Consider the following 115,343-nt stretch of genomic DNA (forward strand, 5'->3'; position numbering starts at 1 on the left):
ATGCGTATTTCCATGGAACTTGCTCTTTACAATCCGGTTTACGAAGACATGGCGATCAAATTTTTTGAACACTATCTTTACATTGCCGAAGCGATGGAAAATCTGGGTGAAACGAAAAACGGTCTGTGGAACGAAGAAGACGGCTTTTTCTACGATGTTTTACAGCTCAACAACGGTGATTCTGTTTCGTTAAAACTGAGAAGCATTGTCGGTTTGATTCCGATGTTTGCTGTAGAAATAATTGAACACGAAACGCTGGAAAAACTTCCGAACTTCACCAAAAGAATGAAATGGATCCTAAAAAACAAACCTGAACTTGCCAATCTTGTTTCACACTGGGAAGTGGAAGGACAAGGCGGTAAACACCTGATGAGTGTCCTGCGGAAAACCCGTCTCAAAAGAATTTTGCAGAGAATGGTGGATGAAAAAGAGTTTCTGTCAGATTACGGAATCCGTTCCATGTCAAAAGTTTATGAAGAAAACCCATTTCGGTTCACCGTTGACGGGCAGGATTTTACTGTAAAATATACTCCCGCCGAAAGTGACAGCCGCATGTTCGGCGGAAACAGCAACTGGCGCGGACCAATTTGGTTCCCTATTAATTTTCTGATTGTGGAAAGTCTGCAGCGTTTCCATTATTATTATGGAGACAGTCTCCAGATCGAATTTCCAACTGGCAGCGGCGAAATGAAGGATTTGCTGTATGTATCAGAAAATTTAAGCAGAAGACTCTATTCCATTTTTTCGAAAAACGAAAACGGTGAAAGACCTTTTAACGGCGGAAACTATTTAATGAATCATGACGAGCATTTCAAAGATTACATCATGTTTTATGAATATTTCAACGGTGATACTGGGATGGGAATTGGTGCCTCACACCAAACCGGATGGACGGCGACTATTGCAAAACTCATACAGCCCAGCAACGTGGTGAAAGGGAAATTTTCTTAGGATTTATTTTTAAATACGGTCAGAAGTAAAATTGGGCAATCATTCCGCTTTTTCTCCATTGACGTAAACCTCGTAATTCACTGTAACATTTGGTTCTAAAGTCTTGGAAACCGAACAGTATTTTTCAAAAGAAAGTTCTGCGGCTTTCAAAGCTTTTTTAGGATCAATGTTTCCTTTTAGAAAAAACTTTACAGTGATAGATTTAAAAGGTTTTGCTTCGTCCACCTGAACACGTTCGCCTTCCACTTCTGCTGAAAAAGCGGTAATTTCCTGTCGCTGTTTTTTCAGGATAGAAACCATGTCGATTCCGCTGCATCCTGCAACAGCCATCAGAATACTTTCCATTGGAGAAACTCCCTGTGCGTTGGGTTGTGACGTATTATCAAGCAGGATTTTGTTGCCGGCCTGGTTTGCACATTCGAATAAATAATCGTCGTTAATTCTGTTGAGAGTGATTTTCATTAATTTAAATTTTAAAAACTTTTCAAGCTGTTATAGTACCTAATTACCTCACAAAATTACAAAATCCCGCGCGCTTTTATTTCCAGATATTTATTAATGACTTCGATATTTAAATTTTCGGGAAGCGTGTAAATGGTATAAATTCCATATTTCCGGAGTTCCTGAATGATCAGTTTTTTCTCGAACTCCAGTTTTTCTGCGATAATTTCGTCGTACACTTCCTGCATATTTCCAGGGTTTTTGTGAATCAGGCTCTGCAATTCCGAATTCTGGAAGAATACAATGACCAGCAAATGATTCCTGGCGATTCCGCGAAGATATTTCATCTGACGGTTTACCGCATCAAGCGTTTCAAAATTAGTGAAAAGCAAAATTAAACTTCTCTGCCCAATACTGAATTTTACATCCTGATAAAGCCTGCTGAAATCACTTTCGTAGAAGTTAGTCTGAACATTATACAAAGCTTCAGAAATCTTTTTCAGCTGTCCCGATTTGTTATCTGCCGCAACTTTATTTTCAGTTTTTTTGGAGAAAGTCATCATTCCGGCCCGGTCACTTTTTTTGAGGATGATATGACTTAAAGCCATGGTTGCATTAATTGAATAATCGAGCAGACTTAGCCCATTGAAAGGCATCTGCATGGTTCTTCCTTTATCAATCAGCATGAAAATCCGCTGCGATTTTTCATCCTGAAACTGATTGACCATCAGCTGATTCCGTTTCGAAGTTGCTTTCCAGTTGATCGTTCTCACATCATCTCCCGGAACATACTCTTTAATCTGCTCGAACTCCATCGTGTGACCCAGTTTCCTTATTTTTTTAATTCCGCCCAATAAAAATTCATTCTGCAAGGCCATCAGTTCATATTTTCGTAAATGAATAAATGAAGGATAACTTGGCAGAATTGCGTCTTTCTGAAAAGTAAATCTTCGCGAAACCAAGCCAACCGGCGATTTTACAAAAACATTCAGGTTACCGAAACTGTATTCTCCCCTTTCTTTAGGCTCAAGAAAATATTCAAAAAATACATTTTTTTGGGTTTCAATGGTTCTTTCAATTAAGAAATCGCGCTTCTGGAACTGAAATGGAATTTCATCAATCACCTTAATTTTGATCTGAAAAGGATAAGTGTTTTTCACATCTACTTTTACAGAATTCCTGTCGCCATTTGATAATTTCTCCGGTAGAATTCTTTGCGCCAAAACCACCTCTTTCTGATTAAAAAGCAACAGGAAATCAATAATAGCTGCGATAAAAATCAGAATTAAAAATACATGAGCTACCCACATCAAAACCGGAAAGAAAAACGCCAAAACGTAAATAAATCCCGCTCCGAAAAGCAGGAAGAAAATACGGTTATTGAGGTAAAGGTTTTTCATTTATTAAAGTTCACGCACAGATTATCGTGGAATCTCAATGGTTTCTAAAATCTGGCGGATGATTTCGTCAGCAGTTAAACCTTCCATTTCTCGTTCCGGCGAAACCATGATTCGGTGACGTAAAACTGCATAGCTTCCTTCTTTGATATCTTCCGGAGTTACAAAATCTCTCCCACGGATTGCTGCAAAAGCTTTGGAAGCGGTGAGTAAAGCCAAACTTGCACGCGGTGAAGCTCCCAAATACAGAAACTGATTTTCTCTTGTGTTCACAATAATTTTAGCGATATATTCCAAAAGCTGCGGCTCGACAAGAATGTTTTTTACGATATCCTGATAATTTTTCAGCTGAATTCCTGTGATTACTTTCTTTACGGCATCGGTTTTATCTTCCAGCTTATTTTCGTGTTGGTTTTTAATGATTTCGACTTCCTGCGAAAGATTGGGATAACCAACATTTATTTTGAAAAGAAAACGGTCCAGCTGCGCCTCAGGAAGACGGTAAGTTCCCTCGTGCTCGATTGGGTTTTGCGTTGCAACAACAAGAAACGGTTCCTGCATCTCGTACTGCGTTCCGTCCATCGTGATCTGCCTTTCTTCCATCACCTCAAATAACGCAGACTGGGTTTTCGCTGGCGAACGGTTGATTTCATCAATCAAAATAAAACTCGAAAAAATGGGACCTTTTTTAAATTCAAACTCTGAATTTTTAACACTGAAAACAGAAGTTCCCAAAATATCTGAAGGCATCACATCCGGGGTAAACTGAATCCTGCTGAAACCGACATCTATCGTTTTCGCCAGCAATTTTGCCGTAATGGTTTTCGCAACACCGGGAACGCCTTCAATCAAAACATGACCGTTGGACAAAAGAGCTGCCAATAGATGTTCTATCATCGCTTCCTGCCCGACAATCACTTTTCCGATTTCAGATTTTACTTTTTCTAAACTTTGCTGAAGTTCAGTCATATCAATTCTTGACTGAAATTCCGGAGCAGAGTTAACATTGTCTGTATTTTCCTGAATATTTTCTAAGTTATCCATATCTGTTTTTTTTACCAAAATTGTCCGCACTTATCACGAATCCTTTTAGCGTTAATTATTTTAAAATTTGATCCAATAAATGATTCATTCTTATTAAATCCTCCTTCATCACGCTGGCATACGGATCCTGCCCTTTTTTGATCAGCGTTACCGCTTCATTGATTTCCTCTAGACTTTTTCCTGTTTTAAGATGAAGTTTATGGGAAAAATCTCCGTCAAGATTTTGGGTATCAATGAGTAAATCCATTCTTACTTTATTCAGAAAAAACTGCGCTTTTTTAGCCATCATATCGTGAAAATCACCTTCCTGAAGATACAAATTGCCAATACTTTTCACAAATTCGACCGATTTATTTTTGAGCGGTTCGATAACCGAAACAATTCTCTGCTTCCGCTTTGCATTGAAAATAACAAAAAGCAGCAGACCACCTAACAGCAGCCACCATGCATATCGGAGCGCAGGTTTTGAGAGGATGAAACGCATGGGAGAAGAGGATTCGGCGGCCTTTTCATTTTTTGCCGAAAACCAAACCGTCTCGCGGCCGGGAAGATAGGAGAAAACATCCTGCACATATTTGTCGTTACCCGGACCCAGTAAGTAATAATTGGTTACGATCAAAGGTTCGGCGTGCAGATAGATATGCCCTTCTCCGTAATTTATTTTAATGAAATTAGCTTTTCTATTTCCTTTCTCGTCTGTATTTCCTCCCAAAATTTCGTGGTATTTGAGAATGCTTACAAAACCTCGTTCCCACGGCAATTTATCCAAAACCAACGAATCTTTTACGAATTTTTTATCAGTGAGCGTCAGCACGTTTCTTTCACCATAATTTTCATACAAATGCTGAAAACCCAATTCATCAGAAAGATACTCAGGGAATTTTTCAGAGATAAACATTAAATCAGATCCCTCGTCCACCCGATCAAGAATTTTTTCCCAGGAAACTTCATCGATATCTGATTCAATGATCAAAATATTATGCGGTGTTTTCCTGTTGCTTTTATAATAATCGTAAGGGGAAATCTGGATTTTCTTTAATTGATTATCAAAAAAATGATTGGATTCTTTATTAAAGACGAACAGTCCAAAAGGCGTCTTTTTATTTACATCAAAATTTTTACGCCAATCCGTAACCGAGGTTTTATTAAGCTCCAGCAAAGCCAACACCGCCAAAACGATGAGGAAAATAATACCGTATAATTTGAAAGTCTTATTCAAAAATCTAAGCTTTAAATTTTAAAAATTTCTCTTTAAAATGATTATAGTTGTCTTCATTAATTTCGAATTCGCCATACCAAACGTAATCGAAAATATAAACCAGCTCTCTGAAACTGTCTTTTATGCCTGCATTTTTCAGTTCTGCAAAATAATCTCTGTTTGTTTTTTCAGGATTCCAGACGATGAGTTTTTTGTCAGCTAAATTTTTCAGTGCCAATAGAAACCGGTAACGCACTGCCGAACGGTAATCTTTTTGTTTTTCAAAGGAATCAATCGTCTCAGGGAAATTAATTTCGTGGATGTTTTCATGAAGATCCTGACTTGCAACGTCCACCTTTCTGTTCTTTTTGCTGAAAAAGAAATTTCCGTCCTTTTTCAATAAAAACCGGATCAAGAAGTAAAGAACAAATCCGATAATGACGATGGCAAAGAAACGCAAGATGTTTCCGGCATAATCGGAAGTTCTATTCGGATCAATATCTCCAAAAACCGCTTCGACAATCCTTCTAATTAATTTCTCCATCTTTTGCCATAGAGATTCTCTGGGTTTTACCGTAGTATAATCGAATTCTTCACCCTGATAGCTGGATTGAAATTTTGGCCGAAAGGTTTTAGGAAAAATAAGATTATCTGTAGGTTGACGGAGTTTTAAAACAGAATCGGTGGAAATCATTTCATCATCAAAGGAAACGGAAGCTGAATCGATAAGTTCAGCGACTGGCGAAGTCGGGATTTTCCCTTTCTGAGAAAATCCGACGGTGAATGTAATTAAGAAAAATAAAATAAAGAATCTACCCTTCATAGGTGCCAATGGTATCAATTTCTGTAAATCCCACTTTCCTGTGAAGATCTGTTCTGCTGTCATAATACTGTAATCCTGAGCTTACAAAAAGAAAATTCATCATTAAAAATGACACCAAAAGCGACACGCCATAAATTACGAAAAACAAAATTCCCATAGGGCCCGCGAGTGGATTTTCCTGCACTCCGCTACCTTGCTGAATGGTATATATTTTCACAAAGATGAAAATCATCGGAATTGCAGTGAAAACAGAAACAATTACCTGGATAATTAAATACATGATTACGGTTGATCCCCAGTATTTCCAGAAAGGTGATTTTTCATTGGTGTTCGGATAAGAAAACTGAGACCGTAAGGCATAACTCAAAGATTCAAAAAAACCCTTTCGTGTATGGAAATAATCAAACATTAAAAAATTCACGACATTCATTAAGGTCGGCATCACCAAAATAAGGAGAAAAAATCCTATTAATAAGAAAACTAAAACATAAGAAATCCCAACAACCAGCATCGCCAAAGGCGTCACTACAAAAACTAATCCGAGGAAAAGTTTTAAAAATCTTCCGGAATTGTTTTTAAGATCTCTAAGCAACTCGTCAGCTTTTATGTCTTTATTTCCTGTTTCACTCAGCCTTTTTAAATAGAGAATTGGATAAGAATAGGAAACAGCTGTAACCAGCAAAAAGAGAATAAAAACCAATACGGATACTAATGCAAGCATGAATCTGTTCTCCTCAAAATACGCCTGAAAGTAATAATTTTGACCTCCTGTATTCGATCCCAAGATCTGAGAAAATAATTCGCGATAGCCAAAAACAAAAATCACTACCATTAAAATCAGCAGTAGCCCGTTGATGAAAATATAATTTTTGAAGTAATTTTTTCCGTTTTCTTTAAAAAAAGTGAAAGTATCACTGACGATGGTTCCGAAGTTCCTTTTCTGGTAAAACTGCATGATTTAATTGTGTTTTTGCTGAAACAATATATGGATAAATAAAATAATAAAAACCAATAACAGAAAGGGTTCCAAAGATGAGCATGACGTTGATAATTGCCGGCATCTGCAGTGCATATCTTGTAACATATCCTTCGAGAATTCCTGCAATTATAGTAAATGGAACGGTACTTAAAAATATTTTGAAAGCATCTCTAAACCCAATTTTAAATGAATTGAAACGCGAATAAGTCTTCGGAAACAAAATGGATGCACCCAAGATTAATCCCGCACCTGCCTCTACCACCATGCTGAAGATTTCGAAAACACCATGAACCCAGATGCCTTTTGCACTTTCCTTCAATGCGCCATGCTCGTGAAAAAAATACTGGAAAGAACCCAACATAATGCAATTCTGCAGCAACGCGAATAACGTTCCTACGCCGCCAAAAATTCCGTAAATAAAAAGAACAGCTCCAACTTTCAGATTATTGAAAGTAATTGCAATAGTGCTTCCCCAATTAGATCCCTGCTGATAAACCCCGACAGCGTTCCCTTTTTGGATATTTTCAATGGTTTTGTTTACATACTCTTCACCCAGAATTATTTTTACAAATTCCTTATCATAATACGCCGAAATAACACCTATTAAAGTAAAGAGGACGAAAAAAGCAAACGCATAATACAGATATCTCCTGTACTGATATACAAGCAGAGGCACTTCAGTCTTAAAAAAATAAAATAACCTGTTCTGTTCTGCTCTTTTGGTTTTATAAATTTTCTGGAAGATGAGCGAGGAAAGATTGTTAAGATAAACTGTGGTTTTGCTTTTTGGGTAGTAAGTTTGCGAGAAGGAAAGATCATTCACCAAGTTAATATACATGGACGAAAGATCATCAGGATTTTTTTTTACTTTTCCCTCAATTACGCGTTCAATTCCCAACCATTTTTCTTTATTTTGCTTTATAAATGCAACCTCTCTCATACGAAGCTAAAATAATAAAAATATGTCGCTCATCGCTATAAATACTTCACAAAATGTAAATATTAATTTCAATACTGCGAGTATTGGCGAACGAATTATAGCTTTTATTATTGATATTTTAATAAAAGCTGCTTATTTGCTGGTGATGTATTTTACCTTCTTCCGGATAGTAAATTTAGGAAAGGTGCTGGACCAGCTTGATAATTGGTCCTCAGCGGCAGTTATAATTATTCTAACTTTCCCAATTCATATCTACACTGTGGTGTGCGAAAGTTTGATGGAAGGGCAGACTTTTGGGAAGAAACTAATGAAAATCAAGGTGGTAAAAATTGACGGTTTTCAGGCAAGTTTCGGGGATTATCTGATGCGCTGGTTTTTCCGTCTCATTGATGTTTTTTCAAATTCAGGAATTATTGGTTTAGTAAGCATGATTGTTTCTAAAAACAACCAGCGCTTAGGAGATATGGCTGCTGGTACCGCAGTTATTTCGCTGAAAAGCAACGTCAATATTTCACATACGATTCTTGAGAACCTTAAGGAAGATTATAAGCCTGTTTTTCCGCAGGTTATTGCACTTTCCGACAACGATATGAGGATCATAAAAGAAAATTACCAGAAGGCCCTTAAAATTGACGACAGACAGGTAATCTCCAAGCTTTCTAATAAAATTAAGGAAATACTGAAGTTAGAACCAGACTCGGTAAAATTAACCGAAAGGCAGTTTATTAATGTCATCATTAAAGACTATAACTTTTACACCGGGAAGGATCATTAAAATTTTCAGTATATTTAAATATCCAAAAAAAGAAAAGATATGAAATACGAAAATAAACAATCCGGAAACGGCGGAGTAATTACCCTGAACAACGATGAAGAGGAAATCGGAAGACTTACCTACACTATTTTCCCTGAAGACAGCAAACTGATTATTTCATTCGTGTTGGTTCATCCAAAATTTGAAGGTCGGGGTATGGGAAAATACCTGGTGGAAGAAGGAATAAAATTCGCTAGGGAAAATAACTGGAAAATTTATCCGCACTGTTCTTATGCACGGTCAGTGATGAACCGTATGAATGATGTGGATGACATTTTGCTCCCGCAATAAAACAAAAAAAACTCAAAGATTAGCTTTGAGTTTTTTTTTATTTTTTTAGAGATACTGCGAATTAAATACTTTCCATTAATTCATCGGTGATTTCCATATTATGGAAAACATTCTGCACATCGTCATCTTCTTCAAAACGGTCGAGCATTTTCATATTTGCTTTGAACTGGTCTTCGCTTACTTCTTTTGTATTATTGGCAATTCTCTGCAATTCGGCACTTTTAACTTCAATACCCAAATCATCCAGTTTGTGGGAAAGGGTACCGAAGTCTTCGAATGCAGTTGTAATCATTACCTCTTCATCATCACTTTCAACATCTTCGGCTCCGCCATCAATCATTTCCATTTCAAAATCATCCCAGTCCATTTTAATTGAAGATTTATCGATAGAGAAGATTCCTTTCCGGTCGAAAATAAATGCCAGTTCTCCGTTCTTACCCAAGTTTCCATCAAATTTATTGAAGATAGCTCTTACGTTTGCAACGGTTCTTGTCGGATTGTTTGTCGTACATTCTACAAAAAAAGCAACACCGCCCTGGCCATAACCTTCGTAGGTAATTTCTTCATAGTTTTCTGCGTCAGCACCGCTTGCTTTTTTGATCGCACGTTCTACATTATCTTTCGGCATATTGGCACCTTTTGCATTCTGAATGCATCGGCGAAGAGCGGGGTTAGTATCCTGATCAGTTCCGCCGGCTTTCACAGCTAGGGCAATATCTTTTCCAATTTTTGAAAACGTTTTGGCCATCTTATCCCAACGGGCCATTTTTGAAGCTTTTCTATATTCGAATGCGCGTCCCATAATTTTAATGAATTTATGACTGCAAAAATAATGAATTTATATCAAAAAAACGCTCCCATTACTGAGAGCGTTTATTTATTTAGAAAAATAATTAATTATTTTTTCTTTTTAGCTGGAGCTTTTTTTACAGCTGCTTTTTTCACAGGAACATCAGATTTCTGATAAGTTGCCCATTCTGTAGCATCTTCGATAGCTCTTACAACTACTTTTCTGTCTTGTTGTCTTTCCGCATCAGTAGCAGTTTCAGGAACTACAGCTTTAGCTTCACCAACACCGATAGATTTAAGATCACTTGCATCTACACCTCTAGCATCTAATGCAGCTACTACAGATTGTGCTCTTCTTCTTGATAAATCTAAGTTATAAGCTTCTGAACCTTTTTTATCAGTTTGACCTTCTAATAAATAGTTACCACGGTCTGTTTTGATAATTTTTGCAGCAGCGTCTAATCTTGGACCTGACTCAGCTTTGATTGTAGCTTTGTTGAAATCGAAATAAATGTTTTTCAATTCAGTTTCTACTTCAGTAGCTGTTACAGATTTAGGTTTTGGACAACCATTGTATTGAGCAAGACCTGGAACTGTAGGACAAGCATCATCTTTGTCTAATACTCCGTCTCCGTCAGTATCTGGCCAAGGACAACCATTGTTTTCAGCTGGACCAGCAACATCTGGACAAGCATCATCTTTGTCTAATACTCCGTCTCCGTCAGTATCTGGCCAAGGACAACCATTGTTTTCTTTTGGACCAGCAACATCTGGACACTGATCATCTTTGTCTGGAATTCCGTCTCCATCAGTATCAGGACAACCTTGGAATTCTGCTAATCCTGGAGTATCTGGACATAAATCGTCTTTATCTAGGATACCGTCTTTATCTCTGTCTGTATTTCCAAATCTAAACAATAATGAAGCAGATGCTTGGAAAAAGTTAGCAACGTCAGATTTATCAATTGGAGTTGACACATAATCACCCTGAACTCCTAAACCGAAGTTTTTAGTGATCCAGAAGTTAGATCCGATACCTGTAGAAAGAGTAAAGTGATCTTTTCTTCTTTGGGTAGATGGTTCACCAGAGAATCCTGCATAATATTTACCGTTAACATCTGTCAAAGGGAAAGTAACACCTGAATAATCATGTCTCATATAGTTGGCACCAACTCTTAAGTATGGGTCAAACCAAGAATCTTCATTCCAAAGGCTGTTTACTTTAAATTGAAGACCTAAACCAGTCATTAGGAAAAATTCTTTTCCCATACCGATCCTTTGATTGTCAACATTCCCTACGGAAGTTTGCCAGTCAAGAACCAAATACTTGTTCAAATTTCTTGCAACTGTAAGTTTGGAAAGTGGTGGTGTAATAGTAAAATTGTTGATATTATACAATTTTCCTCCGTTACCTCCGAAAGAAGTTGATAATACATCTCCAACTTGTCCTCCAGCAGCAACGTGATTTACTCCGTGAGCACCAACACCGATTAACCACGGATTGCTGGTCGTCTGAGCGAAAACAGTAGAGGCTACAGTAAGTGCCAATGCTGAAATTCCTAATTTTAGATTTTTCATAGAATTAAATGATTAAATAATTGATAATGCAAAATAAATATAATTTTTCGTTATAAACAAAGAATTTAAGTGATTTTTTAACTTTTCTTTAATATACGGTCAAGGTTCCTTTTGTTTTCTCTGTCTTTTATGCTTTCCCGTTTATCAAAGAGTTTTTTACCTCTTCCAAGTGCAATAAGGATTTTGGCTTTCCCTTTGTCGTTAATATACAGTTTCAAGGGAATAATTGTATTGCCGGCATCTTTTAGTTTTTTTTCAAACTTATGCAACTCTCTTTTGTGCAACAGCAACTTTCGTTCCCTTTTTGTTTTATGATTATAAAAAGTTCCCAATTTATATTCATCAATCATCATATTTATCACATATAATTCCCCATCAATAAACTGACAGAACGACTCAGTTATACTCGCTTTTGAAGACCGTAGAGATTTTATTTCAGTTCCTGTAAGTACCATCCCAGCCTCGATTTCTTCAAGTATCTCGTACTCAAACCGGGCTCTTTTATTAAAAATATTTATTGTTTTTTCTATCTTCATTTTTACAGCAGATTCCCTGCTTTTTTAATTTGTTAATTTTTCGAACTATTAACGAAATATTATCATAATTTTTTTCATCGTGTAATTTGTAGAATCTTCTGAATATAAAATTGCACAAAAAACCCGATTTCTTTTCGTATTTTTGCGCCAAATTTACAAAACTATATGTTAACAGTATCTAATTTATCATTACAATTCGGTAAAAGAGTGCTTTTCGATGAAGTGAACATTATGTTTACTAAAGGAAACTGCTACGGAATTATCGGCGCGAACGGTGCCGGAAAATCCACCTTCCTTAAAATATTAACAGGAAAACAGGATCCAACAACAGGCTCAGTGTCATTGGAGCCCGGTAAAAGAATGTCAGTTTTGGAGCAGGATCACTTTGCTTATGACAATTTCACCGTGCTTGAAACTGTATTGAGAGGTAATAAAAAACTCTTCGACATCAAAGAAGAAATGGATGCGCTATATGCCAAAGAAGATTTTTCTGACGCCGATGGAATCAAAGCCGGAGAACTGGGTGTTATTTACGATGAGATGGGTGGATGGAACTCAGAGTCTGATGCAATGACGATGCTTTCCAATGTCGGAATCAAAGACGATATGCACTATCAGATGATGAGCGAGCTTGAAAACCAAAATAAGGTAAAAGTTCTTCTGGCGCAGGCATTATTTGGCAATCCGGATGTATTGATTCTCGATGAACCTACCAATGACCTGGATATTGAAACCATCTCCTGGTTAGAAGATTTCCTTGCGGATTACGAAAATACTGTAATCGTTGTATCTCACGACCGTCACTTCTTAGACACTGTTTGTACGAATATTGCGGATTTAGATTATTCTAAATTAAACCTTTATACAGGAAACTACTCATTCTGGTATCAGGCATCTCAGTTGGCTACAAGACAGCGTCAGCAGGCGAATAAAAAAGCAGAAGAAAAGAAAAAGGAACTTCAGGATTTCATCGCACGGTTCTCTTCCAACGTTGCAAAAGCAAAACAGGCAACTGCAAGAAAAAAGATGATCGACAAACTGAATATCGATGATATCAAACCGTCTTCAAGAAGATATCCTGCAATCATTTTCGACACCGAACGTGAAGCGGGAGATCAAATTTTAGAGGTAAAAGATTTAGAAAAAACAAAAGACGGCGAACTTTTATTTTCGAATATCGATTTGAATTTGAAAAAAGGCGACAAGATCGCTGTTCTTTCTAAAAACAGCTTGGCAATTACCGAATTTTTCGAGATTTTAGGCGGAAAAGCTCAGCCGGATAAAGGAAGTTTCAACTGGGGGATTACCACCAATCAGTCTTATATGCCACTTGATAATACCGATTTCTTTCAGGAAGACATCAATTTGGTAGATTGGTTGCGCCAGTACACGAAAAATGATGAAGAGCGTCATGAAGAATACATGAGAGGATTTTTAGGGAAAATGCTTTTCTCCGGAGATGAAGCTTTGAAATCATGCAAAGTTCTTTCAGGAGGAGAAAAAATGCGTTGCATGTTTTCGAGAATGATGCTGCAGAGAGCAAACGTTCTTTTGCTTGACGAACCTACAAATCACCTAGATCTAGAGAGTATCACCACTTTGAACAACTCTTTAACCAATTTCAAAGGAACGCTTTTATTAGCATCTCATGACCACGAAATGCTAGAAACCGTCTGTAACAGAATCATCGAACTTACTCCAAAAGGAATTATCGACAGAGAAATGTCTTATGACGAATATTTAGCCGACAAGAAAATAAAAGAACTGCAGAGGCAGATGTATTCTTAAGTCAAAAGCTAAAATAAATAATAAACCGTTCAAGAAATTGAGCGGTTTTTTTCAGCTATTCTTCTCACCAAAAACTGTCACTGTTATATTTTAATTTTTAGTTACACCTCTGTTTCTTAAACTGGATTTAATTAAAATTACAGCAGAGTCAGCAGTTTTAAACCTCCTGAGAAATCCAAAAAAAATCTCTATTTTTGTATCATTATGAGTCAAAAATGGATTTACAAACCGGAACCGGATGAAGATATTGTGGACGGAATCAGTTCATCACTTGGTTTTGGAACTTTTGAATCCAAAATTCTCGTCCTTCGCGGTATTGATAACTATCAAAAGGCAAGAGAGTTTTTTAAGCCCAATCTCAACGACATTCATAACCCGTTCTTAATGAAGGACATGCAGCTTGCCGTAGACCGAATTGCAACTGCAATCGAAAACGGGGAGAAAATACTTGTTTATGGCGATTACGATGTAGACGGAACCACTGCCGTTGCCTTAATGTATCTTTATTTAAGTAAAATTGTTGATAAAAAATATCTTGATTATTACATTCCGGACAGAAATTCTGAAGGGTACGGAATTTCCACCGAAGGTATCGATTTTGCCAAAGAAAACGGCTTTTCGGTAATCATCGCTTTGGATTGCGGCATCAAGGCTCTCGATAAAATTGAATATGGAAAGAGCTTAAATGTAGATTTTATTATCTGTGATCACCATTTACCGGGAGATGAAATTCCGAATGCGGTGGCGGTTTTGGATCCGAAAAGAAAAGACTGCAGATATCCTTTCAAGGAACTTTCTGGTTGTGGCGTAGGCTTTAAACTTTGCCAGGGATTAAATACCATCTATAAAATTCCCGAAGCCGAACTTTTCGAACTTACCGATTTACTGGCCATTTCTATTGCTGCAGATATCGTTTCGATGACCGGCGAAAACAGAGTTTTGGCAAAACAGGGTTTAAAGATTTTAAGAAAATCAAGAAATCTGGGTCTACGAATGCTTATTCCGGAAGATAAACTGGCCACTTTTGAAATATCAAATATCGTTTTTGAAATCGCCCCAAAAATAAATGCTGCAGGAAGAATTTCCCATGGAAAAGCGGCGGTGGAATTGATGGTTTCGGATAATCTGAAACAGGCTCATCAGATTGTCAACGACATTATTACGCTCAATGATTCCAGAAGAGAAATGGATATGAGCAGCACTACCGAAGCACTTTTACAGGTTGAAGAAACCGGCCAGCTTCAGAATTTCACCACTGTGGTTTACGGCTCCAGCTGGAATAAAGGAGTAATTGGAATTGTAGCATCAAGACTTATCGAAACTTATTACAAACCTACTTTGGTTTTCACCGACGGCAATAATGGTGAAATGGTAGCTTCGGCACGTTCTGTAGCCGATTTTGATGTACACGACGCTCTTGAAAACTGCTCAGAACTCTTTCTCAAGTTTGGCGGCCACCCCGCTGCTGCAGGACTTTCCATGGAAAAAGACAAATTTGACATGTTCCGTGAAAAGTTCGAGAAAGTAGTTGCAGAAAAAATCAGGGAACACCAGAAAGAACCTAGTGTTACGATCGATTCAGAAGTTGAAATTGATGAACTGAACAAGGATTTCTTTAATTTCCACCGAAAACTTGCACCTTTCGGGCCACACAATATGAAACCGGTTCTGGTCCTGAAAAACCAGAAAGTTGCAGGCTATGTAAAAACGATGGGAAAAGACGGAAGCCATATTAAATTTTATATCCGACAGGAGTCTACAGGCAGAAATATCGAATGTATCGGTTTTAAATTAGGCAAGTATGCCGAACAGTTCCGGGAGAAAACTTTCGATATTGCGTTCACCGCGGAAGAAAATCACTGGAAAGGAAATGTCACTTATTTCCTGAATATCCGCGACGTCAAGTTCAACTAAAACCCTCGTTATTGTTTTGAGATTTAAAGCATTTTATGTCTCTCAAATTTTTTATTACGGTCGAAAAGATATCGGTAAGTTGCCAGTTTTCTGGTGACTTCGGTTTCTAAATTCTCCGCAATTTTCATCATTTTTGGATTAAAATCGCCAATCCACTGCATTTCGTAATCTTCAAAAGCTGTCGTTTTTCTGAAATGTCTTGTACCTTCCCAAATCATAAACCCATCAATTCCCTTTTTTTGCCATTCAGGAATAACGCCAAAAACCAAACCTACCATTTTTTTATTCTTTCGGAATTTCTTCACCAAAAGGAATTTCAGTTTCTGCCAAAGTCCGAATTTCCCATCTAAATATTTGAACCATTGGTTCAGATCCGGAATATTCATCCACATCGCGATCGGCTTTTCATTTTCATACACAAACCAGGAAATATGCTCATTGATTACCGGCTTCAAAGTTTTAAAGATTTTTAGGGTCTGCGCATTTGAAATTTGTTTTCCTTCGCCATGATTTGCCCATGCTTTGTTATAAATTTCAGTAAAATCAGCTGCAAATTTTTCAAGCTGCTGAACTTTCATTCTCCTTGCTGAAATCTCTTTGTTTTTCGAAATTCTTTCATGCATCTGGATAAAATTTTCAGCCACTTCATCATGAATTTTTCTTCCAAAACACAATTGGTTGAAATAAATCTGAAATCCGTAATTCTCAAAAAGTTCCTTATAATAATGAGGATTATAATTCATTCCGTAAAGCGGCTCGGAAAAACCTTCTATTAGAAGGCCCCAGAATTTGTCCCGCTCACCGAAATTAATTGGTCCGTCCATCGCTTCCATACCTTTGTCCTGAAGCCAATTTTTAACAAAATCAAAAATAAAATTGGCCGTTTCCTGATCATTTATACAGTCGAAAAAACCAAAACCTCCGGTCGGCTGTTTCTGCTTATATTTTTTACTGATGAAGACAGCAATTTTACCCACGGTTTCATTTCTCTCATTTGTAAAGAGAAATCTTTCACATTCACCGGAACGGAAAAATTTATTTTTTACAGGATTAAAGACTGCTTCAACATCCTGATCTAGCGGCCGGATATAATTTGTGTCTTTAGAAAAAAGTTTGGAGGGGAAATTCAGAAATTCTTTAACGTGATCGTCAGAAACGACTTTTACTGCCTTCATCTCTCAAAAATAAGAATTATTTTTTTTGAGAAGCAATATGCTTTTATTTTTTTCGCTAATTTTATACAAACTTCAGTCTTTGAAAAAAACGCTGGTAATTTTTGCACATCCCTATTACGAATATTCTACCGCAAATGTAGAGTTAGTAAAGGCATATGAAGGAATTGACAATTTACATTTCAAAGATTTATACGAAGAATATCCGGATTTTCATATCGCGACTTTCCGGGAAAGAAAAAGAATTAAAGATTTTGAAAGGCTGATTTTTCATTTTCCCCTTATTTGGTTTGGTCTTCCGCCGCTTCTTAAGCTTTGGATCGATGAAGTCTTCGATATGAATTGGACTTCCGAAGATGACCATCCGCTTTTAAACAAAGACGCTGTTATTATTGTAACCGTTGGAGGAAAGAAAGATAATTATTCAGAAAAAGGTCTTTATGAAACTACGATCCCGGATCTAATGAAACCGCTGACACTTTCTTTAAAGGTAAACAGTATCGAAGTAAAAGAAATTATTGCCATACACGATGCTGATGATTTAAAAGAAGCTGAACTCAAAAAAAACTCAGAAGAAATCAAAAAAACACTGCAGATTCCATGACGGAGAACTCTCTTGCGATGACGACCCTTATTTTTCTGGGGGCAGCAATAATTATGGTTCCTCTGGTTCGCAAGCTGGGGCTGAGTTCGGTTATTGGATTTATTCTTGGCGGAATTATCATCGGACCTTTCGGGCTGAAACTGACAGGAAGAGATTCTGATGACATTATGCATGCGACCGAATTTGGAGTGGTAATGCTTCTTTTCTTAGTCGGATTAGAAATGGAGCCGAAAAAATTCTGGAAAATCAGGAAGAAAATTTTAGGGATGGGTTTAAGTCAAATGTTGATCACGATGACTGCCCTATTTCTGGTTTTCTATTTAGCAGATTGGCGGCCGGATCATGCATTGGTGGCTGCTGTATGTTTTGCGCTTTCCTCCACCGCAATTGTTTTGCAGACTTTAAAAGAGAAAAACATTTTCCGTACGGAAGCTGGCGAATCGTCATTTTCCATTTTACTTTTTCAGGATATTTCGGTGATTCCTATTTTAGCACTCCTTCCTGTACTGGCGAAAAGACCTGAAGATCATGAGCACCAGCTGCTTTTACAGTATTTACCGGATTGGCTGCAGCCTTTTTCCATTATTCTGGGAGTTCTGCTGCTTATTTTTTTAGGGAAATTTATTTTCGTTCCGTTTCTGCGTTATGTTTCCCGGTCCGGAATGAACGAGCTTCTTACTGCATCTTCACTATTTTTAATTATCGGAGTCTCAGAACTAATGGCTTCCGCGGGTTTAAGTCCGGCACTGGGAGCATTTTTGGCCGGCGTAATGTTGGCAAACAGCGAATTCCGTCATGAATTGGAAAGCCAGATCGAGCCGTTCAAAGGTTTGCTTTTGGCAGTATTTTTTGTGAGTGTTGGCGCGACCATCAATTTTTATGTGATCATGCAGGATCCGATGTTTATTTTTACCACGACCGTTGTGGTGTTACTGATCAAATTCATGGTGCTTTTAGGTATCGGTAAATTCTTCGGACTGAAAACCGATCAGAATTTTCTTGTCGCTTTCGCGCTGTCACAGATTGGGGAGTTTGCTTTCGTACTGATTAATTATTCCACCAATTTATATTTACTCAATCCTCAATTAAATGCGCAGCTTATGGCGATAACCGCCATTTCGATGTGTGTTACTCCAATAGTTTTAATCATCAATGAAAAGTTTCTGGAACCTAAATTCATGACTGTTGAAGAAGATTTATCTGATGACTCTGAGCCCATTAAAAAAAGAAAAATAATTATTGTAGGTTTTGGCCATTTCGGAAGCACTGTGGGGAGATTGCTCCACGTAAACGGAATTCAGGCAACTGTACTTGACAATGATTCCCAAAGGGTGAATTTATTGAAATCAAACCGCTTTAAAGTATATTTCGGAGATGCTACCAAACCTGGAATTCTCCGGTCTGCCGGTGCGGAAACAGCTGATCTGCTTATTTTATGCCTGGATAATCCGGAGAAAAACAAACTGATCCTGGAATATGCACGTAAAAACTTCCCGCAGCTTAAAATTTTTGTCCGCGCGAAAAACCGGCTGGACGCTTACGATTTTTACAATAATGGAGTTGATAACATTTACAGGGAAACTTTAGGAACCGCTGTTGATATGGCTGTAGATATTTTGAAAGCCACAGGCATGCGTTCTTATGCGGCGAGAAGACTTGGCAAAAGATTCATGATGATTGACAAAGCGATGGTCCGAAAACTCGCGAAGGAACAGTTAAAAGATAAAGTTTCTTTTACCGTGAACGAATCACTGGAACGGGAAGCAGAACTTCTTGCCGAGGACAGCCAGTCTTTCGATGAATCACAGTGGAGTGATAATGAAGATATTTAAATCAATAATTCGGGCAATCCTGAACATTGATATTGGTAAGATTCAGTGTTTTGCCGTTTACAGTAACTTTCACTTCAGGGAAATCTCCGGCAACACAGTCGCCCGTTCCGCTTTTGAAATCTCCGTTTACAGCTTCAATTTCAACACCGTTTCCGTAAAGTGAATAGTTATTTTCATTAAAATCAAAACGGTCTAAATCATAATCTTTCCCGTCAATTTTAATATTTCCTTTATTTGAATTCTGATCGAAAAAAAACAGCGTTTTACCGTTCTGGACGAAAACCGCTCTTCCTTTCCCTGAACTTACATTCTGTGGAGTAATTTCAAAAACGCCAGAATAATCAGGATTTTCAATATTGGGAATTTCGGTACTGTCAGCTGCTAAACTTCTACTGTCAGAAATTTTATGATCGGTTACGGTTTCTTTTTCCTTAGTACACGAAATTAAAACAGCATAAATGAGAAAAGGAAGTATGTTTTTCATATCAATTTTTATTGACTGTGAACAAGAATCATTCCTTAACTAAAACGAGATAAGACCACGGCAAAAGTTTGATATTGGTTTTATCTTTAATATTATAAATTTTTCCCGTGAAAAGTTCGCGGTATTTTCCCTGAAAATATGCGGTATTCAGATTGACCTCAACTGTTTGGTCAGAAAAATTCAGAACAGGAAAAACTGCGTCATTATTTTTTTCTCTGTAAAAAGAAATGATTTTATCCTGATGATCGTTCACCACTCTTATCATTTCGCCGCCATATTTGCCGTTCCACAATGCCTGATTGGCATGTTTCAAATGGAAAAGTTTGGTAAAGAGTTCTGTATTTTCGTTGGCTTTCCATTCGATAGGATCTTTGTCAAAAAACTTAAGACTTCTGTTAAGTCCCGCTTCCTGACCGCTGTAGCAAAGCGGCATTCCGTTGACTACACCCGTCATTACGATAGCAGTTTTCAGACCGTCACCAAAATTAAGGTAAGGATTTCCTTCCCAGGAATTTTTATCGTGGTTATCGGTAAAAGTCATTCGGTAAGCGTTATGTGGAACTGAGTTTACATCATGAGACAGATATTCTACAAGACCGCCGAGTTTTTGGTGATTAACGGCTTCCCGCAGTTTATCCCATAAACTCCAGGAATACGTCATATCAAATGATTTTTTGTAAAGATCTCTGCTTTCCCATTCAGCCAGCATGAATACGGGTTTTATTTCATCAAGCTCTTTTCTTGCGTTTTCCCAGAAATCAACCGGAATAAATCCGGCAACGTCGGCTCGGTAGCCGTCAATATTGGCTTCTTTCACCCAGAACTTCAGTGCATCAGTCATGTATTTTCTGAAATCCGGGTTGTCATAATCGAAATCGATCACATCATCCCAGTCATACCACGGCGTTGGCTGGAAGTTTCCTGCGCGGGTTTTGGTGTACCAATCGGGATGCTGTATTGTTAAAGGATTATCCCATGCAGAATGGTTTCCGACCCAATCGATAATGACATACATTCCCATAGCATGAATTTTGTCGACCAGATTTTTAAAATCTGTCATGGTACCAAATTCGGGATTAATCCCAAGAAAATCCTTCACGAATAATAACTTCCCAATGTTCCTTTTCTGTTCTTTTCTCCAATCGGGTGAATCGGCATAAGCCAGATAATGTCTACACCCATCTTTTTCAGACGCGGCAAATGCTTTTCAAACGCTTTAAAAGTACCTTCCTGAGTATACTGGCGGACATTCACCTCATAAATAGTAGCGTTTTTACTCCACTCCGTATGCGTAATCTCCACATATTCTTTTGGCTGGTAACGGATATCTTTGGTTTGGGTTTTAAAAAAACTGAAACTTAGAAGTAAAAGCAAAACAAGAGCAGAGTTTTTCATGATAAAATTTTTAGATCAGATACAAAGCTGTTATGAAATACAATCCCGAAAAAGCAAAATTAATCCGCTTGAAAACTGATAACCGCCAAACGGTAACCGTTCATTCCGAACCCGCTTAAAACGCCGTCAGTATGAGCCGCGGTTACAGATTTCTGGCGGAACTCTTCCCTTTTGTAAATATTACTGATATGAACTTCGGCTTTAGGTTTTGAAATATTTTTCAAACAGTCGGCAATTGCGTAAGAATAATGGGTAAAAGCGCCGGGATTGATCACGAGCGCATCAAAATCATCTTCCTGAATCCGGTTGATTATTTCACCTTCAATGTTCGATTGAAAACAGCTGATTTGGTGATGGGGAAACTCATTCTGAAGATTTTGGAGATACACCTCCATGGAAACATTTCCGTAGATTTCAGGTTCACGGGTTCCGAGGAGATTGAGGTTAGGGCCGTTAATGATAAGGATTTTCATAAGGTGTATAAAACTCCTCAAATATAAACATAAAAAAACTTCCGAAAAATTAATTTCGGAAGTTTAGTAGCCCGTAGGGGAGTCGAACCCCTCTTACCAGGATGAAAACCTGAGGTCCTAACCGATAGACGAACGGGCCGTGCGTCTTTTTATAAGTTTACGCTAATTTATTAACGTGCTTAGTCAACTTGCTTTTTAAGTTTGCCGCTTTGTTTTTGTGAATGATGTTTTTCTTCACCAATTTATCCAACAAAGAGATTACTTGTGGCAACTGTTCAGTTGCAGCTTGCTTATCTTCTTCATTTCTCAATACTTTCAAAGCTGTTCTAGCAGTCTTGTGATAGTATCTGTTTCTTAATCTTTTCTTTTCGCTTTGTCTGATTCTTTTCAGAGCTGATTTATGATTTGCCATATCTTCTAAAAACTTGGGTGCAAAGATAGATATCTTTTTTTAATTACCAAATAATTTCTTTATTTTTTTTCAAAAACTTTCATTCTTTGTAGCCTATAAGGGAATCGAACCCCTGTTGCAAGAATGAAAATCTTGAGTCCTTACCACTAGACGAATAGGCCTTTGTTTTGAGGACTGCAAAAATAGAAATTAAGTTTTAATCCTGCAACACTTGCCCAAAATTATTTTAACTTTTTTTCAACTACCGCATCTTTTACACCCTTATCCTCGAGGTTTTTCCTCGCCTTCAGAGCCTCCTCCAGACTCGTAAATTTGCCATAAGTATAGTAGAATTTGCCGTTCTCTTTAACGCGGTTTACGTCCTTCAACGTATTAAGCATGTAGGAGTTAGAACTTAATTTCTGGTCCGTTACTGCCAGTTCCAGCGTGTAATAGCCTATGCCAAGATTCTGGTTGGGAACAAATGATATGGAGGTCGCGTTCCGGAAACCTGCATCTTTTGCTGTTTTTAAATTATTGTCGCGTACAGAAGCCAAATTAGTGGTTCCGTAGTAGTATTTATACATTCCGTTCTCTTTGATCGGCAGAATATAATTTAATCCTTTTAAAGCCGGGTCACTGCCTGCGTATTTGGTTGGTGTAGACATCAGCAGAATTCTGAAATCGTTTTTAAGCGGCTTTTCTTCAGGTTTTTCTGGTTCAGCCTTTACCACGGTCGCAGTATTTCTTTCAATTGCTTTTTTATAGCTGATGATCGCGTCATAGATGCTTGTGGCTATTTCGCTCTGTCCGTTGTCTGAAGCCAGATACATTGCGTCATCATAATTACTGATAAATCCTGTTTCGATCAAAACTGACGGCATCGCATTCAGCCGGAGAACGTGGAGGTTTTGCTGTTTTACCCCGCGCGAATACCTTTTATCTTTCTTCTCGAAATTCCCTTCTACAAAACTTCCGAAAAGCAAACTGCTTTCCAGATATTTACTTTGCTGAATTTTCAGTGCGATTAAAGACTCCGGCGATTTTGGATCATAAGATGCAAACATCTCCCGGTCTTTTTCATCCAGATAAATCACATCGTTTTCCGCTTTTGCGACTTCAAGGTTGGTTTTATTCTGATCAGGCCCCTGCACAAAGGTCTCAGTACCGTAAGGTGTAGTTTTAGTGTTTGCATTAACGTGAACCGAGACAAATAAATCTGCTTTACTTCTGTTTGCGAGGGTCGTCCTGTCCGTTAATGACGGGTATTCGTCTATTTTTCTGGTATAGATTACTTTAAAATCTTTGTCTTTCTCCAGCATCCGTCCTAATTTCAATACGACAGAAAGCGTGATATCCTTTTCGCGCAAAGTACCGTATTCGCTGTAATAACGGTTTGCCCCGTGGTCGGATCCGCCGTGACCTGCATCCAAAACAATGGTAAATTTTTTCTGAGCACCACTAAACGTGAATAACAGCATGAAAAGGAATAAAAAATATCTTTTGAAAGAAAAACTATAGGTAATCATCTTTAGATTTTAAAAATTATGCTAATTTTGACCACAAATTACAGAAATTATCGCTTTGGGCAAAACCGGCTTCAAAAATATATTACATATTCTAATTATCCTAATTTTTAACAGTTTTTTAGCACATTCCAATGCTCAAAATTTGTCTGAAAATAAGATAGTTAACGATACTATACGCAAGTCTGACACCGTTGTTCTGAAGAAGGAACAGCTTGAGGCTGTGGTACAAACAAAGGCTGATAACATCAGGAATGATATCCCGAAAAAGATGACTTACCTCAACAAAAAAGCACAGGTAAAATATCAGGATATGCAGATTGATGCAGACTATATTTCCATTGACTGGGACAAATCGCTGATTTTCGCCAGAGGCGAGCTTGATTCTTTAGGCAAAATAAAAAATCCGGCCTTGGCCACACAGGGAGGAAAAACCTACGAATACGACGAATTTACATATAACATCAAAACCCGTCAGGCCATCGCTTTCAATGCAAGAACTGAAGAAAGTGAAGGTGTAATTGTAGCTGAAAAAACCAAGAAATACAACGATTCCGTTTTCTTTATGCGGAGAGGCAAATACACCACCGATGAGTATTTCATCAAGAAAAAAGACACCATCGCAGATTATTACCTTCTTGCTCCGAATATTAAATTAATAAAAGGCAAAGACAAATCGCAGGTGATCACCGGCCCGATACAGATGTATATTGAGCAGGTTCCTACTCCGCTTATTATGCCGTTTGCAATTTTGCCGTTTTCTGATAAAAGAAGTGCGGGTATCCTGATTCCAAGTTTTGGTGAACGTGAAGATGTAGGTTTTTTCCTGAATGCACTCGGGTATTATCAGCCGATTGGTGAACATTTCGACCTGAAAATCCTTACGGACATTTACACGAAAGGAAGCTGGAATCTCAGGCCTGAAGTGAATTACAAAAAGAATTATAAGTACACCGGGAATTTTTCTGCCGACATAGGAACCACAATCCGCGGAATAAAAGGGCTTTCAGATTATTCAAAAACCGGAACTTACCGGATTGCCTGGAGACATCAGCAGGACTCCAAAGCAAATCCTTTCCTCACTTTTTCAGCATCAGTGGATGTGGTGAGTAATAAATTTTACAATAACACGGTCAACAATAATTACGCATTTAACCAGAATAATCTTAACGCACAGCAGAACTCCAGTGTAAGTGTGGTAAAAAGGTTTCTGACGCTTCCTATCACCATTACCGGAACTTCTTCCTATTCGCAGAATTTCTCTACCGGTCTGGCTGATTTAAAACTTCCGGTGCTGAATGTTGCAATTAACCAATTCTACTTATTTAAACCCAAAACAGGCATCAGACAGGGGCTTTTGGAAAACATTACGGTAAATACAGGATTAAACCTGAACAACTACGTGCAAACCAATGAAGGCGAACTTTTCAGAAAACCAATGTGGGACAAAATGCAGACCGGCGTTAAAAACAATATCGCACTGGGAACAAATACCACCATCGCGAAATATTTTACGTTTTCACTTTCTGCAAATATCGACAATGCCTTAACGACTAAAACGCTAACCCGGAATTACAACCCATTAACGAATACGGTTGACGATATTCTCAATAAAAAAATCGCCGGATATTCTTCATTTTCAACGAGTGCAAGTCTGCAGACAGTGCTTTACGGAATGCTGAATTTCAAGAAAAACTCAGGCATACAGGCCATCCGTCACATGATGACACCGCAAATTGGGTTTACCTATTCTCCGGATTTTTCGGCTCCCGGTTTTGGATACTATAAAAACTATTTTAACGACCGCGGAGAGATGACGCAATATTCCATTTTTGATAAAGGAATTGTGGGCTCCCCAAATTCAGGTCTTGTTCAGGCAATGAGTTTTTCCATCAATAACAATCTGGAAATGAAAGTGAAATCTAAAAAAGATTCCACCGGCATAAAAAAAATTAAGATTTTCGAAAGCTTAAATTTCAACACCAATTATAATTTTGCGGCTCCCGTTTACAAATGGTCGATGTTCACGTTCAGTGGGCAAACCACTTTATTTGACAAACTGAATTTAAATACAGGCTTAACGCTGGAACCGTATCAGATTATTTTCGCACCGGGTGAAGATATCGGAATACGAACCAATAATTTCGGTCATTTCAGTATTCAGGGCTTTAACGCGCAGCTTTCTTACCCTTTAAGCAGTGCAATATTTGAGAAAAAAGATAAAGAGGAGATTTCTAAAAAATACCATAAAAAAGGCGAGATCCGAAACGAAAACTATTATTTTGATGATGATAATTATTCGCAGTTTTCCCAGCCATGGACTCTGAACATCAATGCGCAATACGGCTATACGAGAAGCTTAACACGCTTTGGAAACAAAGTTGCCTCTGTTGGTTTGGACGGAAGCATCAAGCTTACGCCATTCTGGAACATTACCGGGAACCTTTATTATGACGTAATCACGAAAGAAATTGCCAATACCCAGTTAGGTTTTTCGAGAGATCAGAGAAGTTTCACGATCAATTTCAACTGGATCCCTTACGGGCAATATAAAGTGTACGATTTTTTTATCGGAATCAAAGCCAATATCCTGAGAGATGCCGTGAAATACAAAGACCGAAGTTTCACTCAGCCGAACGCACCTTTCTAAAATCATTTTAAAGAATTAAACATTAGTTTTATATTTGCCTAAATTAATAATCAAATGAAAAAGATAATCTCTACCCCTAAAGCACCTGCAGCCATTGGTCCTTATTCCCAGGCGAATTTTGCAAACGGAATACTTTATATTTCGGGACAGATTCCGGTGAATTCTGAGACAGGAAAGCTCGTGGAAGGTATTGAAAAAGAAACCCATCAGGTGATGAAAAACCTTGAAGCGATATTAAACGAAGCCGGAATGAATTTTAAAAACGTAGTAAAAGCAACTATTTTTCTTAAAAACATGGATGATTTTGCGGTGATGAATGACATTTATGCCTCTTATCTTGATGCGGAAAGTTATCCAGCCAGAGAAACGGTGCAGGTTTCTTGCTTACCGAAAAATGTAGATATCGAAATTTCAATGATTGCACATCAGTTTTAAATGAATTTTCTCCGAAATACTTTTGCGGTTTTTGTAGGTCTTGCGACGGCAGCACTCATTATTTCTCTTGGTGTAAGACTGAATTCCTCATGGATTACCTATGAAGATTATGCTCCTTTTCAGCATTGGGAAACCCTTTTGCAATCAATGGAGCACAAGCCCTACTTTTTTGTAGCGTTGCTTATTTCATCCGGAATTGCTGCAACAGTGGGCGGCGTGGTGACCGCAATACTGGTAAAATATGCCAAAGTAGCTTACGCTATTTTAATAGGCTTTATTCTGCTGTTTATTGCGATGCTCGATATTATTATCTTTCCTTACCACCCTACTTTTTATAAAATTTTGATCTTTCTTACCTTCTTCCCTTTTTCTTGGATCGGAGGGAAAATTACAGAAGTCATTTACGAACGGAAAAAGAAAATTGCCCGCAGACTAAAAGAAAAAAACGCAGCTTTATAAGTTGCGTTTTTTTTGTGGTCATAATTTGGTGAACTTAATTTTTCTTTCCGGCAACCTGCATCGGATTTACTTTGCCTTGGGCAGCACCTCTTGCAGCATCACCGCTTTTCTGCTTGAACACCTCAAACTTAGAAGTTGGTGCCGGCATGTCTCCCCAAAAATTATTCGAGGTATCAATATCTGCAGTTTCCTTCATAGGATCAAGCTGAATAGATTTTAATTTTTTAGTGAAATAATATGTTTTGGAAACTTTCTGTTCGTTTTTTCTCCAGATCTGCGCTGAAGATTTATCATTGAGTTTTGTTCCGTCTTCAAAAGTGAATTCAAGAATAATAGGCATTACCAAACCTCCTTTGTTGCTGAAATCAATCTGATAGGCATAAATATCCTGCAGTTTAGCTTTTTCCTTTGCCGGAACTTTTTCCATATTCTCAATCTTCATTGAATATTTTTTGGTGTCATCCACCTTCTCCATTCCGCGGTTGTATCTCCAGTAGAAATCCTGAGTTTCTTTGTCTTTATCGGTATAAAACTGGATGTTTTTATCGTTTCTGTTTCTGATTTTCGAGATATCCTCAAAATCATTCTGTTGGGGTTTATCAACCGTGTAATTGATTTCACGGGCTTTCGGTTCAGCATCCAGGTCCGGAGTCGCAACGGTTACTTTATCAATAGAAATATCCACAGGATCGATTCCGTAGAACCATCCGCGCCAGAACCAATCAAGGTTTTCCGCACTTGCATCGTTCATCGTTCTGAAAAAATCTGCCGGTTCGGGATGTTTGAACGCCCATCTTTTTGCATACGTCTTAAAAGCATTATCAAAAAGTTCGCGTCCCATGATCGTTTCTCTTAAAATATTCAAACCTGTTGCCGGTTTTGAATAAGCGTTTGGTCCAAACTGAATGATATTTTCGGAGTTGGTCATTATCGGTTCCAGCTGATCTTTCGGCAGTTTCATATAATCAACAATCGTATGAGCCGGGCCTCTTCTGGACGGGAATTTGTTATCCCATTTCTCCTCTGTCAAATATTCAACAAAAGTATTTAACCCTTCATCCATCCAGCTCCACTGTCTTTCGTCCGAGTTGATAATCATCGGGAAGAAATTATGTCCTACCTCGTGAATAATCACACCGATCATTCCGTTTTTGATTCCTTCAGAATATGTTCCGTCTTTCTCGGTTCTTCCGTAATTGAAACAGATCATCGGATATTCCATCCCATTCGCCGCCTCAATCGACTGGGCAACAGGATAGGGATAAGGAACTGTAAATTCTGAATAGGTTTTTATTGTGTGAGCTACCGCCTTTGTCGAAAATTTACGGTAAAGATTATAGGCTTCTTTCGGATATAAACTCATCGCCATTACCTGATTGTTGTTTTCTGGGATGGTAACTTTCATACCGTCCCAAATGAACTTTCTGGAGGAAGTCCAGGCGAAATCTCTCACGTTTTCTGCTTCGAAAATCCAGGTTTTTCTTTCTTTGGATTTGCTTTTTTCCGCTTTTTTTGCTTCTTCCAAGGTTACAATTTCCACAGGTTCGCTGGACGTCTGCGCTTTGTTCCATCTTGCAAGCTGCGCTGCGGTAAGCACTTTATCATAATTTTTTCCAACGCCTGTTGCAGCAATAATATGATCTGCAGGAACGTTCATGGTCACTTTATAGTTTCCGAAAACCAAAGCGAATTCGCCTCTTCCGGTAAACTGGTTATTCTGCCAGCCTTTGAAATCGCTGTAGACACACATTCTCGGAAACCATTGGGTAATCGTATATAGATCGTTGCCGTCTTCCGGGAAGTTCTCGTAACCGCCTCTTCCGCCCATGGCGATACGGTTCGGGATATTATAATTCCAGTCGATTTTAAACCTGAATGTTTCGCCCTTTTTGAGAACTTTAGGCAAATCGATTCGCATCATCGTTTTGTTTACGATGTATTTGAGCGGATTTCCTGAAGCATCGGTGACTTTTTCCAGATTGACACCATAGCCATTATTTTTTTCAGGTAAATCGGTAATTTTTAAACGTTCTGTATTTGAGATTTTCGGAATAAATGAAGAATCATCATAGCCGGCACTCTTCACTGAAGACTGCTCGTTTTCATCCAGCTGCAGCCATAGATATTCTAAGTCATCCGGAGAATTATTGTAGTAAGTTACCGTTTCGGAACCTTTCAGATTTCTTTTATCCTCATCCAGGTAGGCGGAGATATCATAATCTGCCCTGTTTTGCCAATATCCCTGGCCTGGTGCGCCGGAAGCGGTTCTGTAAAAATTGGGAGTCGGCAGAATGGTGCCAAGCTGTTCGAATTTATTACCGTGGTTGCTTTTCGGATTGTTCTGGATATCCTGAGCAAACATTCCCAAAGGAATAAAAAGGGATAAAACGATGGATTTAAATTTCATACGTATAGAATGTTTAAGCTAATAGTCTTCAAAACTAATAAATCGTTACAGAAAACTCGTTATAAATAAGGAAATTAACTTTTTAAAATGGAATTCGTTCCAAAGTCATTTTTAGGGCAAGGGCAAAAACGCCTGACGATACAAAAAGAATCCAGTCTTTTTTATTAAGTCTGAAGAGTGCCGACAAAAGAAAATGCACTGCCAAAATAATGACGACTACAGCAATCTGCCCCAATTCTAAACCAATATTAAATCCTAAAAGCGGGACAAAAATATGCTGTTCACCCGCCATCATCATTCTTGCAGTATTGGCAAATCCCATCCCGTGAATAAGTCCGAAAAACAGCGCGAGATAATAATTCATCCGCATCAGGCTGTTGTGTCTGTTCCGCATTAAAATATTGTCTAAAGCAGTAATCACGATGGTTAACGGAATCAAAAACTCAACCCATTTTGCCGGCGCACGCACAATATCAAAAACACTTAACGCCAAAGTAATGGAATGACCTATGGTGAAGGCGGTGACGATCCAAAGTATTTTCTTCCAGTCTTTCACCGCAAAAATTGCAACCAACACCAAAACAAACAGCTGATGGTCCAAAGCATCCAGGGAAATAATATGTTCCCAACCCAAATTCAAGTAAAATAAAAAATCGTTCATGTACTGCATATTTTTTAAGCGGCACGATAATACAAAATTTAATTTAACTTTGTTTAAAAATAAGGAAGATGAATACTCATCTATAAACAGGAAGTCTATTTTTCAGTATGAAATATTTCCAAAAAAAATACCCGGCCATTTAAAATGAAAAAAATCATCACTGCACTTTTTACTTTTCTGTTTGCGGCATCGTTATTTTCAAATGTTTTTTCAACCAAAGACATTCACCCTTATCATGTTGGTTCTGTAGAATTTAAATATAATCCCACTTCAAAAACTTTTGAAATAAGCGGAAAATTCTTTCTGGATGATTTGGAAAATGTGTTAAAGGCAAAATACGGAAAAGCCGTTCATTTTAATGATGAGAAATACAAGTCGCAGATCAACGCGTATTTAATTCAGTATTGCGAAGAATACCTGAAACTGAAATCTGACAACAAATTTTTGAAAATCAATTATTTAGGATACGAAGAAGACAGTGAAGCGGTAAATATTTACCTGGAATCAGAAAAAACAGCTACGCCTAAAAAAGTGGAAACCGCAGTAAGTTTTCTGTACAATCTGTATGACGATCAGATGAATATCATCCACATCATCGTTGGCGGAAACCGGAAAAGTCAGAGATTAAACTATCCTGACCGCTATCTTTATCAGAATTTTTAGAAACCTGCGTTCACTCTTTCTGCTTCTTTCATAACATCAGGAAAGAAACGGTCAAAGTGATACTGAAGCTGTGGTTTGTTATTTAGGAAAACTTCAAAAACTCCGGTGTCTTTTTCTAAATATTTGGCTTTGTTGAGAACGTTCTGAAGAGAAAATTTAATTCCCCAATCTTCTCTGTAATTATAAAGCCAGTTGTCTTTTTCCATCCTGTCGAGCATCCGCAGGAAATTTTCAGGAAGAAACTTTTCGTGATTACGCAAAACACGGTAAACGCGTTGCGAATGGCTTAAAAGCGTTTTATCAGCTAAAGAATTGGCGAGAAAATAATCAAAAGAAACATCGACAAAAGCCCCGGAGTACAGCCTCACCAGCGGACTGAAAATTTTCTTGGCTTCATGAATTTCCGGATGTGCATCCGTAAAAGTATCAATTGCTCTGTGCAGAGTAATTCCTTCTCCTATCTTTTCAGGAAATGTAAAGCGGTCTCTGTTCCGGATAAAATCTTCCAGAAACTGCCCGACGATCTGCTCATCGGTAAAGGTCAGGTAGGAATGGGCAAGGAAATTCATACAATGATTTTAAAAAAGATGCTCATGAAAATCCTCAATTTTACTTACTTCCACAATAGTGATCCCGAATTTCTTTTTAGGGATTTTATTTAAGTTCGAAACAAAAATCTTTTCATAGCCCAGCTTTTCAGCTTCCGAAATCCGCTGTTCGATCTGCGAAACCGGACGGATTTCTCCGCTCAGACCAATCTCACCCGCAAAGCAGAAATGCTCAGAGATCGCAATATCTTCATTGCTCGATAAAATGGAAGCCACGACAGCCAGATCAAGTGCCGGATCGTCGGTTTTTATACCACCTGTTATATTAAGGAAAACATCTTTCGCACCCAACTGAAAGCCCGCCCGCTTTTCCAGAACCGCCAAAAGCATATTGACTCTTTTCGAGTCGAAACCTGTGCAGCTTCTTTGCGGAGTTCCGTACACTGCCGAACTTACCAAAGCCTGAATTTCGATAAGCATAGGGCGGTTTCCTTCCAGCGTTACCGCGACAGAATTCCCCGAGAGTTCTTCAAATTTCTTGGTAATGAGAATCTCGGAAGGATTTTTAATCTCCTTCAAACCCTGGGAAACCATTTCATAAATTCCAATCTCCGCGGTAGATCCGAAACGGTTTTTGTTGGCCCTTAATAATCTGAAAAGGTGATTCCGGTCGCCGTCGAAATTAAGAACAACATCTACCATGTGTTCCAAAACTTTCGGTCCCGCGATTTGGCCGTCTTTAGTAATATGTCCCACTAAAAAAACCGGCGTATTGCTGTCTTTCGCGTATTTGATGATTTCGTTGGAGCATTCGCGGATTTGGGAAACCGTGCCCGGCGAACTTTCAATCAGCTGGCTCTGAAGCGTTTGAATCGAATCAATAATTACAAAATCAGGCTTCAGTTTTTTAGCTTCATGCAGAATCTTTTCAACGGAAGTTTCAGTAAAAAGATAACAGTGCGGATTCTGCAGTTCAGTCAGCCGGTCAGCACGCATCTTAATCTGCGATGCGCTTTCTTCACCCGAAACATAAAGAATCTTCTTCTTCATTTTCAGGGCGAGCTGCAGCAGTAAGGTAGATTTCCCGATACCGGGTTCACCGCCGATTAAAGTAACAGAACCCAGAACAATCCCTCCGCCCAATACTCTGTTCAGCTCTTCAGAAGGAGTACTGATGCGCGGTTCTTCGTGGGTTTCCACTTCAATAATATTGATGATGTGCTGTTTGGAACGTTCAGAAAAACTTTTCGTTGGAGATTTCTCCACGATTTCTTCTATCAAAGTATTCCATTCGCCGCAGTTTTTGCACTGTCCGAGCCACTGCGGATATTGCGACCCGCAGTTCTGACAGAAATATGCCGTTTTCACTTTTGCCATCCTGCGAATTTCCTGAAAAATTTTGAAACTTTGGGAGTTTTAGTTGGATGAATTTAGTTTTTAAAAGCAGAAAACAACTGCCTCTTCCGGAAATCCGTCCCGCTCTCCGCTATATCTTTTTCTTTTTTACAAAGAAAAAGGATGCCGCTGCGATCGGGGCTATAATGAAGGTTCTGCACACTCCGAAATATTTAATCTTCCTTTATTTGCCTTGTCTTTCAAAATCACTTAACTTTGCACAAACCTAATCTAATGAGTAAAAAGAACACGAAATACATCTTCGTTACAGGAGGTGTTACTTCATCTTTGGGAAAGGGAATTGTATCCGCTTCTTTGGGACTTCTTCTAAAATCCCGCGGTTTCAATGTCACCATTCAGAAACTTGATCCCTATATCAACATCGACCCCGGAACATTAAATCCTTATGAACATGGCGAATGTTATGTAACCGAAGACGGTGCTGAAACTGATTTGGATTTGGGACACTACGAAAGATTCCTCAACTCATCAACTTCTCAAAACAATAACGTTACAACCGGTAAAATTTATCAGACCGTTATTGAAAAAGAAAGAAAAGGAGATTTCCTCGGAAAAACGGTACAGGTCATTCCGCACATCACCAACGAAATCAAAAGAAGGATTAAAATTCTGGCAAAACAGAATTATGACATCATCATCACCGAAATCGGTGGAACCGTCGGCGATATCGAATCTCTTCCTTATATAGAAAGTGTAAGACAGCTGAAATGGGAACTGGGAGAAAACAATTCCATGGTTATTCATCTCACTTTGCTTCCTTATCTCGCGGCAAGCGGCGAACTGAAAACTAAACCTTCCCAGCATTCCGTGCGCCAGCTGATGGAATCGGGAATTCAGGCGGACGTTCTGGTATGCAGAACCGAGCATAAAATCCCCAAAGAACAGCGTGCAAAACTTGCGCAGTTCTGTAATGTATCTCTTGAAAATGTTATTGAATGTAAAGATTTGGATACCATTTATGAAGTTCCGCTTTATCTTCAGAAACAGAATTTTGATGATGTTGTACTGAAGGAACTTAATTTAAAGTCTGATAAAGATGCTGATTTAAAAGACTGGAAAAACTTCTTAAAAAGATATCAAAACCCTAAGAAATCTGTAGAAATTGCTTTGGTTGGAAAATATGTTTCACTTCAGGATTCTTACAAATCCATTGCCGAAGCTTTTATTCATGCAGGTGCAGATCTGGAAACCGAAGTGCGTATCAGATGGGTTTACAGTGGTGATATTAATGAAGAAAACGCTAAGGAAACCTTCAAAGGAATTGACGGAATGCTGATTGCCCCAGGTTTTGGAGACCGTGGAATTGAAGGTAAAATTTCAGCCGCAAAATATGCCCGTGAAAACAATATCCCGTTATTGGGAATCTGTCTGGGAATGCAGATCATGACCATAGAATTTGCGCGCAATATTTTAGGTTACAGGAAAGCCAATTCAATGGAGTTTGACACTTCAACGCCAGATCCTGTAATTTCTATCATGGAAGAACAGAAAAATGTAGTGGAAAAGGGAGGTACAATGAGACTCGGAGCGTGGAAATGCACCTTAAAACCAAATTCTAAACTGCACGAAATTTACGGAACGAAAAATATTTCTGAGAGACACCGTCACCGCTACGAATTCAATTCAGAATACAAAGACGAGTTTGAAAGAAACGGTTTGATGCCAACAGGCTTTAATCCGGAAACCGGTTTGGTAGAAACCCTGGAACTGAAAAACCATCCTTTTTATATCGGTGTACAGTATCACCCCGAATACAAAAGCACAGTAGCTTCCCCGCATCCTTTATTCAAAGCCCTGATAAAGGCAGCAGGTAAAAAATAAACTGAGGAGATAAAAGACATTGTGTTTTTTATCTCTTTGTTTTTAAATGAAGCGACAAAAAATTCTTCATTGGCAAAAAAATGAGTATTTTTGTCAGCCAAAATTAAAAGGAATGAATTTTGAGAAAAATTCTGCCTAACCATCAAATAATCAATAAAAAAAGATGCAGCAAAATAACGGTTTAGATAAAAATCAAATTATAAGTTTCGCCCTGTTTTCCCTTATTCTTATTGGCGCTATGTTTTATTTCCAAAACAAGCAGGCTAAAGAGCAGGCATTGAAAGACGCTGAAAACAAGGGAAAAGTCACCCAAACAGTTAACGCAAACAATACAAAACCGGCTATTGTCACCAATCTGAACGACAGTGTGAAAACCACTTCCATTCAGCAGGTCGCGTTAAAAAACAAAGAACTTACTTTGGCAATTTCTACTTTGGGCGGACAGATTTCTACCGTTCAGCTGAACGAATACAAAGCTTACAATGCGAAAACCGACAAAAACGACAAGGAGCTTTTGATTTTCGATAAAAACAATTCGACCTACGGGTTTCAGTTTAAAGACAAAACCGGAAAAACTTTTAATACCAAAGATCTGGTTTTCACCCCGACACAGAATGGCAATACAGTGACCATGCAGGCGAATGCAAACGGGGCGATCATCCAGTTCATTTATACTTTGATGGATAAATATACGGTTGATTTTAATGTGAAAACTCAGGGATTGGCGCAAATTGTTTCTGATTCTAAAGCAAACTTCGTTTGGGATTTCAATGTAAGGGAAATGGAAAAAGGCCGTGCCCAGGAACAGACCCACACTGAATTCAATTATACTTTCAATAATTTTAAAAGTTTCGATTATGACGGCAGAACCAGCATGGACGAGCCGGACGAAACACTGAACTGGCTTGCGGTAAAACAGCAGTTTTTCTCCGCGGTGATCGAGCCTCAGCATGGTTTCAAAAACTCACACGGTTCTCAGGAAATGATTGAGGAAGGTGAGTTCCTGAAAAAATTCAATTATAATGGCCAGGTAGATTTGGCTGGAAATGAGCTTAACCAAAATTTCAAATGGTATTTTATGCCGCTTGATTTGCCTTTGCTTAAATCTTATGACAAAAATTTCGATGAACTGCTTCCTTTAGGATGGTCATTTATCGGAAGCCTGAACAGATGGTTTTTCATCCCAATGTATAATCTTATTTCAAGTTGGGGATTGGCTGCAGGCTGGGTTATATTCTTAATGACGATTATTGTGAAAATCATTTTGTCCCCGGTAATGTTCAAACAGCACAAACTGAGTGCAATGATGCGGGTAATCCGTCCGGAAATTGACGAAGTGAATGCCAAATATAAGGATGCGGATCCTATGAAAAAGCAGCAGGAAACCATGGCTGTTTACAGGAAGGCCGGCGTAAACCAAATGGCGGGCTGTCTTCCGGCACTGCTTCAGATTCCTATTTTCTATGCGCTGTTCCGCTTCTTCCCGAACATGATCGACCTTAGAGGAAAAAGTTTCTGGTTCGCGAAAGATTTAACAGCTTATGACGACGTTATCAAATTGCCTTTCCATGTGCCGTTTTTAGGAGAGCACCTGAGTATTTTTGCCATTGCATGTACCGTTGTGATTCTGATATATACGGTGATGACTTCCGGTAACATTCAGCAGCCACAGCAGGAAGGGATGCCGAATATGAAAGTGCTGATGTACATCTTCCCGATTACTTTCCTATTCTTTCTGAATACTTCAGCATCAGGACTTTCATGGTACTATTTCGTATCGAATGCGATTAACATCTTAATCATCCTTGTCATCAAATACTGGATTCTGGATGAGAAAAAGATTCACGCACAAATTCAGGCGAACAAACAGAAAGAGCCAAAAAAAGAAGGCAAGTTCCAGAAAAGAATGCGTGAGATGATGGAAAAAGCGCAGGAACAGCAAAAAATGCAGCAGCAGCAAACCGGTAAGAAAAAATAAAAACAGCTCTAATATAATAGAAAAAGCGGAAATTGAATTTCCGCTTTTTTTTATGCCGTTACCAAACCCTTTAATAAAATCCGTTGTTGGTATTGAAAAAAATCTTGCTATCGGATTATTAGTTTTGTAAAGAAACGATATTCCACTAACGAATTAAATGCTCAAACTACTATGCTTAAACTTCATTCATCGTATAATCCAATCTGAAAGATTTTCGGTGATGAACTGTTGGCCCAAACTCATTGAGTGCATCCCGGTGCATTTTCGTGGCGTACCCCATATTGGTACTCCAGCCGTATTGAGGAAATTCTTCGTGAAGTTTTATCATCAGCTGATCCCTGTAATTTTTTGCCAAAACAGAAGCAGCAGCAATCGAAAGCAGTTTTTCGTCTCCTTTTACAATGCAGTGATGCGGAATTGACGGATAAGGATGAAACCTGTTACCGTCAACCAGAATAAGTTCCGGACGCACCTTTAACTGATCCAACGCTAAATGCATTGCATGAATGCTTGCATTGAGAATATTATGCTCATCAATATATTGGGGAGAAAGTTCAGCAACAGCATATTCTTTTACATTGCTTTTTATGTATTCATCAAGATAAAGACGGGTCTTTAGTGTTAATTTCTTAGAATCATCTACCAAATTTTGGACAAAAGTTTCATCAATAATCACCGCAGCTGCAACTACAGGTCCGCAAAGGCATCCTCTTCCTACCTCATCGCAGCCCGCTTCAATATATTGTTCCGACCATTTTTTTAATAATTCCATACCGCAGACACTCAATACTGAGCAAAAATTTGTAATGCGGTAAAAATACAAACTTTCAGAAACAAAACAGGGATTATTTTTATAGCTTTATTTTATTAATTATTCCAGATCCGTTTTATAAACTCTAAAATACTACACAAACAACCGTTTTATAAGTTCACTTTCTTTCAATCTTTTTGGGAAACATCCAACATTCCTTCTTAAAAAATAAGACTATTATTCACAGACTTTCCAACAAGAAAAAGGAATTTTCAACAACAGTTGAATTAACTTAATTTAACTTAATTTTTCTTATAATATTATTACAAAAATGGCTTAAAAAAAGATTATAATTTGCTTATATCGTAAATTTTAAAATAAAACTATCAAAAAAAGAGGTCATATTTTGATAAATCAACACAATAGGGTTATTTATTGCTTAAAACACACCTAAAAATCGCATTTATTATATTATTAAGAAATAATTAACAAAATGTTTGGTCATATTGTGAAAGTTTTGCACTTTTGCTCCAATGAAAAAATTTAATTTGATATGAAGAAACTAACAACAAGCGTTTTAGCTGTAGTTCTAACCTCATCATTTGCTTTGGTAAGTGCTCAAAAGAGGGACACAGTTAAAACACAAAACATTGACGAGGTAATTGTTACCGGAGCTTTGGGTATTAAAAAAACAGCTGACGCGGTAACATCCGCACAACAGATAGTCTCAGCTGACCAACTGAATCAGGCAAGCAACCCAAATGCCGTGCAGGCTTTGGCAGGAAAAGTAGCCGGTTTACAGATTAACCTGTCCAACAGTTCTGTTAATTCCAGCAACACCATCCAACTGAGAGGTTTACGTAGTATATCCGGGGGTAATGAGGCGCTGGTTGTTATTGACAATGTTATTTCATCCGCAACTGCACTACAAACACTTCCTACTGATATTATTGAATCCATCAACGTAATTAAAGGTGCTCAAGGGGCAGCGCTTTACGGTTCAGATGGAGTGAACGGTGTTGTAGTTGTAACAACCAAACAAGGTGCAAAAAACAAACTTTCAGTTATTTATGATGGAAGTGTGGATTTTGAATCTACAGCTTTTGTTCCTAAAAGGCAGACCAAATATGGCCAAGGTTGGTACAATAGCCATGACCAATATGAAAACGGAGCTTGGGGACCAGCATTTGACGGTACTACAAATGCATACGGTTTACCTATGTATGACTTTAATAATGATGGTGTTATCAGTTTAAATGGTATCGGTTGGGGATCAGACACTCCTTTCACAGGCGATAACCAGGCTGCAATCATCAGACCATACTCTGCAAGACCAGATGAGGTTAAAAACTTTTTCAAAACAGGTACTACGTTCAGCAATGGGGTAACCTTAAACGCAGGAAACGAAGGAAAATACGCCTTGCTAAATTTGAAAAATGTGGAAAGAGATTTTATCATTGACGGCGACAAATCCAGTATTACTTCATTCTTATTTAAAGGAGGAGCAAAAGTAGGCAAGTTTTCATTTGACGGTGGTATTAACTTCATGAGAACTACGTTTTCGCAAACCGCACAAATGTATGATGAAACTACAAATGATTCATTATACTGGGGTTTAATGCAATCATCTCCTGACATCCCAATTACAGCTTACAAGGATTACCCGGATAATGCATTTGCATGGAATATCTACTATCAGAATCCTTACTGGAAAATGAAGCACCAGCGTCAGGATTACAAAAGAGATTTCTACAATGCAACTATGGGAGTTGGCTATGAAATTAATGATCACATCAACGCAAAATACACGGCGAACGTACAGCAATCATTCTCCACGTCAACGAGCCACAGAGATGCCTGGAGAGGAACCAATTATAATGGTGCGGGTGCAGGTGCACTAAAAGCTATTACTTCTGTGTTATTCCTGGATGACCGTCAATCATTTGATTACTATGGTGATTTAATGGTGAATTTCAACTATGATTTGACCAGCGATATTAATTTAAAAGCGAATATCGGTCACAATTATCAGGATCACCGTTTGGAAAAATTGCAAAATGGAGGTGCTAACTTAGCAGTACCTGGTGTATATGTAATGACCAATGTTACCCAACCATTACCTTCCGGATCCACTGCACTTGATAATGGATCTTGGAGAAGAAATTCGCATGCAGTTTTTGCTAACTTAGATTTAGCATATAAAAACTTTCTGTTTTTGAATGCTACCGGAAGAAACGAGTGGGTTTCCCAATTACCTAAAGACAATAACTCTTATTTCTATCCTTCTGTAGGTATTTCATTTATCCCAACTAAAGCATTCGATTTTGGAGGTGACACTCTTAACTACATGAAAATTTCAGGGAACTGGACAAGAGTAGGAAATTCAAGAGCAGTAGGCTGGTATGATATCAACAAAACAGCCGAACTTGTAGCAGGATTCCCATTAGGTGGCGTAAACTCTTACAGAAACGGAATGGTTCAGGCTGATCCGAATATTCGTCCGGAATTCGTAACAACCAATGAAATTAACTTGGATTTAGGATTCCTTAAAGACAGAATTAAAGTAAGCGGCTCGATCTATAAACAGGACACTAAAGATTTGCTTACTAAACAAACAACATCTAATGCTTCCGGTATTAATCAAAAATTAATTAATATCGCTAAGATTGAATCAAAAGGAGCTGAAATTAATTTAGGTCTTGTTCCATTTAAAACCCCAGATTTCAAATGGGAAATTAATGCAGGATATTCTTATAATGAGTCCATAGTAGCTGACATTATGGAGGGTGTTGACGAAATCCCATTAGTTTCTGCAACAGCATGGGGGATTTATGCCCAAAAGGGTTCTGTTTTCCCATTAATTAAAACCTCAATGATGCAGAGAGACAGCCAGGGTAGAATTATCATCAATGCTACCACAGGAAATCCTCTCCTTACTTCTACTTTGCAAAATGCAGGTAGCGCAGTTCCAAAGAGCATCTATAATTTCAGTACTAACATTTCCTACAAAGGATTTAAACTTGGTGCAGTAGCTGATTACAGATATGGAGCAAAAATCGTTGCAGATATCAAAAGTGGTCTAGCCTTTAATGGTGCCCTATGGGATTCTGGAGAAGTTGTTCGTGAGCAAGGTGGTTTTATCATGCCTAACTCTGTAATTTCAGACGGCCAAGGTGGATATACCCCTAATACATCAGTAAAAACCGGAGGGAATAACTACAACACTGTAAATGATTATTTCTCCAGTAATTATGCAACTTATGGTGAAAACTTGTTAGCTGGTGGCCAAGTGTTTAAACTTCGTGAAGTTTCCTTGTCTTACACATTGCCTAAAACTCTTATCACTCAATATGGACTTCAGGAAATTACTTTTGGCGTACATGCTAGAAATCCATTCCAAAAATTTGCAGATGATAACTTGAATTATGCAGACCCAGAAACCAGCTATTACTCTGGAGGAACTGCTAACGCTTTCGGTGTTGCGTCACGTACTCAGTATCCGAGCACTAAAGTTTATGGAGCTTCCGTAAATCTTAAATTCTAATTTTTTAATTTTTAAACAAACATTATGAAAAAGTATATTTTATTATCACTCATAGGAGCAGCGATGATTTCGTGCAGACTTGATGATAATTTAACTCCGAATAAAGTCTTAACTGACCAGGTAGGTCCTAATTTAAGGCTGGCTGGTGCGTCAACCAGCGCCTATGCTGTACAGGCCGGCTCTATGAATGGTCTAGGTAACGCATGGATGAATTCTTGGGCTGGGAATTTTGCCCAATTTGGTAACCCATTCACCACTGAGTCTAATTTAGATATCACTACAACATATCGTCAAAGTATTTTTAATGATATGTACAGAGCGGTTACCAGACTGCAAAGAGTTGCTGATTATGGTGCTGCACAGCCAAACTACGCAGCAATCGCAAAAATTCAGAAAGCGTATTACATGCAGTATATGGTTGACCTTTACGGAAATGTTCCTTATACAGAAGCATTCCAGGAAGCAGACAATCCAACGCCTGCTTACGACCAAGACGTAAAGGTTTATAAAAGTTTAGTTACTGAATTGCTTGACGCTAAAGCTTTAATTACAACAGCCGGAAGCAATCCAGCATTTAAAGTTGAAACAACAGCAGATCCAATATTTAAAGGAGCGATGCCTAGTTGGACTGCATTTGCCAACACTGTTCTGTTAAAATTCGCAGTGAGACTTTCTAACACTACGAATGCCGATGGTATTGCGCTTAGAAACCAAATCATCACTGCTTTAGCAGGTGCAACCTACATCACCTCAGATGTAACGATTAACCCAGGGTATAGTAATGCTTCAGGAGATTCCCAAAATCCTTTGTATTTTAACTTTGGAAGATATACTTACACAGGGGCTTCTAATACCAATGGTTATCTTTTGATGACAGCGTCTGATCATGCTGTTAAAACCTTACAGGGTGATGCATCTAAACCAACCAGTGGAGTTTCAGATTCAAGAATTGGATTCCTTTTCACCACAGGTAAGAAGTATAACGGAGTCAACTCTAATGGACCGGATGGATACTATGGTTTCCCACAAGGTATGAATAATGAAGATTACAAAGCATTTATGGGATATCCCGCAACAGCAATCAAACCTGCAATCGCTAACTTTTCATATCTAAACGGACCATTCTACGACACCGGAGCAAACCCGACAGGTGGATTAAAAAATGGATATCTAATGCTTAAATCTGAAAGCGAGTTTCTACAGTCAGAAGCTGCCCTAAGAGGATACGCAGGATTCTCTGGTGATCAAGCTCATTTCGAACAAGGAATTATTGCATCCTTTACTTTTGATGGCAAGACAACCGATGCAGCAACTTACATTACCAGCATCGCTGCTAAACCTAAAGTGGGATGGACGGGTACTAACGATGATAAAATTGCAGCAATTCAATATCAAAGATGGGTGGCGCTCATGAACTTTAATGGTATAGAATCATATATTAATTATTTGAGAACTGGTTACCCTGCAACTCCTTTAGCTACTACTGCTACTCAAGCCAACAAGCCATGGAGATTGCTTTATCCGGCTGCTGAGTACTCCAGTAATACTGCACATGTACCTGTAGTATCGCAAGGACAGGCTTTCACTAAGAATGAATTTACACCATTCATATATAAATAACGTAAAAACTTATTTAGTACATTTAAACCAAACCACTCTTCGGAGTGGTTTTTTCTAATACGATTAAGACAATTTTAACGATTTTTCTTTTATATGTTAAATTTCTTTCACATATTTGTAAATGAAAAAATTTAATTTGATATGAAGAAACTAACAACAAGTGTTTTAGCAGTAGTTTTGACGTCGTCATTCGCTTTGGTGAATGCACAAAAGACTGACACCGCAAGAACGCAGGATATCGAAGGCGTGGTTGTAACGGCTTTGGGTATTAAAAGAGAAAAAAAATCTTTAGGTTATGCCACTCAAGAAATTAGCGGCGAAACAATTTCCGACGCGGGGCAGAACAATGCAGTAAGTGCATTGTCCGGAAACGTTGCAGGTGTACAAGTAACAGCACCATCGACGTTAGGTGGCTCTACAAGGATAACCATGAGAGGTATAAGTTCCATTACAGGAGAAAACAGACCTTTAATTATTGTTGATGGCGTTCCTCTTGATAACAGTAATATCAATTCTACAGACACCCAACGTGGTGCAGGTGGGCTCGATTATGGCGATGCTTCTTTTGACTTGAATCCGGATGACATTGAAAGTGTAACAGTACTAAAAGGCGGTCCAGCTGCGGCCTTGTATGGTTCAAGAGCAGCTAACGGGGTAATTATTTACACGACAAAATCTGCCAAAAAAGGAAGAACAACTATCGATTTCAACTCTGGAATCTCTTTTGAAGAGATATCTATTATGCCGAACCTTCAAAACCAATATGGTGGAGGTAGTGGAGATTTTGAGAAGGTTACCATTGAGGGGAAAGAATACAACGTTCCTTTTTACGCATATGATGAAAGCTGGGGACCTAAATATGATTCTAATCTGATGTATTTACCGTGGTATGCTTTCGACAAAGAATACCTTCCAAACCAATACTTAAAAGAAGTCCCTTGGGTTGCTCCAAAACATGGCGTGAAAGACTTTTTTGATAAAGGGATGACGCTGACAAACAACGTTGCTTTCTCAAAATCATTTGGTGACACCAATGTAAGAGTTTCTTATACAAACACCAATATCCACGGAATTGTACCTACCTCTAAAATTGATAAAAACAACCTTTCTGTCAATTTAAACAGCAAACTGTCCGACAAACTGGAAATTGAATCTGTAGTAAATTATGTTCAAACTGCGGCTTTCAACAGACCGGAAGTTGGTTATGGAGACAACTCCTTCGGGGAAAAATTCTTCCAATGGGGCCAAAGACAGCTTGATTATTCATTGTTAGAAGCTTATTACCTGAGACCAGACGGTACTCAGAGATCCTGGAACAGAAACTCTTGGGATGATGGAACACCGGCCTACCATGATAACCCATACTGGACTATTTATAAGAACACCAATGATGATACAAGACAAAGGTTCTTTGGTAATGCAGGTTTGACATATCACTTCAACAAGAATTTTTACACAGTATTCAAGGTTTATGGTGATGTATACAGCCAACGTAACCAGAACAGAACTGCTATCGGATCTGTGGCAACATCCGGATATGATCTTTATCAAAGAAGCCAGTCCGAATACAACTATGAGGGTAGATTGCATTTTGATAAAAATTTCGGTGATTTTAGTTTGAACTCATTTATCGGAGCAAACAGAAGACAGTCCAAAACTGATATCATCCATTCTTATACAGTAGGTGGACTTATCATTCCTGATCTTTACAACTTAAACAACGGATGGTCCGATTCCAAAACTGAAAACTCATTCTCACAAAGAAGAGTAAACAGTGTATTCGGATATGTTTCTTTGGGATATAAGGATTTTATCTTTGTGGAAGGTACCGGAAGAAACGACTGGTTCTCTACAGTAAACAATTCTATCTTCTATCCGTCAGTTACAGGTAGCTTTGTATTCTCTAAATTAGTGAATGCAGACTGGTTGAGTTTCGCAAAACTGAGATTAGGCTGGGCCAACGTAGGTAACGATACCGGGCCATACAGATTGAGAACTTATATAAACATCAACACTCCGTTCCAGGGAAATCCGCAATATGATTTACCTAATACACTGAACAACGAAAACCTTAAGCCAGAGCTTAAAACAACGACTGAGATCGGTATGCAGGTAGACCTGTTCAAAAACAGAGCAGGATTTGATGTTACTTATTACGACTCCAAATCAAAAGATCTTATTATTCCGCTTCAGGTAGACGCTGCGACCGGTTATTCATTTAACTATGTAAACGCTGGTTTAATGACCAATAAAGGTATTGAAGCTTCCGTTTATATTAAACCGTTTAAAACTGAAAACTTTAGCTGGGATCTGAACTTAAATTTCGCTAAAAACAAAAACGTTGTTGAAGAACTTGTACCAGGCGCAGACACATACCAATACACAATCGCTCCGTTTAGAGCGCAGCTAATGGCTGTTAAAGGCATGGCTTACGGTCAAATCTATGGAACTGATTTCACTTACGACGCTAATGGAAACAAAATTGTTAGTGCAGGAGGTACTTATGTGCCAAGCGACATTAAGAGTTTAGGCTCAGTACTTCCGGATTATAATATGGGTCTCCGAAACACATTTAAATACAAATCTCTAAGTCTGTCATTCCTTATTGACATGCAAAAAGGTGGCAAGTATTTCTCAACAACACACATGTGGGGAATGTACTCCGGTATGTTAGAAGAAAGTGCTTTGGGAGGAAACCGGGAAGCGGGATATATCATTCCTGGTGTATTAGCAAACGGTACTCCGAATACCAAAGTTTTGGATGCTGAAACTTGGGGAAGTACTTTCTACAACACTGTAGATGCCCAAAACGTATTTGATGCAAGCTATTTCAAACTGAGAGATCTTACGTTGGCATACGATCTGCCTAAAGCTTGGCTTACAAACACAGGCCTTACAGGCTTAAGAATATCTGCATTTGGTAGAAACCTCTTCGCGTGGGGGCTTGACTGGAAAGGAATGGATCCTGAAAACGTATCATACGGTTCCGGTAACATTCAAGGTTTAGAAGGAGGGTCATTGCCTTCTACAAGAACATACGGTGTAAATGTGAATTTTAAATTCTAATGATAATTATAAAAAAAAATAAAATGATAAATAAATCATTAAAAATAGGAAAATACCTCTTATTTGCTGTTATCGCAAGTGCTAGTATGACTAGCTGCAGACAGGATTTGGAGAGCATCAATACCAATCCGAACTCAACAGATAAGCCAACTTCTTTCGGATTATTCAATTATGCCAACAAAGCATTTATGGATAACACCAGAGACGGCTTTACTTCTGGAAGGATGACTTTGCCTTGGGTGCAGTACTCCGCGCAAAGAAACTATACAGAAGAAGACAAGTATCAATACAGATTGTCTGTAGCAAATAGCATGTGGACTAACCTCTATGCCTATGCGATGGACTACAAAAAAATTATTGAACTTAATACTGATCCTTCGACTGCAACACAGCAAAGCAATTACGGTCCAAATGCAAACCAGATTGCTGCTGCCAGAATTATGTTGGCCAATATCTTCATTACTCTTACAGATTCGTTTGGTGATGTTCCTTACTATTCTTACGGCACTGCTGACCCAGACTTCCAAGCACTTGATCCTAAGAACATTACACCTAAATTTGCTTCTCAGGCAAAAATCTATGCAGATATCTTAAAAGAACTGAAGGCTGCTTCAGATATGATTAAGACAGACGAAGTTGTTTTTACTAATGGAGACGTTCTGTTTGGAGACGGCTTAAAACTTAAAAGATTTGCAAACTCGTTAAGATTGAGATTGGGAGTTAGAGTAAAAGGTGTTGTACCGGGTGCTGATGCAGCCATTCAGGATGCAATTGCCAGCGGTGTAATGCAGTCTAATGACGATACGGTAGGTCTCACTTATGAGAATACGGACAATAACCCTTCACCAATGTGGACGGCTAACCTTACCAGAAACGACTTTGCTATCAACAAGACGTTAGTGGAAATGTTAAAAGGTAATAAAGGTCCATTTGGTAAAACCGATCCAAGATTATTTCAGTGGGCAGCTCCTCTTGGGGTAACACAGGCGCAAGTAAAAGCGGGCAACTATGAAGAGTCCACAGATCCCGCCGATTATGCTGGGATGCCTTACGGTGTGCCTACTAACGGTATCGCAGCCAACCAATCTGCAATCGGTAGATCATCATTATTTAGCAAAAATATAGTTAAGAAAAACTATACTGAAGTTTATATGGAATATGCAGAAGTTGAATTCCTTCTAAGTGAAGTGAATGGTTGGTCTCAAATGAACTATGAAAATGGAGTGAAAGCTTCTATGCAAAGATGGGGTGTACCTACTGCTGAGATTGCTACATATATGTCAGGTTTAGCGCCGGCTTCAAAAGAAACTGTCCTGACGCAGAAGTACCTTGCATTATTCGGGCAACCTTACGAAGCATGGTCTGAATACAGAAGAACAGGTTATCCGAAAACGTTATTGCTGCCTGGGCAGACAGGAACTTACAATTCGTCTGTTACTGTAGGAGGAGTTCCTTCTACTACCTATACGTTTAATTCTTTAATAACCGGATTAACGGATCTTCCTACAAGATTCTATTACCCAACCCAAGTACAAACTTTGAATAAGGCTAACTGGGAAGCAGCATCTACCGCAATTGGCGGAGATCAGATGAACAGTAAGCTGATTTGGGACAAAAACTAACTCAAATTAGTTTATAATAATTCTTAAACCACTCTTCGGAGTGGTTTTTTTATTTCCGTATATTTGTCATTCAAAATTTTACCATGAATATTAAAGATATTATTGAACATAAAATCGCTGAAGTTATCCAGAATGTTTTTCAAATCGATGATGTAAATCAGAGAAACAACATCAAACTGGAAGTGCAGCAGAATAAAACCGAATTTGAAGGCGACTTTACCATCGTTACTTTTCCGCTGGTAAAAATCCTGAAAAAAAGTCCGGATCTTATTGCGATGGAACTGGGAGATGCACTTTCTACGGAGTCCGATTTTGTGGAAAACTTCAATGTGGTAAAAGGTTTTCTGAATCTTTCGATTAAAAAAATTTTCTTTTTAGATAACTTTAATTCGATAAAAGAAAATTTCGGTAAAACCGAAGCGAAAAACGAAACCGTGATGGTGGAATATTCTTCGCCAAACACTAACAAGCCCCTGCATCTAGGTCATATTAGAAATAATTTATTGGGATATTCCGTTGCACAGATTCTGAAAGAGGACGGATATAATGTCATCAAAACCCAAATCATCAACGACCGTGGAATCCACATCTGCAAATCGATGTTGGCATGGGAAAAGTTCGGAAATGGGGAAACCCCTGATTCCACCAGCACCAAAGGTGACAAATTCGTTGGAAACTATTACGTCGCATTCGACAAAAACTACAAAAAGGAAATCGCTGAACTGGTTGAAAAAGGATTTGATGAAGACGCTGCTAAAAAACAGGCGCCAATTATTCTTGAAGCTCAAAAAATGCTTCTAGACTGGGAAAAAGGTGATGAAAAAGTAAGAAATCTCTGGAACGAAATGAATTCCTGGGTTTACAAAGGTTTCGGCGAAACATATAAAAAACTGGGCGTTGATTTCGATCAGGTTCAGTATGAAAGCAACACTTATCTGCTGGGCAAAGACTTGATTCAGGAAGGGTTACTAAGCGGGGTTCTTTACCGAAAAGACGACGGTTCGGTTTGGTGTGATCTGACGGATGAAGGTTTGGATCAGAAATTACTGTTGCGCTCGGACGGAACATCAGTTTATATGACCCAGGATCTGGGAACTGCGGTTCAGCGGTTCAAAGACAATGATATTCAGAAATTAATTTATACTGTTGGAAACGAACAGGATTATCACTTTGATGTTCTTTTTAAAATCCTCAAAAAACTCGGTTACAACTGGGCAGAAAACCTTTTCCACCTTTCTTACGGAATGGTCGAACTTCCCGAAGGTAAAATGAAATCACGTGAAGGAACAGTAGTGGATGCCGATGACCTGATGCAGGAAATGGTGGATACCGCGAAAGAAAAAGCAGAAGAACTTGGCAAACTCGAAAATCTTTCTGAAGAAGAAAAGGAAAAATCTTACGAAACAGTTGGTTTAGGAGCTTTAAAATATTTCATGCTGAAAGTGGACCCAAAGAAAAAAATGCTTTTCAATCCTAAAGAAAGCATCGATTTTAATGGAAATACCGGCCCTTTCATTCAGTACACTTACGCAAGAATCCAGTCATTGCTGAACAAAGCAAACTATGTAGAAAAAACGGTTTCTGCCTATGAAATGAATGATTCGGAAAAAGATTTGGTGATGAATCTTTCCAATTTCAAAGATGTGGTTGCAAAAGCTGCAGAAACGCTTTCACCTGCACTGGTCGCCAATTACGTATATGAACTCGTGAAATCGTATAATTCTTTCTATCAAAATAATTATATCCTCAATCAGGAAAATGAGGATACAAAAAATTTCCGTTTAGAACTTTCTTCCCTTACCGGAAAAAGCATCAAAAAAGGTTTGGAACTCCTTGGAATAGGAACGGTTGACAGAATGTAATGGTTATTAATTTTTCTCAAGATATTCATTTACAATCACTTTTTCCCCAAACTGAATTTGAGGAGAAAGTGATTTCTTTTTTGGAAAACTGGTATTCAGAAGCTGAAACTGTTTCCGTACAGACTTCCGGATCCACAGGAACTCCAAAAGTTTTCGAAATCGAGAAAGAGAAAATGCGCAGTTCAGCACAGATGACCTGTGATTTTCTGAATTTAAGAAAAGGAGATTCAGCATTGGTTTGTCTTCCGGTTGAATACATCTCCGGAAAAATGATGATTGTACGTTCTATTGAAAGAAAACTTCAGCTCTTCATTACCTCTCCTTCCATAAATCCTCTCGCTGATTTGGATCACGAAATTGACTTCTGTGCCATGTCGCCGCTTCAGGTTGAAAATTCTTTAGACAAAATTCATTTTATTAAAAATTTAATTATCGGCGGCGCTCAGGTTTCTGAAAGTTTAAAAACTAAAATTCATACACAGCTTTCTTGCAGCATCCAGCATCTAGTACCCAGCGTTTACGAAACTTACGGAATGAGCGAAACCCTTTCTCACATTGGCTTAAAACAGATTTATCCGAATTCAGAAGAATACTTTTCTGTTTTCGAAGGAGTTCAAATTAATGTAGATGAAAGAGGTTGCTTAACGATTTTTGCTCCAAAACTTAATTCTGAAATTCTTCAGACTAACGATTTAGTCGAACTTAAAAATAACCATCAGTTCAAATTTTTAGGTAGAATTGATAACGTAATCAATTCAGGTGGACTTAAAATTTTCCCGGAACAGATGGAAAGTATACTAAAAAAACAGCTGCCAAACGAAGTGGCGTTTTTGGGTGTGAAAGACGAAACTTACGGACAGAAATTAATTTTAGCCATCGAAGGTGATGAAACGGACGAGCTAAATTCACAGCTCAAAAGGCTTTTAAACGGGATTCAGACTTCTTTTTCAAAAAACCATCTTCCAAAGGAAATCCATTTCATGACAAATTTTCCGCGGCTTGGTAATGGCAAACTCAACCGTAAAGAATTGCTAAATTTGCTCTAAACTTTCTTCATCCATAAAAATGAAAAACTTCACGAAAGAGCTCACTTACAAAACTTCCCGAAGCAGCGGCGCCGGCGGACAGAATGTGAACAAAGTGGAAACTTCAGTGACCGTGATGTGGAATGTTGCCGAAAGCCAGTTTTTCACTGCTGAGGAGATTGAAATGATTTCGGTCAAACTTAAAAACCGGATCAATCTGGAAGGTATTCTGCAGTTAACCGTTTCGGAAAGCAGAACTCAACTTCAAAACAAAAAAATAGCGACGGACAAAATTATAGAAACCGTCAACAAATCACTTTTCAAACCAAAACCGCGGAAACCTACAAAACCTTCCAAACGGCAGGTTGAAAAAAGAATCCAGGCCAAGAAACAGATTTCTGAAAAGAAAGAAAACCGCCGGTTTAAGTTATAAATAAAATCTTATCAACTGTTAATTTGAGTTAAACAGTTGTTTAGTAACAGGTTATTTATTATGTTTGTAAAAATCAATTACAATAAACCAATGGGCACTTCATTCTTTTTATCCGGAACCGGTATATCGAGGCTATTACTGTCCCTGCTTTATCTGCATACTGATTCATTTTTGAAAAGTTCCAAAGATTTCATCAATTAGCCCCTGTCAGATCCAAGACAGGGAATTCTTACATTTTTTACTACTTAATTTTTGATGTGTTTTCACAGACAGAACGTCTTTTGATGTCTCCGTCCGCGTTGGATTGTACACAAACACACCACTAACTTCACCAAAAAAAATAAAAAAAATGTCCGAACAAATCATTTTAACTACAGGAATTTACGACGCGATAAAAGAGCACCTCAGAAGAAAACAGGTTAGCGCTAATGAAGAAGTAAGGCTTGCATCAGAACTCAGAAACGCAAAACAGGTCAGAAGAAAAGAGTTACCCGAAGATGTAGTGACCGTAGACCGTAAAGTTACCGTTAAAGACCACACCCAAAATAAAGAAGAAGAATATATTTTCGTAGGAGTTGCAGAAGCCAGACCGAAAAAAAACAAACATTCGATTCTTTCGGATATGGCCTTGGCTACTTTGGGATATAAAGTTGGAGATGTCATCGAATGGCCTTTCAAGGACGGCGAAAGAAGAATTGAAATTCTGAAAGTAGAACACTGGCAGAATTAATCAGAAAACAATGTCCTAAGCATGATTTAATTGAAAAGTACAGCCGCAACCGGGCTGTACTTTTTTCTTCTGCTTTTTTAAACAAGAAGTGGAAATAAGCAAATTCTCACTTCCAACCTAAAATATTATCTTTGCAAAAACAATAAAAGAAATGAATAAACCGATTACCGAATTTTTAGAAAAATATTATCTGCATTTTAACGCAGCAGCTTTGGTTGATGCTTCAAAAGGTTATGTTGCCCATCTGAAGGACGGCGGAAAAATGATGATTACCTTGGCTGGAGCCATGTCAACAGCAGAATTAGGTAAAATTCTGGCTGAAATGATCCGTCAGGACAAAGTGGCGATTATTTCATGTACCGGTGCCAATCTTGAAGAAGATGTAATGAATCTGGTTGCCCATTCACACTACAAAAGAGTACCTAATTATAGAGATTTAACGCCTGAACAGGAAAGAGAACTTCTGGATCAGCACTTTAACCGTGTAACGGATACCTGTATCCCCGAGGAAGAAGCATTCCGTCGTTTACAGACTCATTTGGAAGATGTTTGGCATGCAGCTGAAGCTAAAGGCGAACGTTACTTCCCGCACGAATTTCTGTATCAGGTAGTCAATTCCGGAGTTTTGGAGCAGTATTACGAAATCGACCCAAAAGATTCATGGATTGTAGCTGCGGCTGAAAAAAACCTTCCGATTGTTTGTCCGGGCTGGGAAGATTCAACCACCGGAAACATTTTCACTTCTAACGTCATTAAAGGAAAATTAAACGTTCACACCGTAAAATCGGGAATTGAATACATGATTTATCTGACTGAATGGTACCGCGCAAATTCCGGAGGAAAAGGTGTTGGTTTCTTCCAGATTGGAGGTGGTATCGCCGGAGATTTCCCAATCTGCGTTGTTCCGATGATGTATCAGGATTTAGAATGGGAAGATGTACCGTTCTGGTCATATTTCTGTCAGATTTCTGATTCCACCACTTCTTACGGTTCTTACTCAGGTGCTGTTCCGAACGAAAAAATCACATGGGGTAAATTGGATATAGACACTCCTAAATATATCGTTGAAAGCGACGCAACCATTTGTGCACCGTTAATGTTTACTTATATTCTAGAGAATTCGTAACATCTCGTTTCCAAATAATATTAAACTCTTGCATTAACATGTAAGAGTTTTTTTTGCTAAATATCCAATCAAAAAAAGACTTTGAGAAACCGTATTTTTTTGTGGTGAAAAACTAAAGAATTTCAGAAATTTGCAGCATGCATCCTAAGAATTTAAGAATTGAAGATTTTACCTATAATTTACCGGCAGAAAAAATTGCGTACAATCCGGTTAATCCACGAGACCAATCAAAACTGTTAGTTTATCAGGACGAAAAAATTTCAGAAGATACCTACCGGAATATCAGTCAATATTTACCTGAAAACGCTGTTTTAGTATTCAATGATACGAAGGTGGTGAAATCGAGGTTGTTTTTTAAAAACGAAAACGGAGCAAATATTGAAGTTTTCTGTCTGGAACCTTACGGTGAAGCCATCGATTACGAGCAGCATTTCCTGGAGCAAAATTCAGTGACATGGATTTGCTTTATTGGCAAGGCATCAAAATGGAAAGAAGAAAAGCTCTCAAAAAGTATTAATCTGGATGGATTGGAGGTAAACCTTTCGGCTGAAATAGTCGGTAAATTAGAAGACGCTTACTTGGTGAAATTTTGCTGGTCGCCGGGAGACCTTCCTTTTGGTAAAATAATGGATGCTGCCGGAGTTACACCACTTCCGCCGTATATCAAAAGGGTTGCCGAGAAAGTGGATGAAGAGTCTTATCAAACCGTTTATTCTGAAAATGAAGGTTCTGTTGCAGCGCCAACTGCGGGTTTGCACTTTACTGAAAAAGTACTCCAGGATTTAGAGGATCGCGGAATCTCTTCTCTTTTTACAACTTTGCATGTTGGTGCGGGTACTTTTAAACCTGTAAAATCCGAGGTCATGGAAAATCACGTGATGCATTCCGAATACCTCAATATCACCACCGCTTTTCTGGAAGATTTAGTGACAAAGATCCGGCGACCTGTCATTACCGTAGGCACCACTTCCACACGGACTCTGGAAAGTATCTATTGGATGGGGAACCAGATTGTTAAAAATCCGGATATCAGTTACGAAGAACTGAAAATTACCCAATGGCTGCCTTATGAAAGCGAATCAGTATGTACTGCCGAAGAGGCCATTACCGCTTTATTGAACTGGATTAAAAACACGCAGCAAGATCATCTTTCCATAGAAACTGAAATCATTATTGCTCCGGGGTATTCGTTCAAAATAGTGAAAGGATTAATTACTAATTTTCATCAGCCCCAATCTACACTATTGCTGCTGGTATCGGCATTAATTGGGGATGACTGGAAAAATATTTATCAGTATGCCCTAGAAAATGACTTCCGTTTTCTAAGTTATGGTGACGGAAGTTTACTGCTACCAAAAACCGACTCTATTTAAACTACAAAACAGCGCAGAATGAATCCTCAGTTCAACAAACAGGTTTTCGAAATTATCCGCTTAATTCCGAAAGGCAGAGTCACCAGTTACGGCGCCATTGCAAAAGCGGTTGGTTACCCGAATCACGCAAGACACGTTGGAAATGCACTTCGCAATTACGAGCAAGAATTTCCCGCACACCGGGTTTGCAATTCTTCCGGGCACATCACCGCCAGCTGCCTGGATTTATTTACTGAAAAATTAACCCTGGAAGGCGTAAAAGTTCAGGGAAATAAAATCACAGACTTTAAAAAGGTCTTCTGGAATCCGTTGTACGAGCTTTAACAAAAAAGCTGGCCCCACACAGATTTATTCCTTAAAGGCCTTTGCGGAATCATTTCTGATACTTGCGGAATCATTTCTGATACTTGCGGAACCATTTCTAACACTTGCGGAACCATTTCTGACGCTTGCCAAACCATTTCGTGTAATTATGGTGCCATTTAAATCTATCGTTTTCGGCAATCTGTTTTTTACTTCATCGCGTTGGCAATTTAGCCCATGAAAATCCCGCTTCAAACACATGAAACGGGACTTTTATTATAAATTTTTGCAAAGGGCTGACAGCGCTCTGAAATAAATTATTTGGCAAGTTCCTTATAACTTCTTTGGATAAAATCCGTTAAATCTTTTCCTTTCAGAAGATTCTGCGAAAGTTTCGCCAGATCCAGAGCGTGTTTGATTTGTGAAGCTTTCTCCTCAGAACTTTCAGTTTTCAGTATTTTTCCTGCAAGTTCGCTGTTGGTATTCACCACAAGATTATACATTTCCGGGAAGCCACCCATTCCGAACATTCCGCCACCACCGCCAGTAGCCTGCATGTCTTTCATTCTGCGGATAAATTCCGGCTGAGTGATGATAAACGGTGCATCGGTGCTTTCCAGATCTTCAAGCTGAACAGTGAATTTTGTATCTGAAATCCCCTCTTCTACATTTTTCTTCAGCGTTTCTTTTTCAGTATCATTTAATTTAGAAATGACAGGCTCATCCTTTTTAATCAAATTATTGATATGATCGGCATCAACCCTCGCAAACTGAATTTTTCCTTTTGAAGTTTCCAGTTTCTGAATCAAATGCGGAACAATTGGGGAATCCAACAGTAACACTTCATATCCTTTGTCTTTGGCTGCCTGAACATAACTGTGCTGATCATGTTCGTTTGTAGCATAAAGGATGACTAAATTTCCGTCTTTGTCGGTTTGGTTGGCTTTTATTTTCTCCTCAAACTCATTCCAAAGGAAATATTTTCCGTCCACATTAGGATACAAGGCAAACTTATCTGATTTCTCATAAAATTTATCTTCCGAAATCATTCCGTATTCAATGACGATTTTAATGTCGTTCCATTTCTGCTCGTAATCTTCACGGTTTTCGTTGATGAGGGAAGCCATTTTGTCTCCCACTTTTTTGGTGATATAAGAAGATATTTTTTTCACCGCACCGTCTGCCTGAAGGTAAGATCTCGAAACATTCAGCGGAATATCCGGTGAATCAATTACCCCTCTTAAAAGCATTAAAAAATCAGGAACAATCCCCTTCACCTCATCGGTTACATACACCTGGTTCTGATAAAGCTGGATTTTGTCTTTTTCGATATTTAAATTATTCGCCAGTTTCGGGAAGAAAAGAACTCCGGTAAGATTAAACGGATAATCCACATTCAGATGGATATGGAACAAAGGATCTTCGAACTGCATCGGATAAAGTTCTCTGTAAAAATTCAGATAATCATCATCTTTAAGATCTGCAGGCGCTTTTGTCCACGCCGGAGTTGGATTGTTGATGATATTATCAACTTCTTTGGTTTCCGGCTTGGCATCTTCAGCGGCATCTTCCGGTAAAGGCAACGTTTCTGTTTTGGTTCCGAATTTAATAGGAACAGGCATGAATTTATTGTATTTCAGCAACAGTTCACGGATTTTTGATTCCTCTAAAAATTCGATGGAATCTTCCGCGATGTGAAGGATAATTTCTGTCCCTCTGTCGGTTTTTTCATTAGTTTCTTCCAGAGAAAATTCAGGGCTGCCATCACAAATCCAGCGAACTGCAGCTTCATCTTTGTAGGATTTAGTGATAATCTCCACTTTCTCTGCCACCATAAATGCAGAATAAAATCCAAGTCCGAAGTGACCGATAATTCCGGCATCTTTTGCTGAATCTTTGTATTTTTCGAGAAATTCTTCCGCCCCGGAAAACGCTACCTGATTGATGTATTTTTCAACTTCCTCCGCGGTCATTCCCACACCCTGATCAATGATATGGAGCTTTCTGTTTTCCTTATCAATTTTCACTTCAATCATCGGATTTCCGTAATCAACCTTTGCTTCACCAATGTTTGTTAAATGTTTTAACTTCAAAGTGGCATCGGTTGCATTGGAGATCAACTCGCGCAGGAATATTTCGTGATCGCTGTAAAGAAATTTTTTAATCAGCGGAAAAATATTCTCCACCGAAACATTAATTTTCCCTTTAGTCATAATTTTTTAGATTTTATTTGGAATACAATTTTCAAAAAAAGTACCATGATGCAGAAAATGACATTTTGGCATTTTCCGATTGAATAATGAAAAAAGACAGCCGTGATGACTGTCTTAAAATCTTTATTCTGCTGAAACTATTTGTTTTTTAAATGCTCCTTGATTTTCACTTCCAACTCTTCGGCTAGTTCAGGATTGTCTTTCAGCATATCTCTTACTGCGTCACGTCCCTGACCCAATTTGGTTTCTTCATAACTGAACCAAGAACCGCTTTTCTTCACAACTCCGGTTTCTACAGCCATATCAAGAATTTCACCCACTTTTGAAACGCCTTCACCATACATGATGTCGAATTCGGCCATTTTGAAAGGCGGCGCTACTTTATTTTTCACGATTTTCACTTTCACACGGCTTCCTACCGCTTCATCGCCTGTTTTGATCGGTGCACTGGCTTTTCTGATATCAATTCTCACTGATGCATAGAATTTCAGCGCATTACCTCCTGTTGTCGTTTCAGGATTTCCGAACATCACTCCGATTTTTTCTCTCAGCTGATTGATGAAAATAACGGTACATTTTGTTTTGGAAATGGTAGCCGTTAATTTTCTTAAAGCCTGTGACATCAGCCTTGCATGAAGTCCCATTTTGGAATCTCCCATTTCACCTTCAATCTCCGCTTTTGGTGTTAATGCTGCTACAGAGTCAATCACCACGATGTCCACTGCTCCGGAGCGGATTAAATTATCTGCGATTTCTAATCCCTGTTCGCCATTGTCCGGCTGTGAAATTATTAAATCATCCAGGTTAATCCCAAGTTTCGCAGCATAATGCCTGTCGAATGCATGCTCTGCATCAATAAATGCAGCAATTCCTCCAGCTTTTTGGGCTTCAGCGATGGCGTGTAAAGTTAAAGTCGTTTTACCGGAAGATTCGGGACCGTAAATTTCTATAACTCTTCCGCGAGGATATCCACCTACTCCCAACGCAAGATCCAGTCCAAGCGACCCAGAAGGAATCACCTCAATGGAAGAATCCACAGAAGCATCTCCCAAGGTCATTACCGTTCCTTTTCCGTAGGTTTTATCTAATTTATCAAGCACTAGGGCAAGTGCTTTTTTCTTATCTTCAATACTGCTCATCTGTTAAATTATTTGTTCAAAAATACGGAATAAATATTTTATAAAAGTAATCCCAAAATTTAATTTTTAAAAAATTTCTAAATTTATTTTGCAAAAAATTTGTGGAATAAGAAAAACTTTTCTAGATTTGCACCACCAAAATAAGGAAAGACCCATGGTGTAACGGTAGCACTCTGGTTTTTGGTACCATCAGTTGGGGTTCGAATCCCTGTGGGTCTACAAATTTTGATTAAACGCTCTGATTTTCAGAGCGTTTTTTTTTGCTTAAACATTAAGATTTGTGGAATAAAAAAAATCTCAAAAACTGCCGTTTTTGAGATTTTATATTGATTGTCTGTTAATTAGACTTTTTGGACTTAATCATCGCTTCGAGCATATCCCACATTTCCTGAGGAATTTCTTCCAGCATATTAAATTCCCCTGCTCCCTGAAGCCATTCTCCGCCATCAATCGTTACGACTTCACCGTTCATGTAGGCTGAATATTCCGACACCAGATAAGCCGCTAGATTCGCCAGCTCCTGATGCTCGCCTACTCTTCTCAGAGGCACTTTTTTCCGCATATCGAATTTTTCCTGAAGATTCCCCGGAAGCAATCGGTCCCAGGCGCCTTTTGTCGGGAACGGTCCCGGAGCAATAGCATTAAAACGGATGCCGTATTTTGCCCATTCCACCGCCAAACTTCTGGTCATCGCCAAAACTCCCGCTTTTGCGCAGGCGGAGGGAACTACATACGCAGAACCAGTCCATGCGTAGGTGGTGACGATGTTGAGTACTGTTCCCGGGATTTTGTTATCAATCCAATATTTGCCAACGGAAAGTGTGCAGTTTTTGGTTCCTTTCAAAACAATGTCAAGAATGGAATCGAATGCCGAATGTGTAAGTCTCTCGGTTGGTGAAATAAAGTTTCCGGCTGCATTATTGAGTAAAATATCGATTCTACCGAATTCTTTCACCGCAGCTTCCTTCATCGCCTCAACTTCGTCCCAGTTTCTCACATCGCATGCGACGCAAAGTACTTTACCGCCTGTTTCATCTTCAAGTTCTTTTGCCGTAGTCTGAAGTTTTTCCAAATTTCTGGATGTGATCACCACTTTTGCGCCGAGTTGCAGGAAATATTTGGTCATTGCTTTTCCTAAACCGCTTCCGCCACCGGTTACAATGGCGACTTTATCTTTTAATGCTCCTTCTTTGAGCATCGGTTGTGTATACAGATTCATATTCTTTGTTTTTTGTAAATTTAAGGAAAATTATCAGCGGAATAAATGAATTGCTATGCTGGAAATACGATATGAAGCCCCGTAAAAATCAAAAATTCCTCTCGAAAAGTAATCTTTCCCCGAATTTTTCTTCTGAGACTTTTCCGTTCTCGAAAACCAGGTTTCCGTTGACAAAGGTGTGGGTAATTTTGGAATGAAAAATACTTCCCTCCAACGGACTCCAGCCACATTTATAAAGGATGTTCTCTTTGGTAACAGTAGAATTATCATTTAAATCAACCAAAACCACATCTGCTTTATAATTTTCGCGGATAAATCCACGCTTCTCCACCTGAAATAGTATTGCCGGATTGTGGCACATTTTCTCCACTATTTTCTCGAGCGAAATTTTTCCATTTTTAAAATTTTCGATCATCAGAACCAAAGAATGCTGTACCAGGGGGCCTCCGGACGGTGCTTTGGTATAAACATTCTGCTTTTCTTCCCAGGTGTGCGGCGCATGATCAGTGGCGATTACATCAATTCTGTCATCCAAAAGTGCTTTCCACAGACCCTCCTTATCTTTCTGAGTTTTCACCGCAGGATTCCATTTGATTAAAGTTCCTTTGGTTTCGTAATCTGCATTGGTGAAAGTGAGATGATGAACACATACCTCGGCGGTGATCTTTTTATCTTTTAGAGGAATGTCATTTCTGAAAAGTTCGGTTTCTTTTGCCGTAGAAACATGAAAAACATGAAGACGCGCTCCGGTTTTTTCTGCCAGTTCCACCGCTTTAGAAGATGAAATATAACACGCCTCTTCGCTTCTGATCAGATGATGAAATTTCATCGGGATATCATCGCCATATTCCTTCATGTACTTTTCGGTATTGGCTCTGATGGTCGCCTCATCTTCACAATGAACAGCAATAAGCATTTTGGTCTTGCTGAAAATATTTTCTAAAGTTTCAGGATTGTCGATGAGCATATTTCCGGTGGAAGAACCGAGAAAAAGCTTAATTCCGGCCACGTTTCTGGGATTTGTTTTTAAAACTTCTTCCAGATTATCATTGGTGCCGCCCATCATAAACGAATAATTCGCAAAAGATTTTTCGGACGCGATTTTATATTTATCTTCCAGAAGCTCCTGTGTGACGACATTCGGAACAGTGTTCGGCTGCTCTATAAAACTGGTAACTCCGCCCGCCACCGCAGCTCTTGATTCACTTTCAATATCACCTTTATGCGTTAATCCTGGTTCGCGAAAATGTACCTGATCATCAATCACTCCCGGAAGGAGATATTTTCCTTCAGCATCGATTACACGGTCAGCATTTTCCGGGGAAATGTTTTTTTCAATTTTTATAATAAGGTCGTTTTCAATGAGTAAATCGCTTTCGAAAATTTGATTTTCGTTGACGATTTTCGCATTCCTGATAAGTGTTTTCATTTTTTTACAGATAAAAAGTAGACAAAGAGATCTTCCAACAAATATAAAGTTTAATGACGGTTAATAAAAATTAATAAACCGGTAACGTCTTCTGAACCTCGGAGATTTAATCTTGATTTTATTTACCTTTGCAGAAATTTCAGAAATTTTGTATAAAAAACTATTAGGTCAAACTGCGATTTACGGTCTGAGTACCGTTATCATCCGGTTATTTCCATTTATTATAAGTCCGTTTGTTACGCATGCTTTTGGTCCAAAGGCGCTGGCTCCTTTTATCGACTTCTATTCCGTTGCCGGGATTATTATCGTACTGCTGTCCCATGGAATGGAAACCACTTTTTTCCGCTTTGCTGAGAAAGAAGATGACACCAAAAAACTTATTTCTACGGCAACATTAAGTGTGGTAGGAGCCTCTTTTCTTTTTATGCTTTTCTGCTTTATTTTCAGACAGGATCTAGCCATAGCATTCAAGACGCCGGACCAGGTGAATCTTCTGACGATGATGCTTTTTGTCCTCGGTTTGGATGGACTTTCCACGATGCCTTTTGTAATTTTAAGAAAAACCGGTCGGCCCAAAAAGTTCGCGGTGATCAAGATCATTAACGGTATAATCAATTTTTTGCTCGTTGTATTTTTTATTGTAATCCTGCCACGGCTAGGCAGAGAAGGTTTTCTTGGCTTAAGCTACAATCCCCAATTTGGAATCGGATACGTTTTTGTTGCCAACCTTGTCGCAAGTGCAGTGACTTTTCTACTTCTTGTGCAGGAAATTAAATCAGTGAGTTTGGCGGCATTCGACTGGCAGCTCTGGAAAAAGATGATGGCTTATTCATGGCCAATTACCATTGCAGGTCTTGCCGGGGTGATCAATGAAACCATGGACCGCCAGTTTCTTAAATACCTTTTACCGGACGGCACCAACACAGAACAAATGGCAATTTACGGGGCGGTTTGTAAAATCGTAACCTTTCTTACTTTATTTCGGCAGGCTTACCTCTTAGGAATCGAGCCTTTCTTTTTTTCCCATGCAAAAAATGAAAACTCCGGTAGGTCTTACGCAAAGCTAATGGATATGTTTGTCATTGTAAACTGCGTAATTTTGCTTGCATTATGTGCAAACCTGAACTGGCTGGCAAGACTCTATCTCTCCAATCCGGCTTATAACGAAGGAATCGCGATTGTCCCCATCGTACTGATTGCGGCGGTTTTCCTTGGAATCTATCTCAATATGTCCGTATGGTATAAACTTTCGGATAAAACTATTTTTGGCGCCTACCTTTCTGTTTTAGGTGCGGCAGTAACTATTGCGGTTAACTTTTACTTTATTCCCTCATACGGATACTGGGCGTCCACATGGGGAACATTTCTAAGCTATTTCTCCATGATGACAGCATCGTATTTTCTTGGCCAGTATTTTTATCCGGTTCCCTATCACATGAAGAAGATAACTGCCTACCTGAGTTTGAGCATTCTTTTTTCTGTTCTGTCTTACTACGTACTCGACGGAAATTTAATTATTGGAAACTTATTATTATTAGTATTTTTGGGCATTGTCGTTTATTTAGAAAAAGATACTTTAAAAAGATTGAGAAAAAGCTGATATGAAAATAAAAATCGTCAATAAATCCAAACATGCCTTACCTAAATACCAAACCGCACTTTCTGCCGGAATGGATCTATATGCCAACATCGATGAATCCTTTGTTCTGAAAAGCCTGGAGAGAAAATTAATTCCAACAGGACTTTTTCTGGAATTACCTGCGGGTTTTGAAGCCCAGATTCGTCCCCGAAGCGGTCTGGCAATAAAAAACGGTATTTCAGTATTGAATTCACCCGGAACTATTGATGCAGACTACCGGGGTGAAATAGGCGTTATTTTAGTAAATTTGTCTTCCGACGAATTTACCGTGAACGATGGCGACCGTATCGCACAGATGGTTATCACTAAACATGAAAACGCTGTCTGGGAAGAAGTAGCCCAGCTTAATGCGACAGAGCGCGGCGAAGGCGGTTTCGGAAGTACATCCAAATAATTCAAACACAAAAACATTATTGCTGCTGATAAAAATCACTCAGCCAGCTAAAAAAAAAATAAACAAACTATGAAAATTATTGTTCCTATGGCCGGAAGAGGCTCCCGATTGAGACCTCACACCCTTACTGTTCCTAAACCATTAATTCCAATTGCCGGCAAACCCATTGTTCAGCGCCTTGTTGAAGACATCACGAAAGTGGCCGGGGAAAAAATTGATGAAATCGCCTTTATTATTGGTGATTTCGGACCGGAAGTGGAAGCTTCTTTAATTCAGATTGCAGAGAAATTAGGCGCAAAAGGAACCGTTTACACTCAGGACGAACCTCTTGGAACAGCACACGCGATTAAATGTGCCGAAGATTCCATGCAGGGGAATGTTGTCGTTGCTTTTGCAGATACGCTGTTTAAGGCAGATTTTGTTTTGGACAAAAATTCTGACGGTGTTATCTGGGTGAAAAAAGTTGAAGATCCATCAGCGTTCGGAGTTGTAAAATTAGATGATTACGGTTTTATTACAGATTTTGTTGAAAAACCTAAAACCTTCGTTTCAGATCTTGCCATTATCGGAATTTATTATTTCAATTCAGCAGAAAAACTGATGGATGAAATTAATTACATTATGAGCAACGACATCAAACAGGGCGGCGAATATCAGCTGACCACTGCGCTTGAAAACCTCCGTCAGAAAGGCGCGAAATTTTCTCTCGGAAAAGTGGACGACTGGATGGATTGCGGAAACAAAAATGCAACCGTGGAAACCAACGGGAAAGTTCTGAACTATGAGAAAGAAAACGTTGCCAACTATCCTGCTTCAGCGAAAATTGAAAACTGCCTTATCATTCCACCGTGTTTTATCGGCGAAAATGTGGAAATTTACAATTCCAAGATCGGGCCTTGCGTTTCTTTGGGAAACAACACCAAGGTAATCAATTCAAATATTGATCATTCATTAATTCAGGAAAACACGTTAATTGATCACGGAAACTTAAGCAACTCCATGATTGGAAACTCAGCACAATATTTCGGTGTTGCGAGGGAAATATCTTTGGGAGATTATTCTGTACTTGACTTTTTGTCAAAAAGCGAAGTTCTTTAATTTTTTAGTCAGAAACTTTATGGCAGACCACACAAATCCACTTTGTGTGGTTTGGCGTTAATATTGCAAGTTTTTTCCGCAATACAAAAAGTTAAAAATCCAATGAAAAAATATATTATCATTCTGTTAAGTGCATTTTTCGTGATGTCGTGCAAAACGAAAACTTCGGTGACTCAACCTGTCAGTACCACTGCTCCAATCACCTCGAATGCAGCGTTTTTTAATAAAATCACAGAAAAACCCAACTTCCAGCAGGTTAAGATCAATTCAAAAGTAAACGTAGAAACCGGAAGTTTCGTTCCAACTTTAGACGCTACCATTTATATTGAAAACGGGCAGAAAATCTGGATGAATATGATTGCAGTTTTCCTTAATGTAGGCCGCGGAATTGCCACTCCAGAAGGAATTCAGGGTTATGAAAAGTGGAATAAAACTTATATTGAATCCGATTTTTCTTATCTTAATAATTTATTAAACGTAAATTTTATTGACTTCGGTTCACTGCAGAGTTTGCTGACCGGGAAAACATTTATTCCGGTGAATGAAAAAGATTTTATTCTTACTAAAAACGCGCAGGGATACCGATTAATCTCGTTAAAAAATTTAATCTTCGAAAACCGAGGGAAGGTTTCAGAATATTCAGTTTCTATGGATTACTCCACCGATTTCGATTTAATGAAAGTGAATTTGCAAAACGGAAAAACACCTGATAACCTTGAAGTTTCTTATAGCAATTGGGTAGATTTTGAAAGCACAAAACTCCCAAAAAACGTTAAAATAATAATAAAAGGCACAAAAACAAGCCAGATTTTATTGGAAAATACGAAATTTGAAAGTTCGAAAATGGATACTCCGTATTCCGTTCCCAATAACTATACGAAAACAGAGATCAAATGATTAAGAAATTAAGCTTTTTAATGGGACTTTTTTTGTTCGGAATTTTATTTTCGCAGAAAAAGGAACAACTTCAAAAGCAAAATGCAGAACTTAAAAAACAAATTGCATCCATCAACGCTAATTTAGCTAAAACCCAGCAGCAGTCGAAGCTGTCTGTGGCCTATCTAACCGAGGTGCAAAAGAAGATCCAGCTTCGCGAAAAAGTTTACACCAATACTCAGAAAGAAAAACGGCTTATTGAAGACGACATTTATCTCCGTCAGTTGGAAATCAACCGTCAAAACAGGGAACTTGCCGTCTTAAGAAAAAATTACGCAGAGGTTTTAGTTAAAGCCTATAAAAATAAAGGCGTTCAAAATAAGGTGACATTTATTCTGTCCTCAAAAAATCTTGGCGAAGCGTTGCGGAGGGTTCAGTATTTAAAAGATTACTCCGATTATCAGGATAAAAAAGCTGCGGAAATCTCTGATGCTGCAAAAAAACTTCTTCAAAACATCAGTTTAAAACAGAAATCTGTTAAAGACAAAGAAACAATTCTTTCGAACCAGCAAAAAGATCTTCTTACCATCGAGGTAGAGAAAAAGCAGAAAGAAAACCTTCTTCAGGAATTCAAGAAAAACGAGGTGCAGCTTACTGCAGAACTCAAGCAAAAGCAAACCGAATCTAAAAAGCTCGAAGGCCAGATCCGCTCAATTATTGCGGAAGAAATAAAAATTGCCAAAGCAAAAGAGGAAGAAAGAAAAAAAACAGAAGCTGAAAAGATCCGTTTGGCAAAAATTGCGGCAGAAAGAGAAAAAGCAAGAATTGACGCAGAAAACAAAGTGCGAATGGAAGCGCTTGCTTTAGAGAAAAAGCGCGCCGACGAGGAAGCGAAAAGACTGCAGGATATCGCAGATAAAAAAGCTGCCGATGAAGCAGAAAAATCGAAGATAGCCGCAGCTGCAGAAGCTAAAAAGACAGAAGATTCCAAAAAAGCCGCCGATGCTGAAAAAGCTGAAAGCAGACGGGCTGCCGCAGCAAGAGATGCCGCAATTGCCGCCGCAAACGCAAAAACTGCTGCCGATAAAGCCGCAAACGCCAGAGCTGCTGAAGCAACCCTTACAAAGAAAAATGAAGATGAGAAAAAAGCTGCCGAGACCAAGGCAATGACCAATTTTGGGGTAACCAGTGCGGTGGGCAATAACTTTGCCGAAAACCGCGGGAAAATGGGAATGCCTGCTTACGGAACTATCACTCACAGATTTGGAAGACAGCCACATCCTGTTTTTAAAAATATTTACGAAGAAAATAACGGAATTAAGATCGCTGTTGCCAAAGGTACAGTTGCAAGATGTATTGCACCCGGAACGGTATCCAGAGTGGTAGCTTCTGGTGACGGAACCAAATACGTCATGGTAAAACACGGCGATTATTTCACCATTTACGCCAACCTTTCCAACACGATGGTTTCAGCGAATCAGCCGGTCTCTGCAGGAACTTCCATAGGAACGGTCGGAGCCGATTTCGACGGCACATTTACCCTTGATTTTCAAATCTGGAACGGCACCAATCCGGTGGATCCTTTAGGTTGGGTAAATTGAAAAATATAATTTAACTTTGCACAAAATTTAAAAATGGCAGCACTTACGATATTAGCACTTTCCTGGCAACATTTATTAATCGTTGCGGTAATTTTACTGATTCTTTTCGGAGGTAAAAAAATTCCAGAAATGATGAAAGGTCTGGGTTCCGGTATTAAAGAATTTAAAGATGCGGTAAAGGAAGACGATAAAAAAACTCCTGAAGACCCTAAAAACAATTCAACTCCTACGAACTAAATTTGCAGATATGAGTTTTTCGATCAGCGCCTGGGAAATCTTCAACCAGTCGATCAACGATTATCACCTGAAAGATAACGTAGATACACCGGTTAATAACCCTTTCCAGGAAAACAGTTTGGAATGGCTTTTGTATGCAAAGAACTGGATTGATACCGTTCAATGGCACCTGGAAGATATTATTCGTGATGAAAATATAGAGCCGACTGAAGCATTGAAAATAAAAAGAAGAATAGATTCTTCAAATCAGCAAAGAACTGATTTGGTAGAGTTTATCGACAGTTGGTTCCTGCAAAAACACAATAACGTCACTCCGGATTCTGATGCAAAAATCAACAGCGAAACTCCTGCCTGGGCAGTGGACCGACTTTCGATTTTGGCACTGAAAGTATATCACATGTCGCTTGAAGCTAGCAGAGAGTCTGCAAGCGAAGAGCACAGAAATAACTGCACTGCTAAACTCAATGTTTTGCTGGAGCAGAAAAAAGATCTTTCTGAAGCAATCGATCAGTTGCTTTTTGATATTGAGAACGGTAAGGTTAAGATGAAAGTATACAAACAAATGAAGATGTATAATGATGAAAGTCTTAATCCGATCTTATATCAAAATGTAAAAAATGGCCAAACTAAAATTTAGTTGCATACTGCTGTTGCTTCTAATTTGTTCCTGTACCGTAGAAAACATTAACCTTTCACCACTCAGTGATACCGCATCCACCGTGAGCGGAAAAACGCCGCCATATAGCTTAAAAGAAAGAAAGAAACTTATCGTATATTCTTCCGAAATCACAGGCTTAATGGCCTCCTTTCCGAAATTCAGAAGTACTGCGGTAAACACGGAAGTTGTAAACCTTAAATATTACCTCCGGGAATATATTAACGCAATGGAAGCTTACAACACGAAGGATCTGTTCACGTCACACAGGAAATTTGAGAAATCTTATAAAAAACTTCAAACCCTCAGAAGATACCTGAATAAAGATGAAGACGCCGTTCTGAACAGATATCTTGTCAGAATAAAAACCAATATGACTTTCATCAACGCTATTATCCCTCAGGATTCTTTGACCACCTTAAAACACTAATTTTCCATGTTAAAAATTCAGGCGGAAGCCAATGTTCCCACCGAATACGGTAATTTCCGGATGATTGCATTTTCTGAAGACGAAAGCGACTGGATGCCGCACATGGCAATTATCGCCGAAAATACCGACCTTACAAAACCAATCAACGTCCGGTTTCACTCCGAGTGTATTACCGGTGAAGTATTCCATTCAAAAAAATGTGAATGCGGACAGCAGCTTGATGCGGCGATGAAATTTATTCATGAAAATGGCGGAATCATTATTTACCTTCGGCAGGAAGGCAGAAACATTGGAATCATCAATAAACTGAAAGCTTATTCGCTTCAGGAAAAAGGATTTGACACCGTGGAGGCAAATCTGCAGCTCGGTCTTCCCGCTGATGACAGAGATTTTGCTGCAGCGATCGAAATTCTGAATATGCTGGATGTAAAAGAAGTAAATCTTTTAACCAACAATCCTGAAAAAATGAAAATTGTAGTAGACAGCAATATTCATTTAAATAAAAGAATTCCTTTACAGATATCGTCCACAAAAGAAAGCGAAAGCTATCTGAAAACAAAAAAAGACTATTTCGGCCATCTTTTGACAGATGAAGATGACACAAACAATTAACGCTTTGATTTTCCTCAAAGCGTTAATTATTATAAGAAGTTAAATCTGATTCTTAAAATTGCAATGCTGTTTCTAAAGCCAGTTCAATCATTGGTTTCAAAGCTTTTTCTCTTTGGTCGGCTGAGATCTGTTCCCGTGTTGGAATAATATCCGAAACCGTAAGAATGGTCGCTGCATTTTTTCCCAAATACTGTGCGTTCGCGAACAACGCAAAAGCTTCCATCTCTACAGCTGAGCAGTTATATTTCGTAGCAATAGCTGGAATTCCCTCTTCTTTTCTGTAAAAAATATCACTGGTATGAATATTTGTCGGCTGAATATCTAAAGACAACGCTTTTGCCGTTTCATTGATAAGACCAAACGCATTTCCCTGATTCTTAATTAGCTCACCCTCGATTCCCCAGGCGTGTTTTGCGTAGGTAGATTCACTAGCAGAATTTTCAACGTTCAGCAGATCAAAAAGTTTTAAATCTGAAGTGTAAGCTCCGCAGGTACCAATTCTAATAATCGTATCCACTTCATACTCAGTAAAAAGCTCAAAAGAATAAATACCGATACTCGGGATGCCCATTCCACTTGCGCCCACGGAGATTTCTTTTCCTTTGTAGATTCCCGTAAAATAAAATATATTTCTAGTTTGGCTGACTAATTTCACTTCATTCAGAAAATTATCAGCAATATATTTTGCCCGAAGAGGATCTCCCGGCTGTAAAACTGTTTTAGCGATTTCCCCCTTTTTTGCGGCAATATGAACACTCATAATATGATATTTTAAATAGAATTTTAAATGTAAGGAATTCTGCACAAACCCGAAATTTTCAGCCTCTGAAATTACCATTTTGTAAGAAAAATCATACGAAAAAGAAACCCACTGAAAAATCAATGGGCTTAATCTGAAAATATTTTGTCGTGAAGAAAAACTTGTTTAGTTTCTATCCGGAATGTTGTAATATCTGATTACGCTTTGGTAATCACTGTAATCAACATTTGCATTTTTTCCCTGAGAAGCAGGAACTAATACGATGCGGAAACGCTGATTATTAAGGTAAGAATTAATAAAAGCCGGAGTTTGTGTTGCAAAATCAATTGTTCCGCCTGCTTTTATCAGCACATCACTTTTCGTGAAATCGAAATCATAATCCAACTCGCCTTCATTCAGGAATAAAGTTCTTGGAATCTGTTGCCAAATTGCGTTCCCATTGTCCGTCCCCGATTGCCTGTACACCAAAACAACATCTGTACTTGCGATATTAATTCCCTGTGAAACGGTAAAATTATTCGAACTGTTAAAAGAACCAGTAATGTCCTTCATCATTGGGTAGGTATCACCGTCACCGGCAACGGTATCATTTCTGTCGGTACAGCTGAATACTGTAAATCCGAAAATTGCAAGAAGCAATATGGTAAAGTAATTTTTCATTTTTTTAAGATTTTTATGAAGATTAATATTTGTCAATATCTCAAGATGTATGCCAATAAACCCGGGAATTTAAATTTTAAATATCGTATTTTTGTTCATCATCATATTATAGATAATGAAAAACATAAAAAGTAAAATTACGTTCGTCCTTATTATTGTTTTTTCTTTAAAAATATCGGCTCAGTACCAGCCTAAAAATATCACTAAAGAAGATCTAAAGAAAGCCAATGAATGGGTCGACAAAACTTATAATTCCCTTTCACAGGACGAAAAACTCGGCCAGCTGTTTATTATTGCGCTTTATACCAACAAAGGTGAAGATTTCATTAATAATGTCCGCAATACTGTAGTAAATGAACAGATTGGCGGATTAATCCTGATGCAGGACGATGCTGCCAGAGAAATCAATCTGGTGAACGAGTTTCAAAGCAAGTCGAAAGTTCCGATGATGATTGGGATGGATGCAGAATGGGGAATTTTCCAGAGGATTGCAACCGCGCATAAATTTCCCTGGGCGATGACTCTAGGTGCAATCCAAGACAAAAATCTGATCAAAGAAATGGCGGCCAAGATCGCGGAAGACTGCAAAAGAATGGGAATTAACTGGGATTTCGCTCCGGTTGTAGATGTGAACACCAATCCGGACAACCCAATTATCGGAAACAGAAGTTTCGGCTCCGACGTTTCAAATGTGGTAAGTTCTGCAATGGCTTATTCCAATGGTCTTCAGGACAACAATATTTTAGCGGCGATTAAACATTTTCCCGGACACGGCGATACCAATACCGATTCTCATCTCGATTTGCCTGTGGTTTCCCATGATTTAAACCGTCTGAATTCTGTGGAACTTGCTCCTTTTAAAGCCTTAATGGACAAAGGAATTGGCGGTGTAATGGTAGCGCATTTATATGTGCCGGCTTTAGAAAGCGGAAAAGGAATTCCAGCTTCTGTCTCTAAAAATATCATTACCGGACTTTTAAAAGAAAAATACGGCTACAAAGGTTTGATTATTACCGATGCTCTAAATATGGGTGCCGTGGCAAAACGTTATAAACCAGGAGAACTTGATGCGCTCGCTTTCAAGGCAGGAAATGATATTATGCTTTTTTCCGACGGAGTAAAAGAAGGAAAAAGATTGATTCAGTCTGCGATCGACAGCAAAGAAATTTCCCAAACCCGCGTAGAGGAAAGCGTAAAGAAAATTCTTCTGACCAAATATTTTTTAGGACTGAATCAGTATCAGCCAAGAAATCCGGAAAACATCAACACCGATCTTAATAATGATTCTCATAAAAAACTTGTCCAGAACCTTTACAGTAATGCGCTTACTTTGCTGAAAGACGATAAAAAACTGCTTCCGCTCAACTGTAAGGAAACCTATTACTACGTTCCTCTGGAGGAAGCACCTTATCAAACATTCCCTGATCAGTTAAATTTAAGCACAACAGCAATCGTTATACAACCTTCGGACATCTCTGCTATTCCGGCAGATTCAAAGGTAATTGTAGGTTTTCACAAAGATAATTCTACTGCTTACAAACCTTATAAAATTTCTGCAGAAAGCAAAAAAATTCTGGCTGAATTGGCTAAAAACCAAAACGTAATTTTAAATGTTTTCGGTTCCGCTTATGCACTGAAAGATGTGGATATTTCTAAAATTTCCACAGTTTTGGTTTCTTATGAAAACAATGATGACTCAATGATTGCAACAGCAAAAGCGCTGACCGGACAAACAAAAATTTCAGGCAGACTTCCTGTTTTGGTCAACGAAAAACTTAAAGCAGGAATGGGAACAGATTTAAATGCATCCTCAAAAATTGACCTGAATAATAAGACCAATTAAAAACTGCGATTGAGTAATTTCAATATAAAAAAACTTAATAATTCTATGAAAATCGGAATTCTCTGTTACCCAACATACGGCGGAAGTGGCATCGTGGCTACGGAACTTGGTATGTCGCTCGCCAATAAAGGCTTTGAAGTACATTTCATCAGCTCTGCACTTCCTGCAAGGCTCGATATTACGAATCCCAATATTTTTTTCCATAAAGTAAACGTTCAGACTTATCCGCTTTTTGAATATCAGCCTTATGACATTGCGCTTTCCTCGATGATTTACCGGGTGGTGAATTTATACAAGCTCGACATTCTGCATGCACATTATGCGATTCCGTATGCTTATGCTGCATTTATGGCGAAACAGATGCTGAAAGAAGAAGGAAAAGATATTCCTTTGGTAACAACACTTCACGGAACGGATATTACTTTAGTTGGCCAACATCCCAGCTATAAACATGCGGTGGAATTTTCCATCAATCAGTCAGATACAGTGACTTCGGTTTCCGAGAGCTTAAAAGCCGATACACTGAAGTTCTTTAATATTAAAAAAGAAATTCAGGTCATTACCAATTTTATCGATAATTCGGAATTTGATGATTGCCACGACTGCAGCAGATCACAGTTTGCCAACGAGGACGAAAAAATTCTTATTCACGTTTCGAATCTCCGGCCTGTAAAACGGGTTTCGGAAGTTCTGCAGATTTTTAAAAATGTAAACGCGCGGGTAAAATCAAAACTCATCATTATCGGCGAAGGCCCGGAAATGGAAAAAATAACCCAGTTTCTCGAAGAAAACCCTGAGTTAATCGGTAAAATACGTCTTCTGGGAAAAGTGAACGATTTATATCGAATCCTTCAGCTTTCGGATGTATTTCTACTGCCTTCCGAACAGGAAAGTTTCGGTCTGGCAGCGTTGGAAGCAATGGCGGCAAATACACCGGTCATCAGTTCTAATGCCGGCGGAATTCCCGAGGTCAACATTCAGGGAGAAACCGGATTTTTAGCGGAAATTGGGAATGTTGAGGCGATGAGTAATTACACCATCAAACTTTTAAGCGATGAAAAACTGCTGGCACAAATGAAAATTAATGCCAAACAACAGGCGATAAAATTTGATCTGAAAAATATCTTACCCATCTATGAAGAGATGTATGAGAGAACATTGAAAAATTTCAAAAGCCTTGATTAAATGTAAAAAGTAAATCCAACTTCATTACTTTGATGATATAAAATGAATGAAAAACTCCTTCAATATCTTTGGAATTTCAAGATTTTTAAAAATTTTGATTTCAAAGATGTGGAAGGAAATGAGTTGGAAATTCTAGATTTCGGGAAATGGAATTTCAACTCCGGTCCCGATTTTCTTTTTGGGAAAATTAAAACCAAAGATTTAGTTTTAGCCGGAAACATTGAACTTCACATTAAATCTTCAGACTGGATTTTTCACCAGCATTCCGGGAATCCTGAATTTGGCAATTTAATTCTGCATGCCGTCTTTATTCACGATGTAGAAATCGACGAACTCCAAAACAAAAATATTCCAACCCTCGAGCTTAAAGATTATATTGACGAAACGCTGTTGTGGAAATATGAATCTTTGCTCAAAGAAAGCAGTTTTATTCCTTGTGAAAGCCTGTTTGATCCAAGAAAAATTCCTTTTCATTTCTCGGAAGAAACTTTACTGAAAAAATTAGATGAAAAATCGGTGGAGATCGAAGAGTCTTTGAAGATCAATAAAAACAATTATGAGGCAGTTCTTTTTCAGAATCTCGCGTACGCGTTCGGTTTGAAAGTAAACTCGGGAATTTTCAGGCAAATGGCAGAAACTCTGGATTTTACTGTCGTGAACAAAATCCGTCAGAACCAAACCCAGCTTGAAGCATTGTTTTTTGGAATGTGCGGTTGGCTGGAAAATCCCGAAGATGAACAGATGGTTATCTGGAAACGGGAATTCGATTTTCTAAAATCGAAATATAATCTTCCCGAACTTCGCAATACTCCTAAATTTTCCAGACTTAGACCGCCCAACTTTCCTACCATCCGGCTTTCACAGTTGGCTTCGCTGTATCATCTGAACCAAAATCTGTTTTCAAAATTAATTTCCGCTAAAAACAATGATGAAATAAATGGTATTTTCAAAAATGTAAAAGCGAGTGAATACTGGAATAACCGTTTTAATTTCGGGAAATTATCACCTGTGGAAGGTGAGAAATTTTTAACTCAGGATTTCATCGATCTGATCTTAGTGAATGCAATTTTACCCATGAAATATGCCTGTCACAAAAATTCTGATGAAAACGTCAATGATGAGATTTTAGATTTTTACCGAAATATTCCTGCCGAAAAAAACACGGTAATCGACGGATGCAAAGCAATTCACTTAAAAATTGAAAATGCTCTGGAAAGTCAGGCGATGCTTTTTCATCATAAAAATTATTGTGAAAAGAAAAACTGCCTGAACTGCGGAATCGGGTTTCAACTGTTGAGAACAGTTCCAAAAGAATAAACGTGAAATCTGACAAACCTCACCTGATACTCTTCTGCTTTCGGTGTTTTTAGTGATAATTTTGTATAAAAATCAACCCATGTTCGACTGGCTAAACACCCTTCTTCTACCTGTAGAAAACCCTACTGTCACACAATCTATCGTCGCCATAATGCTGGCGATCGGAACCGGAATTTTCTTTGGAAGATTAAAACTCGGAAAAATAACTTTTGGGGTTTCGGCGGTCATGTTCACCGGTTTATTAATGGGACATTTCGGATACCGGATACAGCCCGGAATCTTAGATTTTATCCGCGACTTCGGTCTGATTCTTTTTGTTTATGGGATCGGCTTGCAGGTGGGGCCTTCCTTCTTTTCTTCATTCAGAAATGAAGGCCTTAAATTTAATTTGCTTGCGGTTTCTACCGTTCTTTTCGGTGGAGTGATTACTTTTATTCTTTTTAAATTCACGGGCCTTAAAATTGAAGATTTAGTAGGAATCATGAGCGGTTCTGTAACCAATACTCCAGGCTTAGGTGCCGCCAAAAACACTATTGAAGAAATAAAAAACTCCTTTCCTGACAGAAACTTCAATGATCCAACCATTGGTTACGCCATTACTTATCCGCTGGGAGTTTTTGGGATTATCGGAACAATTATTATATCCAAACTACTGCTAAAAATAGATCCAGAAACGGAAATGAAAAAATTCCGGATGTCAAAGATCAATCGCGAATTGCCTTTAATGCATAAAAAAATGAGGGTCACCAATCCTGATTTTTTTGATAAAACTTTACATCAGATCATCAAAGATTTCGGACGCGAAATTGTTGTTTCCAGACTGAAACACAGTGGTAGTGAAGCGGTGCAGTCGCCCACTTCCGACACCCGTTTGCAGGACAGGGACGTTTTGATGATTGTAGGTTTGGAAGACGACCTGGATGTGTTTATCGCAAAAGTCGGCAGGCCGTCAACCGATTTGTTTATTGAATCAGATCCCTATATCCACCAGAAAAACATTTTCGTTACAAAGCCTTCCGCCATTCATAAAAAACTCGCACAACTGGATCTTTACAATACTTATGATTTGAAAGTTACGCGTGTTTTCCGCGCGGGACGGGAAATTTTACCAAGACCGTCACTTGAACTTTTCTATGGAGACAAATTAAGGGTGATCGGTTCGCGCGAAGCCATTGAGGAGGCAGAAAAAATTATTGGAAATTCAGAAAAAAAATTGCTCGAACCCGACTTTCTTTCGCTTTTCGGCGGTTTGCTTTTGGGAGTTATTTTAGGATCTATTCCTATTGTCATTCCAAGTTTGCCGGTTCCGATAAAACTTGGTTTTGCAGCCGGACCTCTTATTGTAGCACTATTAATTTCCAGATATGGCGGAATTTCCTTTATTCATTCCTACATCAATAACGGGGCGATTTATTTTATGAAAGATTTTGGGATCTGTCTGTTTTTTGCAGCGGTAGGAATTCATGCGGGTGACGGTTTTTATGAAAACTTCATCCTATATAACGGCTGGAACTGGCTGCTTTACGGCTCGGCGATCACTTTCATCCCTTTAATTACGATGGTGATCGTGGGAAGATTTTTGATGAAAATCAATTACCTGCAGATGGCCGGAATAATGAGCGGAAGTTATACTGATCCTGCCGCTTTGTCTTTCAGTACCAATTATCTTGATTCTGATATTCCGGTTCAGAGTTATGCGCAGGTTTATCCGCTTGTGACCATTTTCAGGATTTTCGTGGCGAGTCTGCTCATCCTGATATTTAGTTGAAAAATTTTATATATTTGAGAAAAAACAACGCCTTGAAATTCAACCTTATTATTCTGTTGATACTTCTTATTTCATGCAGAGAGAATAAAACATCTCCTCCTGCAGCAAAAACCAACTCTTATTATGAAAAAGCGTGGTATTATCTAGATCATCATAATAAAGACAGCGCTTTTGTTTTTCTTAATAAAGCCAAAACTGAATTTGCGAAAGCGAAGGATAGTCTTGGTATCGCAAAATGCCTGATGAACATGGCAACGATACAGACCGATTACGGGGATTATCTGGGCAGCCAGGAGAATGCAGTTCAGGCGGTTAAATTATTCGAGAATATCAAAGACACCACTTACCTTTCCAGTAATTATAATCTGATGGGTACCAATGAGTTAAATCTAAAAAACTTCAGCGAAAGTATCTTTTATTTAAAACAGGCAGTAAAAAGCACCAATATTAAAGAGGATAAAGAAATTTTCCGAAATAATCTTGCAATGTCTTATGCGAAACAAAAGCAATATGATTCTGCACTTTCAATTTTCCGCGATTTATTAAAGAGCAACAGCAAAAACGCTTTGTTTCTTGACAATAAAGCTTTTACAGAATGGAAAAAAAACAAAGATTACCATGCAGAACCTGAAATGTTACTTGCGCTGCAAATCAGGGAAAAGGAAGGTCTTATTTTAGGACAGAATGCCAGTCACTCCCACCTTTCGGAGTATTTCAGTGAAAAAAATCCGGAACTTGCTCTGGGCCATGCACGGCAGATGTATGAGGCAGCGCATAAAGCTAAGAGCCCGACGGACCGGCTTGAAGCCTTACAAAAACTGATTGATCTCGAAGACGGAGCAACTTCCAAGCAGTATTTTAAAGTATATCAAAAGCTTCATGACAGCCTGGAAACTGAAAAAAACGAAGCAAAAAACCAGTTTGCCCTCATCCGCTATGATTCAGAAAAAAACAAGGCAAATTTTCTAAAAGCACAAGTCGAAAATTCCGAACAGAAGTATCATATTCTGAAGCAGAATGTTGCCTTAGCTGTTTTGTTAGGGGTATTGATAAGCGCCTATTTCTGGTATAAAAGGAGAAAAAAAAGAATGGAACAGGAAAACCTGTTTAAAATAGAAAAGACCGAACTTAAATACTCCAAAAAAGTACACGATGTGGTCGCAAACGGTGTTTACCAAATTATGACGGAAGTGGAAAATCAGCCACAACTGGACAGAAACACCCTGCTCGACAAGCTGGAAACCATCTACGAAAAATCACGCGACATTTCCTACGATGAAGCGTTGAAAGACTCAGAGCAAAATGACACCCAAAAAACAACTGCTCTTATTGAATCCTATTCTTCCGACCTTACCCAAATCTTCATCATCGGAAACGAGGAAAGCTTCTGGGAAAATTTAAATTCCAAAATAAAATCAGAAATACATCTTATTCTGCAGGAGCTTCTCGTCAATATGAAAAAACACAGCGCTGCAAAAAATGTGTCGATAAGGTTCGAGAAAACTGCAGACAGACTAAATATATTATACTTTGATGACGGAATCGGGCTTCCGAAAAATGATTTTCAATATAAGAATGGTCTGAGGAATACGGAAAACCGTATTTTTTCCTGCAACGGTATTATTACTTTTGACAGAGAAACACAGAAAGGAACAAAAATAAAAATTGAGTTTCCTTTGGAAAAAAACTATAAATATGTTTAAGAAAGTACTTATCGCAGAAGACCATGAAAGCGCAGGAATATCCGTCTTAAAAACTTTGGAGGAGCTAAAAATTACCGACACGCACTTTGTATATTACTGCGATGATCCACTGCAAAGGGCAAAAAAAAGTGCTGCTGACGGTGAACCTTTCGATCTCCTGATTACAGATCTGTCTTTCGATGAAGATCACCGCGAACAGAGGATAAAAAACGGAGCCCAACTGATATCAGAAGTAAGACAGGTTTTACCTTCCATCAAATCCATTGTGTTCTCGATTGAGAAAAAGCCGACTAAAATAGAGCTTCTTTTTAAGCAATATCACATCGATGGTTTTGTCCAGAAAGGCAGAGGAGACGCGCAGCAGATGAAAAAAGCCATTCTTACCGTCAGCGAAAATAAAAAATTTATTTCCCCGGAACACAAACTGAGTCTGAGAAAAAACACGATCGAACTTACCGCGACAGAGCTCACCATTCTTCAGCTTCTTTCCAAAGGTACCGTCCAGAAAAGCATCCCTTCCTATCTTCAGGATATGGGCTCGAAACGATACAGCCTCAGTTATGTTGAAAAAAACATCAACAATCTGAAAGATACTTTTCAGGCGAATAATAATGCGCAGCTCATTGCTATCTGTAAAGATTTGGGCATTCTCTGATACTTTTTTCAGAAATTTTTCAAAAAAAACAGTGTTTTTACGGTTTCCCGTAAGGTTATCTTACTAATACTGTGTAATTTCGGTTTGCTAAATAAAATTGGAGGAAGTCATCCGGAAGAAGATCCCAACTAAAAACACAAATCTTTATATTCTTCTTCCGGACCTTCTATTAAACCTTTTATTTAAAACTATTCTCTTCACCTGAGCAACCAAACACAAACAAAAAAAGCAACCGGTTTGGTTGCTTTTTTTGTTATATAAAGAATTATTATTTCTTTTCTTCTACTGCTGTATCTGGAAATCTCTGTTGAGTAAACTCTCTTGAAATCGCAGCTTTTTCAAACTTCAGTTTTCCCGAAAGCGTCTCTATTACTACGCCGTCTTCCTGAATCTGAGCGATTCTTCCGTGCATTCCGGAAGTTGTTACTACTCTGCTTCCGACTTTCAGGGTTTCCTGGAAACTTTTTTCCTGCTTAGATTTTTTCATTTGAGGACGGATCATCAGAAAATAAAATCCGACGAACATTAAGCCCATCATAATCATGGTCGGCATCATCGAACCTTCCGGTCCTGCAGCAGCCTGTAAAAATATTGCTATCATAATTGTTCTAAATTAAATAATTAAGGTTGGATATCTGCAGAAAATGTAATCACGATAGGCGCTTTTTCAACGTTCGCATATACTTCTGCCTGCTTGTTAACCAATCCGTCGAAATTGGACGAATCGAATTTCAAAGTAATTTTTCCTTTCTGTCCTGGAAGGATCGGATCTTTTGTATAATCCGGCACCGTACATCCGCAGCCTGGTTTTACCTGAGAAATAATTAAAGGATTTGTTCCTGTATTGGTTACTTCGTACACATGCTCCACATGATCACCTTTTTTAAGTTTTCCGAATTCGAAATTAGATTCCGAAAGCGCAATGGTAGTTAAAGGTTTTGCCTGAGCTTCTTTTACCATTTCTTCAGGAGTAGCAACAGCAGGAGCCTCAACAGTGGTGTGTTCTTCGGTTACCAACTGATCAGCTTTCTGATCCTTCTTACATGCTACTAAACTTAGCGCAGCAACAAGCGGTAATATTTTTACTAAATTTTTCATAAATTTTTTCTTTATTAATTTCTATTTAAATCTTTGGTGTATTTATCTAAAATCCCATTGATAAATATGTTAGAACGGTCCGTTGAAAAAACTTTGGAAATTTCGATATACTCATTAATCACCACTCTGGCAGGGGTTAACGGAAAATAATCGAGTTCGCTTATTGCGGTAATGAGGATAATTTTATCCAGTAAAGAAACTCTTTCAAGATCCCAGTTTTCAAGTCTTTCCTGTAATTTCTTTTCAGATTCGTCCCAATGATTAAGGGTTTGTTTCAGCAATCTCCGCGCAAACTCTCTGTCGTCTTCATCTTTAATCATTTTAATTAAAGTATGACTTGGTTCATCCTCTTTAAAAAACCCGATTGTTTTCTGAATCATTGAATTTGAAATGTGAAAATCATCAGCCCAGCTCATTTCCTTTTCTTCCAGATGGTCATGGAAATCTTCATTTTCCGCAACATATCTGAGGAATAATTTTCCGATAAACTTCTGGTCTTCTTCGAAAGAATAACCTTCCTCTTTCATGAAATCCTGATATCTTTTTCCGGCAGTCATTCGCTGAAAAGTCTTTACCAGCAAGTCATCGTGAAGTTCCCATTTCAGTTCCTGATGTTTGGAGGTGAAGGAAAGTCTTTCTACGTTTTCCTCCAGCTTATTCAGCACCTGGTTGTTGATGAATTTCTGGTTAGGGTTTACGTTATCGTCAGTCTTCAGATACTTATTCTTCCCGATTTCAATTTGCTTTTCCGCTAAATGCTTCAGCGCGACCAAAAAATTAAGCTGATAAATGTACAGATGATATATCTTCTCGATTTCCGAAAACATATTTTTCTCTAAAATATCAAATTTTATAGGGTTTTGATGGTAAGAATACACTGATTCTACTACTTTTTCACGGATTTGTCTTCTTCCTAACATTTCAAAGAGCTTTTTATGGGTGCAAAGATAGCATTTTTTTGCAAACTCGTCCGGGCATATCGCTTTCTCGCTTAATAAAATTCTTAAAATCAGTTTTCAATTTATTACTTTTGCATCTGAAGTCACGAAGGCCGAAAAACCAATGTAGAAAGCTCATTATGAACGCACTTAAAACCTTAAACCCCTATTTCTGGAAACACAGAATCCTGTTGTTTTGGGGATTCCTGTTTATTATTGCCAGCAATTTTTTCAGTATTTACAAGGTTCAGTTTGTAGGAAAATCAGTGGACGAAATCTCCAAAACCACCAATCTTGGCTTTAACAGACAGGTACTCATTTATGTCGGAATTATTGTAGCTTCCTCTTTACTGACAGGTTTTTTCACTTTCATGATGCGTCAAACCATTATTGTTGCCTCCAGAAGAATAGAGTACGAACTGAAAAATAAAATCTACAATCATTATCAGGAATTGTCTTTAACCGATTTCAAGAAAACGACCATCGGTGATCTGATGAATCGCCTTAGCGAAGATGTTGTTGCCGTAAGAATGTATCTCGGGCCCGGTGTAATGTATGTCGTGAATCTTTTAATCCTGTTGATTATTACGAGCATTTACATGCTGAAGACGGATACCTCAATGACCATCTGGTCTCTTTTACCGCTGCCAATTCTGTCATTTGTTATTTACAAAGTAAGCTCTATCATCAACCAGAAATCGAAAATAATGCAGAAAAGCCAGTCTGCAATTTCCACTTTTGTGCAGGACAGTTTCTCCGGAATTCGCGTGGTGAAGTTTTTTGCAAAGGAAAAATACATCGAAAAAAATTACGGAATCAAAGTTAAAGACTATCAGGACAAAGCCCTGGATCTGGCAAAAACCGAAGCCTATTTTTTCACCATCGTTCTCTTCGTTATCGGTTTACTGAATGTCGTCATTCTCCTCATCGGAGGACAAAAATACCTGAACAATGAGCTTACCGTAGGGAAAATTGCCGACTTCTTTCTTTACATCAATATTTTAATCTGGCCTTTTTCAATGGTGGGCTGGGTTACTTCGGTGAATCAGCGAGCGGAAGCTTCCATGGCGAGGATCAATGAGTTCCTTGATATGAAAACGGACATCATCAATACCAATCATGAAATTTATCACATTAAAGGTGATATCGAGTTCCGAAACGTTTCATATGTGTATCCGAATACAGGAATTAAAGCTCTGGACAATCTCAGTTTTACCATCGAAGCCGGAAAATCGCTGGCGATCATGGGAAAAACAGGAAGCGGAAAATCAACCATTGCACTTTTGCTCTGTCGATTAATTGATCCCACTGAGGGCGAAATACTTATCGACGGAAAAAACCTTAAAGAACACAATCTGGAAAACTACCGCAAATTCATCGGTTACATTCCTCAGGAAAGCTTCCTGTTTTCTGATACGATTGAGAATAATATCGGATTTGCCGTTGATAACCCGTCTTTAAAACTGGTGGAAGAATTTGCGAAGAAAGCCGATGTTCATAAAAATATTGTAAAGTTCAAAGACCGTTACAAAACAATGGTTGGCGAAAGAGGCGTAATGCTTTCCGGCGGCCAGAAGCAAAGAATATGTATTGCCAGAGCGCTGATCAAGGAACCTAAGATTCTCATCTTTGACGATTCACTTTCTGCATTGGATACCGAAACAGAAGAAAACATCCTTCAGAATATCGAAAACGAGATTCAGAAGAGCAGTTCTATTATCATTACCCACCGGGAAAGCAGCGCAAAACGGGCCGATAAAATACTGAATCTCACCGAAATAGAAAAAACCGTTTCCGCATCAAATTGAAGAATAGTTAGCGATAATTCAATTATCTTATCAAAAAATTAAAAATATATTTTGCAATTAAAAGAAATCTTTTATATTTGTTATAATAAGATTTCAAAAAATATATACAAATGAGTGATTACAAGGAACGCCACGAAAACGAAATTTTCACTAAGGTGTTGAAAGCAGGCAGAAGAACATATTTCTTTGATGTGCGGGAGACCAAAGCAGGAGATTATTATCTTACCATTACCGAAAGCAAAAAGAATTTCGGAGAAAACGGAGAAGCTACTTTCGAAAAGCATAAAATTTATCTTTATAAAGAAGATTTCAAGAGTTTCGAAGAGATGTTCAAAGAATCTACAGACTTTATCATCAACCAAAAAGGCGAAGATGTAATTTCTGAAAGACATGACAAAGATTTCAAAAGCCGCACATTTACAATAGAATCAGACGACGAAGTTTAAAAAATATAAAAGCATTCAAAATTTGAATGCTTTTTTTTGTTGGCTGCGACAACATTAATAAAAGTTCAAACAGCGGTTTCGCTTTATTTTTAAATTTCTTGCGATGATCACAAAAAAAACGCACTGATAATCAATGCGTTTTATAGTGGGTGAATGAGGGGTCTCGAACCCCCGACCTCCGGAACCACAATCCGGCGCTCTAACCAACTGAGCTACAATCACCGTTTGAGGTTGCAAATATAAAGCTTTTCGAGAAATTACAAAATTATTCCGTCAAAATTTTTGAAAGCAAGTAATTTTTCTGTCGTAAAACCTTCTGCATAATCTACTCCCGAGAGTCTGCCCAGATCCTGAGCGCGGTAAGTTAAGCTCTCCAGGAAATCTTTGGTCGCGATCGGAGTCATTGGTTCTGTGGAGTTTGGGTCGTAAAACTGGGTTTTATATGCCAGACATGCTTCAATCTTTTTTTCCATAAAATCAGAAATGTCTACGACGAAATCCGGGGTTATGTTTTTCCACTGAATGTAATTGAAAATATGTTTCGGACGCCAGGGTTTTTGGTTTTCGCCTTCGGAGACGGTTTCTATTTTCACCAATCCGGAAAGGAAGCATGCGTCAGAAACCAGCTTTGAAGCTTTTGCATGATCAGGATGACGGTCTGCTATCGCGTTTGAAAACACGATTTCCGGTTGATATTTTCGGATCATTTTTACAATCTGCATCTGATATTCTTCACTGTTGTTCAGAAAACCGTCTTTCATCTTCAGGTTTTGGCGTGCTGAAATTCCTAAAATTTTGGATGCTTCTGCTGCTTCTTCAGCTCTTGTAAAATTGGTGCCCCTTGTTCCGAGTTCGCCCTGCGTGAGATCGACAATAGCTACTGTTTTTCCTTCGGAAATTAATTTGGCTAAAGTTCCGCCACAACCCAACTCTACGTCGTCAGGATGCGCTCCTATTGCTAAAACATTTACTTTTATCATGATGCAAAGATACGAAAATTGAGATTTTAAAAATTATAGGACCGCCAAACCTCGGAAAGATACAATTCCTTGCCTTTTAGCCCCGATTGCAGCGGCATCCTTTTACGGAACGGAGTGCAGTAAAAGATATAGCGGAAAGCGGGACCGTAATTCCGGAGAAGCTGAAATCCTGCTGCTCCTGATAAATTATTCCCGAAACTGATAAATGGTGGTGAGAAACTCTGCGTAAGACCTTTCCAGTTTCGTAATATCACCGGATTTCAAATTGATTCCGGCTGTTCCGTAGGGATTTGAATTGACCGAAAACGCCGAAAACTGAAAATACTGAACAGGCTGGTTTTCCTGCGCGGAAAGCTTGATGGAAGAACCCAACAGTTTTTTTGTGGAAACGGTGTAAATTTCACCGGAACTAAGCTCTCTTTTAGTGTAAGTTCTTGGCTCGAAAATAATATTTTCTTTATTGATGGCGATTGTCTGCTTTCTGAAAGGCGATGCTATGAGGTAAACCGTATTATTTTCCTTCGGGAAATCATCCGGCGCAACGTAATACAGATTCAGTTTATAATGCATGGCGTCAAATTTCTGCACGCCTCCGTCCACGGTTTCGAAAGGCTGATAAGAAAACGCATTGGCGCCAACTTCTTTGGCTTTTTTGTAAACCATGCCGAAGATCTTCACATCGTCATCGGAAAATCCCTGCACTTCAATTTCTGCAAGGTATTCGGAATTTACTGTTTCCGGATTGATTTTATATAAAATCCGGTCGGAATTGGCGTGGGTTTTCACCACTTTATTGAGGACGACATTCTGGCCAAAAAAAATCTGACCTACAAACATCATCAATATAGCAACTGATATTCTCATTGTTTCTTTAAAATTTCTATGCATTCTTCAAGCGAATTTTCCCAGTGTTTGGGTTCAATTCCGTAGGTTTCCTCTATTTTATCCAAAGACATGGTACTCCGTTTGGGTCTTTTTGCCGGTGTAGGAAACCGTGCTGTCGCAATAGCGTTGAGTTTTATTTTTGACTCTGAAAACTGTGCAATTTTTTCTGCAAAGCCAAACCAGCTTGTTTCCGGATAATTTGAAAAATGGAAAATGCCGTAAGTTTTCGGTTCTGTTTCAATAATTTTCATTACTGCTTCCGCCAAATCATTCGCGTTGGTAGGCTGACCGAACTGATCAGATACAACGCCGAGCTCATCTTTAGAAGAGAATAAATTCAACATGGTTTTCACGAAATTTCTGTTGAATTCTGAATACAGCCACGAAGTTCTGATCACCACTGTTTTCGGATTAAGACTTAGTGCAAGTTCTTCTCCTTTCAATTTTGAAGCTCCATAAACTCCCTGCGGGTTGGTGAAATTATCTTCAGAATAAGAAATATTGGTATCGCCGTCAAAAACATAATCAGTGGAGATATGAATAAGAACTGTTTTATGCTCGTCGCATGCCGAGGCTAAATTAGCCACACCGTCTGCGTTGACGGCAAACGCTTTTTCGGATTCAGTTTCCGCCAGATCTACGGCTGTATATGCGGACGCATTGATGCAAAAATGCGGCTGGAAATCATAAAAGAAATCAGAAACCTTTTCTGCCTCGGTGATATCAAGCGTTTCGGAATCAGTAAAATTAAATTCGAAACGGTTTTCAAATTCCGGAGCTAATTTTCTGAAACAGTTGCCTAACTGTCCGTTTCCTCCAATGACCAATATTTTTTTTATCATTTCGCTGCTGATTTATTCTGTTTTCTAAAGTAAGCGACTCTGCTCTGGAAATCTTTCTCTTCTAAATTTACCAAAAATTTCTGGAAGAGTTCTTTTGTTTCTTCGGGATGCGATTCTGATTTCCGGGTTTTCATGTTGAAGTAAATCACAGTGAGCCAAAGGATACTGTGAATCGTTTTTCCGTCCTCATCTTTCATTAAAATTTCTACTTTCGAAAGCCGGTCTCCCAGTTCAATGGTTTTGCTCGAGATAAGCACTTTTGAATTATAACGCACTTCTTTCAGATAAGCAATCTCGTTCTGTACCGTAACCCATGTGCAGCCCGTTTTTTTGGTAAATTCTTCATAGGTGAAACCGTAACCGCTTTCCACGTGATCTTCACGGGCATTGAGCATGTATTCAAGGTATTTCACATTATTAAGATGGCCGATAGGGTCGCAGTCGCTGAAACGTATTCTTGCTGTAGTTGAAAGTTCTTTTTCCATGTTACAAAATTAAAAAACCATCCCGGATTTCGGGATGGTTTGGGTTATAGAAATAAAATCTTAAAGACCTAATTCTTTTTTTACCATTGGAGTCGCATCCGGACCACCTTTGTAGATCAACGCTGTAGAATCAATAATGAAATCGAAACCGTTTGCTTTAGCAACTTTAGCTACCGCGTTGTTTAATTTTTCAATGATTGGTTTTACTGCTGCATCTCTTCTTTGAGCTAAATCGTTTTGAGCAGTTTGCTGAAGCTGTTGCAAATTCTGTTGTTTTTTCTGCAATTCACCTTCTTTAGCTGTTCTTTGTGCTTCAGTCAATTTAGCACCTTCAGCCTGATACTGCTGCACTTCTTTCTGGAAAGATTCTGCCTGTTTGTTCAGTTCATCACCTTTAGTTTTGCTGAAAGTATCTAAATCTGTTGTCATTTTCTTAGTTTCAGGCATGGCAGACAATACTGCTTCATAATCCATAGATGCAACTTTCTGCGCGCTTACAGCACCTGCTGTCATCAACATCATCACTGCTGCAAATAATACACTTAATTTTTTCATAATTGGGGTTGAATAATTTTATTGTTGTTTTAAAATTTATTTGGACTTTCTCGACTGTTGCTCAACCGTTTCTTTACGGCCTTCAGTCATCATTTTTAATTTTTCTTTTTTCGCATCTGCGCTGCTGACACCTGTTTTTACCGGCGTTTCCGCATTTTTCATTCCTGAATTTTTCAAAAGCAAATCTAATACTTTATCCGTATAATCGTATCTTTTTTCAAGGAAAATTACACTGATGTTATTGCTTTTATCAAGAATGATGCCTAAGCTGTTTTTCTCTGAAACCGTCTTGATTGCGTTCCATATCTGATCCTGAAAAGGCTTGGTAAGATTGGATCTTGCGTTGTTGATTTCTCCCAAAGAACCAAAACGGTTGTTGATCATGGTTTTAATCTTTTTATCCAGATCATCAACTTCTTTCTGTCTCTGTTTTAACTGATCTCCAACCAAAAGCACTCTTTCATTCTCCAAAAGTGTTTTCTTTTTATCAAATTCAGACTGCAGGGTTTGTATCTCAGTCTGCCAATTTGCAATCTGCGAATTAAGCCGGTCTTCAGCATCTTTATACTGCGGCAGTTTACTCAGAATATAATTGGTATCCACCACTCCTATTTTCTGCGCACTTAGTACACCTGAAAATATAACAAAAAGTACTGAAAATAATTTGATATGTTTCATCTGTATTCCATTTATAATGATTGGTTCATCAGGAAGTGTGTTTTCCATCCTGCTGGTTCTGTTCCCATGATTGTTTTATCAAATCCGTAAGCAAAATCGAATCCGATCAATCCGAAGGCGCCCATATATACTCTAATACCAACTCCGGCAGAACGTTTCAGCTGGAATGGATTATAAGTTCCAAATGAATTCCATGCGTTACCTCCTTCCAAGAAAGACAGTGCATAAATTTTCGCTGTTTGGTTCATGGAAATCGGATATCTGAGTTCCATCGCAAATCTGTTGTAAATAGTCGCTCCTCCATAAGGTGTAATGTCTTCCAGTGCTCCTCCTGTGGAAGATGAGTTTTCATAACCTCTTAACGGAACCAATTCGCGTCCGTCATATCTTCCGCCTAAAAGTCCTGTTCCACCTACATAGAATCTCTCGAATGGCGGTGCTCCCAGTTCTTTGTTGTAACCGTTAAGGAAGCCCATTTCTGCAGTACTTCTCAGTACCATTTTTCCAACTACGGTATTGTAAACGTCCGCTTTTAATTTTACTTTATAAAATTCCAGCCATTTGTATTTTTCGATGGCAGACATATTCGTATAATCCTTGTTGCTGAACATTGAATATGGCGGAGTAAACTTCACAGATGCTTCCAAATTGGAACCCTGAGTCGGGAAAATAGGATCTAAACCTGCAGAGTTTCTGCTTAATCCAACATTGAAACTGAAATTTTTCGCCGAACCGTTATATTCTGTTGTATTCCCAAACTGGAAAGGATAATTGTTGAAATCATAGCTCTGATACTGAATTCCGGTATAGAGGGAGAAATAATCATCAGGCCATCTCAATAATCTGTTCAAACCTGCACTTGCGGAGAAAATATTAAGCTTCTGTGTTGCTCCGTACTGATCGGAATATCTCACCAATGACTGATTTACACCTATCGAAAGAGCAGTCGGTCTTGTACCGAACAACCATGGTTCTGTAAATGAAATACCGTAATTCTGGAAGTACTGGCCAGCCTGTGCCTGAATAGAAAGCGTCTGACCGTCACCCTGAGGAACCGGTTTGAAATCTTTCAGCTTCAAAAAGTTTCTTAATGAGAAGTTATTGAAAGTAAGTCCTAAAGTTCCGATGAATGAACCGCCACCGTAACCAGCCTGAAGCTGAACCTGTGAAGATCCTTTCTCAACCAAAGTCCAGTGGATATCAACCGTGTTGTCCTGTGGATTTGGAGTTAGATTTTGTCCAACCTGCTGTGGATCGAAAAACTGCATCCCCGCCAGATCGAAATACGTTCTTTTGATATCGCTTTTAGCAAATAAGCTTCCAGGTTTTGTTCTTAATGAACGGAGAATTACGTGGTCATGAGTTGTTGTATTTCCACTCCATGTTACGCGGTTCCATGTTGCTTTTTCGCCTTCATTAATTCTGATTTCCAGATTAATGGAGTCTCCTTTCACCGATTTCTCTATCGGGGTAACGTTAGAGAAAAGATAACCGTTGTTCATGTAAATGGACTTGATATCGGAATCGTCTTCCTTACCTCCGTCTTCCCCAACTTTCTTGTTGAAACCTACCGCATCATAAATATCGCCGGTTTTGTAACCCAGAACTTTCTGAAGATATTCAGTAGAAAAGGCGGTGTTTCCAAGGAAATTAACGTCACCGATATAATATTTCTTACCCTCATTAAGTTTTACGTTGATCTCGTACTGATTTTTAGGATTTCTCCATACAGAGTCTGATACGATCTGTGCATCACGGAATCCTAACGATCTATAATAGTTGACAAGATTTACTTTATCCTCGTCATACTTTTCCTGAATAAATTTGGAAGGCTTCAGAATTCCTTTAATACCAAATCTTTTCTGTTTGGTGTCTTTAAAGGCTTTATTCCGAAGTTTACTGTCGGAAACACTTGTATTTCCTTCAAATTCGATGTGGCTGATTTTTACTTTCTTTCCTTTTTCTACATTAATAGTCCAGTCTACCAATTCAGGATCTTTAGCGTTCACTTTATCCTGTATGGTAACTCTTGCGTCTGCAAAACCTTTCTTAATGTATTCTTTGGGAATATTGGTTTTAAGGGTAGAAACTAAATTCTGGGTGATTTTTGTTCCCGGTTTCAGGCCGTTGTCTTTGGCGAGTTTTTCGCTTTTTGATTTTCCGATTCCTTTTCCGGTAAATTTCACTTCACCTAAATCTTTTAGATCCTGTAAATTAAACCTCAACACCACCTGTTCGCCTTCAATACTTTCAATATACACTTCCACCTCAGAGAAAGACTGTGTTTCCCAAAGTTTTTTAATGGCGTTACTGATTTTCTGGCCCGGGATTTCCACGCTTTCATTTTTATTAAGACCTGTGAATCTTAAAATCTGTGCGGGAGTATATTTTTTTACACCATCTACAACAATGTCTTTTAGGATATAAGTTCCTGCTTCGTTTTGAGCATGCACCGGGTTGTTGTCCTGCGTAGGCTTCTCGGGAGTAATTTGACCATAGAAATGTGCCGAAGCCACAAACATGATGATGGGTAAGAATTTAAACTTCATTTTTTATCTTGCTAACTTTTCTTTATATATTTTCTTCAAGCTGCTCGCTTGTTTTGCCGAATCTTCTTTCTTTGTTCTGGTAATCATAAATGCACTTGAAGAAATCTTCTTTCCCGAAATCGGGCCAGAGAATATCCAAAAACTGCAATTCTGCATAAGCAATCTGCCAAAGCAGAAAGTTACTTATTCTTACTTCCCCGCTGGTTCTGATGAGTAAATCTACGGGCGGAAAATCTTTGGTATACAAGTGATTTTCAAATACTTTTTCCGTGATTTGATCTTCAGTAAGTTCACCGGTTTTTACTTTATGGCTGATCTGTTTTACAGCACTGAGAATTTCATGCTGCGAGCCGTAACTCAAGGCCAAAATTAAGTTTCCTCTTTTATTATCCTTGGTAATATCCACTAAATGCATCATCTGCTCCTGCACCAGAGCAGGCAATTTTCCGATGTCACCAATGACGTGCATTCTTAAGCCTTTGGTGAAAATTTCTTCCGCTTCAAGCAATAAAGTTTCGGAAATCAGGCTCATCAAAGTATCCACTTCATCTTCGGGACGTTTCCAGTTTTCTGAGGAAAAGGTGTAAAGGGTAAGATAAGGAATCTCAATCTCATTACAGGCATTTACCACATCACGAACAGCTTTGATGGCATGTTTGTGACCGAAAGTACGTTTTTCGCCACGGGATTTCGCCCATCTACCGTTCCCATCCATAATAATGGCGACGTGCTGCGGGAGCTGCTCCCTATTTAATTTATCTTTAAACGACTGCATTTTACTGTTCACAATAACAAGGTGGTCTGCCGAATGAATAGGTAAGTCCTACTGAAACGGTATTTACCCAATCTTTTGAATTAATATTCCCAATCTGCCTGTTCTGCAGAAATTCTGCTGCTCTCTGCTCTGCCACCTGAGCATAAGGCCCTTCCTGCAGAAGCGATTTGGTGGTTCCCGGTGCAAGAATGTCTTTATTATAAGTCATTTTCACATCTTTATCATCAATTACACTGTAATCAACTGAATCTGAAAAGGTAGGGCGGAACATCAGTTCTCCCATCAGTGCCCAATTATAATTGAATTTATATTTCACACCAATTCCAAATGGAATCGACATTGTCATTTTCTGTCCTGACTGGTAAGCAGGGTTGGTCTGGAAATCTGCACTGTTTTTCGGAGCAATTGCATTTCCACCGGCATCCCTGTTAAAATCATTTTCCAAAGTCACTTTCGTAGCGTTCATCAACATTCCGCCTACACCGCCGAAAACGTAAGGACTTGCCATACTTTGCTGCTCGTTGTTCACCGGAAAAAAATTATACTCAAAAAGCAAATCCGCTTCCATAATTGAATTTGTTCCCCACAGCTTCCTGTTTCTTCTGTACTGTTCTTTTGCTAAAGCATCAATAAACTGGATATGGCTGTAACCGATGTTTAACCTTACCGTCTGATAAGGGTTAAAATTCATCCGGTATAAAATTCCGCCGTAAAACGGAATACCATAATCGCCAATATTACTGAGGACCGGTTTTTGTAAAAAATAGTTGGTTCTACCTATATCCCCAACCAAATTACTCATTCCCAACTGCACCCCGATTTCGTGACGCTGTCCCTTGTAGGAAACCGACATAAAAATTAAAGCGAAGAAGCAATAAACAATTTTTTTCTGCATGAATGACTGAACATCAATTTTCATAAATAATTTTGCAAATATAAAACATTTTTACATTAAGGAAATTCTTAATTTTAAGTTAAATAACCTCAATAAAGCATAATTTTTAATTAAAAACGCCAAATAAATCATTTTATGATTTTCTTAAAATAAAACCCTCAGCTGCGAGGGTCTTAAAGTTAAGTTCTTCCGAAAATCTTTCTGACTTTATTTCTGATTCTAATTAAGGTAGGTTCCTGATAATTTTTGTCTTCATCAAAGTATCCGTAACCGTACCCGTATCCGTACCCATAACCATATCCGTACCCGTAACCCTGTTTCAGCTGGAAATCATTATACACCAAACCGAGGTTCTGTACTTCATGATTATGGTATTTTTCCGTAATCATTTTCAGCATATACTTTTCTGTATATTCATGCCGAACCACATAAATACTGGCATCAGCATATTTCATCAGTTCAAAAGGATCTGCTACCAAACCGACAGGCGGCGAATCGATGATGATAAAATCGTAGTGGTTTTTCAGCTCTTCAATAAATTTAATATTCCGGTCACTCATCAGAAGTTCTGAAGGATTAGGCGGAATAGGACCCGATGTCGCAACATGAAGATTGGGAATCTTGGTTTGATTGATGATCTTATCCATTTCCACTTCACCGGTAAGATAGTTAGAAATTCCGTATTTATTGTCAATTTTAAAATCACCGAAAATTTTTGGTTTTCTTAAATCCATTCCGAGCAATATGGTTTTCCTGCCGCTTAAACCAAGAACAGATGCGATATTTATCGATATATAAGTTTTTCCTTCACCTCCCACAGAAGAAGTTAAAAGAATGACCTTTGATTTACCGTCTTCCTTATGCAGAAATCTTAAATTGGCCCGAATTCCCCTGAAAGCTTCCGAAACAGAAGACCGCGGCTGCTCTAACACTGTAAGATTATTGTCGTGGGAATTTTTTCCGATAACACCCAAAAGCGGAATTTTTGTCGCCTGAAGCAATTCCTTAATATTCCTGATTCTGCTGTCCAGCGCTTCCGAGATTCCTAAAACCAACAATGGAAGCAAAAGCAAACCTCCAATAATGGAATATTTAGTTTTCTGAACATCCGGCGCAATAGGTCCCTGACCAAGATTTTTAGCGGGATCGATTACAGTAATATCAGATTTATTGGTCGCAACTCTTATTTGGGTTTCATTCTGTTTGGAAAGCAGACTGTTATAAGTCGCTTCAATCATATTATAGCCGCGTTCCGCATCCAGATATCTTCTTTCTTTCTCCGGATAAGTTACTAAATCAACACTTTCGCCAGTAATCAGTCTGTCGATTTTCGAAATCTCATTCAGGTATGTTGTGTAGTAATTTCGGATGGATCCGTTCGAATTTCCTCTGGCTTCATTAATTAACCGGTTGATTTCCCGCATCGGCTCCGAATTGGGCGTATAGATAAGAGCCATTTCCCGTCTTTTCAGATAAAGCGCCCTAAGTTCCGAAACTGTTGCACTGAAGCTTCCGTCTTCAATTCCTGCGGCATTCATGCTGATCATCCGGTCAAGATTTTGGGAAGACAAAGTGTTTTTAATACTGTTAAGGGAATTGATTTTAGTAATCAGATCTGCTTTTTTGCTTTCAAGATCTTTTATTCTCATCAAAGCCTTTTCGTCCCGGTCCTTGATATCGTACAAACCTTCCGAAACTTTCAGATGATTAAGAACCGCCGCGCTGGAATCTAACTTTTTACGGATTTTGGACAGATTGTCAACCAGATAATTCTCTGTGTTTTTATCCACCGTGTTCCTGTCGATCAGTCTTTTTTTCTGAAGCTCATCCACTGACGTATTCAGGAAATTCACCGTTCCGTTAAGATTATAGCCGCTTTTGCTGATAATCATGATGGTATTGATTTCCTTGTCAAAATCGACTCCGATTGTTGAAACCAAGCTGTTTACGGTTTGGTTTACGGTGGAAAGCGTCAGAATAATATTTTCAAGTTCTATGGTAGTCGGCTGCGGATTTTTGACAAGTCTGAATTTTAAATTCGGGGAAACATACCATTCGTTAACGGAAATAATCTTATTCGCAGGCCGGCTGTAAGGGCGGATATTGGTAAAACCTTCAGTAACGTAGGAATAAAGGGATGTAGTCTCTCCTTCATTGGGCAAAACCACTTCGTAACGGCTGGCTCCTCTAGGTATAAGTGTGATGGCATAATTTACCTGTTGAGGATGAGATTTGTCGATTTCCAGAAAAACAGGAGAATCATATTTATCCAGATAAGTTTGCTTGATGAGTCCTTTGGTGGAATAATTAATAAAAAGATCGAGCTGCTTCACCAGATATTCATTGTGAGAACGTGACAGGAGCATTTTTTTAAGATAAATTCCGTCCTGATTACCGTTTTGTCCCCAAATAAAATTGATAGACTGATTGGGCGTAAAATAGCTTGCCGTATTGTTGGAAATACTGAGCGAAAGGTTTGAAGCGTAGATCCGTTGGGCATAATATTTACTGTACATCCACGAAATTCCGTAGCCTAATGCCGCCATCAACGCAAACCAATACCAGTTGCTGATAATTCTTCGGATAAAATTCTCGAAATCGAAAAAAGCAAAAGACCCGATTTTTTCGGTGCTTTCTGCGGCAGATTTTAGATTTTCTTTACCGGGAATCATACTAAAGTCTTGTAAGGATTAGATAAATAGACATCGCGGTAGTGATTACCGAAACTCCGGTGGTAAGGGTTTGTATAGGATCTTTGCCTAACCCGTTCAGATTTTTGGATCTTGTATTGAGAAAAATTTCATCGCCGTTCTGCACCCAGTAATAGGGAGAATTCATCGCGTCTTCGCGGGTGAGATCTATTTTGGCGATTTTTATTCCTTCGGGTAATTTTCTGTGAATGACGACATTGGTGCGGTCCACCGTTCTGTTCAATCCGCCGTTGATGGCGAGTGCCTCGGTAATGGTTAAAGTGTTTTTATGAACTTTCTTTTCACCGCTCATTTCTGTACTTTCGACGTCGCCAAGAATATAATAAGTAATTCCGTCCGTGTTGAGACGAACTTCCGACTTCCCTTCCACAAAATTTTCGTTCACTTTGGTCTGAATTTCCTGGGTAATATCTTCAACCGTTCTGCCTTCTGCCTTTACAAAACCGATTCCCATAATATTGATGTCTCCTTTGGAATCCACTTTTAATCCGTTAAAATAGAAATTTGAATTTCCGCCCTGTCCCGTTCCTGCATTTGAGTTTACCGAAGTGGAGGCCGTATTTGAAGAAGCGGAAGTAGGGGCATTCAAAGCAGAATAAAACTGTGCCGCATCACCTTTCGGAGTAGTAATGATATTCAGGTTCAGCATATCATTTTTAGTTACGCGGTAAACAGGGATGTTATAAGGAACCAGACCTTCCTCATTGATCACGAGGCTTTCGCTGGGCTGCAGATATCTTACGTCTTTTGTACTGATGCATGAAACCAGTAAATAAGGCAAAACTAAAAACAGAACACGTTGATAAATTTTCATCATTCTAATATGTTGTTTACAAAAATAACAAATAATTAATTACTTTTTTCTTTAATTAATAATATAACCTTGGGTAAATATGCTCCGGCAAATCCAAGCAGTATAATTAAAGCCAGTAAAAGGTTTACATTAAGATGCCTGCAGTAATAAGCCACGGCTACAATAAAAAGATAATACAGGACAATATAAAACGTTGACCGTCTGTGCGTTAAACCTAAATTCAAAAGAGAATGATGAATGTGGTTTTTATCTGCAGCGAAAGGGGATTTTCCGGCTGACATCCGTATCATAAACACATTGAGAGTATCAACGATGGGAAGAATAAGAATGGCCATTGCTACTGCAGGAGCGGACATCAGGTAATATCTCGGCACTTCCGGAAGTTTCTTGTCGATAAAAATATCAATAAAGCAAATCGCTGTAAATGCAAGTAAAAATCCTAAAATCATAGAGCCCGTATCGCCCATAAAAATTTTATTGTTCCGGTCGTTGGAAAGATTATAGAAGAGAAATCCTGTTACCGCGCCAATAATTACTCCCGAAAGCACCACCAACGGGTAGTTATACGCACCGAGCCGAAAATAACTGATTCCAAAAAAAGCACTGCAGATAATGGAATACCCGCCCGCTAAACCATCAATCCCGTCTATCAGATTGAAAGCATTGATCAGGACAATAAAAGTAAAAAGACTTATCGCAACACTGAAATAATAATTAAGCTCATAGATTCCGAAAAGTCCGAAAAAACTTCTGATCCTAACATCTGAACCGATCACCATTAATGCCGTAACAACAACCTGGGCGAGAAGCTTTTTATAAGCGTGCATCACCACAATATCATCCATCACGCCAACGTAAAGCAAAATAACCAGCGACGCGAACAGAAATTTATAAAGATCGAAAAGTTCAAAGGCAAAAATAGAGGCGCAGACCGCCAAAGAATAAAACATGGCAATTCCGCCCAGATTGGGAATTTTTCTCAGGTGGGAGCTTCTTGCTCCGGGCTCATCCATTAAATTTTTCCGTTTCGAAATCTTCACAATGGTAGGGATAGAGTAAAAAGTAAGCAAGAACGAACACAGGGTTCCCAATACCAGTTTCAGGTAGAAAATCGGAATTCCGGTTTGAGCGAGTAATTCTTTAATTTCATTCATGATATTTACCAAAGGGCGTTATTATATCTATCTACAGTGAATCCGCCACGGTGGCCGTTTCCGCTTCCAAAGTAGAAAAACATGGCAATAAAATAGGCCATAAAGCCTGCATAGAGAATCTGCCGCGTTCGGTCTTTCACCGCGTAAACCAGATTACTCAGGCAGAACATCGTCAGGAAAAACATATATGCTCCCGGAAGCCGCACCGCAAAAATCTCATTAGACCGGAAAAAATAAAACAGCGCCAACCCAAAAACTGCAAGATTTCTCATGTATTCGTACCACCAAACCCGCTCGCATCCTTTTCTGTCATATTTAATTAAAATTACAATAAAAATTAATTTCACAAGATCATTTAATCCGGTTTCTACCTGCGTTCCATAATATCTGTCATCCAGATAACCGGTATACGCGCCGGAAATATCCTGCGGGGCAAGCGAACCGAAAAATCCGGCCCCGAATCTGTACAATTCCAAAGGAGAGGAAAGAAGCGCAATAACAAGTACCCAGAATATTCTTTTACTGTTCATCGGGATTTTGACAATCCAGTAAGCGGGTAAAAAAACGATGGAGGTTTTATGAAATCCCAAAGCGATATAAATACAAAGCAGAAACATCGGTAAGTTTCTTTCCTTGATAAATTTGAATGAAGCGACACAAACCGCAATCCCCAACCCCTGCCTCATCTGTCCGGAATCTTCAAAAAACATAATCGGCATAAAATAAAACAACAGCGCCAAAGTGGGAAAAGCTGCATTCCTGTAAATCGCTGTAAACTTAAGGCTTACCGTAATCATCGCCATTACAAAAGTCACAATGTAAAACGGCAGACCGAAATCAAAGACCAGTTTATTGATGAGCACAAAAATCCACTCAATTTCTTCAGAATTCTGGCGGAAAAGTGCTTTATCCACCACATCGCCATAAGTTGTATACAAGGCAAATCCTGAGAAAAGCATTTTGTAAACCGGATAATCTGCGCCGACATTAATCCTGAATCCAATAGCAAGAACTACCAAAATACCGGTGATCCAAACGAAAACGCTCTGCTTTTTTTCCAGCCTGAAAATTTCCCAATAACTCGCCACCGCAAGAAACAGGAATATTATAATAAAAACAGGATGCAGGATGGGCATTTAGGGAGTTGTGTTTTTTACCAATTTCCGAAGCAGCTTTTCCTGCCCTGAGAAATAAAGCGAATAATAAATTTTTTTCTTCAAAGACAAATATAGCAGATAATTTTTTCCAAACCGCTGATACTGTAAGATTTCTGAGACAGAAATATGCTTTTCTTTCATAAATTTTCTGAGAGCGAGAGACATTTTCTTGTACACCTCATCATCGTTTACAAAAGCCAGATATGCAAGGAAGGTATAAACCCCTTCAAGAATCTGAAAATTTCTTAGCTCTGCTTTTCGGCGGGAAAAACGTGACTGATTAAATGCGATTTCCACATCCTCAACGGCCTGAAGGACATCAAGTCCTTTCTCTGTATGAGTTTTCGTGATGGAATCGCTGCGCTCCAGATAATGATAATGGAAATTCTGAGTCTGAGCGATCACATTGCAGTCCAACAAAAGCTGCGGAATGAGCTGAATATCTTCAAAATGAATTCCTTTTTTAAATCTTTTATTATCAAATAAATCTGCCCGGAAAATTTTATTACAGGCAAAATAACTCAGATCAGAAAACACGGAAAAATTATCATCCAAAACAATTTTTTCAGGCATATTAGGGATTTGAGTAAGTTTTTGCGTAACATTTCCGTGTTCATCTACTTTCTGAAGATTGCAGATCACCATTTCCGCAGAATATTTTTCGGCCAAAGCATACATTTCTTCAAACATCGTTTCCGAAACCTCATCATCACTGTCTACAAAACCGATAAATTCGCCGGTCGCGCTGTTTAATCCAAAATTTCTTGCGTCACTTAAACCGCCGTTTTCTTTAGTGAAAGATTTAATTTTTAAAGGAAATTTTTTCTGAAACTCTTCAATAATTTTTTGCGAACCGTCACTGCTGCCGTCATTGATGACTAAAATTTCAATTTCCTGCAAAGTTTGATTGACCAAAGAATGCAGACATTTCTTCAGGTATTTTTCAACATTGTAAACAGGAACAATCACAGAAACTTTATACATATCCGTTTTTTATTTTACCTTTCTGTACAGATAATAATCTTTTCCGATCGGTCTTATACCGTAAATCCGGCGGAGAATTTCCGGTGCATTCTGATGTATTTCCGCAATCGGATAACTTTTCACAAAAGCGTAATGCGAACCGAAATAGGCTTTGTCTTCCGGTTTCATTCTATAGTAACTTCTTCTGTCGCCGGGCTGATAAATGATGGTTAAAATATACTCAGGCTTATAATCCTTCACCGAGTTCATCCACCAGAATTTTTCATCGTTCAACATTTCATCCGTTATTTTTTTATTCACCAAACCCACCTCATCATAAGTATAAAGTCCGGTATAAAAAGGAATTTTCCCTGCAGGTTCCAAAAGAATGGATTTGCTGAGATCTGTTTTTCCGTAGCCAATATCTTTCGCAATCTGCATCCGCTGCGTTTCTTCCATATAGCCGATCGCGTAGGACTGAAGCATCTGAAAAACGCACATTCCTGAAAAAACAATAAAAACAGCAGGAATTAACAGCTGTTTTCTGAGTGGAATATAATTAAGCAGCCAATACAAGATTCCCGCAAAAAGGAAAACCCTCGGAAGCCAGTAATACCAGTCGAAATAAGCTTTAAAAAAGGCAAAAACGGTAATTTTCAACAAGGCAAATGCGAGTACTGAAAGCAGAATTGTTTTTGTTTTAGAGGAAATCCGCGTTTCATCTTTAAAGATTTCATAAATACAAAAGCCAAGAAAAATCAGGAATCCGATAAAAACAAGAAAAGTAAAAAGGGAATATTTTTTAATAAGCCCGCCATAATAAGCCCATTGATAAAGAAAAAACTCAATACTGTTGTTCTGGGTTAAATTTTTATACGCAATTTTTTTAGCCGTAATCGTATGATTCACCAACTCACCAAAATAAAATTCGTTGAATAAAACCACACTTACAGCTCCCAGAATTCCACCCAAAAGAAATGCATAATTAATTTTCTTTCTGATTATTAAATCCGCCAAAAAGAAAACCCCGAGAAAAATAACAGCGTCAATTCTTGTCCACAGCACCAGAACCGGAAAAACTACGTACGCCCAGTTTTTACTTTTGTAAATTCCGAAATATATGAGTGCGTTGTAGAGAAAAAACAGAATTCCGTATTCCATTCCCAGACATGAAGCAGCAAGCGCGGGCGGAGTCATATTGAGGAAAATCACAAAAAATCCGCGTTTCAGAATATCTTTCCGAAACAGAATTTTCCCAAGCCACCACGAGCCTATCGCGAAAAGAACGGAACTGAAAACAAGTATAGGACCGATAAATGAATCTCCAAAAATCAGCTGAAAAACTGCAGAAATAAAAACGTAAAGATGAGTTGTGGAAGCAGAAATTCTTTCTCCGCCGTTGAAACCGATCACGCCATAATCGAGTAAATTTCTCGCGACGCGCCAGGTTATAAATGAATCTTCCTGAATGTGTTTGGTAAAAAACAATGGCAGCTTGATGATTACGGTGATGATCATCAGCAAGTAAGGATTGGAGAAAATCCTGGATAGAGATTTACTCATACCCGTAAGTTAACTGATAACGGTTGTAGCGCTCGTACATTTTGCTCATGCAGGCCGAATGTTTTTCTTCAACGAACCAAAAAATATGAAGTCTCTTATAACCCTGAGCTTTTAAAAACTCTACTAATTTGGGTGATTTTTCTGCCCACAATTCAATTACAAAAAGAGGTTTATGGGTTTTTACAAATCCGTGCATTCCTTCCAGAACCTGTTCCTCAAAACCTTCGACATCTACTTTTACAATGCAGAAATCTTTGATCTGCAAATCTTCGAAAAGATCATCAAACCGGAGAATCTTAACCGAATCGCTGCTGCTGCCTTCCTTTTGACTTACCGAAGCTTCACCCAATTCGAGTTTATTGAAATAAATGGTTTGGTCTTCAGTTCTGTTTCCTAAACCAACATTGAAAATTGTGGCGTTTCCATCTACTTTATTCAGTTTCAGGTTGTTTTCCAGCGCTTTAAAATTGATGTTTAAAGGTTCAAAAGAAATAACGTTCCAGTTTTTCTTCGCCATCAGCGTACTGAAACGCCCGATATGAGCACCTACATCGATGAAAGTTCCCTGTTCTCCGTTTACATATTCGGTGAGAAAAAGGGTGAGATCCGGCTCATAACTTTCCAAAGTTGCCCAAAAATCAATTGTATTGGGCCGTGTTTCAAGAACAACATCCTGATATTTAAACTGAGCTTTCGGAAATTTAATTATCCCGGGGAGCTTTAAAGCCTTGAAAATGTAATGGTTATAAAAAGCAGCAAGGAAATGTTTCTGCTCATAGCTCTTCCCAACAAATTGAGATTTGATACTGTGTACCGTTTTTCTTAAATGTTGTCTTTTTGTCATCGGTGTTTATAAGTAACTAATATATAATATTTTAAAATATTATATTGAATTAATTTCAGGTTTTAAGAAAACGCCGGTCGAGCATGCCGCGTTTTGCATCTTCATACTCAAGTCTCGAGCATGGAATAAGGTTCTGCACATTTTCGTCCTCGCCGAAATACCATAAGCCAGAGAAACTGTCCCGTTTAAAAGCAAACTGCTCATCGTCGATCATCACCCAGAACGTTTCGTACTGTCTTTCTGCCGGATGCGATTTCTGGATATTCATTCCTTCGATCAAATGCCAGATCATCTGCGCCAATAACTGGTGGTTCAGAAAAGTTTCAGAATGTGCATTGAAATTAAAAATGCCCACAGATTTCAGGTTTTCGCTTAATCCTATTTCTTTCATGTAAGCACAGATTTCCCTTTTGTTCAAACCATTTACCTGCGGATTTACCGAAAACCCGTCGCCCATACTTTCCACCGCATCACAATTAAGCGTTACCAAATCTGCGCGCCGGAAAAAAGGTTCTGTTTTTTCTGTAGAATTCATCATTTCCGCAAGTCTTATCACTTCGAATTCCACTTCTTTCATCAGTTTCACAGAATCGAGTTCATTGAGATGTTTCTGATAACCGAGATGGTGATAGTTTTTGATGGTGAAGGTTTTTGAACTTAAAATTTTGGACAGAAAATTCTTTTCGGAAATCTCTTCGCCTTCATTTGAGAGGGAAATTATATTGGAAATCTGCGTATAATTAATATTTTTCTGATGGAAATTCAAGGCTGAAAACAGAGAAAAAGCCAGATCATTACTTCCGCCAACAATTACCGGAACGGCATTTTTGTAATGGCACATCGAAAGGATTTCCTGCAGAATATAGTGGGTATCCTGATGCGACCTCCCGGAAATTAAATCTCCCAAATCGCAGACCGGAATCTCAAAATCGAGTTTTGAAAGGCGGTAAAGCTCTTTTCTTATGGTTTTAAAATCAAGAACTTCTGCTTCACCATTTTCCACGCCTCGATAATCTGAGCAGAAAACGAGAACGATCCCATTTTCCTTAATTTCATGTGAAATAATATTACCGAGCTGCCAGTTTTCAGTTTTAATTTCTTTGGCCGGAATAATGATGTCTTCGATATTCATTTTTATGATAAATTTAATGCTTCAGGATTTTATGAGGCTGATAACAAAAGTAACAAAAAAAGCACAACCAAATGATTGTGCTTTTCTCTAAAATTAAATAATTCAATTATTGTTTAATCAGTTTTTTAGTGACTGCTGAGCCGTCTTCCATCATAATTTTAATAATGTAATATCCGCTCTGCATTTTCGGCGAGGTTACTTTTCCGTATTCTACTTTTCCTTTGTTAATAAGTTTACCGCTGAAATCGTAGATCTCATAATCTTTCGCATTTGCACTGTTGATGTAAAATTCATCTTTAAAAGGATTGGGATACACCTGTAAATCTCTGTTCTGAGGTTTTGGGCTGTTATAATCACCTGTAGAAAGGGTGCCGCCGCTACTTTTAACAACCGGAACTCCCAGAAGTCTGTTTTCGTCCTTTGCACATCTCACACTCATTCCGGCTTGCGGATAAACCCCGGTCCCGGTCTGCACTTTATTTTGCTGAAACTGCATTGCCAAAGCAAAGCCGGTATTCATATCTGCTAAAGAAGCCGTCCAAACTCCTGATCTGTCCAAGGTTACTTTGTTAGCTCCCAACTCGCCTCTGATGCCGTCTTTAGGAAAATTGCCAATAAAGAATGAAGGAGATTCAAATTTCCAGCCGTTTCCGTCTACTGTGGCGCCGTAGAAAATACCTGCATCATGCCACTGATCCTGAATAACTCCTGGTTTTCCGTAAGCATCTGCATGCGAGCTGTTATACCATGGCGAATTTCCTTTGGATCCTGTATAAAGGTTGGCAAGGGAAACATCGGGAACTCTCCATCCTTCAGGACAGGGATCGAAAGGAGATTTCTTATCGCCATGTCCCCAGCGGTTTTCCGCTTCTCCTCGCTGATCAGAAACCCAGTCGCGTAATTTGGTGAGATCGTTGGCATAGTGGTTTCCGCCATCATACAACGCGCCCATGGCTGAATGATACATAAAGCGCATCGGATTCTGCACCGAGTATTTAATATTTTCTCTTACTTTTTTATGCCTAACAGGATTGGTGGACGCATAAACTTCGTACTTATCAGTGTAATCCGTATCATAGTTCAATCCGGTAATGGTTTTCTGGGAAGTACCGCTGTCAACATATACCGTTTGGTTATTTGGAGAGGTAAAGGAAGGAATCGGATCTTTTCTGCCCCACTGGTAATGCAACCCGTTCGCTAATCCTGAATTCAAATCACTGTTTTCTGCACCTAAATTTCTATCCATAAACACCGTTTTTAACGGTGGTGTTTTGCTCGATGTAGGATTGATAAAATTATGGCTGACTGAAACCGGATCTTCGGTAATATATGTTACCGCATTTACTGTCGGATCGTCTTTGGTTGCCCATACATGCCAACTCCAAAGTGCGGGACCATCTTTACTCCCATTATGGAGAGACACTACAGCATTTCCTGTTTCTGCAGGATCCAGCTGAAGATTAATTACTGAACTTTTTACATCGGCAGAATTTATATTAAGATTGATGCCTGTAATCAGCTTGGCATTAGTACTCCATAATACTTTGGCCACTAAGTTATCCGATGCAGGCATTTCATGATCTGAAAGCAACTGATTATGCACGGCAAAAGCCTTGCTTACCGGGATCTGCAAATCGCTTTTGTTGACAACGATATAAGAATTAGGATTGTTTAATCCTATCTGATAATCTTCTTTCTGACTGATGAAATATTCTGTGGCAAAATTTCCTATTTTACCCATATTAGGATCTTTCATGCATTTCACTGCATTACCCGCTTTTGTGGGATTGGTCTGGTTATTATAAATTGCATGAAGCCCGACAGATGTATTTGTTCTGAAAGGATCAGAAATCATGGAGAATATTCTTGGGTCACCGCTTCCGTAAGTTGCACTCCATAATCCGCCGTTGGATCCGTTATCCTGAAAGGTTACGCCCACCGGCGCGTTGGGTGCAACTGAATTTGGATAATAAACATACCCGCCCGAAACAGTTAACATTCCCAGATTTCTTGAGCCACCCTCTACATTAGTAAAATCCATCCCTAATCCCGGATATACTTTTATACCCTGCAAATTAGGATTTACGGCATCAGGAAAAAGCTGGCGGTTAGCCACTACAGCGTCATCATTTTTATAATCTCTCTTTCCGAACATTGACAGATTATTATCCATGGCTTCTCTTGAGTAGTAGGAAGGTACACGCCAACCGTTTGGACATGGATCCATTTCAGATTTCAATTCATATGATCTGCTTTCAGCTTTTACAGCGGCATTACTGCTGTTTGCGTGGCTGTATCCGCCTTTTGCATTATCTGACCATAAATCCCAGGTTACCGTACTATAGGCATCGCCGGGAACTTTATACTTTTTGTTTGAAAACCAGTTTCCCGCAGCATCAGTATTAATAATGTAATTAATAGGATTATTTACAGCGTACTGTATGTTTTTTTCAATTTCATCGAAAGGCCTTACCTGCACCGGAATGGTATTTACCGGATCAATCTGCTTGTGTTTTAAAACCCCTACTTCTCCGGAAATTTCGTAAAACTGAGAATCTTTATAAACCAAAGGGGGGAACGGATCCTTTCTGCCCCATTCATACATCAGTCCACCGGATTTCTGCCATCCGCTTCCGAGAAAACTGTTGGAAACAGCACCTAAGTTCCGGTCCATGTACTCTACATTAACTGGCGTTCCATCAATATCAGTTTCATATCCCTGGGTATAAATTACTCCGTTAGCCGGATTATCGGTTACCCAGACATGCCAGCTCCAGTAGATTTTGCCATTCACTTTGAATGCAATGACAGCGTTTCCTTTGCCCCTTCCTTTATTCACCTCAACTTTTAATTTAGAGGCAGAAGGATCAGCGGATGGTAATACGCTTACATTTTCTATAAGTCCCGGGACATCTTCCCAATACAGAGAAGCTGTTTGAATACCGGCAGGAATCGGCGTAGAAATACCGTTAGTTTTCAGATACTCATAATTGGCCCATATTTCATAGGCCTTTTTTACGGGGATTTCTATTCCGCCATAATTATGGGACTTTGCAAGTTCCAAATCATAAATATAGCTGTTAGGAGCTTTGGAAAAATTCTGAGTCTGAGAATTTGCCAAACCGGCTAAACAACAAAACAGTATAAAATTAATTTTTATCATTGGTTAAATAATTTACAGGTGAGTGCAAATTTTTTAACATCGTTTGTGTAAATTTTTTTTTAAAACATTTTGGTTCAGTCATTTGTGCGTGGCAAATATATAATAATTTTAACATAAAATACTTAAATTGTTAATATTCGAATAAAATTATTCAAAGATTAAAAATGATGAAATCACGTAAAAACACCATCTAATTAGTTAAAAATGAATGATAAAAGGCCATCCGGAAGGTACATCCAAAAAATTAATTAATAAAAATTATTAATATGAAGACCTCAATACAGCGAAAACAGTACATTTTAACATAATCTGCATTATATTCAAAGAAAATTATCCGGTTTACTGAATTTTCATTTAAAACAAAAAAAACTTGCCATTTAGAAAATGACAAGTTTCGTATAAATTATAAAATTTAACTTTATTTCTTAGCTGCAGGTTTTTTTGCCGCTGTTTTCTTTACAGGTGCTTTTTTTGCGGGAGCTTTCTTCGCGGGAGCCTTTTTTACTTTTTCCTTAAATGCATTTTTGTCCTGCGCGGTGATCCATTTTTTCACCTCATCCAGCGAAACTTCAGCTAACTCTTCTGCGGTGAATTTTTCATCGTTTTTAGTTTTCGGGATTTTGAACATCGCTTTCCCGAATTTAACGAAAGGTCCCCAACGCCCATTTTCAATGGAAATCTTTTCTTTTTCCCATTGCTGGATATAACGGTTAGCCTCTTTCTCCAATTTTGCATCAATCAAATCGTTGATGTCGCTTTGGGACAGATTTTCAAAATCATAACGCTTCGGAACATTGATGAAAAGGGACTGATACTTAATAAAAGGACCAAATCTTCCCGTGCCTTTGGTCACCGGTTCTCCTTTGTAAGTTGCAATAGGAGCATCGGCAGCTTTCTTTTCGTTGATGATTTCCTCCGCTCTTTCCTGAGTTACTGAAAGCGGATCTTCTCCACGAGGAATACTGATGAACGCCTCTCCCCATTTCACATAAGGACCGAATCTGCCGACACCAACTGTTACCGTTTTTCCGTCGAAATCATTCAGATCAAACGGCACTTTGAAAAGCTCCAAAGCATCTTCCAGGGTAATGGTTGCAATATTCTGCGAAGGCATCAAGCTTGCAAAAATCGGTTTCTCTTCATCATCCTGTTCCCCAATCTGAACCATAGGACCGAATCTTCCGATTCTCGTGATGACATTTTTGCCGGATTTTGGATCTACTCCAAGTATCCTTTCTCCATTCGCACGATCCGCATTTTCTTCTACATCCTGAATCTTAGGATGGAAATCTTTATAGAAACCCTGCAGAACTTCTTTCCATTTTTCAGATCCGCTGGCAATATCATCAAAATCCTGCTCTACTTTTGCCGTAAATCCGTAATCAAGAATTTCTGCAAAATTCTGGGTAAGGAAATCATTAACCACTTCCCCAATATCGGTAGGAACAAATTTGTTTTTATCACCTCCGAATTTATCTGTCAGAATTTCCTTTTTGAGTTCGTTTTTACCCAAAGTCATTTTAAGAATTTCTCTTTCCTGAGGAAGAATTTCTCTTTTGTCAACATATTCGCGGTTCTGAATCGTCTGAATCGTCGGCGCATAAGTAGACGGCCTTCCGATACCAAGTTCCTCCAGTTTTTTTACCAAACCGGCTTCTGTATATCTTGCAGATGGTTTTGTAAACTTTTCGGTGGCTTCTATTTTTTTATAATCTAAAGCTTCTCCAACAGCAACTTTAGGTAATAATTTTTCGTTGTTTTCTTCCTCGTCGTCTTCCGTTTTTGTGATGCCGTAAACTTTTAAGAAACCGTCAAAAACAATCACTTCACCCTGAGCTTCAAAATGCTGGGAAAGTTTTGGATTGCCAATTTCAATTACCGTTTTTTCTATTTTGGCGTTGGTCATCTGACTTGCCAAAGTTCTTTTGTAGATTAACTGGTATAATTTATTAAGCTGTTCGTCCCCAATTTTTTTCACTGAGAAATCAGTCGGGCGGATTGCTTCGTGAGCTTCCTGCGCCGATGAAGATTTGGTGGTATAATTTCTTGGGTTGGAATACTGTTCGCCAAATTCAGAAACAATCTGAGATTTCGCTCCGTTAATCGCTTCCTGCGAAAGATTCACGGAATCAGTTCTCATATAAGTGATAAACCCTTCCTCGTAAAGCCTTTGGGCAACGCGCATCGTGGCTGTAACGCCGTATCCAAGACGGTTACTTGCTTCCTGCTGCAATGTTGATGTTGTAAACGGCGCAGATGCAGAGCGGGTTCCGGGCTTGGTTTCTACATTGAGAACCTTAAATTCTGCATTTTGAGACTGCTTCAGAAAATCTTCAGCCTCACTTTCTTTCACAAAATCCTTTTTCAGTTTTGCTGAAATCTCCTGCTTATTATTATTGAGAAAAATCCCTTCAACTTTAAATGCAGATTTTGGCTGAAAACCTCTAATCTCAAGTTCTCTTTCCACAACCAAACGCACCGCTACAGACTGAACACGTCCTGCGGAAAGACCGGTTTTCACTTTTTTCCAAAGCACCGGCGACATTTCGAAACCTACGATACGGTCCAGAATTCTTCTCGCCTGTTGTGCGTTCACCAGATTCTGATCGATTTTACGTGGATTTTCAACTGCTTTTAGGATCGCGTTTTTGGTAATTTCATGAAAAACAATACGTTTTGTATTGTCGTCATTCAGTTTCAGTTCCTGTGCAAGATGCCATGCAATAGCCTCTCCTTCGCGGTCCTCATCGGAAGCAAGCCAAACCATGTCGGCCTTTTTCACAGCAGCTTTCAGTTCGGTTACGAGTTTCTTTTTATCTGCAGAAACTTCATAATCCGGAGTGAAAGTGGCCAGATCAATCCCCATTCCTTTTTTGGGAAGATCACGGATGTGTCCGAAACTGGATTTCACTTCGAAATCCTTTCCCAAGTACTTCTGAATGGTTTTTGCTTTAGCCGGGGACTCTACGATTACTAGATTTTTTGACATCGAGAAAATTTTTGCAAAAGTAGAAGTTTTTTTTTAATGAAAATTTCAACTCTGATTTTTTAGTCCGCAAAGTTTAAAATGATTTCCGGTTTAAAAGTCAATGTGCAATAAATCAGAAGCATAAACCAGTACTTACATTCATAAAAACACGCATTTATTATTAGAAGTATGATTTAAATACCTATTTTTGAATAAAAACCATCCTGTCCATGTATGATTCCCTAAGCTCAATTGTGGAGCGTGACGCCTACAACAGTATATTATATGTGGTATTGGGTGGATTATTACTGCTTTCGGTCTTTCATCTTGTGATGTTTTTCCAGAACAGAGACCGGGCATATCTGCTTTACAGCTCTTATACTTTTTTCTCGTTTGCCGCTTATATGCCGGTAGCAGAAAGCGGTTTTATCAAGACCGTTTCAGACGATATCGGCTTTGATTATTTTACTAAAGTTTTCTTCACTATTGTTTTCAACTGTATTTATTTTTTCTTTTTCACCGAGTTTCTCAGTATTAAAAAAATCAATGCCAAATGGTACCGGATTATCGTTCTTCCGGTTTTTGTGATGATTCTCACAGCATTTGTTAGTCTTTTGCTTCATTATTTCTATGCTTATGACGGGCTTTTCAATTCCTTTAAAAATGTTTTCACATACTTAATAACCATCCAAACGGTGATTTCTTTTTACATTCTTTCAAAGGTTAAGAACAATCTGAAATATTATGTAGTTTTTGGCGGTCTCATTTTATTTGCATGCTCCATGATAGGAGACAAAACGGTGAGGCAGCTTCCGTGGATCAACCTGAGCAGAAAAATGGGCGACTTCATATTTTTCTTCGGACTTTTTATCGAAAACATCGCTTTTTCTTTTGCATTAGGTCATAAACAGCGAATTAATTACCACGAGAAAGTTGCGTTTCAACAAAATTTCATTTCCCAGTTACAGAAAAATGAGATGCTCAAAGACGAAATGAACCGCGAGAACGAGAAAAGACTCATTATCGAAAATGAAAAAATAAAATATCTGCAGGAAATTTCAGATCTGAAACTTTCTGTACTCCAGAGCCAGATGAATCCGCATTTTATTTTCAATGCTTTAAATTCAATTAAATATTATATCCTCGAAAATGACACCCAAAATGCGGTGGATTATCTGACCAAATTTTCAAAGATTATCAGAACCATTCTTTCAGCATCTACAGAAAAGGAGTTTACACTTTCGCAGGAACTTCAAACGATACAGCTTTATGTCGATATCGAAAACCTGCGCTTTCATAATCACATTGATTTCTCTATTGACATCGCGCCCGAAATCGATATGAACAGAGTAAACCTGCCGCCGATGGTTCTGCAGCCTTTCATCGAAAACGCTATCCTTCACGGCGTTGCTACAGTGGAAGACAAAAAGATTTCGATCGGTGTGTCGGTTAAAGACCATGCAGTTGAAATCTCTATTTCCGATAACGGAATCGGAAGAATGGAGGCCGGAAAAAGAAAATCGGTCATCAAAAACAAAACCAAATCTCTGGGTACAGAAATAGCAGCGGAAATGCTCAAAAATTATTTTAATGACAAAAAGTATCAACTTCAGTATATTGATTTACACGAAAACGATATCCCATCAGGAACCAAAGTGCTGATCGCCATCCCCAAGCCCCGATATTTACGAAATAAATACGCTAAAATTTAACTAAAATTTGCTATATTCGCAAACTTAATTAATGAGGATAATTCCTTTTGAACTGACTGAAAATGAAGAAGTTTAACGAATATAAAAATCTCGACTTAACCGCTGTTGCAGAGCAGGTTTCAGATTTCTGGAACGGGCATCAGACTTTTAAAAAATCAGTGGAAATCCGTGCAGGAAAACCCGAATATGTTTTTTATGAAGGTCCGCCGTCCGCCAACGGAATGCCCGGAATTCACCACGTTATGGCGCGGGCGCTGAAAGACATTTTCTGCCGTTACCAAACCCAGAACGGAAAACAGGTTTTCCGGAAAGCAGGTTGGGACACCCACGGTTTGCCAATAGAACTGGGAGTCGAAAAAGAACTTGGAATCACCAAAGAAGACATCGGAAAGAAAATTTCCGTTGAAGATTATAACCAGGCATGTAGAAATGCAGTGATGCGCTACACCGATGTTTGGAATGATTTAACTGAAAAAATCGGCTATTGGGTAGATCTTGATGATCCGTATATCACTTACGAACCGAAATACATGGAAACCGTTTGGTGGCTTCTGAAGCAGCTTTACGACAAAAAATTATTATACAAAGGATATACAATTCAACCATATTCTCCTGCTGCAGGAACCGGACTGAGCTCACATGAACTTAACCAGCCCGGAACTTACCGTGATGTTTCTGACACAACGGTGGTTGCGCAATTCAAGGTTAAGAAACTTTCAGAGGTTTTAACTGAAAAGCTGAATTTAAACAAATCCATTAGTTTAGAAAACGAAACTTGCGGCGGCGTTAATCATTGGGCAGAATTTGACAAGGAAAATGAGCAGAAAGCAGAAAATATAATTCCAATTTCGATACTTGCCTGGACGACCACTCCCTGGACTTTGCCTTCAAACACTGCTTTGGCCGTGGGCAGAGACATTGAATATGTTTTGGTGAAAACCTTTAACCAATATACTTTTGAGCCGATAAATATTATCCTTGCCAATGTTCTTTTGCAGAAAAATTTCGGCAAGAAATATTTTGAAGGAAATGCCGAGGATTTTGCTAAGTACAAAGCTGAGGACAAAACAATTCCATACCAGATTTTAGCAGAATTCACAGGAGCAGATTTGGCAGGAACCGAATACGAACAGTTAATTCCGTGGTTTTTACCTGCTGAAAATCCGGAAAATGCGTTTAAAGTAATCATCGGAGATTTCGTTACGACAGAAGACGGAACCGGAATCGTACACATTGCGCCGACTTTCGGTGCGGATGATGCGCGTGTTGCAAAAGAAAGCGGCATTTCGCCAATGTTGGTTAAAGACGAAAATGATAATCTTGTCCCTTTAGTTGACCTTCAGGGAAAATTCATTTCCGGAGGAAACACTCCCGAACTTTTTGCAGGGAAATATATTAAAAACGAATATTACGACGAAGGAACCGCTCCGGAAAAATCCTGGGATGTGGAACTTGCGATCCTTTTAAAAACAGAGAACAAAGCCTTTAAAGTCGAAAAATACGTTCACAGTTATCCGCACTGCTGGAGAACCGATAAACCTGTCCTTTATTATCCTTTGGATTCATGGTTTGTGAAAATGACTGCCGTAAAAAACCGTTTAGTAGAGCTGAATGAAACCATCAACTGGAAACCGAAATCTACAGGAGAAGGACGTTTTGCGAATTGGCTCGAAAATGTAAACGACTGGAATCTTTCCCGATCAAGATACTGGGGAATTCCGTTGCCGATATGGAGAACTGAGGATCTGAAAGAAGAAATAATCATTGGTTCGGTTGAAGAACTGATGACAGAAATTGAGAAATCAATTGCTGCCGGCTTAATGTCTGAAAACCCTTTCGCAGGATTTGAAAACGGCAATATGTCTAAAGAAAATTATGCGAAAATTGATCTGCATAAAAATATAGTAGACGGAATTATCCTCGTTTCGGATTCAGGAAAAGCGATGAAGCGCGAGTCTGACCTGATTGATGTTTGGTTTGATTCCGGTTCGATGCCTTATGCACAGCTTCATTATCCGTTCGAAAACAAAGAACTGATTGATGAAAGAAACGCATTCCCGGCTGATTTTATCGCGGAAGGAGTTGATCAAACCCGAGGTTGGTTTTATACGCTTCATGCAATCGGGACAGCAGTTTTCGACTCTGTAGCTTATAAAAATGTAATGTCGAACGGTTTGGTTCTGGACAAAAACGGCCAGAAAATGTCCAAACGTCTCGGAAATGCTGTTGATCCGTTCACCACACTGAAAAAATACGGCCCGGATGCGACGCGTTGGTATATGATTGCAAATGCAAATCCTTGGGAAAATTTAAAATTCGATTTGGAAGGAATTGATGAGGTAAGGAGAAAATTCTTCGGAACTTTGTACAACACCTATTCTTTCTTTGCGCTTTATGCGAATGTTGACGGATTTAATTATTCGGAAAAAGAAATTGAAAACCGTCCGGAAATCGACAGATGGATTCTTTCAGAATTAAATCTTCTCGTAAAAGATGTAACTGAATTCTATAACGATTACGAACCGACCAAAGTAGCAAGAGCGATCAATAATTTCGTGAATGACAACTTAAGCAACTGGTATGTAAGACTTTGCAGAAGACGCTTCTGGAAAGGTGAATATTCTCATGATAAAATTTCGGCTTATCAAACATTATATACCTGTCTGGAAACTATTGCGAAAATTTCTGCGCCAATTGCTCCGTTTTTTATGGATCAGCTGTATCAGGATCTGAACGGTATTACCGGAAAAAATTCAGCAGAATCAGTTCATTTGACAGATTTCCCTGTAGCAGATGAAAGTCTGATCGATCAGGATTTGGTGGAGAAAACCCATCTTGCACAGCAGATTACTTCGATGGTTTTCTCTTTGAGAAAGAAAGAAAATATCAGAGTCCGTCAGCCGCTTCAGAAAGTGATGATTCCTGTTTTGGATGCAAAAACTGAATCTCAAATCCTTGCTGTTTCAGAATTAATCAAACAGGAAGTCAATGTAAAAGAACTGGTATTGATCAACGCTGACGAAGCTTCGCATCTCATTGTAAAACAGATCAAACCGAATTTCAAAACCTTAGGTTCGCGACTCGGAAAAGATATGAAAACCGTTGGTGCTGAAATTTCAAATTTAAATGCTGAGCAGATTTCCAGTCTTGAAAAAGAAGGAAAAATGGAAATCCAGGAACATGAAATTACAACAGCCGACGTTGAGATTTTCACAAAAGATATTCCCGGATGGACGGTTGCGAACGAAGGAAGAATGACTGTGGCATTAGATTTGACGCTGACTGCCGAACTGAAAGCTGAAGGAATCGCAAGAGAGTTCATCAACAGAATTCAGAACCTGAGAAAAGACAAGGATTTTGATTTAACTGACAGAATTTCAATACAGTTGGAAGCAAATTCTCCTTTTGAAACAGAACTTATTAACAATAGCGCATATATTTCGGAAGAAGTATTGTCAGATAGAATAGAAATTGTAAATTCACTATCGATTTTTGACGAAATAGAAATCGAGGAAGCGAAATTTAAAGTAAATATAAATAAAACATGAGGATGTGATAATGTAATGATGCATTAATTGCCGCATTAGCACAGCTCCACAAAATACATTTAATTATGGCAGACGAAAGACAACGTTACAGTGACGCAGATCTGAAAGAGTTCAAAGAACTTATTCAGTCAAAAATAGAAAAAGCAGAAAGAGATTTAATGCTGATCAGAGAAAGTTTCATCAACGACCAGAATAACGGAACTGATGATACTTCGCCCACCTTCAAAGCATTCGAAGAAGGTGCGGAGACTCTGAGCAAAGAGCAGAACGCCATTTTAGCCGGAAGACAGGAGAAGTTTGTCCGCGACCTTAAAAACGCGCTAATCCGTATTGAAAACAAAACCTACGGCATCTGCAGAGTGACCGGGAAATTAATCGGAAAAGACCGTTTGAGAGCCGTTCCGCATGCAACGTTAAGTATTGAGGCAAAGAACCTGCAACGGTAATTTTCTGCAGTTCAATTTAAAATTTTACCATTTAGGTTTATAATGTGTTCAGTAAAAAATGACGCATTATAAACCTATTTGAATTTAAAAAAATTCAGTGGCTTTGGAAGCGGTATTGATCATTTTGGCAATCGGTGTTATCATCTTTTTTTTCAGAAATTCGCTGAAAAAACCTTTTCTTCGGACTGAAGAGAAATATTACACCATTGATGACCAATATAATGCTGACCGCCGAAACCGCGAAAAAGAAATTGACACGCTTTTAGGAAAAATGGGCAAAAACGGAGTGGATGATCTCTCCGAAAAAGACCGTAAACGCCTCGAAGAACTTTCAAAAAAATAAAATTAAAAAATGGAATCATTAATTGTTCATCCAAAAAACCAAATGGAACTCAACGCACTGAAAGGTGTGATGAAAGACATGGGAATCAGATATGAAAAGTTTCACACCAGAAACGCAAAAGCACCTCAGAAATTCGAACCGAAAACTTCTGCGAAAAAAGAAACAAAACCTGCCCGAAATTTTAAAGACAAACCAAAGACGGACCTCTAATGAAGAAAATAGCATTAATCACTTTTATTATTCTTTTAATTGATCAGGTTTCCAAGTTTTACATCAAAACCCATTTCCAGCTCGGCGAAAGCGTGGATGTACTTCCGGGGTTTAAACTGACTTTTGTGGAAAATCCGGGAATGGCTTACGGTTTTCATTTTGGCGGACTGATCGGTAAATATTTTCTCGTTATCGTAAGGATCTTTTTAATCGGCGGGATGATTTATCTCTTCAGAAAGTGGCTGAAAGAAGGCGCTTCCAATTATTTAATTATTCCGATGTCCATTATTTTTGCCGGAGCAATCGGAAATCTTATTGACGGAATGTTCTACGGAATGATCTTCGACAGCGGAACGGTTTTCGAAGAAAGTGTAGGACGCTGGATTGATTATGGCGGGATTTCAAAGGTAGCACAGTTCGGGCACGGCTATTCTTCCTTTATGAAAGGCTGCGTGGTGGATATGCTTCATTTTCCGCTCGTTAACTGGAACGTACCGGAAAGCTGGCCTTTGATTGGCGGTAAGCATATTGAATTCTTTAAATACATCTTTAATGTTGCAGATTCTGCAATCACTGTTGGAGGTTTGCTGTTGCTGATTTTCAGAAAGAAAGCATTTCCGCACGGATTTGATTTTTAGAAAAATCTATACTGCATCGATATTGAAACTTCAGCAAATTGTCTGAAGTTTTTTATTTCCTTATTTTTGCTCAGCTTTTTGAGAAAATTATTCTCGAAAATTATAATTTTTGAACCTTGAATTAAATATATTATGTCAAGAATCCTCACCGGAATACAGGCAACCGGAACACCGCACCTCGGAAATCTCTTGGGAGCCATTATTCCTGCCATCGAACTGTCTAAAAAATCGGATAACGAATCTTTTCTGTTCATTGCAAACATGCATTCGTTAACCCTGATTAAAAATGCCGAAGAACTCAGAAAAAACACTTACGAAATTGCAGCCGCCTGGCTTGCATGCGGTCTCGATACTGAAAAAACATTTTTTTACAGACAAAGTGATATTCCTGAAGTTTGCGAACTTTCTTGGTATCTGTCGTGTTTTTTTCCTTACCAGAGATTAACGCTTGCGCATTCTTTCAAGGATAAAGCCGACCGTTTGGATGATGTGAATGCCGGACTTTTCACTTATCCCGTTCTGATGGCTGCAGATATCCTGCTGTATGCCGCAGAAGTGGTTCCGGTAGGAAAAGATCAGCTGCAGCATCTGGAAATGGCAAGAGACATGGGCGCAAGATTCAATCATCAGATGGGAGAAACATTTGTGCTTCCGCAGGCGGAACTGCAGGAAGACACCAAATATGTTCCCGGAACTGACGGACAGAAAATGTCGAAATCAAGAGGAAATATCATCAATATCTTTCTTCCGGAAAAAGAATTGAAAAAGCAGGTTATGGGAATTGAAACCGATTCCAAAACGCTGGAAGAACCGAAAGATCCTGCAACTGATAAAGTTTTTGCACTTTACGAACTCATTGCAAATGCTGAAGAAACGGAAGTTTTAAGACAGAAATATCTGGCAGGAAATTTCGGGTACGGACACGCAAAAACTGAACTTCTGAATTTGATCCTAACCAAATACGCTAAAGAAAGGGAACTTTTCAGCTATTATATGAACAACCTGAACGAACTTGAAGAAAAGCTGCAGGAAGGCGCTGAAAAGACCAGAAAAGTGGCAGCAGAGACTTTGAAAAAAGTCCGCGAAAGTCTGGGAATGTAAATTGAGGCTTTGAATAAGACTTCAAGAAAAAACCTTTCATTGCTGAAAGGTTTTTCTTTTTATAAATAATTTTTTATTTCTTCAAGTTTCTTTACCACGGCGACATCTTCTGCTTCATAATTATCGTTGAAAACATCGAAGAAGATAACTTTCATCCCGAAAGATTTTCCGCCTTCCACGTCGGCAATCCAGTCGTCACCGATCATTACTGATTCTTCTTTTTTTGCGCCTGCTTTATTCAGTGCGTATTCGTAAACCTGAGGATGCGGTTTCCGGATATCTATTTCATCTGCGCTGGTGATGGTTTCAAAATAATTTTTAATCCCGGAAAGTTCACATTTCCGGTAAGTAACTTCCTTGAAACCGTTGGAAAGGATATGAAGCCTGTAGTTTTTTCCCGCCAGATACTCCAGCAGTTCAAAAGCACCTTCTACCAAGTCGTTATAATTCAGAATTTCATCCAGAAAGTTATGTTCAAAAATTTGGGCAAGTTCCCGATCATCAATCCCGAAAAACATAAAAGAATCATAGAAACGGTGTTCCCGGAGATAATCTTTATCTATTTCCCCGTCGCGGATCTGCGCCCAAAGTCTTTCGTTAATCGTGAAGTATTCTTTATGGAAGTCCTCAAAATCGAGGTTGTATCTGTCGCGGAC

99 protein-coding genes and 4 tRNA genes (2 of these 103 cut by a window edge) are annotated in these 115,343 nt (G+C 38.7%); 49 read left to right on the forward strand and 54 right to left on the reverse strand.

Annotated elements, in window-relative coordinates; all coding sequences use genetic code 11:
• Positions 1-951, forward strand: the 3' end of a protein-coding gene (locus tag KSK37_RS09230; RefSeq protein WP_217201005.1) for an MGH1-like glycoside hydrolase domain-containing protein. It extends 1,680 nt beyond the left edge of the window; only the last 951 of its 2,631 coding nucleotides appear in the window; its start codon lies off the left edge, out of view; the stop codon is at positions 949-951.
• A 39-nt stretch (positions 952-990) separates the two neighbouring features.
• On the opposite strand, the gene KSK37_RS09235 is transcribed toward KSK37_RS09230, so the two are convergent.
• Genes KSK37_RS09235 through KSK37_RS09265 form a run of 7 tightly spaced genes read right to left on the reverse strand, consistent with a single transcriptional unit; the run spans position 991 to position 7,773 of the window.
• A complete protein-coding gene (locus KSK37_RS09235; protein ID WP_217201007.1) occupies positions 991-1,413 on the reverse strand; it encodes an OsmC family protein in 423 nt (140 codons plus the stop codon).
• Between the two features lie 56 nt (positions 1,414-1,469).
• Positions 1,470-2,792, reverse strand: a complete 1,323-nt coding sequence (locus tag KSK37_RS09240; protein ID WP_217201008.1) for a DUF58 domain-containing protein — start codon at positions 2,790-2,792, stop codon at positions 1,470-1,472.
• A gap of 21 nt (positions 2,793-2,813) precedes the next feature.
• Positions 2,814-3,833 (reverse strand): AAA family ATPase, encoded by a 1,020-nt coding sequence (locus KSK37_RS09245; protein ID WP_217201010.1) that lies wholly within the window; start codon positions 3,831-3,833, stop codon positions 2,814-2,816.
• A 55-nt stretch (positions 3,834-3,888) separates the two neighbouring features.
• Positions 3,889-5,052, reverse strand: a complete 1,164-nt coding sequence (locus KSK37_RS09250) for a hypothetical protein (RefSeq protein ID WP_217201012.1) — start codon at positions 5,050-5,052, stop codon at positions 3,889-3,891.
• Between the two features lie 4 nt (positions 5,053-5,056).
• Entirely contained in the window at positions 5,057-5,854 is a 798-nt protein-coding gene (locus KSK37_RS09255) for a DUF4129 domain-containing protein (protein WP_217201014.1), read from the reverse strand.
• Entirely contained in the window at positions 5,844-6,809 is a 966-nt protein-coding gene (locus KSK37_RS09260; RefSeq protein ID WP_246566407.1) for a DUF4013 domain-containing protein, read from the reverse strand. The genes KSK37_RS09255 and KSK37_RS09260 overlap by 11 nt, the downstream gene beginning before the upstream one ends.
• Positions 6,766-7,773: a stage II sporulation protein M gene (locus KSK37_RS09265; RefSeq protein WP_217201016.1), complete on the reverse strand. Its 1,008-nt coding sequence runs from the start codon at positions 7,771-7,773 to the stop codon at positions 6,766-6,768. The genes KSK37_RS09260 and KSK37_RS09265 overlap by 44 nt, the downstream gene beginning before the upstream one ends.
• Before the next feature lie 22 nt (positions 7,774-7,795).
• On the opposite strand from KSK37_RS09265, the gene KSK37_RS09270 reads away from it, so the two are divergent.
• Positions 7,796-8,548, forward strand: a complete 753-nt coding sequence (locus KSK37_RS09270) for an RDD family protein (protein WP_217201018.1) — start codon at positions 7,796-7,798, stop codon at positions 8,546-8,548.
• A 39-nt stretch (positions 8,549-8,587) separates the two neighbouring features.
• Positions 8,588-8,878, forward strand: coding sequence for a GNAT family N-acetyltransferase (locus KSK37_RS09275; RefSeq protein ID WP_217201020.1), 291 nt, complete (start codon positions 8,588-8,590; stop codon positions 8,876-8,878).
• 61 nt (positions 8,879-8,939) lie between these two features.
• Here KSK37_RS09275 and KSK37_RS09280 read toward each other — a convergent pair whose 3' ends face one another.
• The 3 genes from KSK37_RS09280 to smpB all read right to left on the reverse strand — a co-directional run bounded on the left by KSK37_RS09280 (position 8,940) and on the right by smpB (position 11,781).
• On the reverse strand, positions 8,940-9,680 hold the full coding sequence (locus KSK37_RS09280; protein WP_217201022.1) for a YebC/PmpR family DNA-binding transcriptional regulator: 741 nt from the start codon (positions 9,678-9,680) through the stop codon (positions 8,940-8,942).
• Between the two features lie 95 nt (positions 9,681-9,775).
• On the reverse strand, positions 9,776-11,245 hold the full coding sequence (locus tag KSK37_RS09285) for an OmpA family protein (RefSeq protein WP_217201024.1): 1,470 nt from the start codon (positions 11,243-11,245) through the stop codon (positions 9,776-9,778).
• Between the two features lie 77 nt (positions 11,246-11,322).
• Entirely contained in the window at positions 11,323-11,781 is a 459-nt protein-coding gene (smpB, locus tag KSK37_RS09290) for an SsrA-binding protein SmpB (RefSeq protein ID WP_217201026.1), read from the reverse strand.
• 165 nt (positions 11,782-11,946) lie between these two features.
• On the opposite strand from smpB, the gene KSK37_RS09295 reads away from it, so the two are divergent.
• A complete protein-coding gene (locus KSK37_RS09295) occupies positions 11,947-13,569 on the forward strand; it encodes an ABC-F family ATP-binding cassette domain-containing protein (protein WP_217201029.1) in 1,623 nt (540 codons plus the stop codon).
• Positions 13,570-13,773: 204 nt separating this feature from the next.
• The gene (gene recJ / locus KSK37_RS09300; protein WP_217201031.1) at positions 13,774-15,483 is read left to right on the forward strand and encodes a single-stranded-DNA-specific exonuclease RecJ; all 1,710 of its coding nucleotides are present in this window, start codon (positions 13,774-13,776) and stop codon (positions 15,481-15,483) included.
• Between the two features lie 23 nt (positions 15,484-15,506).
• Here the strand turns inward: recJ and KSK37_RS09305 are convergent, their stop codons facing one another.
• Positions 15,507-16,658, reverse strand: coding sequence for a hypothetical protein (locus tag KSK37_RS09305; protein ID WP_217201033.1), 1,152 nt, complete (start codon positions 16,656-16,658; stop codon positions 15,507-15,509).
• A 79-nt stretch (positions 16,659-16,737) separates the two neighbouring features.
• Here KSK37_RS09305 and KSK37_RS09310 point away from each other — a divergent pair, with 79 nt between their 5' ends.
• Both KSK37_RS09310 and KSK37_RS09315 read left to right on the forward strand, forming a co-directional pair.
• The gene (locus tag KSK37_RS09310; protein WP_217201035.1) at positions 16,738-17,259 is read left to right on the forward strand and encodes an NAD(P)H-dependent oxidoreductase; all 522 of its coding nucleotides are present in this window, start codon (positions 16,738-16,740) and stop codon (positions 17,257-17,259) included.
• Entirely contained in the window at positions 17,256-19,091 is a 1,836-nt protein-coding gene (locus tag KSK37_RS09315) for a monovalent cation:proton antiporter-2 (CPA2) family protein (protein ID WP_217201037.1), read from the forward strand. Before KSK37_RS09310 ends, KSK37_RS09315 begins: the two co-directional genes overlap by 4 nt.
• 1 nt (position 19,092) lies before the next feature.
• Here KSK37_RS09315 and KSK37_RS09320 read toward each other — a convergent pair whose 3' ends face one another.
• The 8 genes from KSK37_RS09320 to KSK37_RS09355 form a co-directional block, all read right to left on the reverse strand.
• A complete protein-coding gene (locus KSK37_RS09320; protein ID WP_217201039.1) occupies positions 19,093-19,575 on the reverse strand; it encodes a hypothetical protein in 483 nt (160 codons plus the stop codon).
• A 28-nt stretch (positions 19,576-19,603) separates the two neighbouring features.
• A complete protein-coding gene (locus KSK37_RS09325) occupies positions 19,604-20,635 on the reverse strand; it encodes an alpha-amylase family glycosyl hydrolase (RefSeq protein WP_217201040.1) in 1,032 nt (343 codons plus the stop codon).
• Positions 20,636-20,670: 35 nt separating this feature from the next.
• Positions 20,671-20,970, reverse strand: a complete 300-nt coding sequence (locus tag KSK37_RS09330; protein ID WP_217201042.1) for a hypothetical protein — start codon at positions 20,968-20,970, stop codon at positions 20,671-20,673.
• Between the two features lie 59 nt (positions 20,971-21,029).
• Positions 21,030-21,443 carry a type II 3-dehydroquinate dehydratase gene (locus tag KSK37_RS09335; protein ID WP_088358850.1) on the reverse strand — a complete coding sequence of 138 codons (414 nt, stop codon included), beginning with the start codon at positions 21,441-21,443 and terminating at the stop codon, positions 21,030-21,032.
• 67 nt (positions 21,444-21,510) lie between these two features.
• Positions 21,511-21,582, reverse strand: a tRNA-Glu gene (locus KSK37_RS09340).
• An 18-nt stretch (positions 21,583-21,600) separates the two neighbouring features.
• On the reverse strand, positions 21,601-21,855 hold the full coding sequence (rpsT, locus tag KSK37_RS09345) for a 30S ribosomal protein S20 (RefSeq protein ID WP_088358851.1): 255 nt from the start codon (positions 21,853-21,855) through the stop codon (positions 21,601-21,603).
• 89 nt (positions 21,856-21,944) lie between these two features.
• Positions 21,945-22,016: transfer RNA gene (locus KSK37_RS09350), tRNA-Glu, on the reverse strand.
• 60 nt (positions 22,017-22,076) lie between these two features.
• Positions 22,077-23,363, reverse strand: a complete 1,287-nt coding sequence (locus KSK37_RS09355; RefSeq protein ID WP_217201044.1) for an N-acetylmuramoyl-L-alanine amidase — start codon at positions 23,361-23,363, stop codon at positions 22,077-22,079.
• A gap of 55 nt (positions 23,364-23,418) precedes the next feature.
• Between KSK37_RS09355 and KSK37_RS09360 the strand changes: the two genes are divergently transcribed.
• Genes KSK37_RS09360 through KSK37_RS09370 form a run of 3 tightly spaced genes read left to right on the forward strand, consistent with a single transcriptional unit; the run spans position 23,419 to position 26,904 of the window.
• A complete protein-coding gene (locus KSK37_RS09360) occupies positions 23,419-26,010 on the forward strand; it encodes a putative LPS assembly protein LptD (RefSeq protein ID WP_217201046.1) in 2,592 nt (863 codons plus the stop codon).
• A 54-nt stretch (positions 26,011-26,064) separates the two neighbouring features.
• Positions 26,065-26,445, forward strand: coding sequence for a RidA family protein (locus tag KSK37_RS09365; protein ID WP_217201049.1), 381 nt, complete (start codon positions 26,065-26,067; stop codon positions 26,443-26,445).
• Positions 26,446-26,904 (forward strand): hypothetical protein, encoded by a 459-nt coding sequence (locus KSK37_RS09370; RefSeq protein ID WP_088358855.1) that lies wholly within the window; start codon positions 26,446-26,448, stop codon positions 26,902-26,904.
• Positions 26,905-26,938: 34 nt separating this feature from the next.
• On the opposite strand, the gene KSK37_RS09375 is transcribed toward KSK37_RS09370, so the two are convergent.
• Both KSK37_RS09375 and KSK37_RS09380 read right to left on the reverse strand, forming a co-directional pair.
• Complete coding sequence (locus KSK37_RS09375) at positions 26,939-29,311, reverse strand: M1 family metallopeptidase (RefSeq protein ID WP_217201051.1); 2,373 nt, start codon at positions 29,309-29,311, stop codon at positions 26,939-26,941.
• Between the two features lie 82 nt (positions 29,312-29,393).
• Positions 29,394-29,972 carry a HupE/UreJ family protein gene (locus KSK37_RS09380; protein ID WP_088359432.1) on the reverse strand — a complete coding sequence of 193 codons (579 nt, stop codon included), beginning with the start codon at positions 29,970-29,972 and terminating at the stop codon, positions 29,394-29,396.
• Positions 29,973-30,116: 144 nt separating this feature from the next.
• On the opposite strand from KSK37_RS09380, the gene KSK37_RS09385 reads away from it, so the two are divergent.
• Positions 30,117-30,635, forward strand: a complete 519-nt coding sequence (locus tag KSK37_RS09385; RefSeq protein ID WP_246566410.1) for a DUF6702 family protein — start codon at positions 30,117-30,119, stop codon at positions 30,633-30,635.
• Here KSK37_RS09385 and KSK37_RS09390 read toward each other — a convergent pair.
• Together KSK37_RS09390 and radA are read right to left on the reverse strand one after the other, a co-directional pair.
• Complete coding sequence (locus KSK37_RS09390) at positions 30,632-31,204, reverse strand: acyl carrier protein phosphodiesterase (protein WP_217201052.1); 573 nt, start codon at positions 31,202-31,204, stop codon at positions 30,632-30,634. The genes KSK37_RS09385 and KSK37_RS09390 overlap by 4 nt on opposite strands.
• Before the next feature lie 9 nt (positions 31,205-31,213).
• A complete protein-coding gene (gene radA / locus KSK37_RS09395; RefSeq protein ID WP_217201055.1) occupies positions 31,214-32,560 on the reverse strand; it encodes a DNA repair protein RadA in 1,347 nt (448 codons plus the stop codon).
• Positions 32,561-32,812: 252 nt separating this feature from the next.
• Between radA and pyrG the strand changes: the two genes are divergently transcribed.
• Both pyrG and yidC read left to right on the forward strand, forming a co-directional pair.
• Entirely contained in the window at positions 32,813-34,420 is a 1,608-nt protein-coding gene (pyrG, locus tag KSK37_RS09400; RefSeq protein WP_217201057.1) for a CTP synthase, read from the forward strand.
• Between the two features lie 163 nt (positions 34,421-34,583).
• Positions 34,584-36,398, forward strand: a complete 1,815-nt coding sequence (yidC, locus tag KSK37_RS09405; protein ID WP_217201059.1) for a membrane protein insertase YidC — start codon at positions 34,584-34,586, stop codon at positions 36,396-36,398.
• Positions 36,399-36,573: 175 nt separating this feature from the next.
• Here the strand turns inward: yidC and KSK37_RS09410 are convergent, their stop codons facing one another.
• Positions 36,574-37,170 (reverse strand): ribonuclease HII, encoded by a 597-nt coding sequence (locus tag KSK37_RS09410; RefSeq protein ID WP_217201061.1) that lies wholly within the window; start codon positions 37,168-37,170, stop codon positions 36,574-36,576.
• 586 nt (positions 37,171-37,756) lie between these two features.
• Here KSK37_RS09410 and KSK37_RS09415 point away from each other — a divergent pair.
• From KSK37_RS09415 to KSK37_RS09465, 11 genes are all read left to right on the forward strand, one after another.
• The gene (locus tag KSK37_RS09415; RefSeq protein ID WP_246566422.1) at positions 37,757-40,693 is read left to right on the forward strand and encodes a SusC/RagA family TonB-linked outer membrane protein; all 2,937 of its coding nucleotides are present in this window, start codon (positions 37,757-37,759) and stop codon (positions 40,691-40,693) included.
• Positions 40,694-40,717: 24 nt separating this feature from the next.
• On the forward strand, positions 40,718-42,313 hold the full coding sequence (locus tag KSK37_RS09420) for a SusD/RagB family nutrient-binding outer membrane lipoprotein (protein ID WP_217201065.1): 1,596 nt from the start codon (positions 40,718-40,720) through the stop codon (positions 42,311-42,313).
• Between the two features lie 141 nt (positions 42,314-42,454).
• Positions 42,455-45,379, forward strand: coding sequence for a SusC/RagA family TonB-linked outer membrane protein (locus KSK37_RS09425; RefSeq protein ID WP_217201067.1), 2,925 nt, complete (start codon positions 42,455-42,457; stop codon positions 45,377-45,379).
• A gap of 86 nt (positions 45,380-45,465) precedes the next feature.
• Positions 45,466-47,001 carry a SusD/RagB family nutrient-binding outer membrane lipoprotein gene (locus tag KSK37_RS09430; RefSeq protein WP_246566425.1) on the forward strand — a complete coding sequence of 512 codons (1,536 nt, stop codon included), beginning with the start codon at positions 45,466-45,468 and terminating at the stop codon, positions 46,999-47,001.
• A gap of 83 nt (positions 47,002-47,084) precedes the next feature.
• The gene (argS, locus tag KSK37_RS09435; protein ID WP_217201071.1) at positions 47,085-48,863 is read left to right on the forward strand and encodes an arginine--tRNA ligase; all 1,779 of its coding nucleotides are present in this window, start codon (positions 47,085-47,087) and stop codon (positions 48,861-48,863) included.
• Positions 48,863-49,909, forward strand: coding sequence for an AMP-binding protein (locus KSK37_RS09440; RefSeq protein WP_217201073.1), 1,047 nt, complete (start codon positions 48,863-48,865; stop codon positions 49,907-49,909). The genes argS and KSK37_RS09440 overlap by 1 nt, the downstream gene beginning before the upstream one ends.
• A 19-nt stretch (positions 49,910-49,928) precedes the next feature.
• Positions 49,929-50,321, forward strand: coding sequence for an alternative ribosome rescue aminoacyl-tRNA hydrolase ArfB (gene arfB / locus KSK37_RS09445; RefSeq protein ID WP_088358867.1), 393 nt, complete (start codon positions 49,929-49,931; stop codon positions 50,319-50,321).
• Between the two features lie 349 nt (positions 50,322-50,670).
• On the forward strand, positions 50,671-51,051 hold the full coding sequence (locus KSK37_RS09450; RefSeq protein ID WP_088358868.1) for a GreA/GreB family elongation factor: 381 nt from the start codon (positions 50,671-50,673) through the stop codon (positions 51,049-51,051).
• Positions 51,052-51,202: 151 nt separating this feature from the next.
• Positions 51,203-52,177, forward strand: coding sequence for a deoxyhypusine synthase family protein (locus KSK37_RS09455; RefSeq protein WP_088358869.1), 975 nt, complete (start codon positions 51,203-51,205; stop codon positions 52,175-52,177).
• A 137-nt stretch (positions 52,178-52,314) separates the two neighbouring features.
• The gene (locus KSK37_RS09460; RefSeq protein ID WP_217201075.1) at positions 52,315-53,550 is read left to right on the forward strand and encodes an S-adenosylmethionine:tRNA ribosyltransferase-isomerase; all 1,236 of its coding nucleotides are present in this window, start codon (positions 52,315-52,317) and stop codon (positions 53,548-53,550) included.
• 18 nt (positions 53,551-53,568) lie between these two features.
• On the forward strand, positions 53,569-53,874 hold the full coding sequence (locus KSK37_RS09465) for an MGMT family protein (RefSeq protein ID WP_217201077.1): 306 nt from the start codon (positions 53,569-53,571) through the stop codon (positions 53,872-53,874).
• Between the two features lie 296 nt (positions 53,875-54,170).
• Here KSK37_RS09465 and htpG read toward each other — a convergent pair whose 3' ends face one another.
• Both htpG and recA read right to left on the reverse strand, forming a co-directional pair.
• Complete coding sequence (gene htpG, locus KSK37_RS09470; RefSeq protein WP_217201079.1) at positions 54,171-56,066, reverse strand: molecular chaperone HtpG; 1,896 nt, start codon at positions 56,064-56,066, stop codon at positions 54,171-54,173.
• 137 nt (positions 56,067-56,203) lie between these two features.
• Positions 56,204-57,205 carry a recombinase RecA gene (gene recA / locus KSK37_RS09475; protein WP_217201081.1) on the reverse strand — a complete coding sequence of 334 codons (1,002 nt, stop codon included), beginning with the start codon at positions 57,203-57,205 and terminating at the stop codon, positions 56,204-56,206.
• A gap of 148 nt (positions 57,206-57,353) precedes the next feature.
• On the opposite strand from recA, the gene KSK37_RS09480 reads away from it, so the two are divergent.
• Positions 57,354-57,424 (forward strand) — tRNA-Gln (locus KSK37_RS09480).
• 118 nt (positions 57,425-57,542) lie between these two features.
• Here the strand turns inward: KSK37_RS09480 and KSK37_RS09485 are convergent.
• On the reverse strand, positions 57,543-58,424 hold the full coding sequence (locus tag KSK37_RS09485; protein WP_217201083.1) for an SDR family oxidoreductase: 882 nt from the start codon (positions 58,422-58,424) through the stop codon (positions 57,543-57,545).
• Positions 58,425-58,512: 88 nt separating this feature from the next.
• Positions 58,513-59,853: a dihydroorotase gene (locus KSK37_RS09490; protein ID WP_217201084.1), complete on the reverse strand. Its 1,341-nt coding sequence runs from the start codon at positions 59,851-59,853 to the stop codon at positions 58,513-58,515.
• Between the two features lie 148 nt (positions 59,854-60,001).
• Here KSK37_RS09490 and KSK37_RS09495 point away from each other — a divergent pair, with 148 nt between their 5' ends.
• The 9 genes from KSK37_RS09495 to ribA all read left to right on the forward strand — a co-directional run bounded on the left by KSK37_RS09495 (position 60,002) and on the right by ribA (position 67,395).
• Complete coding sequence (locus KSK37_RS09495; protein ID WP_217201086.1) at positions 60,002-61,453, forward strand: lipopolysaccharide biosynthesis protein; 1,452 nt, start codon at positions 60,002-60,004, stop codon at positions 61,451-61,453.
• Between the two features lies 1 nt (position 61,454).
• Positions 61,455-61,886 carry a dUTP diphosphatase gene (gene dut, locus KSK37_RS09500; protein WP_217201088.1) on the forward strand — a complete coding sequence of 144 codons (432 nt, stop codon included), beginning with the start codon at positions 61,455-61,457 and terminating at the stop codon, positions 61,884-61,886.
• Between the two features lie 69 nt (positions 61,887-61,955).
• Positions 61,956-62,984 carry a sugar phosphate nucleotidyltransferase gene (locus tag KSK37_RS09505; RefSeq protein WP_217201090.1) on the forward strand — a complete coding sequence of 343 codons (1,029 nt, stop codon included), beginning with the start codon at positions 61,956-61,958 and terminating at the stop codon, positions 62,982-62,984.
• 102 nt (positions 62,985-63,086) lie between these two features.
• The gene (gene lolB1 / locus KSK37_RS09510; protein WP_217201092.1) at positions 63,087-63,881 is read left to right on the forward strand and encodes a lipoprotein insertase outer membrane protein LolB1; all 795 of its coding nucleotides are present in this window, start codon (positions 63,087-63,089) and stop codon (positions 63,879-63,881) included.
• Positions 63,878-65,461, forward strand: a complete 1,584-nt coding sequence (locus KSK37_RS09515) for a peptidoglycan DD-metalloendopeptidase family protein (protein ID WP_217201093.1) — start codon at positions 63,878-63,880, stop codon at positions 65,459-65,461. The genes lolB1 and KSK37_RS09515 overlap by 4 nt, the downstream gene beginning before the upstream one ends.
• 33 nt (positions 65,462-65,494) lie before the next feature.
• Positions 65,495-65,698: a Sec-independent protein translocase subunit TatA/TatB gene (locus KSK37_RS09520; RefSeq protein WP_088358879.1), complete on the forward strand. Its 204-nt coding sequence runs from the start codon at positions 65,495-65,497 to the stop codon at positions 65,696-65,698.
• 10 nt (positions 65,699-65,708) lie between these two features.
• A complete protein-coding gene (locus KSK37_RS09525; RefSeq protein ID WP_088358880.1) occupies positions 65,709-66,335 on the forward strand; it encodes a DUF4254 domain-containing protein in 627 nt (208 codons plus the stop codon).
• A complete protein-coding gene (locus KSK37_RS09530) occupies positions 66,316-66,783 on the forward strand; it encodes a hypothetical protein (protein ID WP_088358881.1) in 468 nt (155 codons plus the stop codon). The genes KSK37_RS09525 and KSK37_RS09530 overlap by 20 nt, the downstream gene beginning before the upstream one ends.
• A gap of 6 nt (positions 66,784-66,789) precedes the next feature.
• A complete protein-coding gene (gene ribA, locus KSK37_RS09535) occupies positions 66,790-67,395 on the forward strand; it encodes a GTP cyclohydrolase II (protein ID WP_088358882.1) in 606 nt (201 codons plus the stop codon).
• Positions 67,396-67,447: 52 nt separating this feature from the next.
• Here the strand turns inward: ribA and deoD are convergent, their stop codons facing one another.
• Together deoD and KSK37_RS09545 are read right to left on the reverse strand one after the other, a co-directional pair.
• Positions 67,448-68,155, reverse strand: coding sequence for a purine-nucleoside phosphorylase (gene deoD / locus KSK37_RS09540; protein WP_217201095.1), 708 nt, complete (start codon positions 68,153-68,155; stop codon positions 67,448-67,450).
• A gap of 165 nt (positions 68,156-68,320) precedes the next feature.
• Entirely contained in the window at positions 68,321-68,815 is a 495-nt protein-coding gene (locus KSK37_RS09545) for a hypothetical protein (RefSeq protein WP_088358883.1), read from the reverse strand.
• A 115-nt stretch (positions 68,816-68,930) separates the two neighbouring features.
• On the opposite strand from KSK37_RS09545, the gene KSK37_RS09550 reads away from it, so the two are divergent.
• The 6 genes from KSK37_RS09550 (at position 68,931) to KSK37_RS09575 (ending at position 77,286) form a co-directional block, all read left to right on the forward strand.
• Entirely contained in the window at positions 68,931-70,658 is a 1,728-nt protein-coding gene (locus KSK37_RS09550) for a glycoside hydrolase family 3 protein (protein ID WP_217201096.1), read from the forward strand.
• Positions 70,659-70,703: 45 nt separating this feature from the next.
• Positions 70,704-71,843 carry an N-acetyl-alpha-D-glucosaminyl L-malate synthase BshA gene (gene bshA / locus KSK37_RS09555; protein WP_088358885.1) on the forward strand — a complete coding sequence of 380 codons (1,140 nt, stop codon included), beginning with the start codon at positions 70,704-70,706 and terminating at the stop codon, positions 71,841-71,843.
• Between the two features lie 42 nt (positions 71,844-71,885).
• Positions 71,886-73,160, forward strand: a complete 1,275-nt coding sequence (locus KSK37_RS09560; RefSeq protein WP_217201098.1) for a DUF2851 family protein — start codon at positions 71,886-71,888, stop codon at positions 73,158-73,160.
• A gap of 79 nt (positions 73,161-73,239) precedes the next feature.
• The gene (locus KSK37_RS09565) at positions 73,240-74,928 is read left to right on the forward strand and encodes a putative transporter (RefSeq protein WP_217201100.1); all 1,689 of its coding nucleotides are present in this window, start codon (positions 73,240-73,242) and stop codon (positions 74,926-74,928) included.
• 14 nt (positions 74,929-74,942) lie between these two features.
• Complete coding sequence (locus KSK37_RS09570) at positions 74,943-76,631, forward strand: ATP-binding protein (protein WP_217201102.1); 1,689 nt, start codon at positions 74,943-74,945, stop codon at positions 76,629-76,631.
• Positions 76,624-77,286 (forward strand): response regulator transcription factor, encoded by a 663-nt coding sequence (locus KSK37_RS09575; RefSeq protein WP_217201103.1) that lies wholly within the window; start codon positions 76,624-76,626, stop codon positions 77,284-77,286. The genes KSK37_RS09570 and KSK37_RS09575 overlap by 8 nt, the downstream gene beginning before the upstream one ends.
• A 268-nt stretch (positions 77,287-77,554) precedes the next feature.
• On the opposite strand, the gene yajC is transcribed toward KSK37_RS09575, so the two are convergent.
• From yajC to nusB, 3 genes are read right to left on the reverse strand one after another with little or no spacing between them, the layout of a single operon-like run.
• Positions 77,555-77,887, reverse strand: coding sequence for a preprotein translocase subunit YajC (gene yajC / locus KSK37_RS09580; RefSeq protein ID WP_088358890.1), 333 nt, complete (start codon positions 77,885-77,887; stop codon positions 77,555-77,557).
• 20 nt (positions 77,888-77,907) lie between these two features.
• Positions 77,908-78,384: a DUF1573 domain-containing protein gene (locus tag KSK37_RS09585; protein ID WP_088358891.1), complete on the reverse strand. Its 477-nt coding sequence runs from the start codon at positions 78,382-78,384 to the stop codon at positions 77,908-77,910.
• 14 nt (positions 78,385-78,398) lie between these two features.
• Positions 78,399-79,304 carry a transcription antitermination factor NusB gene (gene nusB / locus KSK37_RS09590; RefSeq protein ID WP_088358892.1) on the reverse strand — a complete coding sequence of 302 codons (906 nt, stop codon included), beginning with the start codon at positions 79,302-79,304 and terminating at the stop codon, positions 78,399-78,401.
• 158 nt (positions 79,305-79,462) lie between these two features.
• Between nusB and KSK37_RS09595 the strand changes: the two genes are divergently transcribed.
• Together KSK37_RS09595 and KSK37_RS09600 are read left to right on the forward strand one after the other, a co-directional pair.
• Positions 79,463-81,130 (forward strand): ABC transporter ATP-binding protein, encoded by a 1,668-nt coding sequence (locus tag KSK37_RS09595; protein WP_088358893.1) that lies wholly within the window; start codon positions 79,463-79,465, stop codon positions 81,128-81,130.
• Positions 81,131-81,240: 110 nt separating this feature from the next.
• The gene (locus KSK37_RS09600; protein ID WP_088358894.1) at positions 81,241-81,576 is read left to right on the forward strand and encodes a DUF3276 family protein; all 336 of its coding nucleotides are present in this window, start codon (positions 81,241-81,243) and stop codon (positions 81,574-81,576) included.
• Positions 81,577-81,723: 147 nt separating this feature from the next.
• On the opposite strand, the gene KSK37_RS09605 is transcribed toward KSK37_RS09600, so the two are convergent.
• The 20 genes from KSK37_RS09605 to topA form a co-directional block, all read right to left on the reverse strand.
• Positions 81,724-81,799: transfer RNA gene (locus KSK37_RS09605), tRNA-His, on the reverse strand.
• Between the two features lie 34 nt (positions 81,800-81,833).
• Positions 81,834-82,553 carry a bacillithiol biosynthesis deacetylase BshB1 gene (bshB1, locus tag KSK37_RS09610; protein WP_217201330.1) on the reverse strand — a complete coding sequence of 240 codons (720 nt, stop codon included), beginning with the start codon at positions 82,551-82,553 and terminating at the stop codon, positions 81,834-81,836.
• A 189-nt stretch (positions 82,554-82,742) separates the two neighbouring features.
• Positions 82,743-83,420, reverse strand: coding sequence for a hypothetical protein (locus tag KSK37_RS09615; protein WP_217201105.1), 678 nt, complete (start codon positions 83,418-83,420; stop codon positions 82,743-82,745).
• Positions 83,417-84,280, reverse strand: coding sequence for a dTDP-4-dehydrorhamnose reductase (gene rfbD / locus KSK37_RS09620; RefSeq protein WP_217201332.1), 864 nt, complete (start codon positions 84,278-84,280; stop codon positions 83,417-83,419). Before rfbD ends, KSK37_RS09615 begins: the two co-directional genes overlap by 4 nt.
• Positions 84,280-84,768, reverse strand: a complete 489-nt coding sequence (locus KSK37_RS09625) for an acyl-CoA thioesterase (RefSeq protein WP_217201107.1) — start codon at positions 84,766-84,768, stop codon at positions 84,280-84,282. Before KSK37_RS09625 ends, rfbD begins: the two co-directional genes overlap by 1 nt.
• A 60-nt stretch (positions 84,769-84,828) precedes the next feature.
• Positions 84,829-85,323 carry an OmpH/Skp family outer membrane protein gene (locus KSK37_RS09630; protein WP_088358897.1) on the reverse strand — a complete coding sequence of 165 codons (495 nt, stop codon included), beginning with the start codon at positions 85,321-85,323 and terminating at the stop codon, positions 84,829-84,831.
• 36 nt (positions 85,324-85,359) lie between these two features.
• Positions 85,360-86,001, reverse strand: coding sequence for an OmpH/Skp family outer membrane protein (locus tag KSK37_RS09635; RefSeq protein ID WP_088359440.1), 642 nt, complete (start codon positions 85,999-86,001; stop codon positions 85,360-85,362).
• An 11-nt stretch (positions 86,002-86,012) separates the two neighbouring features.
• Positions 86,013-88,550, reverse strand: coding sequence for a BamA/OMP85 family outer membrane protein (locus tag KSK37_RS09640; RefSeq protein ID WP_088358898.1), 2,538 nt, complete (start codon positions 88,548-88,550; stop codon positions 86,013-86,015).
• A 22-nt stretch (positions 88,551-88,572) separates the two neighbouring features.
• Positions 88,573-89,325: an undecaprenyl pyrophosphate synthase gene (uppS, locus tag KSK37_RS09645; protein WP_088358899.1), complete on the reverse strand. Its 753-nt coding sequence runs from the start codon at positions 89,323-89,325 to the stop codon at positions 88,573-88,575.
• A gap of 1 nt (position 89,326) precedes the next feature.
• Entirely contained in the window at positions 89,327-90,244 is a 918-nt protein-coding gene (locus KSK37_RS09650; protein WP_246566435.1) for a DUF6089 family protein, read from the reverse strand.
• A gap of 155 nt (positions 90,245-90,399) precedes the next feature.
• A complete protein-coding gene (locus KSK37_RS09655; protein ID WP_217201110.1) occupies positions 90,400-92,892 on the reverse strand; it encodes an exopolysaccharide transport family protein in 2,493 nt (830 codons plus the stop codon).
• A 1-nt stretch (position 92,893) separates the two neighbouring features.
• Positions 92,894-93,748 (reverse strand): polysaccharide biosynthesis/export family protein, encoded by an 855-nt coding sequence (locus KSK37_RS09660; RefSeq protein WP_425514011.1) that lies wholly within the window; start codon positions 93,746-93,748, stop codon positions 92,894-92,896.
• A 32-nt stretch (positions 93,749-93,780) separates the two neighbouring features.
• On the reverse strand, positions 93,781-94,899 hold the full coding sequence (locus tag KSK37_RS09665) for a glycosyltransferase family 4 protein (protein WP_217201112.1): 1,119 nt from the start codon (positions 94,897-94,899) through the stop codon (positions 93,781-93,783).
• A gap of 5 nt (positions 94,900-94,904) precedes the next feature.
• On the reverse strand, positions 94,905-96,035 hold the full coding sequence (locus tag KSK37_RS09670) for an EpsG family protein (protein ID WP_217201114.1): 1,131 nt from the start codon (positions 96,033-96,035) through the stop codon (positions 94,905-94,907).
• On the reverse strand, positions 96,036-97,040 hold the full coding sequence (locus KSK37_RS09675) for a glycosyltransferase family 2 protein (protein WP_217201116.1): 1,005 nt from the start codon (positions 97,038-97,040) through the stop codon (positions 96,036-96,038). It lies immediately after the preceding gene.
• 9 nt (positions 97,041-97,049) lie between these two features.
• Entirely contained in the window at positions 97,050-98,582 is a 1,533-nt protein-coding gene (locus tag KSK37_RS09680; protein WP_217201118.1) for a hypothetical protein, read from the reverse strand.
• Positions 98,575-99,426 (reverse strand): FkbM family methyltransferase, encoded by an 852-nt coding sequence (locus KSK37_RS09685; RefSeq protein WP_217201120.1) that lies wholly within the window; start codon positions 99,424-99,426, stop codon positions 98,575-98,577. Before KSK37_RS09685 ends, KSK37_RS09680 begins: the two co-directional genes overlap by 8 nt.
• 55 nt (positions 99,427-99,481) lie before the next feature.
• The gene (locus KSK37_RS09690) at positions 99,482-100,558 is read right to left on the reverse strand and encodes a formimidoylglutamase (protein ID WP_217201122.1); all 1,077 of its coding nucleotides are present in this window, start codon (positions 100,556-100,558) and stop codon (positions 99,482-99,484) included.
• A 106-nt stretch (positions 100,559-100,664) separates the two neighbouring features.
• On the reverse strand, positions 100,665-103,721 hold the full coding sequence (locus KSK37_RS09695) for a T9SS type A sorting domain-containing protein (RefSeq protein WP_217201123.1): 3,057 nt from the start codon (positions 103,719-103,721) through the stop codon (positions 100,665-100,667).
• A 418-nt stretch (positions 103,722-104,139) separates the two neighbouring features.
• Complete coding sequence (gene topA, locus KSK37_RS09700) at positions 104,140-106,710, reverse strand: type I DNA topoisomerase (RefSeq protein WP_217201125.1); 2,571 nt, start codon at positions 106,708-106,710, stop codon at positions 104,140-104,142.
• A gap of 209 nt (positions 106,711-106,919) precedes the next feature.
• Between topA and KSK37_RS09705 the strand changes: the two genes are divergently transcribed.
• The 7 genes from KSK37_RS09705 to trpS all read left to right on the forward strand — a co-directional run bounded on the left by KSK37_RS09705 (position 106,920) and on the right by trpS (position 114,687).
• Positions 106,920-108,401 carry a sensor histidine kinase gene (locus KSK37_RS09705; protein WP_217201127.1) on the forward strand — a complete coding sequence of 494 codons (1,482 nt, stop codon included), beginning with the start codon at positions 106,920-106,922 and terminating at the stop codon, positions 108,399-108,401.
• Between the two features lie 62 nt (positions 108,402-108,463).
• Positions 108,464-111,949, forward strand: coding sequence for an isoleucine--tRNA ligase (gene ileS / locus KSK37_RS09710; RefSeq protein ID WP_217201130.1), 3,486 nt, complete (start codon positions 108,464-108,466; stop codon positions 111,947-111,949).
• 65 nt (positions 111,950-112,014) lie between these two features.
• Positions 112,015-112,395: a TraR/DksA family transcriptional regulator gene (locus KSK37_RS09715; protein WP_088358911.1), complete on the forward strand. Its 381-nt coding sequence runs from the start codon at positions 112,015-112,017 to the stop codon at positions 112,393-112,395.
• A 97-nt stretch (positions 112,396-112,492) separates the two neighbouring features.
• Positions 112,493-112,738 carry a DUF6576 domain-containing protein gene (locus KSK37_RS09720; RefSeq protein WP_343216984.1) on the forward strand — a complete coding sequence of 82 codons (246 nt, stop codon included), beginning with the start codon at positions 112,493-112,495 and terminating at the stop codon, positions 112,736-112,738.
• 9 nt (positions 112,739-112,747) lie between these two features.
• Complete coding sequence (locus KSK37_RS09725) at positions 112,748-112,948, forward strand: DUF2683 family protein (RefSeq protein WP_088358912.1); 201 nt, start codon at positions 112,748-112,750, stop codon at positions 112,946-112,948.
• On the forward strand, positions 112,948-113,586 hold the full coding sequence (locus KSK37_RS09730) for a lipoprotein signal peptidase (RefSeq protein ID WP_088358913.1): 639 nt from the start codon (positions 112,948-112,950) through the stop codon (positions 113,584-113,586). The genes KSK37_RS09725 and KSK37_RS09730 overlap by 1 nt, the downstream gene beginning before the upstream one ends.
• 132 nt (positions 113,587-113,718) lie before the next feature.
• Positions 113,719-114,687 carry a tryptophan--tRNA ligase gene (gene trpS / locus KSK37_RS09735; protein WP_088358914.1) on the forward strand — a complete coding sequence of 323 codons (969 nt, stop codon included), beginning with the start codon at positions 113,719-113,721 and terminating at the stop codon, positions 114,685-114,687.
• Positions 114,688-114,746: 59 nt separating this feature from the next.
• Here the strand turns inward: trpS and KSK37_RS09740 are convergent, their stop codons facing one another.
• A protein-coding gene (locus KSK37_RS09740; protein WP_217201132.1) for a YjjG family noncanonical pyrimidine nucleotidase crosses the window boundary here: on the reverse strand, positions 114,747-115,343 show its 3' portion. 99 nt of this gene lie beyond the right edge of the window; 597 of the gene's 696 nt are visible here — the last part of the coding sequence; its start codon lies off the right edge, out of view; its stop codon occupies positions 114,747-114,749.

The organism is Kaistella soli (assembly GCF_019038595.1).
Classification (GTDB): Bacteria; Bacteroidota; Bacteroidia; order Flavobacteriales; family Weeksellaceae; genus Kaistella; species Kaistella soli.

Excerpts from the sequence above, each read along its gene's own strand:
- KSK37_RS09565 (WP_217201100.1), top strand. The coding sequence starts at position 73,240 with ATGTTCGACTGGCTAAACACCCTTCTTCTACCTGTAGAAAACCCTACT.
- ileS (WP_217201130.1), top strand. The coding sequence starts at position 108,464 with ATGAAGAAGTTTAACGAATATAAAAATCTCGACTTAACCGCTGTTGCA.
- recA (WP_217201081.1), bottom strand. The coding sequence starts at position 57,205 with ATGAGCAGTATTGAAGATAAGAAAAAAGCACTTGCCCTAGTGCTTGAT.
- KSK37_RS09320 (WP_217201039.1), bottom strand. The coding sequence starts at position 19,575 with ATGAAAAACATACTTCCTTTTCTCATTTATGCTGTTTTAATTTCGTGT.
- yajC (WP_088358890.1), bottom strand. The coding sequence starts at position 77,887 with ATGATAGCAATATTTTTACAGGCTGCTGCAGGACCGGAAGGTTCGATG.
- recJ (WP_217201031.1), top strand. The coding sequence starts at position 13,774 with ATGAGTCAAAAATGGATTTACAAACCGGAACCGGATGAAGATATTGTG.
- KSK37_RS09660 (WP_425514011.1), bottom strand. The coding sequence starts at position 93,748 with ATGATGAAAATTTATCAACGTGTTCTGTTTTTAGTTTTGCCTTATTTA.
- KSK37_RS09515 (WP_217201093.1), top strand. The coding sequence starts at position 63,878 with ATGATTAAGAAATTAAGCTTTTTAATGGGACTTTTTTTGTTCGGAATT.
- KSK37_RS09460 (WP_217201075.1), top strand. The coding sequence starts at position 52,315 with ATGCATCCTAAGAATTTAAGAATTGAAGATTTTACCTATAATTTACCG.
- KSK37_RS09640 (WP_088358898.1), bottom strand. The coding sequence starts at position 88,550 with ATGAAGTTTAAATTCTTACCCATCATCATGTTTGTGGCTTCGGCACAT.
- KSK37_RS09630 (WP_088358897.1), bottom strand. The coding sequence starts at position 85,323 with ATGAAAAAATTAAGTGTATTATTTGCAGCAGTGATGATGTTGATGACA.
- KSK37_RS09575 (WP_217201103.1), top strand. The coding sequence starts at position 76,624 with ATGTTTAAGAAAGTACTTATCGCAGAAGACCATGAAAGCGCAGGAATA.
- arfB (WP_088358867.1), top strand. The coding sequence starts at position 49,929 with ATGAAAAACTTCACGAAAGAGCTCACTTACAAAACTTCCCGAAGCAGC.
- KSK37_RS09655 (WP_217201110.1), bottom strand. The coding sequence starts at position 92,892 with ATGATTCCCGGTAAAGAAAATCTAAAATCTGCCGCAGAAAGCACCGAA.
- KSK37_RS09695 (WP_217201123.1), bottom strand. The coding sequence starts at position 103,721 with ATGATAAAAATTAATTTTATACTGTTTTGTTGTTTAGCCGGTTTGGCA.
- KSK37_RS09275 (WP_217201020.1), top strand. The coding sequence starts at position 8,588 with ATGAAATACGAAAATAAACAATCCGGAAACGGCGGAGTAATTACCCTG.
- KSK37_RS09595 (WP_088358893.1), top strand. The coding sequence starts at position 79,463 with ATGAACGCACTTAAAACCTTAAACCCCTATTTCTGGAAACACAGAATC.
- KSK37_RS09325 (WP_217201040.1), bottom strand. The coding sequence starts at position 20,635 with ATGACAGATTTTAAAAATCTGGTCGACAAAATTCATGCTATGGGAATG.
- KSK37_RS09335 (WP_088358850.1), bottom strand. The coding sequence starts at position 21,443 with ATGAAAATCCTTATCATTAACGGCCCTAACCTCAATCTCCTCGGAACC.
- KSK37_RS09715 (WP_088358911.1), top strand. The coding sequence starts at position 112,015 with ATGGCAGACGAAAGACAACGTTACAGTGACGCAGATCTGAAAGAGTTC.
- KSK37_RS09295 (WP_217201029.1), top strand. The coding sequence starts at position 11,947 with ATGTTAACAGTATCTAATTTATCATTACAATTCGGTAAAAGAGTGCTT.
- KSK37_RS09585 (WP_088358891.1), bottom strand. The coding sequence starts at position 78,384 with ATGAAAAATTTAGTAAAAATATTACCGCTTGTTGCTGCGCTAAGTTTA.
- KSK37_RS09440 (WP_217201073.1), top strand. The coding sequence starts at position 48,863 with ATGGTTATTAATTTTTCTCAAGATATTCATTTACAATCACTTTTTCCC.
- KSK37_RS09410 (WP_217201061.1), bottom strand. The coding sequence starts at position 37,170 with ATGGAATTATTAAAAAAATGGTCGGAACAATATATTGAAGCGGGCTGC.
- KSK37_RS09560 (WP_217201098.1), top strand. The coding sequence starts at position 71,886 with ATGAATGAAAAACTCCTTCAATATCTTTGGAATTTCAAGATTTTTAAA.
- KSK37_RS09380 (WP_088359432.1), bottom strand. The coding sequence starts at position 29,972 with ATGAACGATTTTTTATTTTACTTGAATTTGGGTTGGGAACATATTATT.
- KSK37_RS09430 (WP_246566425.1), top strand. The coding sequence starts at position 45,466 with ATGACTAGCTGCAGACAGGATTTGGAGAGCATCAATACCAATCCGAAC.
- KSK37_RS09305 (WP_217201033.1), bottom strand. The coding sequence starts at position 16,658 with ATGAAGGCAGTAAAAGTCGTTTCTGACGATCACGTTAAAGAATTTCTG.
- KSK37_RS09465 (WP_217201077.1), top strand. The coding sequence starts at position 53,569 with ATGAATCCTCAGTTCAACAAACAGGTTTTCGAAATTATCCGCTTAATT.
- uppS (WP_088358899.1), bottom strand. The coding sequence starts at position 89,325 with ATGCAGTCGTTTAAAGATAAATTAAATAGGGAGCAGCTCCCGCAGCAC.
- KSK37_RS09455 (WP_088358869.1), top strand. The coding sequence starts at position 51,203 with ATGAATAAACCGATTACCGAATTTTTAGAAAAATATTATCTGCATTTT.
- radA (WP_217201055.1), bottom strand. The coding sequence starts at position 32,560 with ATGGCAAAAGTGAAAACGGCATATTTCTGTCAGAACTGCGGGTCGCAA.
- KSK37_RS09705 (WP_217201127.1), top strand. The coding sequence starts at position 106,920 with ATGTATGATTCCCTAAGCTCAATTGTGGAGCGTGACGCCTACAACAGT.
- KSK37_RS09615 (WP_217201105.1), bottom strand. The coding sequence starts at position 83,420 with ATGAGAATATCAGTTGCTATATTGATGATGTTTGTAGGTCAGATTTTT.
- KSK37_RS09675 (WP_217201116.1), bottom strand. The coding sequence starts at position 97,040 with ATGTATAAAGTTTCTGTGATTGTTCCTGTTTACAATGTTGAAAAATAC.
- nusB (WP_088358892.1), bottom strand. The coding sequence starts at position 79,304 with ATGTTAGGAAGAAGACAAATCCGTGAAAAAGTAGTAGAATCAGTGTAT.
- KSK37_RS09370 (WP_088358855.1), top strand. The coding sequence starts at position 26,446 with ATGAATTTTCTCCGAAATACTTTTGCGGTTTTTGTAGGTCTTGCGACG.
- KSK37_RS09255 (WP_217201014.1), bottom strand. The coding sequence starts at position 5,854 with ATGAAGGGTAGATTCTTTATTTTATTTTTCTTAATTACATTCACCGTC.
- KSK37_RS09425 (WP_217201067.1), top strand. The coding sequence starts at position 42,455 with ATGAAGAAACTAACAACAAGTGTTTTAGCAGTAGTTTTGACGTCGTCA.
- bshA (WP_088358885.1), top strand. The coding sequence starts at position 70,704 with ATGAAAATCGGAATTCTCTGTTACCCAACATACGGCGGAAGTGGCATC.
- KSK37_RS09375 (WP_217201051.1), bottom strand. The coding sequence starts at position 29,311 with ATGAAATTTAAATCCATCGTTTTATCCCTTTTTATTCCTTTGGGAATG.
- KSK37_RS09280 (WP_217201022.1), bottom strand. The coding sequence starts at position 9,680 with ATGGGACGCGCATTCGAATATAGAAAAGCTTCAAAAATGGCCCGTTGG.
- KSK37_RS09270 (WP_217201018.1), top strand. The coding sequence starts at position 7,796 with ATGTCGCTCATCGCTATAAATACTTCACAAAATGTAAATATTAATTTC.
- argS (WP_217201071.1), top strand. The coding sequence starts at position 47,085 with ATGAATATTAAAGATATTATTGAACATAAAATCGCTGAAGTTATCCAG.
- KSK37_RS09390 (WP_217201052.1), bottom strand. The coding sequence starts at position 31,204 with ATGAATTTCCTTGCCCATTCCTACCTGACCTTTACCGATGAGCAGATC.
- ribA (WP_088358882.1), top strand. The coding sequence starts at position 66,790 with ATGTTAAAAATTCAGGCGGAAGCCAATGTTCCCACCGAATACGGTAAT.
- smpB (WP_217201026.1), bottom strand. The coding sequence starts at position 11,781 with ATGAAGATAGAAAAAACAATAAATATTTTTAATAAAAGAGCCCGGTTT.
- KSK37_RS09385 (WP_246566410.1), top strand. The coding sequence starts at position 30,117 with ATGAAAAAAATCATCACTGCACTTTTTACTTTTCTGTTTGCGGCATCG.
- KSK37_RS09245 (WP_217201010.1), bottom strand. The coding sequence starts at position 3,833 with ATGGATAACTTAGAAAATATTCAGGAAAATACAGACAATGTTAACTCT.
- yidC (WP_217201059.1), top strand. The coding sequence starts at position 34,584 with ATGCAGCAAAATAACGGTTTAGATAAAAATCAAATTATAAGTTTCGCC.
- KSK37_RS09490 (WP_217201084.1), bottom strand. The coding sequence starts at position 59,853 with ATGAAAACACTTATCAGGAATGCGAAAATCGTCAACGAAAATCAAATT.
- KSK37_RS09665 (WP_217201112.1), bottom strand. The coding sequence starts at position 94,899 with ATGAATGAAATTAAAGAATTACTCGCTCAAACCGGAATTCCGATTTTC.
- rpsT (WP_088358851.1), bottom strand. The coding sequence starts at position 21,855 with ATGGCAAATCATAAATCAGCTCTGAAAAGAATCAGACAAAGCGAAAAG.
- KSK37_RS09650 (WP_246566435.1), bottom strand. The coding sequence starts at position 90,244 with ATGAAAATTGATGTTCAGTCATTCATGCAGAAAAAAATTGTTTATTGC.
- KSK37_RS09365 (WP_217201049.1), top strand. The coding sequence starts at position 26,065 with ATGAAAAAGATAATCTCTACCCCTAAAGCACCTGCAGCCATTGGTCCT.
- htpG (WP_217201079.1), bottom strand. The coding sequence starts at position 56,066 with ATGACTAAAGGGAAAATTAATGTTTCGGTGGAGAATATTTTTCCGCTG.
- KSK37_RS09505 (WP_217201090.1), top strand. The coding sequence starts at position 61,956 with ATGAAAATTATTGTTCCTATGGCCGGAAGAGGCTCCCGATTGAGACCT.
- KSK37_RS09600 (WP_088358894.1), top strand. The coding sequence starts at position 81,241 with ATGAGTGATTACAAGGAACGCCACGAAAACGAAATTTTCACTAAGGTG.
- deoD (WP_217201095.1), bottom strand. The coding sequence starts at position 68,155 with ATGAGTGTTCATATTGCCGCAAAAAAGGGGGAAATCGCTAAAACAGTT.
- topA (WP_217201125.1), bottom strand. The coding sequence starts at position 106,710 with ATGTCAAAAAATCTAGTAATCGTAGAGTCCCCGGCTAAAGCAAAAACC.
- KSK37_RS09685 (WP_217201120.1), bottom strand. The coding sequence starts at position 99,426 with ATGACAAAAAGACAACATTTAAGAAAAACGGTACACAGTATCAAATCT.
- KSK37_RS09265 (WP_217201016.1), bottom strand. The coding sequence starts at position 7,773 with ATGAGAGAGGTTGCATTTATAAAGCAAAATAAAGAAAAATGGTTGGGA.
- KSK37_RS09285 (WP_217201024.1), bottom strand. The coding sequence starts at position 11,245 with ATGAAAAATCTAAAATTAGGAATTTCAGCATTGGCACTTACTGTAGCC.
- KSK37_RS09355 (WP_217201044.1), bottom strand. The coding sequence starts at position 23,363 with ATGATTACCTATAGTTTTTCTTTCAAAAGATATTTTTTATTCCTTTTC.
- KSK37_RS09520 (WP_088358879.1), top strand. The coding sequence starts at position 65,495 with ATGGCAGCACTTACGATATTAGCACTTTCCTGGCAACATTTATTAATC.
- KSK37_RS09635 (WP_088359440.1), bottom strand. The coding sequence starts at position 86,001 with ATGAAACATATCAAATTATTTTCAGTACTTTTTGTTATATTTTCAGGT.
- KSK37_RS09330 (WP_217201042.1), bottom strand. The coding sequence starts at position 20,970 with ATGAAAAACTCTGCTCTTGTTTTGCTTTTACTTCTAAGTTTCAGTTTT.
- KSK37_RS09525 (WP_088358880.1), top strand. The coding sequence starts at position 65,709 with ATGAGTTTTTCGATCAGCGCCTGGGAAATCTTCAACCAGTCGATCAAC.
- KSK37_RS09315 (WP_217201037.1), top strand. The coding sequence starts at position 17,256 with ATGACGGAGAACTCTCTTGCGATGACGACCCTTATTTTTCTGGGGGCA.
- KSK37_RS09725 (WP_088358912.1), top strand. The coding sequence starts at position 112,748 with ATGGAATCATTAATTGTTCATCCAAAAAACCAAATGGAACTCAACGCA.
- KSK37_RS09530 (WP_088358881.1), top strand. The coding sequence starts at position 66,316 with ATGGCCAAACTAAAATTTAGTTGCATACTGCTGTTGCTTCTAATTTGT.
- KSK37_RS09550 (WP_217201096.1), top strand. The coding sequence starts at position 68,931 with ATGAAAAACATAAAAAGTAAAATTACGTTCGTCCTTATTATTGTTTTT.
- KSK37_RS09730 (WP_088358913.1), top strand. The coding sequence starts at position 112,948 with ATGAAGAAAATAGCATTAATCACTTTTATTATTCTTTTAATTGATCAG.
- KSK37_RS09690 (WP_217201122.1), bottom strand. The coding sequence starts at position 100,558 with ATGAATATCGAAGACATCATTATTCCGGCCAAAGAAATTAAAACTGAA.
- dut (WP_217201088.1), top strand. The coding sequence starts at position 61,455 with ATGAAAATAAAAATCGTCAATAAATCCAAACATGCCTTACCTAAATAC.
- KSK37_RS09670 (WP_217201114.1), bottom strand. The coding sequence starts at position 96,035 with ATGCCCATCCTGCATCCTGTTTTTATTATAATATTCCTGTTTCTTGCG.
- KSK37_RS09625 (WP_217201107.1), bottom strand. The coding sequence starts at position 84,768 with ATGGAAAAAGAACTTTCAACTACAGCAAGAATACGTTTCAGCGACTGC.
- KSK37_RS09260 (WP_246566407.1), bottom strand. The coding sequence starts at position 6,809 with ATGCAGTTTTACCAGAAAAGGAACTTCGGAACCATCGTCAGTGATACT.
- lolB1 (WP_217201092.1), top strand. The coding sequence starts at position 63,087 with ATGAAAAAATATATTATCATTCTGTTAAGTGCATTTTTCGTGATGTCG.
- pyrG (WP_217201057.1), top strand. The coding sequence starts at position 32,813 with ATGAGTAAAAAGAACACGAAATACATCTTCGTTACAGGAGGTGTTACT.
- KSK37_RS09485 (WP_217201083.1), bottom strand. The coding sequence starts at position 58,424 with ATGAATCTGTATACACAACCGATGCTCAAAGAAGGAGCATTAAAAGAT.
- KSK37_RS09450 (WP_088358868.1), top strand. The coding sequence starts at position 50,671 with ATGTCCGAACAAATCATTTTAACTACAGGAATTTACGACGCGATAAAA.
- KSK37_RS09420 (WP_217201065.1), top strand. The coding sequence starts at position 40,718 with ATGAAAAAGTATATTTTATTATCACTCATAGGAGCAGCGATGATTTCG.
- trpS (WP_088358914.1), top strand. The coding sequence starts at position 113,719 with ATGTCAAGAATCCTCACCGGAATACAGGCAACCGGAACACCGCACCTC.
- KSK37_RS09545 (WP_088358883.1), bottom strand. The coding sequence starts at position 68,815 with ATGAAAAATTACTTTACCATATTGCTTCTTGCAATTTTCGGATTTACA.
- KSK37_RS09235 (WP_217201007.1), bottom strand. The coding sequence starts at position 1,413 with ATGAAAATCACTCTCAACAGAATTAACGACGATTATTTATTCGAATGT.
- KSK37_RS09680 (WP_217201118.1), bottom strand. The coding sequence starts at position 98,582 with ATGAGTAAATCTCTATCCAGGATTTTCTCCAATCCTTACTTGCTGATG.
- KSK37_RS09240 (WP_217201008.1), bottom strand. The coding sequence starts at position 2,792 with ATGAAAAACCTTTACCTCAATAACCGTATTTTCTTCCTGCTTTTCGGA.